This is a genomic window from Pseudomonas sp. B707, from assembly GCF_022496685.1.
GTDB lineage: Bacteria > Pseudomonadota > Gammaproteobacteria > Pseudomonadales > Pseudomonadaceae > Aquipseudomonas > Aquipseudomonas paraglycinae.
This window is the reverse complement of record NZ_WTVE01000014.1, coordinates 56,971-168,364: the sequence shown is the minus strand read 5'-3', so window position 1 is coordinate 168,364 and position 111,394 is coordinate 56,971. Positions and strand designations below refer to the sequence as shown.

Below are 111,394 nucleotides of genomic sequence, written 5' to 3'. Positions count from 1 at the left end.
GCAGACAAGAAAGGCCAGTTCGTTTTCAAGGTTGCTACTGACGCAACCAAGCTGGAAATCAAGAAGGCCGTCGAAAGCCTGTTCAGCGTGAAAGTTGAGCGTGTTACTACCCTGAACGTTCTGGGTAAGAGCAAGCGCACCGCTCGCGGTCTGGGCAAGCGTAATGACTGGAAGAAGGCAGTTATCTCCCTTCAGCCAGGCCAAGATCTCGATTTCAGCAGCAGTGCTGAGTAAGGAAGGGGTGCATCATGGCAATCGTTAAATGCAAACCGACTTCCCCTGGCCGCCGTTTTGTGGTCAAGGTGGTCAACCAGGAGCTGCATAAAGGCGCTCCTCACGCACCGCTGCTCGAGAAAAAATCGAAGACTGGTGGTCGTAACAACAATGGCCGTATTACCACTCGTCACATCGGTGGTGGTCATAAGCAGCATTACCGTATGGTCGATTTCCGTCGCAACGACAAAGATGGCATCGTCGCCACTGTTGAGCGTATCGAATACGATCCAAACCGTACTGCTCACATCGCACTGCTCTGCTACGCAGACGGCGAGCGCCGCTACATCATCGCCCCTAAAGGCGTGAGTGCTGGCGACACGCTGATCGCAGGTGCCCTGGCTCCAATCAAGCCAGGTAACGCTCTGCAACTGCGCAACATTCCAGTCGGTTCTACCGTACACGGCATCGAACTGAAGCCAGGTAAAGGCGCACAGATCGCTCGTTCCGCTGGTGCTTCGGCTCAGCTGATCGCTCGTGAAGGCGTTTACGTGACCCTGCGTCTGCGTTCCGGTGAAATGCGTAAAGTATTGGCTGAGTGCCGTGCGACCCTGGGCGAAGTCTCGAACTCCGAGCACAGCCTGCGTTCGCTGGGTAAAGCTGGTGCCAAGCGCTGGCGTGGCGTTCGCCCAACCGTTCGTGGTGTTGCCATGAACCCGGTTGACCACCCACATGGTGGTGGTGAAGGTCGTACCTCTGGTGGTCGTCATCCGGTATCGCCATGGGGCTTCCCGACTAAGGGCGCGAAGACTCGTGGTAATAAGCGTACCGACAAAATGATCGTCCGTCGTCGCAAGTAAATAGAGGGATACGACAGTGCCACGTTCTCTGAAAAAAGGTCCTTTTATTGATCTTCACCTACTGAAGAAGATCGAAGTGGCGGCGGAAAAGAACGATCGCAAACCAATTAAGACTTGGTCGCGTCGTTCGATGATCCTGCCACAAATGGTCGGTTTGACCATCGCTGTACACAACGGTCGTCAGCACGTCCCAGTTCTCGTAAACGAAGACATGGTCGGCCACAAACTGGGCGAGTTCGCCGGTACCCGCACTTATCGCGGGCACGTGGCAGACAAGAAAGCCAAGCGTTAAGGGGTAAGGAAATGGAAGTAGCCGCTAAGTTGTCGGGCGCTCGAATCTCCGCCCAGAAAGCCCGCTTGGTCGCCGACCAGATCCGCGGGAAGAAGGTGGGCGAAGCGCTCAACCTGTTGGCTTTCAGCAGTAAGAAAGCCGCCGAGATCATGAAAAAAGTGCTGGAGTCGGCCGTAGCCAACGCCGAGCATAACGAAGGCGCAGACGTTGATGACCTGAAGGTCAGCACCGTTTTCGTCAACGAAGGGCGTTCGCTGAAGCGCATCATGCCACGTGCCAAAGGCCGTGCTGATCGCATCGTCAAGCGGTCTTGCCATATCACTGTCAAGGTTGCTGACAAGTAACGGAGTCGAAGAGATGGGTCAGAAAGTACATCCCATTGGCATTCGCCTGGGAATCGTCAAGGAGCACACCTCCGTCTGGTACGCAGACGGTCGGACTTATGCGGACTACTTGTTCGCTGATCTGAAGGTGCGTGAATACCTCCAAGACAAACTAAAAAGCGCGTCCGTAAGCCGTATCGATATCCATCGTCCGGCCCAAACTGCACGCATCACCATCCACACCGCTCGTCCAGGTATCGTTATCGGGAAGAAAGGTGAAGATGTTGAGAAGCTGCGTCAGGACCTGACCAAGCAAATGGGTGTGCCTGTGCACATCAATATCGAAGAGATCCGCAAGCCGGAACTCGACGGTATGCTGGTTGCGCAGAGCGTAGCTCAGCAGCTGGAGCGTCGTGTAATGTTCCGTCGCGCCATGAAGCGCGCTGTACAGAACGCCATGCGCATTGGTGCCAAAGGCATCAAAATCCAAGTGAGCGGTCGTCTCGGCGGTGCTGAAATCGCACGTACTGAATGGTATCGCGAAGGTCGTGTGCCACTGCACACCCTGCGTGCCGACATCGACTATGCCAACTACGAAGCTCACACCACTTACGGTGTGATCGGTGTAAAGGTTTGGATCTTCAAAGGCGAAGTAATTGGTGGTCGCCAAGAAGAGCTGAAGCCACAAGCACCAGCGCCTCGTAAAAAAGCTGCTAAGTAAGGGGTACGCCAAATGTTGCAACCTAAGCGTACGAAGTTCCGCAAGCAGATGACCGGCCACAACCGTGGTCTGGCACTGCGCGGTAGCAAAGTCAGCTTCGGCGAGTTCGCGCTGAAGTCTGTAGCTCGTGGTCGTCTCACCGCTCGTCAGATCGAGTCAGCGCGTCGTGCTCTGACCCGTCACGTAAAACGTGGCGGCAAGATCTGGATCCGTGTATTCCCGGACAAGCCGATCTCCAAGAAGCCTCTCGAGGTTCGTATGGGTAAAGGTAAGGGTAACGTGGAGTACTGGGTTGCCCAGATTCAGCCAGGCAAAGTCCTGTATGAAATCGAGGGTGTTTCTGAAGAGCTGGCGCGTGAGGCTTTCGCCCTGGCTGCTGCAAAGCTGCCGCTCGCCACCTCCTTTGTTAAACGGACGGTGATGTGATGAAAGCGAATGAGCTTCGTGAAAAATCCGCACAGCAGCTGAACGAGCAACTGCTCGGCTTGCTGCGCGACCAGTTCAATCTGCGCATGCAGAAAGCAACTGGCCAGTTGGGGCAGTCTCATCTGCTCTCGCAAGTTAAGCGTGACATCGCTCGCGTGAAGACTGTGCTCAACCAGCAGGCAGGTAAGTGATCATGGCTGAAGCCGAAAAAACTGTCCGTACGCTGACTGGCCGTGTTGTCAGCGACAAGATGGACAAAACCATCACCGTTCTGATCGAGCGTCGCGTTAAGCACCCGATCTACGGTAAATACGTTAAGCGTTCGACTAAGCTGCACGCGCACGACGAAACCAATCAGTGCCACATCGGCGACAAAGTCACTATTCGTGAAACTCGTCCGATGGCCAAGACCAAGTCTTGGGCGCTGGTTGATGTTCTCGAACGCGCTGTGGAAGTCTAAGGGCTAGGGGTCGGAGAAATTATATGATTCAGACTCAATCCATGCTCGATGTGGCCGATAACAGCGGCGCTCGCCGCGTTATGTGCATCAAGGTGCTGGGTGGCTCCCATCGTCGTTACGCTGGTATCGGTGACATCATCAAAGTTACCGTGAAGGAAGCAATTCCTCGCGGTAAGGTGAAAAAAGGCCAAGTGATGACTGCTGTTGTAGTCCGCACTCGTCACGGCGTACGTCGTGCTGATGGCTCCATTATCCGCTTTGATGGCAACGCTGCTGTTCTTCTGAACAACAAGCAAGAGCCGATCGGCACCCGTATCTTTGGGCCAGTGACCCGTGAACTTCGTACTGAGAAGTTCATGAAGATCGTCTCGCTCGCCCCAGAAGTGCTGTAAGGAGATCCGACATGCAAAAGATTCGTCGTGACGACGAGATCATCGTGATCGCCGGCAAAGACAAAGGTAAGCGCGGTAAGGTGCTGAAGGTTCTTGCTGACAACCGTCTGGTTGTTGGTGGTCTGAACCTGGTCAAGCGTCATACCAAGCCTAACCCGATGTCGGGCGTACAGGGCGGTATCGTCGAGAAAGAAGCGCCACTGCACGCTTCCAACGTCGCCATCTTCAACGGCGAAACCAACAAGGCTGACCGCGTTGGTTTCAAAGTAGAAGACGGTAAGAAAATTCGTGTCTTCAAGTCGACCCAAAAAGCGGTTGATGCTTGAACACTGCTAGGTAGAAGACCATGGCACGACTAAAAGAGATTTACCGGAAGGAAATCGCTCCGAAACTTAAGGAAGAACTTAAGCTTTCGAACGTGATGGAAGTTCCGCGCGTTACCAAAATCACCCTGAACATGGGTCTGGGCGAAGCGATCGGCGACAAAAAAGTCATCGAGCACGCTGTTGCTGACCTGGAAAAGATCACCGGCCAGAAAGTCGTTGTGACCTACGCTCGCAAATCCATCGCTGGCTTTAAAGTCCGTGAAGGTTGGCCGATCGGCGTCAAAGTGACCCTGCGCCGTGAGCGTATGTACGAGTTCCTGGATCGTCTGCTGTCGATCTCCCTGCCTCGGGTTCGCGACTTCCGCGGCCTGAATGCCAAGTCCTTCGATGGTCGTGGCAACTACAGCATGGGCGTGAAAGAGCAGATCATTTTCCCGGAAATCGACTACGACAAGATCGATGCTCTCCGCGGTCTGGACATTACCCTGACCACCACTGCCAAGAACGATGATGAAGGCCGCGCTCTGCTGCGTGCTTTCAAATTCCCGTTCCGCAACTGATTGGAGTAGGAAAATGGCCAAGAAGAGCATGAAAAACCGTGAGCTGAAGCGTCAGCTCACCGTTGCCAAGTACGCCGTCAAGCGTGCAGCGCTGAAAGCTATCATCGTTGATCTGAACGCAAGTCCAGAAGCACGTTGGGAAGCTACCGTAGCTCTGCAGAAGCAGCCACGTGACGCAAGCGCCTCGCGCATGCGTAACCGTTGCCGTCTGACCGGTCGTCCGCACGGCGTTTACCGCAAGTTCGGCCTCGGCCGTAACAAATTGCGTGAAGCGGCAATGCGTGGTGACGTACCAGGTCTGGTTAAAGCCAGCTGGTAATTGCTGTCAAAGCCTTGATGGTCGGGGTCGCAAGAACCTGACCATCGGTGGCCTTGAACTTGAATCAAGCCCCTTTTGGGGCTTGATTCATTTCTGGGGTATGTCTAGAATGACCGGCTCGCCTGAGCCCGTGTTTTTTATGCCCGGAATTTCTCGGCGACAAGTAGTAGCCGCAAGGCTAATTTTTCTGTATTAGGAGCGTCTAGCCCATGAGTATGCAGGACCCGTTAGCGGACATGCTAACTCGAATCCGTAATGCCCAGATGGCTGAAAAGTCCGTCGTAAGCATGCCGTCTTCCACGTTGAAGGTGGCTGTAGCAAAAGTCCTGAAGGACGAAGGTTACATCGCGGGTTATCAGATCAGCAGCGAAACCAAACCACTGCTGTCCATCGAGCTGAAATACTTCGAAGGCCGTCCGGTCATCGAGGAAGTGAAGCGCGTTAGCCGTCCAGGCCTGCGTCAGTACAAGTCCGTCGAAGAACTGCCAAAAGTACGTGGCGGTCTCGGTGTGTCTATCGTCTCCACCAACAAAGGTGTGATGACTGATCGTGCTGCGCGCGCTGCCGGTGTCGGCGGCGAAGTTCTTTGCACTGTGTTCTAAGGGGGGATAAGCATGTCTCGCGTCGCTAAGAACCCCGTTAAGCTGCCAGCCGGTGTCGAAGTAAAATTCGCAGGCCAACAGCTTTCGGTGAAGGGTGCCAAGGGTACTCTTGAACTGAACGTCCATTCGTCCGTTGAAGTCGTTGAAGAAGCCGGTGAGCTGCGTTTTGCTGCTCGCAATGGCGATCAACAGACTCGCGCAATGGCCGGTACCACTCGTGCGTTGGTAAACAACATGGTCCAGGGCGTAAGCCAAGGCTTCGAGCGTAAGCTCCAGCTGGTCGGTGTTGGTTACAAAGCGCAAGCAAAAGGTCAGGTGCTGAACCTGGCTCTTGGCTTCTCGCACCCAGTGGATTACGAACTGCCGGAAGGCATCACCGCTGAGACTCCTAGCCAGACCGATATCCTGATCAAGGGCATCGACAAGCAGCTGGTAGGTCAAGTGGCCGCCGAGATCCGCGACTTCCGTCCACCAGAGCCGTACAAAGGCAAAGGTGTGCGCTACGCGGACGAAGTCGTCCGTCGTAAAGAAGCCAAGAAGAAGTAGGGCATAGCAAATGACCGACAAAAAAGTTACTCGACTGCGTCGCGCTCGCAAAGCACGCCTGAAAATGCACGAACTCGAAGTCGTGCGTCTCTGCGTGTTCCGCTCTTCGCAGCACATCTACGCCCAGGTCATTTCGGCCGACGGCAACAAAGTCCTGGCAAGCGCCTCGACTTTGGATAAAGAACTGCGTGATGGCGCCACTGGCAACATCGACGCGGCCACTAAGGTTGGCCAGCTGGTCGCTACGCGTGCTAAGGCCGCTGGCGTCTCGCAGGTGGCTTTCGACCGCTCTGGCTTCAAGTACCACGGCCGCGTTAAAGCGCTGGCTGATGCTGCTCGTGAAGCTGGGCTGGAGTTCTAAGTTATGTCAAATAACGACCAAAAGCGCGACGAAGGCTACATCGAGAAGCTGGTTCAAGTTAACCGCGTAGCCAAAACCGTTAAAGGCGGCCGTATCTTCACTTTCACCGCGTTGACCGTGGTTGGTGATGGTAAAGGGCGTGTTGGCTTCGGCCGTGGCAAGTCGCGTGAAGTGCCTGCTGCGATCCAGAAGGCAATGGAAGCTGCTCGCCGCAACATGATCCAGGTTGATCTGAACGGCACCACTCTGCAGTACGCAATGAAGTCCGCCCATGGCGCTTCGAAGGTGTACATGCAGCCTGCTTCTGAAGGTACCGGTATCATCGCTGGCGGCGCTATGCGTGCTGTCCTCGAAGTTGCTGGCGTTCAGAACGTTCTGGCCAAGTGCTACGGCTCGACTAACCCTGTAAACGTGGTTCACGCCACTTTCAAGGGTCTGAAGGCTATGCAGTCTCCTGAATCCATTGCAGCCAAACGTGGCCTGCGTGTTGAGGAGATCAAGTAATCATGGCTACCGTTAAAGTTACGCTGATCAAAAGCATGACCGGCCGCATCCCTAACCACAAACTGTGCGTTAAGGGTCTGGGTCTGCGTCGCATCGGTCACACTGTAGAAGTCCAGGATACTCCCGAGAATCGCGGGATGATCAACAAGGCTTACTACATGCTGCGTGTCGAGGGTTAATCGATGAAACTCAATGATCTGAGTCCAGCGCCGGGTTCCCGTCGCGAAAAGCATCGTCCGGGCCGTGGTATCGGTAGTGGTTTGGGTAAGACTGGTGGCCGTGGTCACAAAGGTCAGACTTCCCGCTCCGGTGGCACCATCGCTCCAGGCTTTGAAGGCGGTCAACAGCCGCTGCATCGTCGCCTGCCGAAGTTCGGTTTCGTTTCCCTGAAAGCCATGGACCGCGCAGAAGTGCGTCTGTCCGAGCTGGCTAAAGTGGAAGGCGACATCGTCACCGTGCAGTCCCTGAAAGATGCCAACGTGATCAACGTCAACGTACAGCGTGTGAAAATCATGCTGTCCGGTGAAGTGACTCGCGCTGTCACTATCGGCAAGGGAATCGGCGCCACCAAAGGTGCGCGTGCGGCTATCGAAGCAGCTGGCGGCAAGTTCGAGGAATAAATGGCTAAGCAAGGTGCTCTCTCTGCGCTCGGCAAAGGCGGTATGTCTGAACTCTGGGCTCGTCTGCGTTTTCTGTTCCTGGCGATTATCGTCTACCGAATAGGCGCACACATCCCGGTTCCAGGTATCAACCCGGACCGACTCGCAGACCTGTTTCGACAGAATGAGGGGACCATTCTTAGCTTGTTCAACATGTTTTCCGGCGGCGCGCTGGAGCGGATGAGCATCTTTGCACTGGGGATCATGCCGTACATTTCGGCATCGATCATCATGCAGTTGATGACCGCCGTCAGCCCGCAGCTGGAGCAGTTGAAGAAGGAAGGTGAAGCTGGCCGTCGCAAGATCAGCCAGTACACCCGCTACGGCACCGTCGTCCTCGCTCTCGTTCAGGCCATTGGCATGTCCATTGGTCTGGCGGGGCAGGGCGTTGCGTTCACTGGTGACTTTGGCTTCCATTTCGTCGCGGTCTCCACGTTTGTGGCTGGCGCGATGTTCATGATGTGGCTGGGTGAGCAGATTACTGAGCGTGGTGTAGGCAACGGTATCTCGATGTTGATTTTTTCGGGTATCGTCGCCGGTCTTCCGAGAGCAATCGGGCAGTCTTTCGAGTCTGCGCGTCAGGGCGATATCAACATCTTCGCTTTGGTTGCCATCGGTTTGCTGGCAGTAGCGATTATCGGTTTCGTGGTGTTCATTGAGCGTGGTCAGCGTCGTATCGCTGTTCACTACGCCAAGCGTCAGCAGGGCCGCAAGGTTTTTGCTGCGCAGACAAGCCACTTGCCGCTGAAGGTGAACATGGCCGGTGTTATTCCGGCTATTTTCGCGAGCAGCATTTTGCTGTTCCCGGCTTCGTTGGGTGCCTGGTTTGGTCAGTCTGAAGGTATGGGCTGGTTGCAGGACATCTCGCAGTCGATCGCTCCTGGTCAGCCGTTGAATATTCTGCTGTTTAGTGCAGGGATTATTTTCTTCTGCTTCTTCTATACGGCGTTGATGTTCAATCCGAAAGACGTAGCGGAAAACCTGAAGAAGTCCGGTGCCTTTATTCCGGGCATCCGTCCAGGTGAGCAGTCCGCACGCTATATTGATGGCGTTTTGACTCGCTTGACCATGTTCGGTGCTCTTTACATGACGGCCGTGTGCTTGTTGCCCCAGTTCCTGGTGGTTGCAGCAAACGTTCCGTTCTACCTTGGCGGGACCTCGTTGCTGATCGTGGTCGTGGTTGTGATGGACTTCATGTCCCAAGTACAATCGCACCTCGTTTCGCACCAGTACGAATCCCTGATGAAGAAAGCCAACCTGAAGGGTTACGGCAGCGGCATGTTGCGCTGAGTACCCATAAGGTTCGAGGAGTTGGTGATGAAAGTTCGTGCATCGGTGAAAAAGCTGTGCCGTAACTGCAAGATTATTCGCCGCGAAGGTGTTGTTCGAGTAATTTGCAGCGCGGAACCGCGTCACAAACAGCGCCAAGGCTGAGTGTGATTGTGCTTCAAGCCCGGTAGCTAGTGCGCTACCGGGTTGATTATTTGTTATTACAGCGATATTATCTCGCGCCCTATTTCTTGGCTTCCGGGGCGTAGGTAGCTGTCAATTGGAGTCCCACTGAATGGCCCGTATTGCAGGCGTTAACATTCCAGATAACAAGCATACTGTTATCTCGCTGACCTACATCTATGGTGTTGGTCGCACTACTGCACAGAAGATCTGTGCAGAGACTGGGGTAAACCCAGCCGCAAAGATCAAGGATCTGAGCGACGAGCAGATTGAACAGCTGCGTGGCGAAGTGGCGAAGTTCACCACTGAAGGTGACCTGCGTCGCGAAATCAACATGAAAATCAAGCGCTTGATGGACCTCGGTTGCTATCGCGGTCTGCGTCATCGTCGTGGTCTGCCAGTACGCGGTCAGCGTACCAAGACCAACGCGCGTACCCGTAAAGGTCCGCGTAAGCCGATCCGCAAGTAATCGCCCCAGCGAATCGACAGGAATTTAATCATGGCAAAACCTGCTGCTCGTCCTCGTAAAAAAGTTAAAAAGACAGTGGTTGATGGCATCGCCCACATCCATGCTTCTTTTAACAACACCATCGTGACCATCACCGACCGTCAAGGTAACGCTCTTTCCTGGGCTACCTCCGGTGGTTCGGGTTTCCGCGGTTCCCGCAAGTCCACCCCGTTCGCTGCTCAAGTAGCTGCTGAGCGTGCTGGTCAAGCTGCGCTGGAATACGGCCTGAAAAACCTCGACGTGAACGTCAAGGGTCCAGGTCCAGGTCGTGAATCCGCAGTCCGCGCTTTGAACGGCTGTGGCTACAAGATCGCCAGCATCACCGACGTGACGCCAATCCCGCACAACGGGTGCCGTCCGCCGAAGAAGCGCCGCGTGTAATCCAGGAGATTGTAAAGAATGGCTCGTTACATTGGTCCAAAATGCAAACTCGCTCGTCGCGAAGGCACCGATCTCTTCCTGAAGAGCGGCGTGCGCGCTATCGAATCGAAGTGCAACATTGAAGCAGCACCTGGTATCCACGGCCAACGCCGCGGTCGCCAGTCCGACTACGGCACCCAACTGCGTGAAAAGCAGAAGGTCCGTCGTATCTACGGCGTTCTCGAGCGTCAGTTCAGCGGCTACTACAAAGAAGCTGCTGGCAAGAAAGGTGCAACTGGTGAAAACCTGCTGCAACTGCTCGAATGCCGTCTGGACAACGTTGTATACCGTATGGGCTTTGGTTCGACTCGTGCCGAATCCCGTCAGCTGGTATCGCACAAGTCGATCAGCGTTAACGGTCAGACCGTAAACGTTCCGTCCTACCAGGTTCGTGCTGGTGACGTGGTTGCTGTTCGCGAGAAAGCAAAAAACCAACTTCGCATTGTCCAAGCTCTCGATCTGTGTGCCCAACGTGGCCGCGTAGAATGGGTAGAAGTAGACACTGAGAAGAAGTCGGGCGTTTTCAAGAACGTTCCTGCTCGCAGTGATCTGTCCGCCGACATCAACGAAAGCCTGATTGTCGAGCTCTACTCCAAGTAAGGGCTAGAAAATAGGTGCATCCATGCAGATTTCGGTAAATGAGTTCCTGACACCCCGCCACATTGATGTGCAGGTTGTCAGTCCAACCCGCGCCAAGATCACTCTCGAGCCTCTCGAGCGTGGTTTTGGCCACACCCTGGGCAACGCGCTGCGCCGCATCCTGTTGTCCTCAATGCCCGGCTGCGCAGTAGTCGAGGCCGAGATTGACGGTGTGCTCCACGAGTACAGCGCCATCGAAGGTGTACAGGAAGACGTAATTGAAATCCTGTTGAACCTTAAAGGTCTGGCCATCAAGCTGCACGGTCGTGACGAAGTTACGCTGACCTTGTCGAAGAAGGGTTCGGGGGTGGTTACCGCTGCCGATATTCAGCTGGATCATGATGTCGAGATCGTTAATCCCGATCACGTAATCGCTAACCTGGCGTCTAACGGCGCCCTGAACATGAAGCTCACCGTAGCTCGTGGTCGTGGTTATGAACCAGCAGACTCGCGTCAGAGCGATGAAGACGAAAGCCGCAGCATCGGTCGCTTGCAGCTTGACTCTTCGTTCAGCCCGGTTCGCCGTATCGCATACGTGGTGGAAAACGCCCGTGTCGAGCAGCGCACCAACCTGGACAAGCTGGTTATTGATCTGGAAACCAACGGTACTCTGGATCCTGAAGAGGCTATCCGCCGCGCTGCAACCATTCTGCAACAGCAGTTGGCTGCGTTCGTCGACCTCAAAGGTGACAGTGAGCCAGTGGTTGTCGAGCAGGAAGACGAGATCGATCCGATCCTGCTTCGCCCGGTTGACGATCTGGAACTGACTGTACGTTCGGCTAACTGCCTTAAGGCGGAAAACATCTACTACATCGGTGACCTGATTCAGCGTACCGAAGTAGAGCTGTTGAAGACTCCGAACCTGGGCAAGAAATCCTTGACTGAAATCAAGGACGTTCTGGCCTCCCGCGGTCTGTCCCTCGGCATGCGCCTCGACAACTGGCCGCCTGCAAGTCTTAAGAAGGACGACAAGGCGACTGCCTGATCGTCGTAATCACCGAACGTAGTGTTTGGTAAGGAATGAACCATGCGTCATCGTAAAAGTGGGCGTCACCTGAGCCGCACCAGCTCGCACCGCAAGGCCATGTTCCAGAACATGGCGGTGTCGCTGTTCGAGCACGAGCTGATCAAAACTACTCTGCCAAAAGCCAAAGAACTGCGCCGCGTTGCCGAGCCGCTGATCACTCTGGCCAAGACAGACAGCGTTGCTAACCGTCGTCTGGCTTTCGACCGTACTCGTTCGAAAGCTATCGTTGGTAAGCTCTTCAACGACCTGGGCAAGCGTTACGCTACCCGTGAGGGTGGCTACCTGCGCATCCTCAAGTGCGGTTTCCGCGCTGGCGACAACGCGCCTATGGCGTACGTCGAACTGGTTGATCGTGCTGTCGGCGGTGAAGCTGTATCCGCTGAGTAAGACATCAGTCTGAAACAAGGAACCGGGCCTAGTGCCCGGTTTTTTGTGCCTGTAAGAAATGCGCTATTCGTACAAGCTTCTACCCTGTTTGGTTCTGCACTATGTGCCAGGATTTATCGTTAGTTTTTCTCTATTGATAGTCATGAGTTAATGAATTTGTGGCTGTCATATTGATGATCGATACTCCCTAACAAGCCGATTAGCCGGCAGTTCAAGACCGATAGAGGATGAAGATTGCATGAGCCAGAACAAGACGCTTACGACCGCCAGTGGCGCACCTGTCGCTGATAACCAGAATTCTCGCTCCGCTGGCCCTCGTGGCCCGTTGCTGCTCGATGATTTCCATCTGATCGAGAAGCTTGCTCACTTCAACCGGGAAAACATTCCTGAGCGTCGTGTACACGCCAAGGGTTCGGGCGCATACGGTACTTTCACGGTCACTCGCGACATTACGCAGTACACCAGCGCCAAGCTGTTCTCCGCTGTCGGCAAACAGACGCCGACCTTCCTGCGTTTTTCAACGGTCGGTGGCGAGCGTGGCTCGGCCGACACCGAGCGCGATCCACGTGGCTTCGCCCTCAAGTTCTATACCGAAGAAGGCAACTGGGACATCGTCGGCAACAACACGCCGGTGTTCTTCATTCGTGATCCGCTGAAATTCCCTGACTTTATCCACACCCAGAAACGCCTGCCGCAAAGCAACCTGAAAAGCGCGCAGATGATGTGGGACTTCTGGTCGCATTCGCCTGAAGCGCTGCACCAGGTCACGATCCTGTTCTCTGATCGCGGCATTCCGGACGGCTATCGCCACATGCACGGCTTCGGCAGCCACACCTACAGCCTGATCAGCGCTCAAGGCGAGCGCCACTGGGTGAAGTGGCATTACAAGACCAAGCAAGGAATCAAGAACCTGGCGCCGGCAGACGCGGCACGTTTGGCAGGCACAGATCCCGACTACGCCCAGCGCGATCTGTTCGAGGCCATCGAACGTGGTGACTTCCCGAAATGGAGCGTGTGCATCCAGATCATGACCGAGGCCCAGGCCGCTGCGCACTACGAGAACCCGTTCGACGTGACCAAGACTTGGTCGCAGAAGGAGTTTCCACTGATTGAAGTGGGTGAGCTGGAACTGAACCGTAATCCGCTCAACTACTTTGCTGAAGTCGAGCAAGCTGCGTTCGGTCCCAGCAACATGGTGCCTGGCGTAGGTCTGTCGCCGGATCGCATGCTGCAAGGTCGTGTGTTCGCATACGCCGACGCTCACCGCTACCGTGTAGGCACCAACCACCAGCAACTGCCGGTGAATGCCCCACGCAGCCCGGTGAATACCTACCAGCGTGATGGTTCGATGGCTTTTGGCAGCAATGGTGGCGCAGCGCCTAACTACGAGCCGAACAGCTATGTAGAGTCGCCGAAGCAAGCGCCGCACTATGCCGAGCCTGCACTGGCCCTGAGCGGCGCGGCTGATCGCTACGATCATCGTGAAGACAGCGACTACTACAGCCACGCCGGTGCGCTGTTCCGTTTGATGAGCGACGAGCAGAAAGCATTGCTGGTCAGCAACATCGCCGGCGCGATGGCGGGTGTATCGAGTGATGTCGTCGACCGTCAGTTGCAGCATTTCCACAAAGCCGATCCGGCGTACGGAGAAGCAATCGCAAAACTGCTCAACGTACAGCTTAACGAAGTCTAAACGAGAAGCAGAACCGCCCTCATTAGGGCGGTTTTTGCGTTATTTAGGCTGCTTTTCTCAGAATATCTTCGCTTTTATTGCGCGAAGTGAGTGACCTTCCAGTCAGGTTGGTTCAAACTACAGACTTTCAAGCAGGGAGATGTAGGGCGATGCAAGGCCACCCAGACGTTATCGATTACCTCAACACGTTGCTGACCGGCGAACTGGCCGCGCGTGACCAATATTTCGTTCACTCGCGGATGTATGAGGACTGGGGATTCACCAAGCTCTACGAACGAATCAACCACGAGATGGAAGAAGAGGCCGGTCACGCCGATGCGCTGATGCGCCGGATTCTGATGCTCGAAGGCACTCCGCGCATGCGCCCGGATGACCTGGATGTTGGTACCACGGTCGAGACCATGCTCGAAGCGGATTTGCGTCTTGAGTACAAAGTGCGCGCCGCGCTGTGCAAGGGCATCGAACTGTGCGAACAGCACGGCGACTATGTCAGCCGCGAGATCCTGCGGGTTCAGCTCAATGACACCGAAGAAGATCACACCTACTGGCTTGAAAAGCAGTTGGGCCTGATCAAACTGATCGGTATCCAGAACTACCTGCAGTCCCACGCGTCCTGATTGCAGCCGATACAAAAAAGCCCCTGTCACTGATGAAGTGGCAGGGGTTTTTTCATGCCCGGCGATCAGGCCCGATCGCGGAGCAACAGCGGCTTGAGGTAATGGCCGGTGTGAGACTGTTTCATCTCGGCCACTTCCTCCGGCGTGCCGGTGGCGATGATCTGCCCACCTTTCGAGCCACCCTCGGGGCCGAGATCCACTAGCCAGTCGGCGGTCTTGATCACGTCGAGGTTGTGCTCGATCACCACCACGGTGTTGCCGTGGTCGCGCAGGCGATGCAGTACGTCGAGCAGTTGCTGGATATCCGCGAAGTGCAGACCGGTGGTCGGCTCGTCGAGGATGTACAGGGTCTTGCCGGTATCGCGTTTGGACAGCTCGCGAGACAACTTGACCCGCTGAGCCTCACCACCGGACAGCGTGGTCGCCGACTGCCCGAGCTTGATGTAGGACAGGCCTACATCCATCAGCGTTTGCAGCTTGCGCGCCAGCGCTGGTACCGCATCGAAGAACTCCCGCGCTTCCTCGATGGTCATCTCGAGGGTTTCGTGGATGCTCTTGCCCTTGTATTTGATCTCCAGTGTTTCGCGGTTGTAGCGCTTGCTCTTGCACACGTCGCACGGAACGTAGATGTCCGGCAGGAAGTGCATTTCCACCTTGATCAGACCGTCGCCCTGGCAGGCTTCGCAACGACCACCCTTCACGTTGAACGAGAAACGCCCCGGGCCGTAACCACGGGAGCGGGACTCGGGCACGCCGGCGAACAGTTCGCGGATCGGCGTGAACAGCCCGGTATAGGTTGCCGGGTTGGAGCGTGGTGTACGGCCGATCGGGCTCTGGTCGATGTCGACAACCTTGTCCAGATGTTCCAGGCCTTTGATGCTGTCGTGGGCTGCGGCTTCCAGGGTGGTCGCGCCATTGAGTGCCGTTGCGCTCAGCGGGAACAGCGTGTTGTTGATCAGCGTCGATTTGCCGGAGCCGGAAACGCCGGTCACGCAGGTCAGCAGGCCGATCGGGATTTCCAGGTCAACGTTGCGCAGGTTGTTGCCACGCGCGCCCTTGAGCGCCAGCACCTGTTTCTTGTTGCGCGGCGTGCGCTTGGCCGGCACTTCAATCTTCACCCGGCCCGACAGGTATTTACCGGTCAGCGAGTCCGGGTGTGCCATGACTTCGTCCGGCGTGCCTTCGGCGACGATCTGCCCGCCATGAACCCCGGCGCCCGGGCCGATATCCACTACGTAGTCAGCGAGACGAATCGCGTCTTCGTCATGCTCGACCACGATCACCGTATTGCCGATGTCGCGCAGGTGCTTGAGGGTGCCGAGCAGGCGGTCATTGTCGCGCTGGTGCAGGCCAATGGACGGCTCGTCGAGGATGTACAGAACACCCACCAGGCCCGCGCCGATCTGGCTGGCCAGACGAATCCGCTGTGCCTCGCCGCCAGATAGCGTGTCGGCACTGCGATCCAGCGACAGATAGTCGAGACCGACATTGACCAGGAATTGCAGGCGCTCGCGGATTTCCTTGAGAATCTTGTCGGCGATCTCGCCACGGCGCCCGGTCATCTTCAGCGCGCCGAAGTAATCGCAAGCGTCGCCGATCGGCAGGTTGGTCACCGCCGGCAGGGTTTTCTCGCCGACCCACACGTGCCGCGCTTCGCGACGCAGGCGGGTGCCACGGCAATCCGGGCAGGACTGGGTGCTGAGGAACTTCGCCAGTTCTTCGCGAACGCTTGCCGATTCGGTTTCGCGGTAGCGGCGTTCGAGATTCGGCACGATGCCTTCGAACGGGTGCGAGCGCTTGACGATGTCGCCCCGGTCGTTGAGGTATTTGAAATCGACGTTCTGCGAGCCGCTGCCGTGCAGGATGTACTTCTGCTGGTCGGCCGGCAGCTCGTTGAACGGCTGCTCCAGGCTGAAGCCGTAATGCGCGGCCAGCGAGCCGAGCATCTGGAAGTAATAGACGTTGCGCCGATCCCAGCCACGAATCGCGCCCTCGGCCAGCGTGAGTTCACCGTTGACCAGTCGCTTGATGTCGAAGAACTGCTTCACGCCCAGACCGTCGCAGGTCGGGCAGGCGCCGGCCGGGTTGTTGAAGGAAAACAGCTTGGGTTCCAGCTCGCTGATCGCGTGGCCGCAGATCGGGCAGGCGAAGCGCGCGGAGAAAATCATCTCTTCGCCTGGCTCGTCGTCCATCGGCGCCACCAGCGCGATGCCGTCCGCCAGCTTCAGCGCGGTCTCGAAGGATTCCGCCAGACGCTGCTGCAGATCCGCGCGAACCTTGAAGCGGTCGACCACGACTTCAATCGTGTGCTTCTTCTGTTTATCCAGTTTCGGCAGTTCGTCCAGCTCGCAGAGCCGGCCGTTGACCCGGGCCCGGACGAAGCCCTGGGCGCGCAGTTCTTCGAACACCGACAGATGCTCGCCCTTGCGCTCGCGAATCACCGGCGCCAGCAGCATCAGCTTGCTGCCTTCCGGCTGAGCCAGCACCAGGTCGACCATCTGGCTGACGGTCTGGGCTTCCAGCGGAATGTCGTGATCCGGGCAGCGCGGCGTACCGACGCGGGCATACAGCAGACGCAGGTAGTCGTAGATTTCAGTGATGGTGCCGACCGTGGAGCGCGGGTTGTGCGAGGTCGACTTCTGTTCGATGGAGATCGCCGGCGACAGGCCTTCGATGGTGTCGACGTCGGGTTTTTCCATCATCGACAGGAACTGTCGGGCATAGGCCGACAGGGATTCGACATAGCGGCGCTGACCTTCGGCGTACAGCGTGTCGAAGGCCAGGGACGACTTGCCGGATCCGGACAGGCCGGTGATGACGATCAGTTTGTCCCGTGGCAGGGTCAGGTCGATGTTCTTCAGGTTGTGGGTGCGGGCCCCACGAATCAGGATCTTGTCCAAAATGGCCTCGCTCGGCGGGCGTCGAAAACACAGGAGTATACGGCCAAATACTGGATGGATGCACACTATCAAGTTAAGGGTTTTTTGCCTTACATGAAGAGAGTTTCATCTGTACGCGTCAAAGCGTCGCGATATACCCCGTCTCTCGATGGGACTGGTAGAATCGCCGCCGGTTCACACGAGGTTTTTCCATGCACGATCCCCACAGCGAACGCATGAGTGGCAGCGAGACCCGCGCGGCGAGCGGTCTGGCCCTGGTGTTCGCCTTCCGTATGCTTGGCATGTTCATGGTGTTGCCGGTACTGGCGACCTACGGCATGGATCTGGCGGGAGCGACCCCGGCCCTGATCGGGCTGGCGATCGGCGCTTACGGCCTGACCCAGGCGATTTTCCAGATTCCGTTCGGGATCATTTCCGACCGCATCGGTCGCCGTCCGGTGATTTACCTGGGGCTGATCGTCTTCGCCCTCGGCAGCGTGCTGGCGGCTCAGGCCGATTCGATCTGGGGCGTGATTGCCGGGCGGATCCTGCAGGGCGCCGGCGCTATTTCTGCGGCGGTCATGGCCTTGCTCTCCGACCTGACCCGCGAACAGCACCGCACCAAGGCAATGGCCATGATCGGCATGACCATCGGCCTGTCGTTCGCCGTGGCGATGGTGGTCGGCCCGCTGCTGACCCGTGCATTCGGCTTGTCCGGCCTGTTCCTCGCCACCGGTGGCATGGCACTGGTCGGGGTCGTGATCGTGATGTTCATGGTGCCGAAATCCACCGGGCCGTTGAGCCATCGCGAGTCCGGCGTTGCACGGCAGGCGTTGATGCCGACACTCAAGCACCCGGACCTGCTGCGGCTGGACCTGGGCATTTTTGTGTTACATGCGATGTTGATGTCGAGCTTCGTCGCACTGCCTTTGGCGTTGGTTGAAAAGGCCGGTCTGCCCAAGGAACAGCACTGGTGGGTCTACCTCACCGCACTGCTGATTTCTTTCTTCGCCATGATCCCGTTCATTATCTACGGCGAGAAGAAACGCAAAATGAAACGAGTTTTGCTCGGCGCCGTGATGACGCTGATGCTCACTGAGCTATTCTTCTGGCAGTTCGGTGACAGCCTGCGGGCTCTGGTGATCGGGACGGTGGTGTTCTTCACCGCGTTCAATCTGCTGGAAGCTTCGCTGCCGTCGCTGATCAGCAAGGTTTCACCGGCAGGTGGCAAAGGCACGGCCATGGGCGTGTACTCCACCAGTCAGTTCCTCGGTTCGGCACTCGGCGGTATTCTCGGCGGCTGGATGTTCCAGCATGGCGGTCTGTCGGTTGTGTTCCTCGGATGTGCCGGGCTGGCTGCACTTTGGCTGGCCTTTGCTGTTACCATGCGCGAACCTCCCTACGTGACGAGCCTGCGCCTGCCGTTGTCGCCCGAAGCGATCCGCGAAGCGGGTCTGGTCGAGCGTCTCAAGGCCCTCGTAGGGGTAACTGATGCAGTGATAGTCGCTGATGAAGCGGCGATCTACATCAAACTGGACACCGAATTAATGGATCGCACCACTCTCGAACGCCTGGTGAACAACCCGGCGCAGACTGCGTGCGAAGCCTAGGAGAACGTTATGGCCCGTGGGGTTAACAAAGTCATTCTGGTCGGTACTTGCGGCCAGGATCCCGAAGTACGCTACCTGCCCAACGGTAACGCCGTGACCAACCTGAGTCTGGCGACCAGCGAGCAGTGGACCGACAAGCAGACCGGTCAGAAGGTCGAGAAGACCGAGTGGCACCGCGTATCGATGTTCGGCAAGGTTGCCGAAATCGCCGGCGAATACCTGCGCAAGGGTTCGCAGGTTTACATCGAAGGCAAGCTGCAGACCCGTGAGTGGGAAAAAGACGGTATCAAGCGTTATACCACTGAAATCGTGGTCGACATGCAAGGCACCATGCAACTGCTCGGCGGCCGTCCACAACAGGGCGACCAACAAGGCGGTGGCAACAACTACCAGCAGCAGGCGCCACGCCAGCAGGCTCCGCGTCCGCAGCAGTCGGCACCTCAGCAGCGTTCGGCCCCGGCTCCACAGCAGGCCGCACCGCAACCGGCTCCGGATTTCGACAGCTTCGATGACGACATTCCGTTCTGATTCGCTGCTGTATCCGCGCTAAACAAAAAAGGCCCGTCGCTGAATGCGACGGGCCTTTTTCATGCACGCAGGTTTTTCAATCAAGAATCAGATGTGGCAGAAACCGGCTCGAATCCTTGGTGATAAGGCTGTTGTCTTCGCGTACGCCAATCCCCGCCGCCTGATCACCGATTACCCACGAACCGATCAACGTGTAGCTGTCGTCGAACTTCGGCAAAGGGGCAAACTCCTGCAGGATGAAGGGCGCGTCGGTGTAGGGCCCATCCTCTTTGACGATCAGACCTTCGGCGGTCTGCAGCTCGATGTTGGCGCCTTCCCGAGAGAAGTACGGTTTGCGTACCCAACCCTTTGGCACCGCGCTGCCCGGGTTCGGGTCGAGGTGCGCGGCGAGCAGATTCGGGTGGCCCTTGTGAAACTCCCATAGCAGGGGCAGGGCGCCCTTGTTGGAGAGGATCGACTTCCACGCCGGTTCGAAAAACTGCGTGTCGCACTCGGCAATCGCCGCGCCGAACGGCTCGTGGAAGATGAATTCCCAGGCGTGCAGTTTGAACAGGTGCGGGATCCAGCGATCTTCGAGATCCACGAAGCGGCCGTCAGCGCTTAGGCCGATGTCTTCGATATCGATGTGCCGCGATTCGATGCCGACCTTCTCTGCGATCAGCCGCAGATAATCCGTGGTGCCCTTGTCTTCGACCGAGTCTTTCATCGAGGCGAAGTAAAACGGCCGCTTCAGTTTCAGTTGAGCAAAGGCTTCGTGCAGCCGGGTGTCGATGCTGTTGAACTGGTCGGCATGGCGCGGCAGCATTCCGCGCTCGATGCATTGCTCCAGCCAGCCCCACTGGAACGCCGCCGCTTCATAAAGGCTGGTGGGCGTGTCGTAGTTGAGTTCGAGCAGCTTCGCAGGGCCGTTGCCGCTGTAGGAGAAGTCCATGCGCCCGTACAGATGCGGATGACCTTCCAGCCAGGACGTTCGGATCATGTCGTAGTACGGTGCCGGAATGCTCAGACGATCCAGCAGTTCTTCGCTGTGCACGACGCGGTCGACCAGATCCATGCACATCTCGTGCAACTCGGTGGTCGGATCCTCCAGATCGTTTTCGATCTGCGCGAGCGTGAACTGGTAGTAGGCGCGCTCGTCCCAGTACGGCTCGTCGTCGATGGTATGAAACAGAAAACCGAGGCTTTCGGCGGTCTGTTTCCAGTCGTGGCGCTCGGCGAAGTGGATCTTCTTCATGGTCAGCTGCTCGAACGGCCCCAGCCGCCCCAACCGCTGCGTGCGCTGGACTGGCTGCCGAAACCGCCACGGGAAGTGGACGAGGCGACGTTGACCGGTTTGCGGTAATCGCTGTCGTAGTCCCGCTGGCTGCGGCTCGGTGCCGACTCGATTCGACGGTTCAGCGTCGAGGTGTCGTAGGTCTGGCGGGTATTGCGCTCACGATAAACCGGCCGCGAGTCGCTCGCGCGGTTGTTGCTCATGGCATTGCCGATCAGCCATCCGGTGAGCCAACCGTTGCCTGCACCGCTGGATGAGTGCGAGGTACTTGTCTGATTGCTCTGCACGGCAGCCGCATCACCCGCCGGCATCTGTGCATTGGCGATCGCATCGAGGTTCTGCGCCGGCTCACCGTCCTGCGGCACCTTGAAGCCACCGAGTTTCGGCACGAAACGGCCGGCGGAATTTTTCTGACACCAGTCAGCAGCAAAGTCCGCGTCGCAGGCAGCCTTGTCGTCGTAGGCCGGGGAGATCCGCCGGTGTTCGGCCAGGGCGGCGACGTAGGCATTCGAGCAGACATCCGGCGCCAGTTCGGCGTCGACGCATTGTTCGACACTCTGGAAGTTGCGTTGCTGTTCCTGGGCGGCCACTTCACCGGAAATCGCCAGGGCCACCGAAGCGGCCAGCGACAGTTGAACGTACTTGCTTCGTTTCATCTCAGGCTTCCTGCCGATCAGTAGGACGGGGTCATGCACGCGGCGTTGAGCATGCCGACGCTGATTGCCACCGCCGCCACATAAATGCCCGCGGCGATTTCACCGTTGGCGATGCGTTGGGACGTGCCTTTGAGCACCAGCCCGGTCGCCAGGAAGGCCAGCAATTGCACCACAGCCGCGATCACCGCCCAGAGCACGAAGTCGAGCACGTTGATCGAATGGGCGATCACGTTGCTCGCCGGAATCGCGAAGCCGATGATCGCGCCGGACAGGGCAATGGCGGCGGCGACGTTGCCGGAACGGATCAGCTCGAATTCCTTGTGCGGCGTGACGCGGGTGTAGACGAACTGAAACAGCATGAACAGCAGCACGGCGCCGATCAGGTAGGCAACGAAACCGACCAGCGCGGCTTTGTTCAGGGAAATGGACAACGCTTCCAGCATGGAAAACTTCCTTTTAGATAGTGCTCAAATCGGTGGTGTACAGCGAGATGCCCAGCGAGGTGCTCAGGCTGACGGTGCCTTCTTCGTCCTGTTCGACGGAGAACAGCAAGAGCTCGCGGCGATCGGTCAGGCCGGTCTCGCGGGCGTAGAGCATCGAGTGATGGTTGATGGTGTAGGACTCGTCCGGGTTGATCACCTGTTCGGTGAGCGGCACCAGTTCGGTCTGGCCGCGTTCGGTGCCCCATTCACGAGTGTATTCGACACCTTCGTGGCAGTAGGTCGGCAGGCCGATCAGGCTGTTCGGGCCGGCCAGGCGCTGCAATTCGGCGTCACTGTTGACCGTCACATAGCTGAGGTAGTTGAACAGCGTCACCGACTCGATCTGGTCGTCGCCGGTGACATGGACTTGTACCCAGAACTCTTCATCGTTCAGATAGTAGCGATGCAGTTTGTTCGACTGACCGAGGTCGATCCAGCCGGCGCTCCAGATGGCCTGGGCGTCGGGAACACGTACCGAGGTGCTGCCGTCGAGCAACAGGCCGAGGGTCGTGTCGAAGCGGATCGCCTTGCCCTGCGCCAGTCCGAGCGGGCCACCGGCAGACTCGGAGGTCGACGCCGCCGACTGCCGGTTGCTGGTGCCGAGCAAATCTTTGAACCATCCCATGGGTACATTCCTTGAAGCGGGTGGAGGTATTCGTTGGCAAAACGCCGCTAGTGTACCGGGCCGCGCGGCGAACGAGCAGGCAAAAAAAAGAAGGGCACGCGGTGCCCTTCTTTTTCTGGCCGCCGTTACTGGGCGGACTTCTGCTTCAGACGCTCGAGGATGGCGTTGGCGCTGCCTTCGTTCGGCGTGATGCCGGCTTCGCGCAGCTTGCGGTCCAGGTCGTTGCCGGTCGTGGCATCGGCCAGTTCGTCCTGAGCATTCAGCTCGGCGGCACGTTGCTTTTGCTTTTCCTGCAGACGGTTCAGGGTGCCGACGGCGGTTTCCAGTTTGCCGTTGGCGCCGCCGCTGGCGATCGAAGCGCTGACCTGAGCCTTCTGCACGCTTTCACGGGCCTTAGCCATGTCCACTTGCTGGCGCAGGCTCTTGATCCGCGCTTCGGCCTTGTTGATGTCCTTGCGCATGTTGTCGGCGTAGGTGCCGAACTCGTCGCTCTGGGCCTTCTCGGTGGTCAGGTCGTTGGTCAGGGTCGAAATTGCTTCGGCCACTTCCATCGCCAGATCTTCGCGGCCGGCGTTCAGGGCGGAAACAGCCTTGGCTTCCAGGTCCTTGATCTTGGCGTCGTACTCGCTCACGCGGTCGGCGGACAGCTTGTGCTTGGCCATGATGGTGACCAGTTCGCGACGGGCGTTGGACAGGGCGCTGTCGGCGTCACGGATTTCCTGATCGAGGATGCGCAGGGCCTGTTGGTCAACGATCGCTTCGCCGACTTCATTGGCGCCGCCGCGCAGCGCGGTGAACAACTTGTTCCAGATGGACTGAGTCATTGGATTTTCCCTGTTGATTACTTGAAGAAGTGTTCGAAAGCTTCGCTGGCGCGCTGCACGTTGTCGACCAGGGTTTTCACCTCGGTGACTACGTTGGTCAGGCTCGAATCGGCACTCAGTGCACCGAACATGTTGTAGACGGTCTGGCCATTGGGCATGGTTTCGATGCCGATCGACGACAGCGGGAACATTTCCCGGCTGCGCAGCACGGCGTCGTTGAACGCGCGTACGTCGGTGATCGAATCAATGTCCACCAGCACGGTGTCGACGATGATCTGCTGGCCGGCGATGGCGATGTGAATCGGCAGACCGCCGAATTCGTTCATTTCCAGCTTGAGGCTGGGTTCGGAGCTCTGGATCAGAGACAGCGTGATTTCTTGCGAAGCCACCTCGTCCAGCGCCTTGAAAGCGTTGTAGAGGCTATCGATGTTCCAGTTGTTGCCTGCGCTCATGTAATTCTCCGACATGAAAGAGCCAGCCAGAATCGGTTGGCGTAGCTGTTGCTCCATTTGCTTGAGCAAGCTTCGGTTTTCCGGAAGCACCCAAGTTTCGTGTTTCACATAACCGGCGGCAGCCAGGCCCGCGCGCATCTGCTTCATGTAGAAGCTCGACGGTTTTTTCGCGGACGGTGTCGAGCGCACTCCCTTTGGGCTCTCTGACTTAGTGGCGGGGGAGCGGCTTTTCATGGCGATGACTCCGTTATGAACATCTCACGCGTGAGCAACACTACAACCAAATCAAAATGCCATCAATGGCTCACGCGTGAGATTTTCATGACACGCGAAAAAACGTCCGCAACGAGGCGGGCGCAGGTTTTTCTGGTTGTATCAGAGCAGGGCTCAGCGGCTGGCGACGAGGAACTCGTCGGTGGACACCACGCTGGCGTAGGCAAACCCCAGCGCCGACATGAACGCCGCATGCACGTGGGCGGCGGGAACGGTCAGGCCGTTGAATTCCAGGTCACGGCTGGCGCAGGCATCGTGGATCACCGTGACGGTGTAACCCAGATCTGCCGCTGCGCGGGTGATGCCGTCGACGCACATGTGGCTCATGCTACCGACCACTACCAACTCTTTGATGCCTTGTTCATCGAGGATCGATTGCAGCTCTGTTTCGCGGAATGAATTGACGAAGTGCTTGAGCACTACCGGCTCATCGGCGCGGTTGAGCACTTTCGGATGCAGTTTCGCGCCTTCAGAGCCCGGGGTGAAAAACGGTGCTTCGGGCGAAGTGAATTCGTGGCGGATGTGCACCACCGAATCACCGGCCTCGCGGAACGCCGCGATCAACCGGGCGGCGTTGTCCGCTGCGGCGTCGGCACCGGCCAGCGGCCACTTGCCTTGGGGGAAGTAGTCGTTCTGGATATCGACTACGATGAGCGCTTGCTTGGCCATGGGTGTGTCCTCGAAGTGAACGTTGGGTGTGGGCTCAGTATTGGCGCTGGCCACGTTTTCGAGGATTGGCCGCACCGACAATACACAGGGGAAAACTGACAATGGACGCGAAACCGGCGGTCGTCGAACTGGGTGTGCTGATCTATCCCGGCGCGCAGCTGGCGGCGGTGCATGGGTTGACCGACCTGTTCGCGGTGGCCAACCGGGTCGCTGCCGAGCACCAGAGTGCGCAGTTGCCGCGCTTGCGGGTCAGCCATTGGCAGGTTGAGGGCGATCAGCCGCCGGTACGGGTCCACGACAGCAACCCCGGTGCCGAAACCGGTCTGGTGGCGGTCGTGATTCCGCCGTCCATTGGTGGTTTCTCGGCGGCCCAGGTGTCCGTCGGGTTGATTCACTGGCTGCGCGAGCAACACGCCCGCGGCGCCACCCTCGGCGGGGTGTGCGTGGGTTCTCTGCTGCTGGCCGAAAGCGGTCTGCTCGACGGTCGCAGCGCCACCACGCACTGGACGTCAGCCAAGGCGTTCGCCGAGCGTTATCCGCACATCAAACTCAAGGCCGACACACCGATTGTCGATGACGGCGACCTGATCACCACGGCCGGATTGATGGCCTGGTCGGAGCTGGGATTGCGGCTGGTCGATCGTCTGCTCGGGCCGAGCATCGCCAGCGCGACCGCACGGTTTCTGGTGGTGGAACACAGCGACAGCGCCAGTGCCTGCGGCAGCAATTTCGCCCCGATCCTCAATCATGGCGACGCGGCGATTCTCAAGGTTCAGCACTGGCTGCAAGGCAATGGCGCGACCGATGTCTCACTGACGGCGATGGCCGAGCGCGCGGGCCTGGAAGAACGTACTTTCCTGCGCCGTTTCCGCGCGGCGACCGGCCTGAAACCCACCGAATACTGCCAGCACCTGCGGGTCGGCAAGGCCCGGGAAATGCTCGAGTTCACCAATGGCACTATTGACCACATCGCGTGGACGGTGGGCTATCAGGATCCGGGAGCCTTTCGCGCGACGTTCAAGAAAATCACCGGGCTGGCGCCGAGTGAATACCGCACGCGATTCGGCGTGAGTCCGCCGCCAGCCGTGGCGAAGTAATACGCACCCGTCGTGCAAAATGCCGGAGCCCACAGCGCAGTCGTGCAGATTGAAACAGGCGCGGTGCCAGCACGGGTTTTTCAAGTGGCTGATTTGCAGGGCGTTTCCGGCGAACCCCGGTTGGCCTGATCTCTGCACCCTCTGACCTACATTCAACCCGCCGTTGGAAGGGGGGACGCATGACCCCGACATCCCGCAGGAAAGTGGTCGTCGCCCACTCGGTTCGACCCGGCGCGCCACAGCATGAAGTGCAGACCAACAAAGCCCTCGCGCGATGGCTGGCGCAGATCCTCGGCCTCAAGTTCGGCGGCAGTTACGACGCTGAAAAGCATCGTGGCAGGGATATATATCTGTTGCCGACCCAGACCCTCGTCGGCGCGGCGGCCCGCGAACTGGGCGTGAGCGGTCCGGATGATCTGTGGGGCGGTTTCGTCGAGCACGACTTCATCTGCACCAAAGCCATCAGCCACGGTTTGCGCAGCCATCAGGCCCACGCGCCGCAAGGCTGGTCGCCGTTGTTTTCCGAGCGGGTGCGCACCGTGGTGCTGGACGGGCTCAGCGTCTTTGCGCTGGAGGATGCGCGGCCTGCCGCTGAACATCTGTTGTACAGCGGACCGATCCGGATCAAGCCGATTCACGCCTGTGCCGGGCGCGGACAGGAAGTGATCAAGAGCCTGGATGCGTTCGACGAAATTCTCGCCCGACCCGAGGCCGGAGAACTGTTCAGCGATGGCGTGGTGCTGGAGCAGGATTTGAGTCAGGTGGTTACCCACAGCGTCGGTCAGTCGTTCATCGGCGGCAGGGTGCTGAGTTACTGCGGTGATCAATACTTGACCAAGGACGCCCACGGCGAAGAGGTGTACGGCGGCTCGAACCTGCTGGTGGTGCAGGGCGGTTACGAGGATCTGCTGGCGCTGGATCTGCCCGACGACGTGCGTCTGGCCATTCAGCAGGCGCAGGTGTTCGACCGGGCGGCGGACGAAGCCTATCCGCGTTTCTATGCCTCGCGGCGCAATTACGACATCGCCCAGGGCCTGGACAGCGAAGGTCGGCCGCGCAGTGGCGTACTCGAACAGTCCTGGCGCATGGGCGGCGCCAGCAGCGCTGAAGTGGCGGCGCTGCAAAGTTTCGTCAACGATCCCTCGATGCGCGCGATCCGCGTGTCGTCGGTGGAAACCTATTCCGATCAGGCCCTGCCGGCGGATGCCATCGAGGTGTATCGCGGGCCGGCCGAGAACAGCGACTTTCTCCTCAAATACGTAACGGTCAAATCCTATGACGGCTAGAAGCGAAAGCATTCAAATCGACATTGATGATGAACAGATGAGCGGGACATTCCTCAGTCCCAAATCGAAAGTCCCTGGCGTGTTGTTCGTGCATGGCTGGGGTGGCAGTCAGGAGCGGGATCTGGAACGGGCCAAAGGCATCGCCGGCCTGGGTTGTGTGTGCCTGACGTTCGACCTGCGCGGGCACACCGGCGGCACCGGCATTCCGCTGAGCCGGGTCACCCGTGAAGACAACCTGCGTGACTTGCTGGCGGCCTACGATCGGCTGCTCGCCCACCCGGCGCTGGATACTTCGGCCATCGCGGTGGTGGGCACCAGCTATGGCGGTTACCTCGCCTCGATTCTCACCTCGCTGCGTCCGGTGCGCTGGCTGGCGCTGCGGGTGCCGGCGCTGTACCGCGACGAACAATGGCACACGCCAAAACGCGATCTGGACAAGGCCGACCTGCGCGATTATCGCGGCACCCTGGTGCGCGCCGACAGCAACCGCGCCTTGCACGCCTGCTCGCAATTCACCGGGGACGTGCTGCTGGTGCAGTCGGAAACCGATGACTACGTGCCCCACGCGACGATCATGAGTTACCGCGCCGCGTGCCAGCAGACCCACTCGCTGACTCACCGCATCATCGACGGCGCCGACCATGCCCTGAGCGACCCGACCTCGCAGCAGGCCTACACCTCGATCCTCGTCGACTGGATCACCGAAATGGTGGTGGGCGAGCGGTTGAGCATCATTCAGTCCCGCTGATCAGATTTGGGTTTCTTCTCGATCCGCAATGCCTTGGCCTTGGCTTCCACCACCAGGTACATCAGCACGGTGATCAGCAGCGGCAGCAGGAAATAGATTGCCCGATAAGCCAGCAATCCTGCCACCAGACTGCCGCGCGAAGCCTCGTGTTGCAGCAGCGCCACGAACACCGCTTCCAGCACGCCGAGCCCAGCGGGAATGTGGGTGATGACCCCGGCAATCGCGCTGATCAACAGCACCCCGAGCACCAGCGGATAGTCGAGTTTGCTCGGTAGCAAGGTGAAAATCACCGCCGCCATCAGCGACCAGTTCAGCGCCCCGAGCAGCAATTGCAGGACCGCCATGCGCAGCGATGGCAGGTTGATTTCTACCCCGCGAATCGACCACTCGCGCCGCCGGGAAAACTGGCAGGCGACCAGATAGCCGACACTGACCAACAGCAGCAACACGCCAATGCCCTGCAACGCACCGCTGCTGATTTTCCAGCCCGGTGGCATCCGCACCAGCCCGCTGGCGAACACCACGCCGGCGATGGTCATGTAGCCGAACCAGTTGGTCGCCAGGCTCAGGCCGAGGATCTTGGCGATGTTGCTTTTGCTCACCCCGAGCCGCGAATACAACCGATAACGCATGGCGATCCCGCCGACCCACGCGCTCAAATTGAGGTTGAACGCATAGCTGATGACGCCCACCGGCAGGATCTGTTTCCACGTCAGGTCCTGACGAATGTAGGTGCGGCCAATCAGGTCGAAACTGGCATACACCAGAAAGCTCAGCAAGGTCAGGCTGGAGGCGATGATCAGCGTGCGCACCTTGAAGTCGGCGAGAGTTTGCAGCACCTCGGCCCATTCGATGCGGCTGGCGAACATCGTCAGCAGCACGATCAGCGCGAGGAAAAACAGCAGGGTCAGCGGGCGTTTCCAGCGGCTCCAGCGGGACTTGCCCGCCGGTGTCGGATGCACCGCCGCGTGGGCTTCGGAATGGCTCATGACGGATCGCTCCCGGCGGCGTGGGTGAAGGGTTTGAGCCGTGGCTTGTGCGCCGGCAGCCAGCCGGCCATCGCCGGGAAATGCCGCAGGAAGTGAAACACCAGAAAGCCCACGGTCATGTGCCAGATTCGCCCGCGCGGCGACTTCGCGGCGTCCATCGCCTTGCAGTGATTGTGGCTGAGATCTTCGAGGCGTTCGAACAGGTGGCGATTGAAGGCGCGGTCGCGGATCAGTACGTTGGCTTCCAGGTTCAGCGACAGGCTCAGCGGGTCAAGATTGCTCGAGCCGACGGTGCTCCATTCCTCGTCGACTAGCGCCACTTTGCCGTGCAGCGGCCGCTCGCAATATTCGTGAATCTGCACCCCGGCCTTGAGCAGGTAGTCGTAGGTCATGCGCGCGGCGAGTTTGGCCACCAGCATGTCCGGCTGGCCCTGCAGAATCAGCCGCACTTCGACCCCACGCCGGGCCGCATTGCGGATTTCGCGCAGCAGGCGATAGCCGGGAAAGAAGTAGGCGTTGGCGATCACCACCCGCCGTTGGGCGCGGCGCAGTACCTGCAAATAAACGTCTTCGATATCCGTGTGGTGCCGGTCGTTGTCGCGGAACACCAGACGCACCTGACCGTCGTGATCGTCGAACGCCATCTCGGCACGCCGTTGCCGGCGACGCTGCCACCAGAATCTCGCCCGTCCCGGTCGGCCGCTTTGCAGCAAAGCGAAATGATGGATGTCGGCCACCGCCGGGCCCTGAATCTCCACCGAATAATCCTGCTTCGCTTCAGGACCGAAATCGGCCAGGTGATCGCCGGAAAAATTGATCCCGCCGATGAACGCAATCAGTCCGTCGACCACCACGATCTTGCGATGCAACCGCCGGAACCAGTTGGTGCGAATCCCCAGATGCTTGGGGGCCGGATCGAAGATTTGCAGATGCACGCCGGCTTCACTCAGCGCGGCGAGATAGCCGGTGCTCAGTTCGCCACAACCGAAGCCGTCGAGGCTGACGGTGGTGCGCACGCCACGCCGGGCGGCATCGATCAGAATCTCCTGCAATTCCTTGCCGACCTTGTCTTCGAAGACGATGAAGGTCTCCAGCAGGATTTCGCTTTTCGCCGCGCGCATCGCTTCGAACACCCGGGGGAAATATTCCTCGCCGTTTTCCAGCAGCTCGATCCGGTTGTTGCCCTGCCAGCGATACTCGACATCGACGGTGCCCGGCTCGCGCACGGGCGGGGTGATGCTGACGGGCTCCACAGCAGATTTCTCCAACGGTGCACTGCTCATAGTTCAATCTCCACCGATAGCGGTGCGTGGTCGGAAAGGTGTGACCAGGGACGGTTCGCCAGCACTTTTGGCTGACTGGCCTTGAGGTTGCGCACGTAGATCCGGTCCAGGCGCAGCAATGGCAGACGTGCGGGAAAGCTGCGCGCCGACCGGCCGTGATGCGCCGCAAACACTTCACGCAGGCCACAGGGTTCAAGCAAGGCATCGGCGCGCTGGCGCCAGTCGTTGAAATCACCGGCGACGATCACCGGCGCGTCATCAGGCAGTTCGGCCAGGCGTTCTCGCAGCAGGCGCAGCTGATCGTTGCGATGACTTTCGCGCAGGCCCAGGTGGACGCAGATCGCGTGCACTTCACGGTCGTCTCCCGGCAGGCGCAGCACGCAGTGCAGCAGGCCACGGTTTTCGTGGCCGCTGATCGAAACGTCGAGGTTGTCATGGCGCACGATCTGGAATTTCGACAGCACCGCATTGCCGTGATCGCCGTCCGGGTACACCGCGTTGCGTCCGTAGGCGAACTGCGGCCAGAGGCTGTCGGCGAGAAACTCGTATTGCGGCATCGTCGGCCAGTTTTCGTAACGTTTGGGATGGTGCTCGTGGGTGCCGTGGACTTCCTGAAGAAACACCACATCGGCGGACACGCTGCGCACCGCTTCGCGCAATTCCGGCAGGATGAAGCGCCGGTTCAGCGCGGTGAAACCCTTGTGGGTGTTGACCGTCAGCACGGTGAAACGGCGCACCGTGGTGATGACTGTGGACTGCTCGTCGGTGAAGCCGAGCGGCTCGGGAATGCTCATGCCAGTACCCCTTCGTCGGCCGGTTCGCCGGGCACGGTTTCGAGGTTCTTATCCAGATCGAATCGCTGCAACAGGCTGCGGGCATCGAACGGCGCGCGGACCTTGATGTCGTTGTCGAAGTAACAGAAAACCTCGCGGGATTTACGGGCTCGAGGCTTCAGGCGCGGCGCGATCAAATGGGCGTCGCCCGGTTGCCGGCCATGGTGCCAGGCGTCGATCCGCTCGGCCCAGCGTTGCAGCGCTGCACGGGTATAGCCGCTGGCGTAAAGTTCTTCGGCACCGTGCAGGCGCAGGTAGACGAAATCGCTGGTGAGGTCTTCGCGGTACGGCCATTTTCCGGCGGTGTCGGCGATCACCAGCGCGGTGTTGTAGCGTTTGAGCAGGCGCACGAAGTCGGGGTCGATGAAGCTGTCGTTGCGGATTTCCACGGCATGGCGCAGCGGTTTTTTGCCGTACGCCTTCATGCTCGCGTGGCCGTGCAGGTGTGAATCGTGCTGGCGGGCGAGGGCGGCGGCAGCCTGGGTGTCGTGGGGCAACTGATCGAGAAAAGCTTCGAAACGCTCGGGGTCGAATGTGAAGTTGGGCGGGAACTGCCAGAGGATCGGGCCGAATTTTTCCTTCAATTCCAGCACCCCGGAGGCAAAGAAATTGGCCAGGGGTTTTTCGATATCGCGCAGGCGGCGGATGTGGGTGATGAAGCGGGGCGCCTTGATGCTGAACACGAAGTCATCCGGCGTCTCGGCGTACCACTGGGCGTAGCGTTCCGGCCGTTGCAGGGCGTAGAACGATCCGTTGATTTCGATGCTGTTGACCGCCCGTGAGGCGAACTGCAATTCGCGTTTCTGCGCCAGCCCCTTGGGGTAAAAGTCCCCGCGCCACGGGGCGTAACGCCAGCCTGAAATACCGATGTGAATCGTAGCCATGCCGCCTCCCGTCGAAAGTCCCCATACGGCCTCTGTCTGTGGATGACTGCGGGCGGTCGGGGAAAGTTTCGACGGGATTACGGACGGTCGGGCTGCCGGATCAGTGCCCAGTGACAATCCGGGCCGAGCCTTCGGCGGGTTCGGCGTACACCGGGCCCAGGCGATCGAGGCGACCGCTCCAGGCGGTCAGGGCCAGCGCCACCAGCACCACCAGGCCGCCAATCCATGCGGTATGGATCAGGCCGATGTGCGCGACGATCAAACCGCCACCCCACGCGCCGCCGGCAATCCCGAGGTTGAACGCGGCAATGTTCAGGCCCGAGGCCACGTCCACGGCGTGCGGTGTGTGATGTTCAGCCTGACGCACCACGTACACCTGCAAGCCCGGCACGTTGCCGAAGGCGACTGCGCCCCAGACCAGCACGGTGGCCAGCGCCAGCCATGGGTTTCCAGCGGTGAAGGTGAGCACGAACAGCACGGCGGCGAGCAGGGCGAAGATGATTTTCAGCGCGCTGATCGGCCCGCGTTTGTCCGCCAGTTTGCCGCCCCAGAGGTTGCCGACCGCCACCGACACGCCATACACCAGTAGCACAAGGCTGACGGTGCCGGCGCTGAAGCCGGAGATGTCTTGAAGGATCGGCGCCAGGAATGTGAAGGCGATGAACGAACCGCCGTAACCGATGGCCGTCATGGCGTACACCAGCAACAGGCGCGGTTGCTTGAGCACCTGCAATTGCTGCAACAGCGAGGCTGGTTTGCTGTGGGCGATGTTTTTCGGCACGTACAGCAAGCTGCCGATGAACGCGATCACGCCGAGTGCCGACACGGCGAGGAAGGTTTCACGCCAGCCGAAATGCTGACCGATGAACGTGCCCAGCGGCACGCCGGTGACCAGCGCCACGGTCAGGCCGGTGAACATGATCGCAATCGCACTGGCGGCTTTTTCCTTGGGCACCAGGCTGGTCGCGATGGTCGAGCCGATGGAGAAGAACACGCCATGGGCCAGACCCGTGACGATCCGCGCCAGCACCAGTGATTCATAACTTGGCGCCAGCCAGGCCAGCAGGTTGCCGAGGGTGAACAGCACCATCAGCGACAGCAGCAACAGTTTGCGCGGGACTTTGCCGGTGAGGGCGGTCAGCACCGGCGCACCGATGGCTACGCCGAGGGCATAGAGACTGACCAGCAGACCGGCGGACGGCAGGCTCACGCCGAGATCGGCGCCGATGGTAGGAAGCAGGCCAACGATGACGAACTCGGTCGTCCCGATGGCGAAAGCGCTGAGGGTCAGCGCGAGCAGGGCAATGGGCATCACGGCACTCCGGTGGGGGATTGAATGAAGCGCAGTGTCGGGGTTTGGTGGGGGTGAAAAAATACAGGGATGGGCATTTGATATTTGACCTGAGAGCAAAGATCAAAAGCCCGCCCTCACCCTAACCCTCTCCCCGAGGGAGAGGGGACTGATCGATGTGCCCTTTTAAGTTACGCCGACGTGATACACCGAGCCGTACTCAGGTTTCGACACAGCACAGACCGGCTCTCGGACTTGAGATCAAAACGAACCTTTCAGGTCGATGTAACTATTGAAAACAACTCAGTCGGCTCCCTCTCCCTCTGGGAGAGGGCTGGGGTGAGGGGGCTCTTGAACTTTGCCGGCCAAATGTCGATCAGTTCCATACAGGTTCAACCAAGGGAGCTCTGCGTTTTGACCAGGTTCAGGATCGCGATTCTATTGGGGGCATTGCTGTTGTTCGGCGGCAATGCAGTGCAAGCCGCCAGCTTGCCGGGCGTTCCGGCGGCCAGTGAAGAGCCGGCCAAACCGGAGCCGATCGTGCAGGGCGGGCTGCTCGGCGCCATCAGTTCCAGCATCGACGACGTGCAGGACAAACTCGATCTCAACGAGCATCTGGTCGACGCCTGGCGCCTGCGCGCCGACCGGGCGGCGGATGAAGTCGACAGGCTGGTCAACCAACCCTCGAACCGCTCGGGCTGGAGCGTGGCGGGGGATTTCCTGATGCTCTCCGGCGTGTGGCTGGGCACCTTTGCCGTGTTGACCGTGCTCGGCAGCGTGCTGGGCAAACGCCTGCGGGAAGGGCGCTGGCTGCGCACCCGCCAGCGCAGTCAGGACCTGCTCGGTTACCTGTTGCCCTACACGCTGCCCGCACTGATCTGTCTGCCGCTGACCCTGTACGTCAGCCATTTTCTGTCGGCCTCGGTCGGTCGCGCGCTGGCGCTGTGTTTTGCCTACGCCACCAGCAGCGGGATATTTTCCACGTCGATGCTGTTGTGTGTGGTGGTGATGTTCAACACCGGCCACAAGCGCCGCGCCGTGCAGATCATTCGCGACTACTGCCCGAAACCGCTGTTCCTGATCGGTTTTCTCGCCGCGTTGAGTGATGCCCTGACCAGCCCGCAGATCGCCCGCCAACTGGGCGGCAACATCACCAGCAGCATCGCGGTGTTCACCGGTCTGCTGGCGTCGATCATCTTCGGTCTGCTGGTGATTCGCCTGCGTCGGCCGGTGGCGCACCTGATCCGCAACCGTCCGCTGGCACAGCGCCTGAAACAACCGTCGCTGCAGGAATCGCTGCGGATTTTTTCCAGGCTCTGGTACTGGCCGATCGTGCTGATGGTGCTGGTCTCGGCGGTCAATCTGATCGGCATCGGCGAGGACAACCAGAAAGCCCTGCGCTGCGCGTTGCTCACCACGGTGCTGCTGATCGGCACGGTGTTTCTCAGCACTGTGCTGCAACACCTGTTCAAGTCGCGCAGGGCCGAGGCGATCCAGCGCAGCAGTGCCTACAAGGAACGTTTCCTCAGCCTGTTGCACGCCTTGCTGCGGATCGTCGTTGCGATTGCGTTCATCGATATCCTCGGGCGGATCTGGGGTGTGTCGCTGCTCGACTTCGCGCAAAGCAGCACGGTCGGTCGGGCGATCAGCAATGCCCTGAGCAGCATCGGCCTGATCTTCCTCGTGACGTGGCTGCTGTGGGTGGTGCTCGACACGGCGATCCAGGAAGCACTGAAACCACCGGTCAGCAAACGCTCGGCGCGCCAGCCCAGCACGCGGGTGAAAACCATCCTGCCGCTGCTGCGCAACGCGATCAAAATCATCCTCGTGGTGATCTGCGCGATCACTACCATGGCCAATCTTGGGATCAACGTCGCGCCGCTACTGGCCGGTGCCGGGGTGGTCGGCCTTGCCATCGGTTTCGGCTCGCAGCAACTGGTGCAGGACGTGATCACCGGGCTGTTCATCATCATCGAAGACACCCTGTCGATCGGTGACTGGGTGGTGCTCGATTCCGGGCATGCCGGCACGGTCGAGGGCCTGACCATTCGCACCCTGCGCCTGCGCGACGGCAAGGGCTTCGTACACTCGGTGCCGTTCGGTCAGATCAAGGCTGTGACCAACCAATCGCGGCAGTTTGCGTTCGCGTTTTTCTCGGTGCAGTTCACCTACGACACCGATGTCGACAAGGCTATCGAGCTGATCCGCGAAGCGGGCGATTCGATTCGCGAAGACCCGTTCCTGAAGTACAACCTGCAAGGGCCGCTGGATGTCTTTGGCGTAGACAAGATGGACCTCAACGGCGTGGTACTGACCGCGCAATTTCGCACGGTTTCCGGTGGGCAATATGCTGTGAGCCGCGCATTCAACCAGCGTCTGAAAAAGCTTGTGGATAACAGCCCGTGGGTGCATTTCGCGCAGACTTATCCACAGCAGGTTTTGCTGCCCAAGCGACAGGAAGAAGAGGTGGCGCCGGCGCATTCGTCGGTGGTGTTGCCGGAGCAGGCGCGCACTCAGTGACGGGTCAGCCTGTTGCGGATTTCGCTCATGGCGGCGGAGTCCAGCTCCACCCAGAATTGCGGCTTGCCCGCGACCTCGGCAGCGACCGGCAACCCATCGCGATACACCAGCCGATTGCTCGCCAGCGCCGGCACTTTCGCCCCCGGCAGCAAGGTGCCGGCGAGGTTCAGCGGGTCGACACCGCACACCGCGATCAGGCTGCCGTCATGGGGCCGACGGCGGACTTCGCGCAACAGCGGAATCGCCTCGGGCAGGGCGAATTGCTCGCCCGCCAGACCGCTGACAAACCGCCCGCCACGAATCTCGCCGCGCGCCTCCAGTCGATGGAACGTGCGCAGCAGTTCGCGCCAGCTCGGCAGCCAGTCGGCCTCACGTTCCAGCAGGCGCCAGAACACCACGCCATAGCGACGCAACAAGGTCATGGCGATGTGTTCGAGGGTTTCGGGCGACGCTGTTTGACGGTTTTCCACAACCGGCCCGCGACGCAATAACGCCCAGCGCCCGGCATCGTCCATGCCACCGACAAACGCCCCGCGTCCGCGTCGACTGCTGCGCTGCTGGCGCTTGCTCGCCGGGGTGATCAGCGCCCGCAATCCGGCAAAGCTGTCGGCATTCACCAGCCCGGCGCCGACCAGTTCCTGCAAGGCGATTTCCAGCTCGGTGCGCAGCAGGTGCGCTTCATGAATCAGCTCATCGAAAAACAGCGCGCCGTGCTGGCTCAGCGCGTCGAAAACCTTGCGGGTCTTGGGCGAGAGTTCGCTCACCGGCGTCTGCTCGGCCAGCGCACTCCACAAGCCGACCTGACTGCGCGGCAGCAACACGATCGGTGTGCTGCGCAACGCCGTGCCGCTGATGTTTTGCCGGGCGCTGAGGCGCGTCCACACCAGCTTTCCGCTGCGGCACAGATCGTCCAGCCAGCTCGGTGAATAGTCCTTGAGCCGCGCGGGAAGGAGGTCGCTGTCCCACGCCGAAGCGGCAGCCGGGTAGCCTTCGAACTGACCGACAATCGTCGGCAACACACCGCTGCCCTGACCACGGGTTGACGGGGACAAGTGCTGCCAGTCGAACAGAAACCGCATGAAATCCTGCAACGCCACCGGCTCGATTTCCCGGCGCAGACGCTTGACCGTGTAGCGGTGAATGCGCGCCAGCAGATGGCGTTCGCACCATTCTTCAACGGTCGATCCCGGCGTGAACTGGCCGCGCAGTACATAACCTTCACGCTCCAGATGAGCGAGGGCTTGATGAACAGCGGCCGGCATCAGGGCCAGCGGCTCGGCAATCGCCACCAGCGGTTGCGGACCGAATGCGCCGAGCCGCGCGCGGATCACTTCGATCAGTGCCTCATCGGCGGTCCATGCTTCGTCGAAACCGGGCAACGCGGCCAGTTCAGAATGCGCCTGTGGATAAAGCGCTTGCAGACAGGTCAGGCGTTCTCTCGCCAGCCACAGTGAGTGCTCGGGATCGATCTGCAATCGGCAGGCTCGCCCGGTTTCGGCCAAAGCATTCAGCCACTCGCGCCATTGCGGATTGGCCGCGACTTCGCGGTCGCTGATGCAGGCCAGGCTCATCAGCGCTTCGTGCATTTCATCGGCACTATTCGGCGTCGGCCACGCTTCTTCGCGCACGGCGTTGATCGCGTCAGCGTCCAGCGCGCCGAGGTCATCGGTGGATTGCGGATCGCTCCAGCGGCGGTTGAGCACGGCCTGGGTTCGACGCTCTTCCAGCGGTGCATCGTCGAGAAAGGTGTAGGGCCGGGCACTGAGGATTTCCGCCGCCAGCGGCGAGGGCGCCGGAAGGTCACGGGCGATCAGGCGCACTTCGCCGCGCTCCATGCGCCGCAGGAGTTCGAGCCAGCCTTCGCTGTCCATCGCCTCGTGCAGGCAGTCGTCGAGGGTCTGCTCCACCAGCGGATGCTCGGGAATTTCCCGTTCGCCGGCGAGGTTTTCCAGGCAGGCGATCTGATCGGGAAACACGCTGGCGATCAGGTCTTCGCTTTTCATCCGCTGCAATTGTGGCGCGACCTTGCGCCCGCCCGTGTAACGCGGCAGGGCCAGCGCCACCCCGGCATTCCAGCGCCAGCGCACGCCGAACAGCGGCGCATCCAGCACCGCTTGAATCAGGATGTGCTCGGCGCTGTTGCTGTGCAGGTAACGCCAGACCTCGTCAAGTTCGAAACTGTGACTGGTGGACAGCGACAGCACGATCGCGTCTTCGCTGGCGGCGGCCTGCAATTCAAAGTTGAAGGTGCGGCAGAAACGCTTGCGCAGGGCCAGGCCCCAGGCGCGGTTGATTCGACTGCCGAACGGCGAATGAATGATCAGCTGGGTGCCGCCGGACTCGTCGAAAAACCGCTCCATCAGCAGCGTGTCCCGGGACGGCAAGGCGCCGAGGGCGAGGCGGGCGCGGGCCAGGTAATCCACCAGTTGCTCGGCGCTGGCCAGGTTCAGGCCGAGGGTGTCGGTCAGCCAGTCGAGGGCCGGTTGCAGGTTGCCGGGGCTGGCGCTGAGCAGTTGATCGAGCTGCGCGTGCAGGCGCGCCACGGCCGCCGACAATTCGTCGCTGCGCCCCGGCGCCTCGCCGAGCCAGAACGGAATGGTCGGTGGCTGACCCTGGGCATCCTCGACCCGCACCTTGCCGGTTTCCACCCGCAGGATGCGATAGGAGGCGTTGCCGAGCTGGAACACGTCGCCGGCAATGCTTTCCACGGCGAAGTCTTCGTTGACGCTGCCGATGTTCAGGCCCTGAGGTTCGAGCAAAACGCTGTAGTCAGCGTTGTCGGGGATGGTGCCGCCGCTGGTGACGGCGGCCAGCCGTGCGCCGCGTCGTCCGCGCAGGGTTCGGCTGACGGCGTCGCGGTGCAGGTAGGCGCTGCGGATGCCCTGGCGGCCGTTGTAGCCCTCGGCGAGCATGCTCAGCAGCGCCTGATAATGTGTTTCGTCGAGGCGGGCGTAGGGCTCGGCCCGACGGAACAGCGCGAGCAAATCGTCCTCGGCCCATTCCTGGCAACTGACCTCGGCGATGATCTGCTGCGCCAGCACATCCAGCGGTGCTTCGGGGATGTGCAGCGTATCGAGTTCACCCCGGCGCACGCAGTCGAGCAGGGCGGCGCATTCGATCAGGTCGTCGCGAGTGGTGGCGAACAGGCGCCCCTTGGGTGTGCCGCCGACCTGGTGCCCGGAACGACCGACCCGTTGCAGAAAGCCGGCGATCGAACGCGGCGAGGCGATCTGACACACGAGGTCGACTTCGCCGATGTCGATCCCCAGTTCCAGCGACGCGGTGGCGATCAGCACTTGCAGCTCGCCACGCTTGAGTCGCTGCTCGGCGTCGAGGCGAAACTCTTTGGCCAGACTGCCGTGGTGCGCCGCCACCGCGTGTTTGCCGAGGCGTTCGCTCAGGTGCCGGCTCAGGCGTTCGGCCAGACGTCGGGTGTTGACGAAAATCAGCGTGGTGCGGTGTTCCCGGGCCAATGCGGCGAGGCGGTCATAGACCAGTTCCCAGACGTCATTGGCCATCACCGCCGACAACGGCACCGGCGGCACTTCGATGCCCAGATCCCGTGGGCGCGCGTGGCCGATGTCGATGATTTCGCAGGGGCGCCCATGGCCGACCAGAAACCGCGCGACCGCATCGATAGGTTTCTGCGTGGCCGACAAGCCGATGCGGGTCAGCGGTTCAGGACACAGCGCCTGCAAGCGTTCGAGGCTCAAGGCCAGGTGACTGCCGCGTTTGCCGGCGGCGATGGCGTGGATTTCATCGACGATTACCGTGCGCGTGGTGCCGAGCATTTTTCGGCCGGACTCGGAGCCGAGCAGCACGTAGAGCGATTCCGGGGTGGTCACCAGAATGTGCGGCGCGCTCTTGCGCATGGCGGCGCGGTCTTTCTGCGGGGTGTCGCCGGTGCGCACGGCGGTGGTGATTTCCAGCGCCGGCAGATCCATTTGGCGCAGATGGTCGGTAATCCCGGCCAGCGGGTTCTGCAGATTGATGCGGATGTCGTTGGACAGCGCCTTGAGCGGCGAAACGTAGACCACCAGGGTTTCGTCCGGCAGACCGTCCGGGGTTTCCAGGCCACGGTGGACCAGTTCGTCGAGCACCGCGAGGAACGCGGTGAGGGTCTTGCCGGAGCCGGTGGGCGCGGCGATCAGCGTCGAGCGGCGTTGGCGGATCAACGGCCATGCGCGGGCCTGGGCGGCCGTTACCGTCGGGAAGGTGCTGCTGAACCAGGCGCTGACGGCGGGGTGGAAGCCTGCCAGGGCCGCGTCCTTGGGGAGGGGCAGATTCATGCCTTCAGTTATGCGGGTGGGCGGGCGAAGTTGCAAGTACCGCTCGGGATCTACACTTTACGGGTGACGGTTGCGCACTAAACCCGCAAAATGCAACGATTCCGGCAATTATCGACGACGCTGCCACGAGCATCGTCGCCAAAGCCATCGTTCCAATCAGACTGGGCCTGCTGACTCTATGCGAATGCGCCTTATGTTACTGGGCGGCGGAAATGCCCTTGGGCAGGCGCTGATTCGCCTCGGTGCGGAGGAAGACATCGGTTTCCTCGCCCCCCGCCCGCCCGAAGACGGCTGGGATGCCGCGAGCCTGACCCAATTGCTCGACGACACCCGTCCCGATGCATTGATCAACCTTGCCTACTATTTCGACTGGTTCCAGGCCGAGGCCGTCAGCGAAAGCCGTCTGGCCGGACAGGAACGCGCGATCGAGCGTCTGGCCGAACTGTGCCAGCACCACAACATCGTGCTGGTGCAGCCGTCCAGTTATCGGGTGTTCGACGGTTCTCGTGCCACTGCCTACAGCGAAAAGGACGAGCCAGTGCCATTGGGCCTGCGCGGTCAGGCCCTGTGGCGGATCGAGCAGAGCGTACGCGCCACCTGTCCGCAACACGTGCTGCTGCGTTTCGGCTGGCTGCTCGACGACAGCCCGGAGGGGATCCTCGGGCGCTTCCTGGCCCGTGCCGAACAGCCGGAAGAACTGCTGCTGGCCGATGACCGCCGTGGCAATCCGACACCGGTCGACGATGCGGCGCGGGTGATCATTTCGGTGCTCAAGCAACTCGATTGCGCCGCGCCGCTGTGGGGCACTTACCACTACGCCGGCCACGAGGCGACCACGCCGCTGGCGCTGGGCCAGGCGATTCTCTCCGAGGCGCGCAGTCTGCACCCGCTGGCCATCGAAGCGCCGATCGCCCAGGCCCACGCCGCGCGGCCGGATGCCGCTGAAGAACCGCAACACGCGGTACTCGCCTGCAAGAAAATTCTGCACACCTTCGGGATCAAGCCGCGCGCCTGGCGTGCCGCGCTCCCGGGCTTACTGGATAGGTTTTATCGTCATGGCTGAAGGCCCTGTTCTCATCACCGGCGGCGCCGGTTTCATCGGCTCGCACCTGACTGACGCGTTGCTCGCCAACGGCCATTCGGTGCGGATCCTCGATGATCTGTCGACCGGCAAGCGCAGCAATCTGCCGCTGGATAATCCCAGGGTCGAACTGATCGTTGGCGATGTGGCCGACGCCGATTTGGTCGCACAGGCAATTCAGGGTTGCAGCGCGGTCGCCCATCTGGCCGCCGTAGCGTCGGTGCAGGCGTCGGTGGATGATCCGGTGAAAACCCACCAGAGCAATTTCATCGGCACGCTGAACGTCTGCGAAGCCATGCGCGAGGCTGGCGTGAAACGTGTGCTGTACGCATCCAGTGCGGCGGTCTACGGCAACAATGGCGAAGGCGAGTCGATTGACGAAGACACGCCCAAGGCGCCGTTGACGCCTTACGCGTCGGACAAACTGGCCGGCGAGCAGTACTTCGATTTCTACCGTCGCCAGCACGGTCTGGAACCGGCGATCTTCCGCTTCTTCAACATCTTCGGCCCGCGTCAGGATCCGTCCTCGCCGTACTCCGGGGTGATCAGCATTTTCAGCGAACGCGCGCAGAAAGGCCTGCCGATCACTGTGTTCGGCGATGGCGAGCAGACCCGGGATTTCATGTACGTCGAAGATCTGGTCGACGTCCTGGTGCAGGCGATCGAAAAGCCGCGAGTGGACGTCGGTGCGGTGAACGTCGGCTGGAATCAGGCGACCAATCTCAAGCAGATGCTGGCCGCGCTCGAAGCGGTGGTCGGCGAGTTGCCGCCCGTCAGCTACGGCCCGGCGCGCTCCGGTGACATCCGTCATTCGCGGGCGAACAACCGCCGGTTGCTTGAGCGATTCAAGTGCCCGACGCCAACGCCGATGAACGTCGGCCTGGCCCGTCTGCTCGGCCGCTGAGCTTCTTGCGGACATGAAAAAGGCGCCTTTTGACAGGCGCCTTTTTCACGGCCGGAATTCGGCTTTCAAACCGGTTTCCTGTAGCGAGGGAGCTTGCTCCCCGGTCGATGGCGTAACATCGCCGCCAGTTCTGAGCTGCCCGCCACCAAGCCTCATTCACCACCACGTGAACGTTCTTTAGAACTTGTAGCCTAGACCAACCATGTAGATGAAGGGATCAACGTCCACATTCACCCGTGCACGGGTGCCCGGGGCCACGGCGTTGTTTTCGACGGTGGCGCGGGTATCGATGTCGATGTAGCGCACCTGGGCGTTGAGCATGATGTTGTCGGTCAGCATGTAGTCAGCGCCGACCTGCCAGGCCAGGCCCCAGGAGTTTTTCGCCTTGAAGTTGCTGAAACCGTTGGACTGGGCTTCGCTGCCGACGTGCTCGTCGTAGATCCAGGTGTAGTTGATGCCGCCGCCGATGTACGGCTGGAACGGCGACTTCGCGTCCAGCGGGTAGTAGACGACGCTCAGGGTCGGCGGCAGGTGTTTCAGGGTGCCGAGCTTGCCGTTGGCGGCTGGCAGGGCAGTGCCCTTGAGCTTCACGTCATGTTCGAACGGGGACGCGGCCAACAGCTCGATACCGATGTTGTTGGTCAGCATGTAGGCGAAGTTCAGACCCAGTTGGGTGTCGCTGCTCATGGTCGCCTTGCCGCCCAGGTTGGTGCCGCTCAACGGACCCTGATCGACCTTGACGCTGGAGCTGTCGGCCTTCGGGTTGACGGTGATCGCACCGGCACGAACGATGATGTCGCCGGCTTCGTGGGCGTGGGCGAGCGGGGCTGCGAGCGCGAGGGCAAACAGCGAGGCGCTGAGCAAGGACTTGTTCATGGAAGCTCCCAAAGGACGTTAAAAATGTTTGATGTCCTATGGTACGAATCCGTCTGATACGGTCTTTTGACTCAGCTCAATGAAACAGTGATGGGCGGTTTTTTTGTGGAACCTTTGCTCGCAAAGCCAGTGGAGAGGGCTATAACTGACTGCCGGACTTACTCCGGCAGCTCGTACACATAAATCTTGTCCGCTTCCATCTGATACCCGGCATCGGCCAGTTCGCTGGTGGACTGCTTGACCTGCAACGGCCCCTCGACCCAGTACGGCTGATACAGCTCGTCGAGCTTCACGCCGAGTTCGCTTTTTACGTGCACGATCTGGTTCGACGGTGGCGGCGGCACGTGGATGCAGGCGCCGAAGTACGGCACCAGCAGGAAGTCCGTGGTGCGACCTTCCTCGCTGACTTCCAGCGGCACGATGTAGCCCGGCAGGCGGATATTCTGGCCATCGAGGCTTTGCACCACGGGGGCGTTGGGCATGTCCTGCTTGGCCGCTGGCGCGGACTCGGCAGACAGTGCATCGCTCATCTTCGAGAGGTCGTGCAGCGGCGTCATGTTCGGCACTTCCGGCGCCGCGTCCGGCGGGATCATCTCCGACCAGGTCAGGTCTTTCGGCGCCGCCGCCCACACGGGCAGGGCGACCAGCAACAGCAGCGCAAGCACGGCGCGGGGCATGGTGAACATCCTCATAAACGGATCGACAGGCCATCGGCCAGGGATTGGCGATACGCGCGCCAGGCCGGCACGCTGCCCATCAGCAGCGCGGCAGCCAGAATGCCACCGAGCAGCGTCCATTCATACTCGCTTGGCCAGGCCAGCGGCAGATACAGCCCGTAATTGGCCTGCACATAACCTTGTGCCGCAGCGATGCCGAGGTACAGCAACGCCAGCCCGGCGATCACCCCGGTCAATGCCAGCGCAAAGGCTTCCAGCACCAGCAGGCTCGCGATATGCCACGGCCGCGCGCCCACCGAACGCAGGATCGCCATCTCGCGGCGGCGTTCGTTGAGGCTGGTGAGAATCGCCGTGAGCATGCCGATCAACCCGGTCAGCACCACGAACAGCGAGACCACGAACAGCGCTTTTTCGGCGGTGCTCATCAGGCTCCACAACTCCTGCAAGGCCACACCCGGCAGGATCGCCAGCATCGGCTCGCCACGGAATTCGTTGATCTCCCGTTGCAGGGCGAAGGTGGAAATCTTGCTGTTGAGGCCGAGCATGAACGCGGTGATCGCTTGCGGCGTCAGGTCCATGTTGCGCGCCTGATCGGCGCTGATCCGGCCGTTGCCACGGGCCGGCACACCGTTGTGCCAGTCGATGTGGATCGCCTCCATGCCGCCGAGGCTGATGTGCAACGTGCGATCCACCGGGGTGCCGGTGCGCTTGAGAATGCCGACCACGGTGAACGGCTTGTCATCGTGCTTGACCAGACTGATCGCCGCCACACCGTGGGCCAGCACCAGTTTGTCGCCGAGCTTGTAATGCAGTGCCTCGGCCACTTCGGCACCGAGCACCACTTCGAACGGATCGGTGGCGAAGGCGCGGCCGTCGGCCAGTTCCAGGTGCTGCTGGCGACCGTACTGGTAATGCTCGAAATAGGCTTCGGTGGTGCCCATCACCCGGTAGCCGCGATGGGAATCGCCGAGGGACATCGGGATCGCCCACTTCACCTTCGGGTTGCTGGCGAAGTGTTCGAAGCTGTCCCAGCGAATGTTGTTGGTGGCGTTGCCGATGCGGAATACCGAGTACAGCAACAGGTTCACCGAACCGGAACGGGCGCCGACGATCAGGTCGGTGCCGCTGATGGTGCTGGCGAAACTGGCCTTGGCTTCGGTGCGCACCCGCTCCACCGCCAGCAGCAGGCAGACGGAAAGCGCGATGGCGAAAGCGGTGAGCAGGGCGGTGAAACGCCGGTTGGCGAGGCTGGCCATGGCCAGACGGAACAGATACATCTCAAACCTCGGCAGACGTGGCGGCGCGATTGAGTTCGGCCAGGGACAGGTGACGGTCGAACAGCGGCGCCAGGCTCTGGTCGTGGCTGACGAACAACAGGCTCGAGCCGGCTTCGCGGCACTCGGCGAACAGCAGGCGAATGAAGTTTTCCCGGGCGTCGTAATCCAGCGCCGAGGTCGGTTCGTCGGCGATCACCAGTTCCGGTTGACCGATCAACGCACGGGCCGCAGCGACCCGCTGTTGCTGACCGATCGACAGCGAATCGGCGCGGCGACTCAGGATGCTTTCGTCCTTCAAGCCCAAGTGGGCGAGCAGGGTGGCAGCAGCCTGATCGACGCTGCCGTGACGTTGCTTCGCACGTTCGGCACGCAGCTTCGAGAAGTGGCACGGCAGCTCGACGTTCTCGCGCACCGAGAGAAACGGCAGCAGGTTGAACTGCTGGAAAATGTAGCCGGTGTGATCGACGCGAAAGCGATCACGGGCGCCGGCACCCAGTTCGGTCAGCTCCTGGCCGAGCAGGCGAATGCTGCCGCGGCCGGGTTTCTGCACCCCGCCGAGCAGGCCGAGCAGGGTGGTCTTGCCGCTGCCGCTGGGTCCCTTGAGGAACAGGGTTTCGCCGGCTTCCAGACGAAACGCCGGGATGTCCAGCAGCGGCGGGTGACCGGGCCAGTTGAAGCCCAGGTCGGACAGTTCGATGAGTGCTTGGGTCATGGCGCCGTTTCGTGTCAGAACTTCAGGGCGGCGGCCTTGGCCGTCACTTCCGTGCCTTGCTGGCCGCTCGGGCTGATCAGTTGTACCTGAATTTTCTGAGTGGCCGGGAAGGTATTGAACAGGTTCGCCAGATCCAGGGTTTTCAACGCACCCGGCGCCGCGCAGCTGAATTGGTAGTGGGCGTGGATTTCGCTGTGGTCGTGATGATGCTCGTGACCGTCCTTGCCGGCTTCCTCTTCGTCGTGGTCGTCGGCATCCGGTTTGTCGCCGAACAGCGGGCTTTCCAGTTCCTGGCTGGTGACCTTGCAACCGGCGGCGGCCGGCAGGCTGAACAGCGCCAGCGGTTTTTCCAGCTGAGCACGAGCGACAGCGACCTTGGCCTTGTCGGCATCGCTGGTGGCGACGTGTTCGAAACCGACGAGGTTCATCGCCGGGCTTTCCAGCTCCAGTTCCAGAGTCTGCCCGTCGAGGGCGGCGTTCAGGCGACCGACGCCATGTTCGTGGGCACCGAGGCTGCCGTGCTCATGGTCGTGATCATGCTCATCGGCGGCATGGGCGATGGCCAGCGGCAACAGGGCAAACGGCAAAGCGAGCAGCAGACGACGCATGGCGGTCTCCGGGAAGTAAAGTGAAGAGTTTGTTATGTAATCTTATAACGAAAGTGCGCAGAGTTTGCCCGCCCGCTTGGCGTTACACAAGTCCCATGGGAGCATGCAGGTCAGAAATGTGCGGGAGCGAAGCTTATGTTGCGGATACGCGGAACCGTCGGCGAGTTGCCGGTGGATTTGACCCTGGAACTGGATGAAAGCGACTGGGCGCGGCTCGGTGCGCAGTTTGGCGTGCAGGTGCAGACGGCCCAGCCGCAGACAGCAGCGGCGGCGCCTGTGGCGAAACCGGTGAATCAGGATGACGCGTTGTGGCAGGTCGCCAGGGATTTGTTGCGCAAGGCCGGGCAACTCAGCGGCCCGGAATTGCTGGATCAGCTCGAAGGGCTGACCGGCAGCGCGGTGGCGGGCAAGCGCTTGCTGGTGCGCCTGCGTCATTCTTCCGATGTGAAAGTGCTGAGCGGCGGGGATACGCCGCTCTACAGTTGGATCGAGTAGCGCTTAGTACAGCGCCGCAAACACCTTGCGCCGGTAAGCGGTCACCAGCGGGTGATCGTTGCCCAGCAGTTCGAACACTTGCAGCAAGGTCTTGTGCGGCAGGCCTTCGCCGTAGCTGCGGTTGCGGATGAACAGCTTGAGCAGGGCGTCCAGCGCCGCTTCGTATTGCTGACGGGCCAGTTGCTGGATCGCCAGTTGATACACCGCTTCATCGTCCTGCGGGTTTTGCGCCAGACGGCTCTTCAGGTCGGCGGCATCCGGCAGGTCGCGGGCCAGGCCAAGGAACTTGATCTGCGCCTTGGCACCGGCCAGTGCGGCTTTGTGCTCGTCGCTCTTGACCGCGTCGAGCACGGTTTGCGCTTCGCCCAGCTCACCGCGTTCGGTCAGGCAGCGAGCGTAGAGGATCAGCGCCTTGGCGTTGGTGTTGTCTTCGCCCAGCAGCGTAACCAGTGCCGCTTCCGCGTCGGCGTAACGGCCTTCATCGAACAGTGCCTGAGCCTGTTCGAGCGGATCGGCGGCGGACGGCGCCGGCATCTGCACATGCGGTTCGAGCAGGGCGCGCACGGCGGATTCCGGTTGCGCACCGGCAAAGCCGTCCACCGGTTGACCGTCCTTGAACAGCACCACGGTCGGCAGGCTACGGATGCCGAAACGGGCGACGATGTCCTGCTCGATATCGCAATTGACCTTGGCCAGCAGCAACTCGCCCTGATAGCTCTCGGCGATCCCTTGCAACATCGGCATCAGCGCTTTGCACGGTGCACACCATTCGGCCCAGAAATCCACCAGCACCGGTTTTTGAAAGGAAGCCTCGATCACCGACTGGTCGAAGTCGGCCGTCGTGGCGTCGAAGATGTACGGCGTTTGCTGACTCATGGGGTATCTCGTAAAAGCGTGAATGGGGCAACTATACGGTCAGGCGCGGGCCGCATGGTAGAGGCTGACATGGCGAAACTCTTCGGGCTCGGCCAGATCCGGCAGAGTCATGGCTTCGAGCATTTCGATGCGCCGGTACAACGGATGACGGAAATCCCGAACCCGCGAATCCGCCACCAGCGCTTCGCGGCCACGGCTCAGGAAGGCGTCGAGCAGCGGCAGGTTTTCCCGGTCGTAAAGAACGTCGGCCACCAGGATCAGATCGAAGCGATCCGCCTCGGCGAAGAAATCCGTGGAATAGCTCATCTGCACATCATTGAGTTCGGCATTCGCCCGACAGGCGGCAATCGCCAGCGGGTCGAGGTCGCAGGCCACTACTTCCAGCGCGCCGGCCTTCACCGCTGCAATGCCGGCGATTCCGGAACCGGCGCCGAAATCCAGCACCCGCTTGCCTCGAACCCACTCGGGAAACTCCGCCAGATAGCGCGCCACCGCCAGACCGCTGGCCCAGCAGAAACTCCAGTAAGGCGGCTCATGCAGGATGCGTTGGGTTTCTTCCTGGCTGAATTCGCGGGCCATGTTGTCGCCGTCGATCAGCCACAGCTGCAAATCGGTGTCCGGCAACGCACAGGCCTTCAGTCGGGCGTCGCCGAGCAATTCGCCCAGCGACTGTTGCAGGTCTAGCGGTGCATTCATGGTGCTTTGACAAATTGCAGCTGGCCCAGCGCCTGGGTGGTCGGCTGAGTGATGGTCTGCGACGGCAGGTGCAGGATCAACTGGCCGGACTGGCTGGCGCGGCCGCGCAGTTCAACCCGCGCGCCCACCGGGAACGCGTCGGGGTTGAAGCGCAGATGGAACGGCAGAATCTGGTTGTTGCCGATCAGGCTGGAGCTGGCGAGCAATTGTTGCGGGCGATCCTTTGCGTCGATCACCAGCAGCGCCAGTTCGACTTCGGCGCCGGCCGGCACGCCTTGCAGGGTGCCGCTCAGTTCCCGTTGATACGCGGGCAGCGGGCCGAGGTCGGCGGCTTCCCGGGCTTTTTTCTGCGCCTGTTGCGGCGCCGGGCCCGGCGTGGGCGGCTGAGGCTTGGGCGCATCGCTGCCACAGGCAACCAGCAGGCTGAAAACACTGAGCAAAACGAGCGGTCGTAGGGACATTGGCGGCTCCAGCAAAATGAAATCCATGGATCAAACGATCATGGCAGTCTGTATACCGCAAAGCCTATGGCTTGTCTTGCCACCGGGATGCGCTACCATGGCCCTCCCTTTTTTTGTTGCCAGCCACCATGCACTGTCCCTTCTGCGGTGCCAACGACACCAAGGTCATCGACTCGCGTCTGGTCGCCGAGGGCGAACAGGTGCGCCGCCGGCGTGAATGCCTGGCCTGCGGCGAACGTTTCACGACGTTCGAGACGGCCGAACTGGTGTTGCCGCGCCTGATCAAAACCGACGGCAGCCGCCAACCGTTCGACGAAGAAAAACTCCGCGCCGGCATGCAGCGCGCCCTGGAGAAACGTCCGGTGAGCGTCGAGCGCCTCGAATCCTCTCTGGTCCATATCAAACACAAGCTGCGCGCCACCGGCGAGCGCGAGGTCAAGTCCCTCGTGGTCGGCGAACTGGTGATGGCCGAGCTGCAGAAGCTCGATGAAGTGGCCTACATCCGTTTCGCTTCCGTGTACCGCCGCTTCCAGGACCTCAACGAATTTCGCGAAGAGATCGACCGCCTCGCCCGCGAACCGGTGAAAGAATGACCACCGCCGTCGAGCAGGCCATCCTCGACGCCCACTTCATGGCCCGGGCCCTGGAGCTGGCGCGCAAGGGGCATTACACGACGCATCCCAATCCACGGGTTGGCTGCGTGATCGTGCGTGACGGGCAGATTGTCGGCGAAGGCTGGCATGAACGTGCCGGCGAACCCCATGCCGAAGTCCACGCCCTGCGCGCCGCCGGTGAACTGGCCCGGGGCGCCACGGCTTACGTGACTCTCGAACCTTGCAGCCACCACGGCCGCACACCGCCGTGTGCCGATACGCTGGTGAATGCCGGTGTCGGTCGGGTGGTCGCGGCGATGCGTGATCCGAATCCACAAGTCGCCGGACGCGGTCTGCAGCGTCTGGCCGATGCCGGCATCGCCACCGAAAGCGGTGTGCTGGAGGTCGAAGCCCGCAAGCTCAATCAAGGTTTTCTGAAGCGCATGGAGCACGGCTTGCCGTTCGTGCGGGTCAAGTTGGCCATGAGCCTCGACGGTCGCACGGCGATGGAAAGCGGCGAGAGCCAATGGATCACCGGCCCGGCCGCGCGTTCGGCGGTGCAGCGTCTGCGCGCCCAGGCCAGCGTGGTGCTGACCGGCGCCGACACGGTGCTGGCCGATGGCGCACGCCTGACCGTTCGCGGCGATGAGCTGGGACTGGATGCCGAACAAACCGCGCTGGCCCTGAGCCGTCCGCCGCTGCGGGTGCTGATCGACGGGCGTCTGCGGGTGCCGCTGGATGCGCCGTTCTTCAAGGCCGGTCCGGCGCTGGTCGCCACCTGCGTGGCCATCGAAGAACAGTACGCCCACGGTCCGGAATGCCTGATCGTGCCGGGCGATGACGGTCAGGTCGATCTGCATCAATTGCTGATCGAACTGGCCAACCGTGGCGTCAACGAAGTGCTGGTCGAGGCCGGTCCGCGACTGGCCGGCGCGTTTGCCCAGCTCGGTCTGGTCGACGAGTTCGTGATCTTCATTGCCGGCAAGTTCCTCGGCTCCACGGCGCGTCCGCTTCTGGACTGGCCGCTGGCCTATATGAAGGATGCGCCGGAGCTGAAAATCACTGAAATTCGCGCGGTTGGCGATGACTGGCGAGTCACTGCAATCCCTGTCTCATCGGCGAGCGTATAATTCCCGGCCATCGCGTTAGCGCTGGCTTCGTTCTCAAGGAGAACCCCATGTTTACCGGCATCATCGAATCCATCGGCAGTATCCGCGCACTGACCCCAAAGGGCGGTGATGTGCGGGTGCATGTCGAAACCGGCAAGCTCGACCTGAGCGACGTCAAACTCGGCGACAGCATCGCGGTCAACGGCGTGTGCCTGACCGCGGTTGAACTGCCGGGCAACGGCTTCGCCGCCGACGTCAGTCGCGAAACCCTCGACTGCACCGCCATGAATGACCTGAAAAGCGGCAGCCCGGTCAACCTGGAAAAAGCCCTGACCCCGACCACCCGTCTCGGCGGCCATCTGGTCAGCGGTCACGTCGACGGTGTCGGCGAAGTGGTCTCGCGCAGTGACAATGCCCGCGCCGTGGAATTTCGCATCCGCGCGCCGAAGGAGCTGGCCAAGTACATCGCCCACAAAGGCTCGATCACCGTCGATGGCACCAGCCTGACCGTGAACGCGGTCGATGGCGCCGAATTCCTGCTGACGATCATCCCGCACACCCTGAGCGAAACCATCATGGCGTCCTACAAGCCAGGTCGCCGGGTGAACCTGGAAGTCGACTTGCTGGCGCGTTATCTGGAGCGTCTGCTTCTGGGCGACAGGGCCGCTGAGCCTGACTCTTCACAAAAGCCTGGCGGTGGCATCACTGAAAGCTTTCTGGCCGCCAACGGCTACCTCAAATCCTGACTGAAGGGGGTGCCTTGTGGCGCTCAATAGCATCGAAGAACTGGTTGAAGACATCCGCCAAGGCAAGATGGTCATCCTCATGGATGACGAAGACCGCGAAAACGAAGGCGACCTGATCATGGCCGCCGAATGCTGCAAGGCCGAGCACATCAACTTCATGGCCAAGCACGCCCGTGGCCTGATCTGCATGCCGATGAGCCGCGAGCGCTGCGAAACCCTGAAGCTGCCGCTGATGGCTCCGCGCAACGGTTCCGGTTTCGGCACCAAGTTCACCGTCTCGATCGAAGCCGCCGAAGGCGTGACCACCGGCATTTCCGCCGCTGACCGTGCGCGCACCGTGCAAGCGGCCGCTGCGAAAGACGCGAAAGCCGAAGACATCGTCAGCCCGGGCCACATTTTCCCGCTGATGGCTCAGGCCGGTGGCACCCTGGCCCGCGCCGGTCACACCGAAGCCGCCTGCGACCTGGCGCGCATGGCCGGTTTCGAGCCGAGCGGCGTGATCTGCGAAGTGATGAACGACGACGGCACCATGTCCCGTCGCGCCGAACTGGAAGCCTTCGCGGCTGAACACGACATCAAGATCGGCACCATCGCCGACCTGATTCACTACCGGATGATCCACGAACGTACCGTTCAGCGGATTGCCGAGCAGCCGCTGGACAGCGAACTGGGCCAATTCAACCTGGTGACCTATCGTGATTCCGTGGAAGGCGACGTGCACATGGCACTGACCCTGGGCACCGTTTGCGCCGAAGAACCGACCCTGGTTCGCGTGCACAACATGGACCCGCTGCGTGACCTGCTAATGGTCAAACAACCGGGCCGCTGGAGCCTGCGCGCCGCCATGGCTGCGGTTGCCGAGGCCGGCAGCGGTGTGGTGCTGTTGCTCGGTCACCCACTGGATGGCGACGTGTTGCTGGCGCACATCCGCGAAACCGGCGATCAGGCGGCGGTGAAAAAACCGACCACCTACAGCATCGTTGGTGCCGGTTCGCAGATCCTGCGTGACCTCGGCGTGCGCAAAATGCGACTGATGTCGGCGCCGATGAAGTTCAATGCAATATCCGGTTTCGATCTGGAAGTTGTAGAATACGTGCCCTCCGAATAATGACCGGTTGTTTCCGGCTCCGAATTCGCGGCAAATAAATCACTGAGGGACGCGAAACAGACGCGTCCCGGCTCTTTAAGAGATCTGACGAATGACCCTGAAGACCATCGAAGGTACCTTCATCGCCCCTAAAGGCCGCTACGCTTTGGTAGTGGGCCGCTTCAACAGCTTCGTGGTTGAAAGCCTGGTCAGCGGTGCAGTTGATGCCCTGGTTCGCCACGGCGTGAGCGAAAGCGACATCACCATCATCCGCGCACCTGGCGCCTTCGAAATCCCGCTGGTTGCGCAGAAAGTCGCCCAGAAAGGCGAGTTCGCAGCAATCATCGCCCTGGGCGCGGTCATTCGTGGCGGTACTCCGCACTTCGAATACGTAGCGGGCGAGTGCACCAAGGGCCTGGCCCAGGTGTCCATGGAATTCGGCGTACCGGTCGCTTTCGGCGTCCTGACCGTTGATTCCATCGAGCAAGCCATCGAACGTTCCGGCACCAAGGCCGGCAACAAAGGTGCTGAAGCTGCCCTGTCCGCTCTGGAAATGGTCAGCCTGCTGGCGCAGTTGGAGGCCAAGTGATTAGCGACGAAAGCGATCGTTTCAACCCGCGCGATCCGAAACCTGCGGATGCCGGCAAGCCATCGAAAAGCGCCAAGCGCCGCGAAGCCCGTCAGCTCGCGACCCAGGCCCTGTATCAATGGCACATGGCTCGGCAGTCGTTGAACGAGATCGAAGCGCAGTTCCGGGTCGATAACGATTTCACCGATGTCGACGGTGCTTACTTCCGCGAAATCCTGCACGGGGTTCCGCAGTTCAAGACCGAAATCGACACCGCGCTCACGCCTTGCCTGGACCTGGCGATCGAAGAGCTGGACCCGGTTGAACTGGCGGTTCTGCGCCTGTCCACCTGGGAACTGCTCAAGCGCGTCGACGTGCCGTACCGCGTTGTGATCAACGAAGGTATCGAACTGGCCAAGGTGTTCGGTTCGACCGACGGCCACAAGTTCGTCAACGGCGTGCTCGACAAGCTGGCTCCGCGCCTGCGTGAAGCTGAAGTGAAGGCGTTCAAGCGCTGATCCGCGCTTGAATACTTTTTCTCGGCCATGGGCGAGTTTGAGCTGATCCGCAATTTCTTCGCCGCCGCGCCTTGTGCGCAGGGCGGCGAAGGCGTTGCACTGGGGATCGGCGACGACTGCGCCTTGCTGGCGGTTCCTTCCGGGGAACAACTGGCGGTTTCCACCGATACGCTGGTGGCCGGCGTGCATTTCGCCGATCCCTGCGATCCGTTTCTGCTCGGTCAGCGCTCGCTGGCCGTGGCGGTCAGCGACCTCGCTGCCATGGGCGCCACGCCCGTCGCCTTTACCCTTGCCCTGACTCTGCCGACGGTGACTGCCGATTGGCTGCAAGCCTATGCCCGCGGTTTGAACCGCATGGCGCAGGGCTGCGGCGTGGCACTGGTTGGCGGCGACACGACGCGCGGGCCGTTGAGCCTGACCGTCACCGTGTTCGGCCGCGTCCCGGCCGGCAAAGCGCTCACCCGCAGCGGCGCACAACCGGGCGATCTGCTGTGTGTCGGCGGTGAGCTGGGCAACGCAGCCGGTGCCTTGTCGCTGGTGCTGGGTCAGCGTGACGCCGAACCCCATATCGCCCAGCCGCTGCTCGATCATTACTGGTCGCCGCAACCGCAACTCGCCCTTGGTCAGGCCCTGCGTGGCAAGGCCACCTCGGCGCTGGACATCTCCGATGGCTTGCTCGCCGATTGCGGTCACATCGCACTGGCTTCGAAGGTTCGCCTCGAAGTCGAGCGCGAGCGTGTTCCGTTGTCGGACGCCTTGGTGGCGTTTCTCGGCCAGCGCGGCGCCGAGCGTGCGGCGTTGAGCGGTGGCGATGATTACGTGCTGGCCTTCACGTTGCCGTCCGACGAGTTGCCGGCGCTGCTCGCCGATGGCTGGCCGATCCATGTGATCGGCCGCGTAACGCAAGGCCAGGGCGTGGTGCTGCTGGATCGCGACGGGCACGACATCACCCCGCAAATCCGGGGTTATCAACATTTTCAGGAGTCACCGTGACAGATCACCCGAAACAGGTTCCGGCCGAATTCGTTCCGCCGTCGGTCTGGCGCAATCCCTGGCATTTCCTCGCGTTCGGCTTCGGCTCGGGCACCTTGCCCAAGGCGCCGGGCACTTGGGGCTCGTTAGTTGCGCTACCCTTTATCCCGTTGTGGCAGATGCTGCCCGACTGGGGTTACTGGCTAATGCTTGGTATCACCATGCTGTTCGGCTTCTGGCTGTGCGGCAAAGTGGCCGACGATCTGCGGGTGCACGACCACGAAGGCATCGTCTGGGACGAAATGGTCGGGATGTGGATCACCCTGTGGCTGGTGCCGGAAGGCTGGTACTGGTTGCTCGCCGGGTTCCTGGTGTTCCGCTTCTTCGACATTCTCAAGCCGTGGCCGATCCGCTGGATCGACCGGCATGTTCACGGCGGCGTCGGCATCATGCTCGACGACGTGCTGGCCGGCGTATTCGCCTGGCTGGCGATGCAGGGACTGGTGTGGCTTTTCGCCTGATTTCCAGGCGTGGATGAGGGACGCAGGGATGACTCGACGCTGGTTGGCGATAGTGGTTTTGACCTTGCTTGGCGCCATGGCCCAGGCACAGGACGCACCGCCGTCGGTCATTCACCTGGCCAGCGAAGACTGGGAAGACTACACCGCCGCCGATGGTCATGGCCTGGGCTGGGACGTGTTGCGCAAAGTCTTCGAGCCGGCCGGCGTGACCCTGGATATTCGCACCGTGCCCTACACCCGCTCGGTCGGGCTGGTGCAGTTGAAGGAAGCCGACGCACTGGTCGGTTCCTATCGCGGTGAAGCCGAACAGGTGCTGTACCCGAAATGGAATTTCGATTCCGACCACATCTACGCGCTCGGCCTGGCCAGCAATCCCTCGCCGACCCAGGCGACGCTGGGCAAATACCGACTGGCCTGGGTGCGCGGCTATCGCTACGAAACCTACCTGCCGAACGTCAAACGCTTCAACCAGATCGAGCGTCGCACCGGCATCCTGTCGATGCTCAAACAGGGGCGGGCGGATTACTACATCGATGCGCTGACGGAAATAGAAGCGGTGGTGAGAAACGCCGCCGACCCGTCGCAGTACCGTTATTCACATCTGGCGGAATTGCCGCTGTACCTCGGTTTCGCCGACACCCCGCAAGCCCGTGCACTGATGTCGATCTACGACCAGCGCATGGAGCAACTGGTAAAGAACGGCGAGTTGAAGCCGATCTTCGAGCGCTGGAAGCAGCCGTATCCCTTCGAATGAACGCGATAAGGGCGAGCCTGTTATCAAACTTTTTGATCGTTATGGCCGATAATTCAGCCTAAGCGCCTGCGGGAACCTGCTGTTACAATGCCGCCCAGCGAATCTTCAGACTTTTCAGATCAGGAGCACACCGGTGCCTGTCGTTTTTGTCGCCGCTTCCAAGCTGCCAACGCCTTTTGCGCAATTCACCATGCACGGTTTTCTCGATGAAGCCACCGGCCGCGAGCACGTCGTGCTGAGCCTGGGTGAGATTGCCGACGGTGCCCCGGTACTCGGCCGTCTGCACTCCGAATGCCTGACCGGCGATGCCTTGTTCAGCCAGCGTTGCGACTGCGGTTCGCAACTTGAGGGCGCCCTCAAAGCCATCGCTCGCGAAGGTCGTGGCGTGTTGCTGTACCTGCGTCAGGAAGGACGCGGCATCGGTCTGTTGAACAAAATCCGTGCCTACGAATTGCAGGACGGCGGCGCCGACACCGTTGAAGCCAACGAGCGTCTGGGCTTTGCCGCCGACCAGCGTGACTACGCCATGTGCCTGCCGATGCTGGAGCATCTGGGCGTCAAATCCCTGCGTCTGATGACCAACAACCCGCGCAAGGTCAAAGCCTTGACCGATATGGGTATCGTTGTTGCCGAGCGCGTGCCGCTGCACACCGGCCACAACCCGCACAACAAACTCTATCTGGCGACCAAGGCCAGCAAGCTCGACCACATGATGGGCAACGAGCATCAGGGCGAGGTAGACCGGGCGTGACCCGCGGGCAAGTGCGGCGCCGTCTGTCGATCGCCTGGTGGAAATACCTGGCGCTGGCGCTGGTGCCGCTGTTCGTGATCAACGCTGTGTTCGGCCAGGGCGAGGCGATTCTGCCGGTGCTGGCGCTGCCTTTCTTTATCGCTGGCGTGGCCTCGATGTTTGTCAGCCTGAAGTTTTTCGGGCGCTACAAACATGCGCTGATCGCCACGCAAAAAGCCCTCGATACTCCTGAAGAGCCCGCTGCCTGGATTGCCCTGGCGGCCTGCCTTCGCAGTGCATACGTGGTCGCGGCGCTGCCGGCATGGATTGGTGCGCTGGCGGTGTTCGTTGGCCTTGAAGCGGTGCCGCTGATGTTGCTGGCGCTGTCCACGGCGGTGCTGTTCTACCTCTACCGTATCCCGCGTCAACTCGCTTGATGCGTCGTCTCTGGCTGGCGGTTCTGCTGCTGGCCGTCAGCGGTGAAACGCTGGCCGCCCTGCGGGTGGTCAGCCTCGCGCCATCTCTGTCCGAAATCGTGGTTGAACTGGGTTCGGCCGACCTGCTGGTCGGGGTGCTGGATGCCGGTGAGCGTCCTTCCGCGATCAAGGACGTGCCTTCGGTGGGCCGTTACGGCCAGCTAGACATGGAACGGTTGCTCAGCCTCAAGCCTGACTTGTTGCTGTTGTGGCCCGGCAGTGTCGGCCCGGCTCAACGTGATCAGCTCAAGCGCCTGAACATCCCGACGTTCGTTGCCGAGCCTCACAGTCTCGAACAGCTGACTGCGCAGATTGAGGGCATCGCGATACAGCTCGGTCGTCCTGAGCGTGGGATCGCGCGGGCCAGCGAGTTGCGGCAAAAACTCGATAAGCTGCGCCAGCGCTACCGCCGCGAAGTACCGCTGCGGGTGTTCTATCAGGTTTGGGACAAGCCGCTGTACACCGTCGGTGGCGGACAAATCATCAGCGATGCGCTTGAAGTGTGTGGCGCACGCAATGTGTTCGCCGACCTGAGCCTGCCAGCGCCACAGGTGAGCATCGAAGCGGTTTTACAGCGTGATCCCGAAGTGATACTGGCCGGCGATCAGCCGCAACTGGAGGCGTGGAACGCCTGGCCACAAGTGGCAGCGGTCAAGCACGGGCAATTGCTGCTGGTCACCGATAAAGGCCTTGAGCGTCCGAGCGGGCAGATGATCGAGGCGACCGCCAAGCTCTGCCAGCTGATCGCGCCAGATCGTTAGAGCTGCGGCGTCCAGGTCACGCCGAACATGAACGCCCGACCTTCCTCGCGATAGCCAAACTGACTGCCGTCATGGCTGTACAGCGCCCGGCTGTAACCCTTGTCCAGCAGGTTGTCGACCTTGAAATCCAGTTTGATCTCTCGGTTCAGCGCCCAGCTGCTGCGCAATCCGAGCAGTGCATAACCGCCCAATGGTTGCTGATTGTTCAGATCGTCATAACTGCTGCTGACGGCCTGCCAACTGGCGCCGAGGCCAAGGCGATCGAACTGTCGATCCAGATCCCAGCTCAGGGTGCGACGGGCACGCCGTGCCAAAGTGTGGCCGGTGTCGCGGTCGCGGGGATCGATGATCGCCACGCCGAGGTTGCTCTGCCAGCCGAACAGCTCCTGTTTCAGCGCTGCTTCGAAGCCGTTGATTCGCGCCGAGGCGACGTTCTCTGGAGGGTTACCGTCAGCGGCGATAATGGCGTCCTTCAGATCTGTACGATAAATCGACGCCTCTAGACGGCTGCTGTCAGTCAACTGGCTGCGCCACTGCAACTCATAGCTTTTGGAGGTTTCCGGTTTCAGATCCGGATTGCTGTACTTGGGGTAGTACAGGTCGTTGAAAGTAGGGGCACGGAAGCCTTCGCTGTAGCTCAAGAGCAGATCGTTGTCGGGATTGACCGGCAACGTCAGCGTGCCGCTCCAGCTGTTCTGACCGCCGAACTGCTGGTTGTCATCGCGACGCAGGCCCAGTTCGGTGGAGAAGCTGTCGGCCTGATAACGATGCTGGATAAATGCGGCGCGGTTCCAGCGACTGTCTTCGTCGAACGCGGTGCTGCTGTTGATCCGGTCTTCGTACCAGTCGCCACCAAGGATCAGGCTGTTGCGCGCATCGAGGGTCAGGTCGTTCTGCCAGGTCACCGAATCACGGTAGGTGTTGAACACCGAGCGTTCATCGCTGAGCTTGTCGAAGGTTTTTTCACGATTTTCGCTGTGGCCGAGTTCCAGGCGCGACCTCCAGCGCTCGTTGATCCGCGCATCGATGTAGCTGCTGAAACTGCTGACGGTGAAATCGCTGTAAGGTTGCTCTTCATAGGATCGGTCGGTTGCTTCAACGTAACGTCCCCATGGACTGTCGAACTCGCTTTTGCCCCTGTTATCCAGCAGATTGGCGCCGACTTCGATGTCATCGGTCAGCGCATGGCTGAGGCTCAGGCTGATGGATTTGTTGCGGTAGGCATCGTGATCGCTGTCGCTGGGGTAGGACTCATGGGTGCGGTCGAGGCCGGCGGTTTCATCGAGGCTGGCGCCGAGGTTGAAGCGGGTTTTCTCGTCTCCGCCGGAGAGGCCAATACTGCGTTCCCAGGTCTGGTTGCTGCCGAATCCGACATGCATCCGCGGCTGCAAGCCTTGTTCGCCGCCGCGCCGGGTGAAGATCTGAATCACCCCGCCAATTGCATCGCTACCGTAAATCACCGAACGTGAACCGCGCAGCACTTCCACGCGCTCGATCTGCTCGATGTTGAGGTGTTGCAGGTTGCTGTCGCCGGAGGTGGAATTGCCGATGCGCTGGCCGTCGACCAGCACCAGGCTCTGCGCCGATTGCGTACCACGAATGTAGATCCCCGGGAGGCTGCCACGTCCGCCGGTTTGCGCGACTTGCACGCCCGGCACCCGCTGCAGCAGATCGGTGACGCTGCGCGGTTGCAGACGCTCGATGTCTTCGCGGGTGAACACGGTGTTGGCGGCGCTGCTGTCGTTGCGTGCTTCGACCTGACGGTTGGCGCTGATCAGCATGTCCGGCAGCTTCAGGGCCTGATCGCGTTCGAAATTGTCAGCGAGGGCGTTGGCGGAGGGCAGCAGCAGGAGGGGCAGGGCGAGGCGCGAGAGGTTCATCGGTATTCCGTTGGTATTTCTGGTGTGCACTAGATTTCCAGCGACACAAAACACTGTGGGAGCGGGCTTGCCCGCGATGGCGTCGGTACATCCAACATCAATGTTGACTGTGCCGACCTCATCGCGGGCAAGCCCGCTCCCACAGGGATGGTGATTACTTGTTGAGCAGAGTCAGGCGCTCACGCACCGCCGCTTCGATCCCTACTTCATCCAGCCCGCACTCGGCCAGCATCTGCGCCGGCTTGGCGTGCTCGACGTAAACGTCCGGCAAGCCCAGGTGCAGCACCGACTTGAGGATGTTCTCGCGGGCGAGGAACTCGCTGACCGCGCCACCGGCACCGCCCATGATCGCGTTCTCTTCGATGGTCACCAGCAGGTCGTGGCTGTTGGCGATCTCGCGTACCAGCGCTTCGTCCATCGGTTTGACGAAACGCATGTCGACCACGGTCGCGTCCAGCGTCTCGGCGACTTTCAGGGCTTCGGCCATTTGCACGCCGAACACCAGCAGGGCGACCTTGCTGCCCTGACGACGCACCACGCCCTTGCCGATCTCGATCGGTTCGAGGTCTTTCTCGATGGTCGCGTTCGGGCCGGTACCGCGTGGATAACGCACCGCCGCCGGGCCGTTGTACAGGTGGCCGGTGGTGAGCATCTTGCGCAGTTCGTTTTCATCGCTCGGGGTCATGATGACCATGCCCGGGATGCAACGCAGGAACGACAGATCGAAACTGCCGGCGTGAGTCGGGCCGTCTTCGCCCACCAGACCGGCGCGGTCAATGGCGAACAGCACGTCGAGGTTCTGCACCGCGACGTCATGCACCAACTGGTCGTAACCGCGTTGCAGGAATGTCGAGTAGATCGCCACCACCGGTTTCGCGCCTTCGCAGGCCATGCCGGCGGCGAGGGTCACGGCGTGTTGCTCGGCAATCGCCACGTCGAAGTAGCGCAGCGGGAAGCGTTCGCTGAACGCCACCAGATCCGAGCCTTCCTTCATCGCCGGGGTGATGCCCACCAGACGCGGGTCGGCAGCGGCCATGTCGCACAGCCATTCACCGAACACACCGGAATACTTCGGCCCGCCGGCCTTTTTCGGCGCAGCGGCCGGGGCGTCCAGCGGTTCGAGCTTGGTGATGGCGTGGTAACCGATCGGGTCGACTTCCGCCGGGGCGAAGCCTTTGCCTTTCTTGGTGACGATGTGCAGGAATTGCGGGCCTTTCAGATCGCGCATGTTGCGCAAGGTGGCGATCAGGGTCGGCAGGTCGTGGCCGTCGATCGGGCCGATGTAGTTCCAGCCCAGTTCTTCGAACAGGGTGCCGGGAACCAGCATGCCCTTGGCGTATTCTTCGGTGCGACGGGCGATTTCCCAGGCGCCGGGCAGGCGCGACAGCACTTTCTTGCTGCCTTCACGCATGCTCGCGTAAGTGCGGCTGGAAAGGATCTTCGCCAGATAGTTCGACAGCCCGCCGACGTTGCGCGAGATCGACATGTCGTTGTCGTTGAGGATCACCAGCATGTTGGCGTCGACTTCCGGCGCGTGGTTCAGCGCCTCGAACGCCATGCCGGCGGTCAGTGCGCCGTCGCCGATCACCGCAATCGCCTTGCGATCGCTGTTCTGCAGGCGGGCGGCGATGGCCATGCCCAACGCGGCACTGATCGAGGTGCTGGAGTGACCGACGCCGAAGGTGTCGTACTCGCTCTCGGAGCGGCGCGGGAAGGCAGCGATGCCGTCCTTCTGGCGCAGGGTTTCCATGCGCTCGCGACGACCGGTGAGGATCTTGTGCGGATAGGCCTGATGACCGACGTCCCACACCAACCGGTCGTCCGGGGTGTCGAAGACGTAATGCAACGCGATGGTCAGCTCGATGACGCCCAGGCCGGCACCGAAATGCCCACCGGTCTGGCCGACCGTGTAGAGCAATTCCAGGCGCAACTCATCAGCCAGGGTTTCCAGCTCGGCTTCGCCTAACCGGCGCAGGCCGTCCGGCGTGTTAGCGCGGTCGAGCAGGGGCGTGGTCGGGCGCTTGCGGGGAATCTCATGAAACGTCGTGGGCATCAGGCGAATCGTTATAGGTATAAAAGATGCGGCAGTTTACCTGATGCATCGCCCCCTGCCCACGCGTTGGTCTTTTTTGGCTGATTAGCCTTCAGTTACGCCGATCGACGATATACCGGGCCAGATCGCGCAACGGCTCGGCAGCCGCGTCAAACGGTCGCAGCGCGTGCAGGGCCTGATCGCGCAGTTCCAGCGCGTAAGCCTTGGCCGCGTCCAGACCGAGCAGCGCCGGGTAGGTCGGCTTGTCGCGGGCGATATCGGCACCTTGGCGCTTGCCGAGGGTTTCGGTATCGCTTTCGACGTCGAGGATGTCGTCCTGGACCTGGAATGCCAGACCAATGGCCTGTGCATAAGTCTGCAGGGACTTGAGTTCATCCTTCTCGGCATGGCCGCTGGCCAGGGCGCCAAGCTTGACGCTGACTTCAATCAGCGCGCCGGTCTTGTGCCGGTGCATCTGTTCCAGGGCTTTCTGATCAAGCTTGAGGCCGACCGAACCGAGGTCGATGGCCTGACCGCCGACCATGCCGGCCGGGCCCGCCGCGTGCGCCAGCGCTGTGACCTGTTGCAGGCGGATGTCTGCGCTCAGGTCGCTCAGGCGCGGGTCGAGCAGGGCGCTGAACGCCAGACTCTGCAAGCCGTCGCCGGCGAGGATTGCGCAGGCTTCGTCGAATTTCTTGTGCGTGGTTGGCTGGCCGCGGCGCAGATCGTCGTCGTCCATCGCCGGCAAATCGTCGTGCACCAGCGAATACGCGTGGATCAGCTCAACCGCACACGCCGCGCCGTTGGCCTGTTCGGCCTTGCCGCCAAGAGCTTCGCACGCCGCGTAAGCCAGCAGCGGGCGCACGCGTTTGCCGCCGTTCATCACGCTGTAGCGCATGGCTTCATAAAGACGCGCCAGTTCTGGCAGCGGGGCGTTGAACAGGGTTTCCAGTGCCGCGTTGACCCGCGCCTGGCTGGTGGCCGAATACGCTGCAATCATTCTGGCTGATCCGCGTCGAAGGGTTCCTCGGCGAGTTCGCCATCGCGTTCCAGCAACACCTGGACCTTCTGCTCGGCCTGGGCCAGCGCCGCCTGGCAGTCACGGGTCAGGCCGATGCCCTGCTCGAAAGCGGTCAGCGAGTCTTCCAGCGACAATTCACCGTTCTCCAGACGCTCCACCAGCGTTTGCAGGTCGGCGAGGGACTGTTCGAAATCCAGTGCAGCTTTTTTGCGGGCCATGGCGGCTAATTCCGGTTGACGTTAAACCGGCGCGACACTAGCAGATAGGGGGGGTATGGGCAAATGAGCGGGCCGACGGACAAGGGTGTCAGTCGGTCAATTCGCCAGGATATTGAATCTGATACCGAGTGCTGCGTCCGCCGCCCGGAAGACGTTGCAGGCAGCCCTTTTCCAGCAGTTCCGCCAGATGTCGGGTGGCCGTGGCTTTGGAGACCTTGGCCACACTCTGGTATTGCGCTGCGCTGATACCGTGCTCGAAACCGCGCTCACCACCGTCGAGCAAACGATTGAGCACTTTGATCTGCTCCGCCGACAGCCCGGATTCCCGGTGCGCCTGCCAGAAGCGTGATTTTCCCAACACACTTTCAATCCGCGCAATGGCCTGTTGCAGGCTGCGCAGCAGGGTTTGCAGGAACCATGCGAGCCAGTCGGTGATGTCCAGCGTGGCTTTCTGGCTGGATTCGAGAATCCGGTAATAGCCCGCGCGGTCGTCGAGAATGCTGGCGGACATCGCATAAAAACGAATCGCCTGCGCTTCGCCCTGAGCCAGTGCCAGATCGGTGAGCGTGCGGGTAAGACGGCCGTTGCCGTCATCGAACGGGTGCAAGGTGACGAACCAGAAGTGCGCGATGCCTGCCCGCAGTAAAGGATCGAGGCCTGCCTGGTGCTGACTGGCGTCGAACCACTTGAGAAAACTGTCGAGTTGTCGCTCAAGCCCTTGTCGCGGTGGCGCCTCGAAATGCACGGTCGGGCGGTCGATTCGCCCGGAAACCACCTGCATTGGCTCATCGCCGCGTAGAGCGCCGACATTGATTGCTCGCGAAAGGAAACCACTCTCCTGTTCTGGAAACAGCCATGAATGCCATTCCAGCAATCGTTCCAGCGTCAGCGGTTCGGCAAAACGTTGAGTGGCATCGAGCATCAGTTGCGCCAGCCCCTCGCTGCGCTTGCTGACGTTGTCGCCATCCGGTGATTCCAGCCCCAGACGTCGTGCCAATGAAGAGCGCACGGATTCAACATTCAACTGCTCCCCCTCGATGGCCGAGGAGGTCACGATGTTTTGCAGCAAAGCGTCCAGCTCTGTCTGCGCGCTCAGTGAATGGCTCACCGATCCCGCCATGCCCATCAATTGACCTTGTGCCTGAACACACTCGCGCAACAACGGTGCCAGGCATTCCGCCTGCCAGTTGAAGTCCGGCCAATCAGGCTGCTGCCAGATCCAGTGAGTCGCCATTAATTGCTGATCCTGAGTGCGTGAGCCGATTGGAAACGCTATTCGGCTCATTTCGTGAGCCGAATATGACGCCTAATCGGCTCATCGTCCACTGGTCGCCGTGATTCCCACCGCAAATCCAGATGTATCCGATTGTTAAAAAACTGCCGAATCGCTAACCTTCGCGCCTTCTACGACCCGACAGTCACGGGTCTTTCAGACGAAACGCAGTTTTCACCGCTGTGAAGTACCGAGGATCGGGTGCAAGGTTTCGTTCAGGCATGGCAGGAGGCATCACATGCGTTCACTTCTTTTGCTGCTGATCGGGTTGGCCTGCGCACCCGCGCTGCTGGCGGCGCCGAGCGCGGAGCTGTCGGAGCCGGTGGGCGGCTGGCGCTATCACGGGCTGCTCGATCGCACGGAAAACCCGCAGGTCGCCTATCCCACGCCGCCGATCGATCGCGGCATCCAGCGCAATCGCACGATGATTGAAGGCCAGCTCAAGGCCATCGGCCATTTACGTCCGCCGCACAGCCTGGCGGTGAATGGCAATCCACTGAATCTGTACACCGACGACCAGGGCCGTTTCGCCCGGCCGTATGCGTTCGGCGCCGGTTCCAACAGCGTCGAGGTGATCAGCGCCGACGGCCAGTCGCTCAAGCGCGTTCAATTCTACGAAGCCAATAACCTGCGCACGCCGGCGCGGATCCGCGTGGTGCTCGGTTGGGACGACCCTAAAGCCGAACTCGACCTGCACGTCATTACGCCTGACGGCCAGCATGCCTTCTGGGCGCGTCCGGCGATGAGCAACGGTGGTGGCCTCGATCCGGACGGCGTCGATGGCCCTGGCCCGGAAATGTTCACCATGACCGCGCCGTTGCACGGCACCTATCTGGTTTACGTCAACTATTGGGGCAACTTCGGTAACGGCGGCTATAACTTCGAGGAGACCAGCAACCAGAACGAGGTCATCACCTCGCAGATCACCCTGGTGCTCAACGAAAACACCGTCGACGAAAAACGCGAAACGTTCATCGTACCCCTGCGGGCCATCGGTGATCTGCTGCTGGTCAAGACTTTCAACTATTAAGCATCCCGCACCACGGATGAACTGCCGAGCTTTGGGAACATGAGCGAGAAGATGAGCGATAACACTGCGACCCCGGCTACCGATGCGTTCGCCGCCAAACCTTCCCGGCGCTGGCCGCTGCTGGCGGTCGGGCTGTGCCTGGTGGCCGGCGTGGCGGGCGGGCTCGGCTGGCTGATGCACAAACCGAAGGCGCCGCCGGCGGAACTGGCCAGCGACAAGCTTGGCTTGAGCCGCCCGGACGCACTGCTGGAAACCCGCTCCCTGAGCCAGTTGCCCAAGGACTTGCTGACGGTGCCGTTCCTCAAGGCCACGCTCACTGAGGATTTCGTCTTCTATTACGAAACCCACGCCGACCGTCTCGGGTTGATCGGCAGTCTGCGGCGGATCATCTACGAGCATGACCTGAAGCTGCAGGACAGCCTGATCGAGCAGCTTTTCGACCAACCGGCTGACGTGGCGCTGTGGCGCGGCGCCGACGGTCGGCTGAAGGATTTCCTGCTGGTGATGGATCGCGGCGGGCTGGCCAAGGTGCTGGAGCCGCTGGCGAAAGTCGCCCTGGATGATTCGCAACTGAGCGTGTTCAGCACCCTGAAGGTCGGCGGCGATGAAGTGCCGCTGTATCAGCTGACCTACAACGCCGGCAAATCCCTGCTGTTCGCCTCCCGTGGCGACAAACTGGTGGTGCTGTCCAACCCGACCAAATTCTACGACCCGGAAAGTGGCGCTTCCGAGGAGTCCGGCCACGTCTCGCCGCAAGCGCTGGCGGCGCTGCTCAACGGCGAAAAACTGTTCCCCGAAGCATTCGGGCTCACGGCCAAGACACCTGAAACCAAACAGCGCCTGTCGGTCAATTCCAGCGTCTTGGCCATGGGTTACCAGCGTTTCATCCCGAACTTCGCCGGCCTGCGTTTCGACATGGACGACAAGGGCTGGCACAGCTATCTGGCCATGGATGAGCTGGAGAACCAGCCGGACTTCGATTTCAAACCGGTCTGGCAAGCCATGCCGCTGGGCGCCAGCGCCTGCGTGGCCTTGCCGGTGGCGGCCGAGCCGCAGAAACCGTTGCTGGTGAAACTCGGCGCCGAAGAAGCCGTGGCGCAGAAACTCACCGAGCACGTGGCCGGCGCGGCGGGCCTTTGCTGGTACGCCGATTCGCGGCTGTACACGCCGTTGCTGGTGGCCAGTCTCAACGACGAAGACAACGGCAAACTCGACGCTGATATCGGCACGTTGTTCGATTCGATGGTCGGCGCCTACGAAGGCAAGATCGACGACCACGCGTTCCCGGTGGTCGAGAAACAGGAAGGCCAGAGCCACCTCTGGCAGCGTCAGGTCAGTTCCAACTTCGGTCCGTATGCGGCCAAGGATGCCGAGAACCCGGACGCAATCACCGGCCGTGCCTTCATGAAAGTCAGCCTGGCGCGCCATGGTTCGACGCTGCTGTTTTCCCTCGACGACAAACTGGTCGACAAGGCCCTCGGCACCCTCGACAAGCGCTTCCCGCCGATGGCCGACGTGCTGCCCAAAGACGTGCTGATGCCGATCTACTTCGGCCCGGATTCGATGGCACAGCTGATCCAGCAGGAAACCCTCGACAGCCTGCCGCAGGACATGGAGCCGGTGTTCTACAACGCCGCGCAAACCTACCTGATCCCGAAACTGCGCACCCTCGGCGGCATGGGCAAATACGCCCTGACGTTGCCGGAAGGCAGCGAGCCTGACGGTCACTGGCAATGGCTGCCGCTGGAGTGGAAAGCGCTGTGACCGGACTCATTCGCAGCCTTGGCCTTCTGGCGCTGTTGCTCAGCGCCGGTGCCCGAGCCGTTGAGACTCCGGCCCTCGATCCGCAGCAATCCCAGGTGTTTCGCGCCTGGTTCGTGCGCATTGCTCAGGAGCAGTTGAGCAAAGGCCCGAGCCCGCGCTGGTACCAGCAGGACTGCGCGGGGCTGGTGCGTTTCGCCGCCAACGAAGCACTGAAAGTCCACGACGATAAATGGCTGCGCAGCAATGGCGTGTCCAACCGCTACCTGCCGCCGGAGCTGGACCTGAGCGCCGATCAGCGCAAGCTCGCCCAGCAATGGCAGCAGGGCGGCGGCAAGGTCGGGCCCTACGTCAACGCGATCAAACTGATTCAGTTCAACAGCCATCTGATCGGCCGCGACGTGTCCCAGGCACGGCCCGGCGATCTGATGTTTTTCGATCAGGGCGACGACCAGCACCTGATGATCTGGATGGGCCGCTACATCGCCTATCACACCGGCACGACCACCCCAACCGACAACGGCATGCGTTCGGCAAGCCTGCAGCAACTCATGACATGGAAGGACACCCGATGGATACCCGACGCAGCCAACCCCAACTTCATCGGCGTCTATCGACTGAACTTTCTCTCCCAATGACCGGTGCCCGCATGTTGCGCTTACTGCCTTTTCTGTTGCTGTCAGTCCTGCCGTTTTCGGCCGTGAATGCCGAAGACACCGTCGAGCCGAGCGGCTACACGCCGGTCTCCGGTGAGAGCTTTTTCCTGCTGGCCGACAGCAGTTTCGCCGCCGACGAACAGGCGGTGGTGCGCCTCGAAGCGCCGGGTCGCGACTATCGCCGTTTCCGCATGGAACCGTACGGCGGCGCCGATATCCGGGTGTACAAGATCGACAAGCCGCTGGACTTCCTCAAGCGCCAGAAAAACCTGCACCGCGTGGTCAGTGACGGCCAGTTCAAGGGCGAAGGCCTGTCGAACACCCTCGCGTACCTGTGGGATAACTGGTACCGCAAATCCCGTCGGGTGATGCAGCGTGCGTTCTCTTACGAGTCGCGCCAGCAAGTCACCGAGGAGGTGCCGGAACTGAAGATGGGCAATGCCATCGCCGCGCCGACCCCTTACGACGCGCAACCGCAATTCGCCCTGATTCCGGGTCTGCCGGTGGTCAGTCAGTTCCGTTATCCGCTGTGGCAGGCCAAACCGATTCAGCCACCGACAGGCGTCAATCTGGCCGGGTCTTCCAGCGAGTTCGTCAGCGTCGCGCCGGGTAACGTCTACATCCCGTTGGGCAATCTGAAACCTGGCCTGTATCTGGTTGAAGCGCTGATCGGCAAGTACCGCGCGACCACCATGGTGTTCGTTTCCAACACCGTTGCGGTGAGCAAGATTGCCGGTGATGAATTGCTGGTGTGGGCCGCACGCAAACACGAAGGCAGCTCGGTGCCGAAGGTCAATGTGCTGTGGACAGACGGCCTCGGCGTGATGAGCAGCGGCGCCACCGACACCGATGGTCTGCTCCGCCTGAAACACGTCAGCCCGGAGCGTTCGTTCGTGATTGGCGAGGACGAAGAGGGTGGCGTATTCGTCTCGGAAAACTTCTATTACGACAGCGAAATTTACGACACCAAACTCTACGCCTTCACCGACCGGCCGCTGTATCGTCCGGGTGATTGGGTATCGCTGAAAATCGTTGGCCGCGAATTCAAGAATGCGCGGGATTCGGTATTGCCGGGGGCGGCGGACGTCAATGTCAGCGTGCTCGATGCGACCGGTACCGAGTTGCAGCGACTGGATCTGAAGCTCGACTCCAAGGCCGGCACCCAGGGCCGTTTCCAGTTGCCGGACAACGCAGTGGCCGGTGGTTACGAGCTGCGTTTCAACTACAAGGATCAGGCCTACAGCAGCGCGTTCCGGGTGGCGGAGTACATCAAGCCGCACTTCGAAATCTCGCTGAATCTGGCCAAGCAGGATTACCGCACCGGCGAACCGGTGAAGGGCAGCCTGGTGCTGCTTTACCCGGACGGCAAACCGGTGGCGAACGCCAAACTGACCCTGAGCCTGCGCGCCCAGCAACTGTCGATGGTCGACAACGAGCTGCAATACCTCGGTCAATTCCCGGTGGAGCTGACCAGCACCGAACTGACTTCCGACAGTAAAGGCAACGCGACCCTCGACCTGCCGGCCGCCGACAAACCGAGCCGCTACATGCTCACGGTGTTTGCCAGCGATGGCGCAGCGTATCGGGTCAAAACCACCAAGGAAATCCTCATCGACCGCGGTGCCGCCAGCTTCCGCCTGACTGCGCCGCAGCGCTTCAGCGCGGTGGGTGACAAGGTCGCGTTCAGCTACGCCAACGAGGGTGGCAGTGTGCAGGCCCAGGCCGTTGTGCCGAGCAGCTACAGCTGGGTTCGCCTGGAAGACCAGACCACCGGCGAAGGCAAACTGGCGGCGAAAGACAAAGGCTTCAGCGTGGCGTTCGATCGCCCGGGCACCTACAACCTGTCGCTGAAAGATCAGCACGGTCGGGTGCTTGGTGCGACCGGTCATTCGGTCACCGGCGATGGCGTCAAGGCTGTGCCGGGCACCGTGGAAATCGTCCTCGACAAACCCGAGTACAAAGCCGGCGACGAAGCGCTGGCGCTGATCACTTTCCCGGAGCCTGTCAGCGATGCACTGCTGTCGCTGGAGCGTGACAAGGTCGAAGCCACCGCGCTGCTGACCAAGGGCGGCGACTGGCTGAAACTGGAAAAACTCAGCAACACCCAATACCGCGCACGCACCCCGGTGAAGGACAACTTCGCGCCGAACCTGACGTTCTCCGTGCTCTACACCAAGGGCGGTCAGTACAGCTTCCAGAACGCCGGGATCAAGGTTGTTGCGCCACAGATCGATGTGGCGATCAAGACCGACAAAGAGACCTATCAGCCGGGCGATACCGTGACGGTCGACCTGACCACGCAGTTCGCTGGCAAGGCAGTGCCGGCGCACCTGACGGTCAGCGTCGTGGATGAAATGGTCTACGCGCTGCAACCGGAAGTTGCGCCGACCATCGACCAGTTCTTCTACCACCCGCGCCGCAACAACGTGCGCACCAGCGCCAGCCTGTCGTTCATCAGCTACGACGTGGCGTTGCCGGGCAGCCCCGGCGCGCCGGGCAAGGCCAACCGCAGCGAACGCGGGGTGAAAGTGCTGGAGCGGCCGCGCCGCGAAGACGTCGACACCGCTGCGTGGCAGCCGGAATTGTTGACCGATGCCGACGGCAAGACCCGCTTCACCTTCAAGATGCCGGACTCGCTCACCCGTTGGCGCATCACCGCGCGGGCGATTGCCGATGACGGTCAGGTCGGGCAGAAAAAGCAGTTCGTGCGCTCGGAAAAACCGCTGTACCTGAAGTGGAGCGGGCCGAGCAAATTCCGCAAGGGCGATCAGCCGCAACTCGGCGTGTTCGCGTTCAGCCAGGCCGAGAAACCGGTCAAGGCTGAATTGGTGACGCACTACGCCGGCGCTGAACAACGCCTGCCGGTGACCCTCAATAACGGCATCAACTACCTGCCGCTGCCGGCCTTCGCATTGGCCACCGGCGAATGGACCGCCGAACTGGTGCAGGACGGCAAAACCGCCGATGCCCTCGCGGTACGCCTGACCGCCACCGGCGAAGGCTGGCAAGTGACGCAGACCCAGAGCCTCGACGTGGCCAGCGGCGACACGCCGTTGAGCCTGCCGGCAGATGCCACCGACATTCGCCTGCGTCTGGATGACAGCCCGCAAGCGCTGTTCCGTTCGGCCCTCGACGATCTGCTCAGCTATCCGTACGGCGGCGTCGAACAGACCGCCAGTCGTTTGCTGCCGCTGAGCATCGCTTATCCGTCGCTGGCGTCGAGCCCGCAGATCCGCGATCGCTTGCGTCTGATCATGCAGAACAGCCGTCTGCGCCTGGTGCAAATGGCCGGGCCGTCGGCGAGCTTCACCTGGTGGGGCTTTGATGGTGAGCCGGATGCGTTCCTCACCGCTTACGCCTACTACGCCGACTGGAACGCCAGTCATGTGCTGGATCTGACCTTGCCGCCGGAGCACTGGCAGCGGGTGCTGGAGGTCTACGCCAAGCAGGCGCCGAACACGCCGTTGCTGCAACGGGCACTGATTCTGTCGTTCGCCAAGCAGATGCATCTGCCGGTCAACACGCTGCTCAGCGGTTTGATGGACGATCTGGCGAAGGCCGGGGAAGGCAATGCCGAAAACCTGATGGACGACGGCGAAGACAGTCTGGTGATGGGTGATCCGGATTCGGCGCTCGGTCTGGCGGCGGCGCGGGTCTTGACCGCATCGCTGGCCACCCAGTCGAAAGTTGCTCTGCCGGACGCGTTCAATCGTCACTTGGGCGCAGCGCAACAGCGCTTGTCCGTCAGTTCGCAGCCGTTTGCCGAAGCGCTGAACCTGTCGCTGCAACCGTTCGATCAGGCTCGTGCGACAGCGTTGTTGCAACGCCTGTTGCCACAGCAATCGACCCTCGAACGTGCGCTGGCGCTAACCTGGCTGCAACGCAGCATCGCCCAGGCATCGCCGACCATCGCGCTGGCCCCGGGCGAAGGCTGGAAGAAAAACTACGGCGCGACCGGCGAGATGTATTGGACGTGGCAGGGTGCTGCGCCGGTGCCGAGCGTGTTGTCGGTGTCGGGCACTCAGGAGCGTCCGTTGCGTGCCGCGCTGAGCTTCCAGACCCAGCAGCCGGCGGTCGATCCGATGGCCGTGACCATCACTCGTCGCCTGTCGCGTCTGGTGCCGGGTGACGAGGCGTTCACCTTCAAACTGGAACCGGTCGGCACTAAACCACTGTCCAGCGACAGCCTGTACCTGGACGAAGTGATCCTCACCAGCAAGGCACCGAAACCGCTGCGCTACGGCATGCTCGAAGTGCCACTGCCGCCGGGCGCGGATGTCGAGCGCACCACGTGGGGCATCAAGTTGCAGGGCAAGGACGGTACCGAGCCGACCGCGCTGGAGAAGGCGCGGTTCGAACCGGGCCAACTGGCCTACGCGGTTCCGGTGGATGCACTGAGCGGTGAATTGCGTCTGCGCCATCTGGTTCGGTTCTCGCAGAAGGGCCAGTTCAACCTGCCGCCGGTGCGTTTCACTCAGGTCTACGCGCCGCAGCATCAGGCCCGCGAAGCGAAAGCGGCCCTCGGTCAGGTCACGGTCAACTGACATGACCCGGCCGCTGGTCTGGCTGCTGATGTGTGTGATTCCTGCGCTGGCGACGGCGCAGGATGAACCGTTGCGCGTAGCCTACAAGGGCGAATTGCTGTCGCTGAACACCACGCAACTGACCGCCCGCGAGCCATTGCCTTCGTCGCTTGATACGCCGCTGGGCAGTTTGTGGAAGATGTTCGTCTACGCGTGGCTGGTGGATACCGGCGCGCAGGAACCGGCTTATGAATGTCGCGGGCAGTCGAAGGAAGAAGTCTATTGCTGCACGGCGGGCGGGAAGATCGAGCGTGATCAGGCGCTGGTAAAATCCTGCGGGCTGTATTTCGAGCCGGCGCGGTTGGGCATAACCGCTGGCGATTGGAGAACCTATTGGCAGGCGCGACAGGCGCCGTCGTGGTTGCTGGATTTGCCATCGGTGCAACCGGCTACTCGGGTTTCCGTGGCTGACTTGCTGAAGGTTTTGTCTTGGTTGCCGGCTCAGGATCAGATGCGCCGTGTGCTGCTCGACGTGGTGCTGAATGCGGCGGACGGCAATGTCGTCGGTGAACTCGGCGGGCGCTTGCGGGTGAAAACCTGGAGCTGGCTCGGCGATCAGGACCCGCAATCACGTCAGGGTGGATTCGCTGGGTGGACGGCGGATGGCTCGCCGATCTGGGCGGGTGGCCGGGGCACCAGTCAGATGGTTCTGCGGCGTTACGGTTCGGCGTTGGCGACGGTGTTGCCCGCATCGTGGCCGGCGGAGGCGGGGCGTTGTGTTGAGGTGGGATTGTTCTCGCGTTATCCGGTTTCGCGGGTTCTGGTCGGTGATCGAGTGGTGAGCTCCGGCCCGTTGCAGGGCGATTACCGCGTCGAATTCGCTAATGGCAATACGCTGGATATCCACAGCGATGGCGAGCTGTTTCTGCTCAATGACAAACTGGTCGCCCGGCTGGATCGCGAAGAGTACGTCGCCCGTGTGCTGGAGCGTGAAGCCAAACCCGAGCCGGCCGAAGCCGCCAAAGCGTTGGCCGTGGCGATCCGCACGTATCTGCTGCAAAACGCCACGCGCAACGGCGAATGCCTGAGCATCGACGACAGCAGCACCCGCCAACGCGTCGCCCCGCGCCCGGCTTCCGCCGAATCCCGCAACATCGCCGCATGGACGTCGGATCTGGTATTGGCCGGCAGCACCGTCACCTATCACTCCGATCAACCTGGCCCCGACAAACTGGCCTGGCAACAAGCCGTCGAGCAAGCCAATGCCGGCCAGCGTTACGACGCGATCCTGCTGCACGCCTATCCACGGGCGAGCCTTAGCCGCTGGGACAATCCGGTGGCGTCCTGCGAAGCGCTGCCCGCCGCCCAAGACTGGCTGCAAAAACAACGACGCGGCTGGCGTCCGAGGCTGGAAAGCGAAACCGGCTACAACGAAGTCAGCACGTTCGCCGTCTGCAAACTCGCCTTCGGCCGCCCTTTCGTCGACCGCGAACGCCAGCGCATCTACGTGCGAGGCGTGCTGTCGTTGCAGGATCGCCTCGACCTGACTCACGAATACCTGCACCTGGCCTTTGAAGCACATCCCAACGGCCAGGATGAAACCTATATCGAAGGGCTCGCCCGTCACCTTTTGCTGGAATAGACCATGACACTCCGTTATCCACAGGTCTTGCTGTTGCTCTGCGTCTTTGCCGCCGTTTCGCCGGTGATCGCCGCTGACGGCGTCAAACTCGACACCCCGATCGGCGGCTGGCGCAGTGGCGCACCCGAAGGCGAGGGCGAAAGTTTCCGCCAGACCGTCAACTACCCGGCCTCCTCGGTAAACACTCCGCTCGGCCAGGCCAACACCGCGCGCATCAGTGGCGAAATCAAAGCCACCCCGAAAAACAAAGAGCCCGGCCGCCTGATCGTCAACGGCGTCAGCATGCCGCTGAAAATCGACGACAGCGGCCGCTTCGACCGCCCGTTCTCCTTCCCCAACGGCAGCAACAGCGTCGAAGTCCGTAGCCCCGACGGCCAGCAACGGCACCGCACGCAATTTCTCAACACCAGCGGCGGCGCTACTCCGGCGAAACTGCGGGTGTTGCTGGCGTGGGACAGTGACGGCACCGACCTCGACCTGCACCTGATCACACCCGACGGCGCGCACATCTGGTACGGCGATCGCGTCGCGCCCAATGGCGCTGCTCTGGATGTCGACGTGACCACCGGTTACGGCCCGGAAATCTTCGCCATGCCGGCGCCGATCAAGGGTCAGTATCTGGTGTATGTGAATTATTTTGGCGGTGGGTATCGCGGGGATGATGAGGGTGGGGAAGAGGCGGTGCAGCCGTTGACTACCGCGCAGGTGACGGTGATTACGGAGGAGGGGACGCCTAGCGAGAAGATGGAGACTTTCATCGTGCCGATGCGGGCGGTGGGGGAGTTGACGTTGGTGAAGTCGTTTAGTTATCCCTGAGCAGGAGACTGCTCAGGGTTGCATTAGAAGCCGGGCGGAATATAGCCGGGCACGAACGGAACGTTGATGCACTTCCCGTGAATGATCTTCCCGTCTTCAATCCTGAACAGCACGATCTTCTTGGCCTTATTGACGGTGGCCTCCAGTTTGCAATCCGAACTGTGACCGACTGTCTCGTAGTACTCGGTGTAAACCATGCCGTTGCCGGTATGGTTCATTGAAGTCCCGGCCGCTTCTGTAGTGGTCCAGCTGGAGGATTTGAACCAGGTGAGAACCGCCAGATTCTCACCGTTGGCACCGGTCTGTTTTTTCATCGAGTCGGGTTTGCCGAACAGGTCGAGTGCTTCCTGGACATCGCGTCCTTCCCATCGAGACTGAGCAATCAGGTGGCAGCCATGCAGCAGCAATAGTGTGGGTGTCAGCAGCACCGCCAGTAACGTTTTAGTCCATTGATTCATCATGCGTTCCGCCGCTTACTTGTTACCGAGGATCGAATCCAGGTTGTCCATCATCTGCCCCTTCTCCTGAATCGGTGCCAGCTTGAAGAACATCTGTTGCATGCCCTGAATCATCTGCAAGGGCTCCATCTTGCCCAGCGCGATCATGTCCTTTTTAGCGGGGGAGCAAACAAACTCGGCGGCGCGCTGTACCCAGAACTCCTTCGGCTGCTGCCATTGGTCGTTAACTTTCAGGTGCCGCATCATGTAGGCAATGCGATCTATGGATTGCCCATTAAGAAAGCGGACCTTGTTCGTCGAGCACTGCACTTCGAGGTTGTAGGCATCGATCATCGGTTTGCCGGGTTCTTCATACACCAGCGTCACGGCCACCAACTTCGCACCCTTGGTATGGTTCGACGGCACCACTGAAGTGCTGTCGGCTACATACATGATGTTCTTGTTGGGAATGCCGTTGCCGTAAATGATCCACCAGTCACCGACGGGGTTCGGTTCTTCTGCCTGCGCGCAAGTAGAGGCGGTCAGCAGTGCGGTTACTAGAACAAGGGATTGATTGAGTTTGAAAAACGACATGGTGTTGCTCCATTCCTTGGTGCTTTTGCAATGCACAAAAACAGAATGGAAATTTAGTGGCGAGGTTGGGTGAGGGGCAATTAGGGCGGATGTGCTAATGGCTTATTGCGATGGTTCAATAATCGCCTGAGCCGTCTACTCATTGCACGTACCAAGCGGACAGGCAAACTCGCATTTATTGTCTGCGTCAGGCCGCTATTTTCGGGCTGAAACTGCTGGAGATCAGGCGATTAATCGCGATTTCAAGAGCTTGATCATCGAATAGTTTATTTTTGCGCACCGCAGCTCCACCCCCGCCGTCCCAGTTTCTCAGTGCTTCACGTACCGCAGAAACGGTCGGAACAACCCCTTCCTTAATCAGCAACCAATCGACGGTCGCGAGTAATTCCATTCCGAAGGGGGATTCAAAGCCATCGATTAATTCAGCTGTGCGCTCTAAAGCTTGGGAATATTCCCTGGCTTCAGTCTTTAGGTAGGTCTGCAAAAAAGCCTTGCGATCTTGATCAAACCAAATCACATCGGTGATTTCCGCATCACTGATACGCTTGTCGCAATGTAGATAGCTACCATCCAGATTGTTGAGCAGATGCTCCAGTCGATTGGCGTATGGCCCGAATTTATGAGCGATAAATTTCAGGTTTAGCGGGTTCTCTGTACTTGGAAGTTTTTCAATTGCCCGCTCAAGAAACCAAGCCAGTTTTTGAATCTCGAGCAGACTGCATTCCATGCCCAACACCCAATAGCGTCGAACCAGTTCAGCGATAAGGGCACGGGCCGGCGTGAGCGTCTCTACACCGTTGCGCTTGGCGACATTCAGATATTGATTGGTCGGCTCGAACACCAGCACGTCGACATCCAGATCCCCCAAAACCTCAACGATCTGTTCGCGGACTTCAGGCCACTTTAATCCACCGTTACCAGCACCCAGTGGCGGGATAGCGACTGATTTCACGTCATTCTCAATTAGAAACCGACGCAGGTCGTGCAGACCTTCTGTTATCCAGGCCATTTGCGAAGGTGAACGCCAGTGACGTTTGGTCGGGAAATTGACGATCCAGCGAGGTCCTTCAAGTTCGTTGGTGGCGGTCACGTGCATCTTGCCGGTTTCAACTTCCTTGGCCTTGCACGCCGCTGCGTACAGACGATAGTTCTGCGCAAAGCGTTCTTTGAACATCAGCGCGATGCCTTTTCCCATCACGCCCACGGTGTTCACCGTGTTGACGAGGGCTTCGGTCTTGGCTTCCAGCAGGTTGCCTTGGGTAAATCTGATCATTGGAAATACCATTTGGGACGCGCATGGACAGACAACGTCAGGCCTCGAGCGGCGACGTCTTGTTCTATGCGTTCTTTCATTGCATCGGTGTGGCACATGATGCCCAGTAGTCCCGTAATCGGTAAGTGATGGTGGATCAGCGCTTCCGCTTGATAACGCTCTATTTTACGAGGGTCATCAGGATCGCGCTTGAAGTCGCGCCGTTGAAGGATAGTCCAATCGATCTGGTCGAGATTCGCCAGATCGCTGTAATAGTCTGTCCAACTCGGATAGGCATGTGCGTTTGTAAAGACAAACGGTAGGCCGAGCTCTTCAACGCGATGGAGGCTTGAGACCAGAATGACGATCTCGTCATTGCTGCGTTGCTGCACGCTCCACCCGGAGTGGATGTTCTGCATCATCACCGAGAAGGGCGTGAAATAGAAGGGCACGTAGTCGGCCAGGACGCCTTCGGGTGCGATAGGCACCTGACGGGAACGGCGCTTGTCGATCAAGTCGACGTTGCCGATGTTCACGTAATGAGGTGCCTGTACTTCCGAGTTTGCGCAATGCAGGCCGTTGTCCAGAATCCAGGGCAGGTTATCGCGATGGACGATACGCCAAATCAGAGCTTTCTCTGGATTCAGGCTGGTGTAGTTCATTGATAAAACATTCTCTGATTCACGCTGGTCTGCACATTAACATCCGCTGCCTGCAATTTAGCTACGCAAAGTGCATCGACTTCTTCGCTGGGGGTAAAGATTTTGAAGAAGGCCTCAGGTTTAACAACCCCCGGTGCGAGACACTCGGCCATGCAGATGCTTTTGCAATGAGGGTCCAGGTAATCGCGACTGCTCATGACATCCCACTCGATGGCTTCGAAACCCTGTTCGTAATCAAGTAGCTGTATTGAGTCGCCTGCTAACGGGTGGCGTGGAATGATTTTCCAGCCGTATTGCCTGGCCGTTGATCTGTAGACCGAGATCAGTACAAATTGGGCCTCTGGCCTGTTGCGCTGGACGCTTCCGTCAAATGGATTCTTCGCAAACCAGTGGAAGGGCACGTAATTGTCGAGCTGCAGAGCCTGCCGCTTTTTCAGGATTTCAGCATCTGCGACGTCTTTGAAACCCGAGAGGCCAGCGCGAGGTTTCAAACCATCCTTGAAAATTCCATCCAGGTTTTCAACTGAAGTGAGATGGTAGAGAAGCTTCTGATCCTTGATGCTTTTAACGTCCGACATAGTGGTCTCCTTGACCTGCACATCAACCTAAACTGGATTCAGTTCCGGCCTCGCCCCGTGCTGATGTAACCCTCGATCCGTAGGGGTTGGTAGAACAATCGCTGCGATTCTAGTGTGCCATCACTTTTGGCCACAAGCCCACTAAGGAAATTGGTTAGCAGGGTCAAGCAGCAACACGCCCGAACTCACTCTTCATCAAAATAATCGCGATCCAGCGTCGGCAACCGCAACAAACGCGATGTCACGCCCACCTCATGATCCATCATCAGATGCACCAGTCGCGTCCCGTCTACCAGCACAATACCGTCCACCGATTTGGCGAAGTCGACGGCGTGCGCCGTAAAACCAGAGGTGGTAATGAACACACCGCGCTTGGCCTTTTGTCCTGCGAGCGCGCCATAGAACGCCTGTAACTCAGGTCGGCCAACCGTGTTCTGCCAACGCTTGGCCTGTACGTAAACCTTCTCCAACCCCAATTTATCGAGCGAGATAATGCCGTCGATGCCGGCATCACCGGAACCTCCGACACGTTGCAAGTCGTTGCGACTGGCGCCGTAACCCAAGCGATGAAGAACATCCAGCACGATTACTTCAAAACGGTTAGGGCTTACTTGCAGCAAGTTGTCCAAAAGGTCGGCCGCCGTGGCATCGCGTAATTCCTTAAGCGCTCGCTCCAGTCGGTCGTCGGGGCTCTCGGTGGCGGAGGCTAGATCGGGCTCCACATTTGGTTGGTCATCCAGTGGCTCGGCGTCAGGCGCGACTTTCAGCTTCACATTCATGTAGCCGATTGCTAAGTGCTCCACATCCGTGGTCGACAGTGGAAATGCATGCTCCTTGGCGTACTGCACGCCTGCGTCGGTCAACTTCCAATAACCGCGTTTGGCACTGCTGGAAAGACCTGCGCGCTTGAGTCGATCGTGTGCCCAGCCTGATCGGTTCTTGTAGGTAGCCTGACCACTGGCGATCAGTTCTTCGCGCTGAGCTTCACTCAGTTGCAGCATTTTTGCTGCTGATTCATGAGCGTCCCGAGCGATTGCACCCTCGGGTTTTGTGGCGAGAAAGCGAAGGATCGGCTCAATGAACTGATCGTAGGTTGGAACGGACATGGGCGCATCCCTGTGCTGAAAGTGTTTTCGTGCCGATCGGATGGCGATTGTAAATCAACGGTGGATATGGAGGGCTTCGCGACTAAAGCGTCTGCAGGTGAAAGCGTAAGTCGCTATGTCAGTTTCACCATCAATCCGCAAAAACACCGCAAAGCGCATTGCCTTGGTAACCATGAACGATCGGTCCCAACATCATGAATGGGCCGCAAGCGTAGAAAGGGGATGGGACTTTTTGCTGCGAGTCGAGCAGAACGGCTTCGTTTCCGAACTCGTCGTTGCCGAAGGACTGCTCGAAATACGATGTGCACACCGGTAGTTTCAATGGCACCGGAATGATCAGTGCCCAAACGGTGATCCCGCACCATTCCCGTGTAGGCGTCGACGTGACCGTTCTGCTGATTTGCGGTGTGATTGATCGATAGCTTTGCGCTTTGTAAGCGTCTGTCTTGACGGTTGTTTTTTCCGGGAGCGATACGATTGCTCCAACACATCCTGAAAGACAAAGGCACGAGGCGGCTGTCAGGCCAACTGATTTCATGTTTGAAGTGATGGTTTTGGGCATGAATGTTGAACGTCCTTGTGGGGTGACTTGAGCAATCTAAGTTGCCGTCGCTTCCAGCAGGCGGGGCTCTGTTATGCGATGAGTTGTGCAAGCACCATTACACAGCGCTCTGCCCGTAAACCGACCCCCGGCCGGTTTTTCAGCAGGCATTAAAAAGCCGGCTTGTGGCCGGCTTCTCGGGGACTGGCTTGGTTTATTTTTGGTAAACCGCGCCAGCCTTCAAAACGTACATCCGGATCTTGCGTCCGGCTGTGGGACTTGGTCAGACAGTGGTCTGCCGCGTCAGGCGTCATCCGGGCCGCTTGGCGGGCCGATGCGCGAATGTGGGGCGCAGGATACTGAGTTTTGTCGGGGATTCCCAGTCTCAAGTGCGGAATAGAGCGATTTCTGCGGCAGGAAGCAGGGATTTGTACCTTGTATCCGGGCCTCTTCGCGGGCAGCCCCGCTCCCACAGAGTTTTCTGCAGGGGGCGGGAGTGACGGAGGGTCAGAGAAACGGCACCACCGGCCGCCGCTTGCCCAGCGTCGACCACCAGAACACCCACCCCAATACATGAATCCTCTGCTCCTCGATCTGCGCCGCGCGGAAGATCTCGTCCGGGTATTCGGCGCTGTTGTGGCTGCGCAGGCGCAATGCGTTGCCGGGCATGCGGTGCAGGTATTTGATGCGCAGCATGCCGTCGTGTTCGATGGCGTAGATTTCGCCGTCCACCACCTGGGTGAGGCCGCGGTCGATGGCGAGGGTGGAGCCGTCTTCGATTTTCTCGGCCATGCTGTTGCCGATCATGTGGGTGCAGATGGCGTCGGTGTGGCGGATCTCCAGTGTTTCTAGGTGGCTGCGGGGCAGGCGGATGGTTTGTTCCGGGTCTTTGATGACATGGGTTTTGTCGGAGCCGGGGGCGACCGGGGTTTCTTTGTAGAGCGGCAATTCGATGTCGTTGGTTTCGAGCACCGTGTAGACGCCGCGAATGGCATGCGCGTCGAGGATGTCGCCCGAGTCCGTATGCAGGTGCGGGGCGTCTTTCGGGCCTTCGCCGGTCTTCAGCCATTGGCTGTTGACGGACAACAGGCGCGCAACTTCTTCCATGCGGTACGCGGGTACGCCCCGGGTGTACCAGTTATGAACGTTTTGGGCTTCCGTGCCCCAGAACTTTGCGAATCCCGTGGTGGTGATGTTCGCAGCTTCCAGGAGTGCCTTGAATCTTGGACCGCTAGTGTTCTTTCTCATAAACACGAGTCTACGACCGGCCTAGAGCGGTTTGAATAAACCTTGCGTTCAAAATCAGGGCAAATTTTGCGACGGGATGTAAGACGTCCTTGTGGGAAATTACACACACCAAAACTTTTCTGTAGGTCGCTATAAACAGGCTGTTTAAGCACTTATCTGGCAGGCACAAAAAACCCCGGATCAACCGGGGTTTTCTTCAAGCGTGTCGCAGGTCGCGAGACTTAGCCTTTGTAGGCAGCAACCGACTTGGTGATCGCGGCGCGGGCAGCGTCAGCGCCGTCCCAGCCTTCGATTTTCACCCATTTGCCTTTTTCGAGATCTTTGTAGTTCGCGAAGAAGTGCTCGATCTGCTGGATCAGCAGGGCTGGCAGGTCGGTGTATTCCTTCACGTCCACGTACAGCTGGGACAGCTTGTCGTGTGGGACTGCGATGACTTTGGCATCGCCGCCGCCGTCGTCGGTCATGTTCAGGATGCCGACTGGACGGGCGCGGATCACCGAACCTGGAGCAACCGGGTAAGGGGTTACGACCAGCACGTCCAGGGGATCACCGTCGTCAGCCAGGGTGTTCGGGATGTAACCGTAGTTGGCCGGGTAGAACATCGGGGTGGCCATGAAACGGTCAACGAACAGGCAATCGCTGTCTTTGTCGATTTCGTACTTGATCGGCGCGTGGTTGGCCGGGATCTCGATCGCGACGTAGATGTCGTTCGGCAGGTCTTTGCCAGCCGGAATCTTGCTGTAGCTCATTGGGCGTTGCCCCCGTTAGTTGACCAAAAACACTTGGCCGGATTGACCAAAAAGTGGCGGCGATTATAGGCATATTCTGCCGTGGACGCCATGTACCGGAAGTCGTGCAGACCTTTACTCGTGAGCCTGATAGACCGGGTCGCTGGCCTGAAGTTGCTTCAGGCGCGCCAACGGATCCTGGCGGTAGAAAAGCCGCAGCTGCGCATACACCTGTGGATAAGCTTCGTGCAGCAGATCCGGAGCGCTGAAGAAGTACTCGCTGGTGACGGCGAAGAACTCGGCCGGGTTCTCGGCGGCATACGGGTCGATGGCGGTTTCGGCGTCGGGATGGCGGTCGAGCTGGCGATTGAGGTCGTCGTACGCCGCCTGCATCACCTCGGCCCAGTCGCTGACCCGCATGTCGGCATGCAGCGGTGGCAGGCCGTTGGCGTCGCCGTTGAGCATATCGAGTTTGTGCGCCAGTTCGTGGATCACCAGGTTGTAGCCTTCCCAGCCACCACTGGCCATCACGCCCGGCCAGGCGAGAATGATCGGCCCTTGCTGCCACGCCTCGCCGCTGTGTTCGCCGTCCCACTCATGCTCGACGCCGCTGGCATCGCGATGGCGCTGGGGGCTGAGGAAGTCGTCGGGGTAGAGGACGATTTCGTGAAAACCCTGATACCAGTTCAGATTGCCGAGATGCAAAAGCGGCAGTTGCGCCTGGGCGGCGAGCAGCAGGCGTTGTTCCTGATGCAATTCGACACCGGGCAGGGCGGTCAGGTGTTTGTCTTCGAGGAACAGCACGCTGGTTTCGCGCAGCCACTGGTCTTCAGCGGCAGTGATGCCATCGAGAAAACTCAGGTGATGGCGCACCCGCTGCCACATATCGTCGGCAATCGGGTACTTCGCCAGAATGCGCCGGCGTCGCCAGGCGCTCAGCGACCACATCGGCTTAGTGCGATTGGGCTTTGGTGCCGCCGAAACGGCTGCGAACCACGCCGATGATCATCGGAATCAGCGACAGCAGAATGATGCCGACCACCAGCAGCGACAGGTTCTTCTTGATGAACGGCACGTTGCCGAAGAAGTAGCCCAGCGTCACCAGACCGCCGACCCACAGGACCGTACCGAACACGCTGAAACCGAAGAACCGCGGGTAAGGCATCTTCGCGACACCGGCGACGAACGGGGCAAAGGTACGGATGATCGGCAGGAAGCGCGCCAGGGTTACAGTCTTGCCACCGTGTTTGTCGTAAAAGTCGTGGGTCTGTTGCAGATAGTCGCGGCGGAAGATCTTCGAATTCGGATTGCTGAACAGTTTTTCACCGGCCGTTCGTCCGATCACGTAGTTGGTGCTGTCGCCGAGGATCGCCGCGAGCATCAGCAAGCCCGCCAGCAATACCGGATCCATACCGCCGCCCGCAGCCACTGCGCCGGCGATGAACAGCAGGGAATCACCCGGCAGGAATGGCATCACCACCAGACCGGTCTCGCAGAAGATCACCAGAAACAGGATGGCGTAGATCCAAGGCCCGTAATTATTCACCAGCAGGTCGAGGTAAACATCGAGATGCAGGATAAGGTCGAGCGGGTTGAAATCCATGGAGGCACCTGTGGTGATGGCCTGACTCGGCAGACCTGTGCGGATGACTTCGTGTAAGCCTACAAGCGGGTGTAGTTTTTCTTACAAGCCGGAAAGATCGGGATTATACGGGCAGAGGGGTGAAAAGCGCGTTGGTTTTGTAGCGGGGGATGTCGGTGTGAATAAATGTCGGGTTGGCATTCATTTTGGGGAGGGAGTCTGCTCCCTCCCCGCAGGGCACCCCGCGATCAGAGTTCTTCGCTGATCGGCAGCACGTAGTTCTTGAACTCGGTGTCTTCCTTGAACCCGATGGATTCGTAGGTTTTCTGCGCCACTTCATTGTCGGCGCTGGTGGAGACGCGCATGCGCACGGCCTGGGTTTCCTTGGCCATTTTCTTCGCGGTGCGGATCAGGTTGTCGGCTACCAATTGGCGGCGGGCGTCCTCGGCGACATAGATGTCGTTGAGAATCCACACGCGCTTGAGCGACAGGGAGGAAAAGCTCGGGTAGAGCTGGCAGAAGCCCATGAGCTTCTTGTCGTCGTCATCGGCCAGGGCCAGGTAGATCACCGATTCCTTGCGTCGCAGGCGCTTTTCGAGAAAGGCCCGGGACGAGTCCGGATAGGGCAGGGAGCCGTAGAACTCGCGGTACTTAACGAACAACGGGGTCAGCAAATCCAGGTGTTCGAGGGTCGCTTGGATAATCCGCATGGTAGGTCTCGTCCTTCAAGTGGCTGTCTTCACGTGGGGCTGACGGCAACGGGAAACCTTGGGCGGCCGTGCGTCGATCCTGCCTCAAACCGGCGCAGAAAGGCAATGCGGAAACGGTTCAGGCTGGGGGCGGATCGAGTAGGAAATTACTCTTCATGTCTGCACCGGCTTCCGATTCCAGCGTCTGAACCTGCGCTTCGTCCTTCAGATTGACGCCCGACAGCTGTCGCCGACAGGCTTCGCGCATCAGGTACAGCAAGCGATGCGCCGCCATGCCGTAGCTGAGCCCTTCCAGCCGCACATTGGAGATGCAGTTGCGGTAAGCATCCGTGAGGCCGACCTTTGGATTGTAGGTGAAATATAAACCCAGGCTGTCCGGCGAACTGAGGCCCGGACGCTCTCCAATCAGCATCACGACCATTTTGGCGCCCAGTAACTGGCCGATTTCATCGCCAATCGCCACCCGGCCCTGTTCCACCAGTACCACCGGCGCGGTCGACCATTCGTCGGCGCTCATCTGTTCCTCCAGGCGGGTGAGAAACGGCAGGGTATGCCGATGCACCGCCAGCGCCGAGAGACCGTCCGCCACGACAATCACCAGATCCACACCGCCCGGATGCGCCTGGGCGTATTCGCGCAGGGTCTGGGCCGATTGATCGCTCAACTTGCGCCCCAGATCCGGGCGTTGCAGGTAGCTGTTGCGATCCGCTGCCGCGCTGTGCAGCAGCAGACTGTCGCGCTGGCGCTCGGTCAGTTGGGCGCTGAGCCCGGCGTGATCGAACGGCAAATGCACCGCGTCCCGGGCCTGGGCGTGGGCGTACTGGAAATCCAGCTGTGCACGGGTCGGCAGGCTGGTGCCGGTGCGGCCGAGGGCAATGCGCGCCGGGGTCAGACGACGCAGCTCCAGCCACGGGTTTTGCGGATCGACGGGCGGTTTTTCCATCTGACTCATCCCAGTTGCGCCAAGGCCTGGCGGAAGGCCGGCGGCAGGTTGTTGCCAAAGCGGACCTTGCCGTCCGCCTGGGTGAAGATGCCCATGTTCGCCAGCCACTGTTCGAATTCCGGCGCCGGTTTCAGGCCAAGTGTCTGGCGCGCATAGAGCGCGTCGTGGAACGAGGTGGTCTGGTAGTTGAGCATGATGTCGTCGGAGCCGGGGATGCCCATGATGAAGTTGATCCCGGCCACGCCGAGCAGGGTCAGCAGGGTGTCCATGTCATCCTGGTCGGCTTCGGCGTGGTTGGTGTAGCAGATGTCGCAGCCCATCGGCACGCCTAGCAGCTTGCCGCAGAAGTGGTCTTCGAGGCCCGCGCGGATGATCTGTTTGCCGTTGTACAGGTATTCCGGGCCGATGAATCCTACGACGGTGTTCACCAGAAACGGCTTGAAATGGCGCGCCACGGCGTAGGCCCTTGTCTCGCAGGTCTGTTGATCGACGCCGTGGTGGGCATTGGCCGACAGGGCGCTGCCCTGGCCGGTTTCGAAATACATCAGGTTCTGCCCGAGCGTGCCGCGATTGAGGCTCAGACCCGCTTCATAACCTTCCTGCAAGATGTTCAGGTTGATGCCGAAACTGGCGTTGGCCGCTTCGGTGCCGGCAATCGACTGGAACACCAGATCCAGCGGCACGCCACGGTTGACCGCTTCTATAGAGGTGGTGACGTGGGTCAGCACGCAGGCCTGGGTCGGAATGTCGTAGCGCTGGATGATCGCGTCGAGCATTTCCAGCATTGCGCAGATCGAGGCAATGCTGTCGGTGGCCGGGTTGATGCCGATCATCGCGTCACCGTTACCGTACAGCAGACCGTCGAGAATGCTCGCCGCGATGCCGGACGGTTCGTCGGTCGGGTGATTGGGTTGCAGCCTTGTGGATAACCGCCCACGCAGGCCGAGGGTGCCGCGAAATTGGGTGACGACGCGGATCTTCTGCGCCACCAGCACCAGATCCTGCACGCGCATGATCTTCGACACGGCAGCGACCATTTCCGGTGTCAGGCCGGGGGCGAGGGCGCGCAGGCTCTGCTCATCGGCCGCTTCGCTCAGAAGCCAGTCGCGAAAGCCGCCAACCGTGAGATGGCTGACGACTGCGAAGGCCTGTTTGTCATGGCTGTCGATGATCAGTCGGGTGACCTCATCGGATTCGTAGGGAATCAGTGCTTCCTGCAGGAAATGTGTCAGCGGGATGTCGGCCAGCGCCATTTGCGCGGCGACTCGCTCCCCATCGTTAAGCGCGGCGACCCCCGCCAGGAAGTCTCCGGAGCGCGCCGGGCTGGCTTTGGCCATCACGTCCTTGAGGCTGTCGAAGCGGTAGGTCTGGGCGCCGACGGTATGGGCAAATGCGGCCATGGGGCGCGTTCCTCCTGAATGAATGCTTTTAGTGCGGGCACCGAGCCCGAGGCCCGATGCCGGTGCAGCTCAGTTAGCGTTTAGATACCTTCGAGCATAGCGTCTGCCGGTGCTTCGGAGCGTTGCTTGGCGGTCAACTGGAAGTACAGGTAGCCGGCGGCCATGAAACCCAGGAACACACAGCCGATCAGCGTGTTGAACCAGGCCATCGCCACCAGGCACACCACCGCCAGGAACAGCGCGATGGCCGGCACCACCGGATAGCCCGGTGCGCGGAAGGTGCGCTCCAGATTCGGCTCGGTTTTGCGCAGTTTGAACAGGCTGAGCATGCTGATGATGTACATCACGATGGCGCCGAACACCGACATGGTGATCATCGCCGCCGTCAGGGTCATGCCTTGCAGGTTGACCAGACCGTCGCTGTAGATCGCCGCGATGCCGATCACGCCGCCGGCCAGAATCGCCCGGTGCGGGGTCTGGAAACGCGAGAGTTTGGCCAGGCCTTTCGGCAGATAACCGGCCCGGGCCAGGGCGAAGAACTGCCGCGAGTAGCCGAGGATGATCCCGTGGAAACTCGCTACCAGCCCGAACAGGCCGATCCACACCAGCATGTGCATCCAGGTCGAGTTGTTGCCGACCACCGCTTTCATCGCCTGCGGCAGCGGGTCGTTGATGTTCGACAGTTGGCGCCAGTCGCCGACACCGCCGGCCATCACCATCACGCCGATGGCCAGGAATACCAGGGTCAGGATGCCGCTGACATAGGCCCGTGGAATGGTGCGTTTCGGGTCCTTGGCCTCCTCGGCCGCCATGGCCGCGCCTTCGATGGCGAGGAAGAACCAGATCGCGAAGGGAATCGCCGCGAAAATGCCCGGAATCGAGCCCATCGTGAACTCATTGGCACCCGACCAGCCGTTCAGCACGAAGTTGCTGAAGCTGAAGCCCGGCGCAACCACGCCCATGAACACCAGCAGTTCAGCGACGGCGAGCACGGTCACCACCAACTCAAAGGTCGCGGCGATGCTGACGCCAAGGATGTTCAGTGTCATGAACACGAAATACGCGCCGACTGCCGCGAGTTTCGGATCGAGCCCCGGATATTGCACATTCAGATAGGCGCCGATGGCCATGGCGATGGCCGGCGGGGCGAACACGAATTCGATCAGGGTGGCGATGCCGGCGATCAATCCGCCTTTCTCGCCGAACGCCCGACGGCTGTAGGCAAACGGCCCGCCCGCGTGGGGGATCGCGGTGGTCAGTTCGGTGAAACTGAAGATGAAGCAGGTGTACATGGTCGCGACCATCAGGGCCGTGACCAGGAAACCCAAGGTTCCTGCGGCGCCCCAGCCATAACTCCAGCCGAAGTATTCGCCGGAAATCACCAGGCCGACGGCAATGCCCCAAAGGTGCAGGGTGCCGAGTGTGGGTTTGAGCTGTGTGGTGGAAGTCATAAGTCCTCTCTGTCTTTTTTATTGTTCGATCTGTTGGACTTTCGGGTGCAGCGGTTGAGTGAGTGGATGCTGTTCACGCAGCGGCAGTGTTCACGCAAATCCTGAATGACGGGTACGCAAGGCCCGTGCCAGAGCGGCCAGGCCAGGAAGTGTCATCGGGATTAAAAGGGCGACACCGATATTTCGGTGCCGCCCTTGGTTTTTAGAAGAAGCCCAGCGGATTGATGTCGTAGCTCACCAGCAGGTTTTTGGTCTGCTGGTAGTGGTCGAGCATCATCTTGTGGGTTTCACGGCCGACGCCGGACTTCTTGTACCCGCCGAACGCGGCGTGCGCCGGATACAGGTGGTAGCAGTTGGTCCACACACGACCCGCCTTGATGGCGCGGCCCATGCGATAGGCGCGGTTGATGTCGCGGGTCCAGAGGCCAGCACCCAGGCCGAACTCGGTGTCGTTGGCGATCGCCAGGGCTTCGGCTTCGTCCTTGAAGGTGGTGATGCTCACCACCGGGCCGAAGATTTCTTCCTGGAACACGCGCATTTTGTTGGTGCCCTTGAGCAGGGTCGGCTGGATGTAGTAACCGGAAGCCAGGTTGCCTTCGAGTTTTTCCACCTTGCCCCCGGTCAGCAGCTCGGCACCTTCGCCCTTGGCGATTTCCAGGTACGAAAGGATCTTGTCGAATTGCTGCTCGGACGCTTGGGCGCCGACCATGGTGTCGGTGTCGAGCGGGTCGCCACGTTTGATCTGGCTGACCTTCTTCATCACCGCTTCCATGAACTGCGGATAGATCGATTCCTGAACCAGTGCACGGGACGGGCAGGTGCAGACTTCGCCCTGGTTGAAGAACGCCAGCACCAGGCCTTCGGCGGCTTTTTCGATGAAGCTTGGCTCGGCCTGCATGATGTCTTCGAAGAAGATGTTCGGCGACTTGCCGCCCAGTTCAACGGTGGACGGAATGATGTTTTCGGCGGCGCATTTCATGATGTGCGAGCCGACCGGTGTCGAACCGGTGAAGGCGATCTTGGCGATGCGCTTGCTGGTGGCGAGGGCTTCGCCGGCTTCTTTGCCGAACCCTTGCACCACGTTGAGCACGCCCGGTGGCAGCAGGTCGCCGATCAGTTCCAGCAGCACGCTGATGCCCAGCGGGGTTTGCTCGGCAGGTTTGAGTACCACGCAGTTGCCGGCGGCCAGGGCCGGCGCGAGTTTCCACGCGGCCATCAGGATCGGGAAGTTCCACGGGATGATCTGGCCGACCACGCCCAGCGGTTCATGGATGTGGTAAGCGACGGTATTGCCGTCGATCTCGGCGGCGCTGCCTTCCTGGGCGCGCAGGCAACCGGCGAAATAGCGGAAGTGGTCAGCGGCCAGCGGGATGTCGGCGTTGAGGGTTTCGCGGATGGCCTTGCCATTGTCCCAGGTTTCGGTGATCGCCAAAGTTTCGAGGTTCTGTTCGATGCGGTCGGCGATTTTCAGCAGGATCAGCGAGCGGGCCTGGGCGGAAGTAGAACCCCAGGCATCGGCAGCGGCGTGGGCGGCGTCCAGGGCCTTGTCGATGTCTTCGGCGGTGGAACGCGGGAATTCGGCAATTGGCTGGCCATTCACTGGCGAGGTATTGGTGAAGTACTGACCTTTGACAGGCGCGACGAACTCGCCGCCGATGTAGTTACCGTACTTGCTCTTGAACGAGACTTTGGCGCCTTCAGTACCGGGGTGAGCGTAACGCATGATGTTCTCCTTGGCTGTTGTACTTATCAGAGAGACGCGCATGAGCGCTTGCTATAAGCGTAGAGCAAAGGTCGGGCCACTGCCGTGCAGGTCAGGCAAATCAAGGCCTTGCGCGATTTGTGTCGGACAAGTGGCAAGCGTCCGTGACGGTATCGGTACAGCTCTGGTGACAGTTTGTACCGCTTATGGCACAACCCGTGACCGGGCGGTCTTGCCAGCATTGCAAAGACCGGTTGGCTGGAGGATGCTGGGCACCACTTCACGCATGGGCCGATGAGCCTCGGGGAGAATAATAAGAAATGCACGACAACCATTTGAGTCGCCATGCCCAACAGGTTCTCACCGTCACCCAGGGTAAGTCGCACCTGCATGGCCCCGGTGCCGACCCGTCGATTGCCCGCTCGTGGCTGCGTTGCCTTGAGGACTATCACCTCGACCCGGCCCTGACCATGGCGCCGACCGTGCTCGAACACGGTCGAATCCTCGAAAGCCGTGAACGGCTGCAACAGGTGTTGCAGATCGCCGGCAATGAAATGAGCAGCCTGCATCAACAACTCTCCGGCGCCGGCCATGCGGTACTGCTGACCGACGCGCGCGGGGTGATCCTCAACTGCGTGACCGCCCCCGCCGAACGCAAGATCTTCGAACGCGCCGGCCTGTGGCTGGGTTCCGACTGGAGCGAGGCCTGCGAAGGCACCAACGGGATCGGCACCTGCCTGGTGGAACGTCAGGCCCTGACGATTCATCAGGACGAACACTTTCGCGGTCGTCACACCGGCCTGACCTGCTCGGCGAGCCCGGTGTTCGACCCGCACGGCGAGCTGCTGGCGGTGCTCGATGTTTCCTCGGCTCGGCATGACGTCTCGCGCCAGAGCCAGTTCCACACCATGGCGCTGGTCAATCTGTCGGCGAAGATGATCGAGAGCTGCTACTTCCTGCGCTGTTTCGATAACCAATGGTTGTTGCGTTTTCATCTTCAGGCCGAGTCTGTCGGGCTGTTTAGCGAAGGGTTGCTGGCGTTTGACGGGGAAGGGCGGATCAGTGCGGTCAATCAGAGTGCATTGAACCTGCTCGGGCACATCCGTGGCGGCTTGCTCGGTAAACCGGTGGAGGCGTTTTTCGATTGTTCGCTGGATGAGTTGCTCGGGCGCGCCAGTGCCAATGCCAGCGCCAGTTGGCCGCTGCGTACTCGCGATGGGCGGCATCTGTTTGCGGTGCTGCGCGGCGAAACCCGTCGGCCGCTGCCAGCAGTACCGGTTCCGGCGCCTTTGGAAGCGCCGCGTCTTGCGCGCATTTGCCTTGATGATGCGGCGTTGCAGTCGGATTTCCGCAAGTCGCTGCGGGTGTTCGAGCGTGACGTGCCGCTGCTGATCAACGGCGAAACCGGTTCTGGCAAGGAAGCATTCGCCAAGGCTGTGCATAACGCCAGTCAGCGCGCCGGCAAAGCGTTCGTCGCCCTCAACTGCGCGGCAATTCCCGAAAGCCTGATCGAGAGCGAACTGTTCGGCTATCGCGGCGGCAGCTTCACCGGCGCGCGCAAGGACGGTATGCGCGGCAAGTTGCAGCAGGCCGATGGCGGCACGCTGTTCCTCGATGAAATCGGCGACATGCCGCTGGCCTTGCAGACCCGACTGCTACGAGTGCTGGAAGACCGGCAAGTGGTGCCGATCGGCGGCGAACCGGAAGCGGTCAACGTGCGGATCATCAGCGCCACTCACCGCAATCTGCTGGAGCGGGTCGGCGATGGCAGTTTCCGGGAAGACCTCTACTACCGGCTCAACGGGCTGGAAGTGGCGCTGCCGCCGTTGCGCGAGCGCAGTGACAAGTCGCAGCTGCTGGATTTCCTGCTGGCCGAAGAGGCGGGCGGGGAAACGATCCTGATCGACGAACCGGCGCGCCAGGCTTTGCTCGGGTTCAACTGGCCGGGCAATGTGCGGCAGATGCGCAATGTGCTGCGCACGCTGGCGGCGTTGTGCGATGAGGGGCGGATCGGGCTGGATGATCTGCCGGCGATGTTTCGGCATGTGCAGCCGCTGTTGGTGAAAGCCGATGAAACTGCATCCGAACATCCGCTGGAAGATGCCGAGCGGCTGGCCTTGCTCAGTGCGCTGGAGCAAACGCGCTGGCACATGACCCACACGGCGCAGCAACTGGGCGTCAGTCGCAATACGCTCTATAGAAAGTTGCGCAAGCACGGGATTGAGCGGCGTGTCAGTTAAAAGCCCCTCACCCTAGCCCTCTCCCAAAGGGAGAGGGAACTGACCGCGGTGTCTTTTGGCATACATCGACCTGAGCGACCGAGTCGATTATGGATTCGGGCCGGAGTTCACCGTGATGTGTCAGGTCGGCGTACCTCGAGAGAACACGACGGTCGGTTCCCTCTCCCTTGGGAGAGGGCTAGGGTGAGGGGGCGATCTCAAGTCGGACACAAGTTCAGACCTCCACCCTCAATCACCTAAAGAGTGCCATTTCCCCCTCCCTGCGCTAACCTGCGGCCATGTTTTACGAGGTCGACTATGCACATTCATATTCTGGGTATCTGCGGGACTTTCATGGGCTCGATGGCGGTTCTGGCCAAAGAGCTGGGCCATCACGTCACTGGCTCCGATGCCAACGTCTATCCGCCGATGAGCACCCAGCTCGAAGCCCAGGGCATTCAGCTGACCCAGGGTTACGACCCGGCGCAGCTTGATCCGGCACCTGATCTGGTGGTGATCGGCAACGCCATGTCCCGCGGCAATCCGGCAGTGGAATATGTGCTGAACAAAGGCTTGCCGTACGTGTCCGGCCCGCAATGGCTGGCCGACCATGTGCTGCAAGGTCGCTGGGTGCTGGCGGTTGCCGGTACGCACGGCAAGACCACCACCAGCAGCATGCTCGCCTGGGTGCTGGAGCACGCCGGCATGAGCCCGGGTTTCCTGATCGGCGGCGTGCCGCAGAACTTCTCGGTGTCGGCGCGTCTGGGCGGCACGCCGTTCTTCGTGATCGAGGCCGACGAATACGACAGTGCGTTCTTCGACAAGCGTTCGAAGTTCGTCCACTACCGTCCGCGCACGGCGATCCTCAACAACCTTGAGTTCGATCACGCTGACATCTTCCCCGATCTGCCAGCTATCGAGCGGCAGTTCCACCACTTGGTGCGCACCATTCCGAGCGAAGGCCTGGTGATTCACCCGACCACCGAACCGGCCTTGCAGCGTGTGATCGAGATGGGCTGCTGGACCCCGGTGCAGACCACCGGTGCCGGCGGTCAATGGCAGGTCAAGTTGCTGAAAGACGATGGCTCGGCGTTCGAAGTGATGTTCGAAGGCGTGTCCCAAGGTGTGGTCGAGTGGGAATTGACTGGCCAACATAACGTTGCCAACGCCCTGGCCACTCTGGCCGCAGCACGTCACGTCGGCGTTGTGCCGTCGATGGGCATTGCCGGATTGAGCGCATTCAAGAGCGTCAAACGCCGGATGGAAAAAGTCGCGGAAGTGCGCGGTATTACCATCTACGACGACTTCGCCCACCACCCGACCGCGATTGCCACCACCCTCGACGGGCTGCGCAAACGCATCGGCGATGCGCCGCTGATCGCGATCATCGAGCCGCGCTCCAACTCGATGAAGCTCGGCGCCCACCGTGACGGTCTGCCGGACAGCGTGGTCGATGCCGATCAAGTGATCTGGTACGCCCCGGCCAACCTCGGTTGGGATCTGGCAGGCACCGCCGCGTTGTGCACCGTGCCGTCAATCGTCAGCGATTCGCTGGAAGGCATCATCGAACGCGTGAAGAGCCAGGCCCAGCCCGGCACCCACGTGGTGATCATGAGCAACGGCGGTTTCGGCGGCCTGCACGGCAAACTTGCCGAGGCGCTGAAATGAACACGCGTCTGGCGAGCAATGGCCCGGAACGCATCACGCTGGCGATGACTGGCGCGTCTGGCGCCCAGTACGGCTTGCGCCTGCTGGATTGTCTGGTGCGCGAGGATCGCGAGGTGCATTTCCTGATCTCCAAGGCCGCGCAACTGGTTATGGCCACCGAGACCGACGTGTCGCTGCCGGCCAAGCCACAAATGATGCAGGCGTTCCTCACCGAATACACTGGCGCGTCCGCCGGGCAGATCCGTGTGTACGGCAAGGAAGACTGGATGTCGCCGGTGGCCTCGGGCTCTGGCGCCCCCGCCGCCATGGTGGTGGTGCCGTGCTCGACCGGCACCTTGTCGGCCATTGCCACCGGCGCCTGCAACAACCTGATTGAGCGGGCGGCGGACGTCACCTTGAAGGAGCGTCGCCAGTTGATTCTGGTGCCGCGCGAAGCGCCGTATTCGAGCATTCACCTGGAGCACATGCTCAAGTTGTCGAACATGGGCGTGACCATCCTGCCGGCCTCGCCGGGCTTCTATCACCAGCCGCAGACCATCGATGACCTGATCGATTTCGTGGTGGCGCGGATTCTCAATCTGCTGGGCATTCCCCAAGACATGCTGCCGCGTTGGGGCGAACACCATCTGAGCAGCGATGAATAAGCTGCTGGCGATCCTGCTGATCTTACAACTGACCGGCTGCGCCACCGTGCGCACGCTCGATGCCGCCAAGTCCGGCGCGCCGGTGGTGTATTCCGGCACGCGGCTGGATCTGTATGCGATGAATGGCGGATGTTGCGCGATGGATCGATTCGGCGCCGAGGCACCGAGCTATCCCGGTGTGGATCTGCCGGCCAGCGCATTGCTCGATACGCTGCTGTTGCCGTTGTCGTTGCTGACGGTCATCGGTGTAGGGTTTCAGGCGACTGGCGGGTTATGAAAATCAATGGCACGACCCCGCAGGGGCGTGCCATTGAAACTCCCTACAACGTGATCGTTTCGGGCGGAAAGACGATGTCGTCGGAGAATATGTCCTGTCCCGCCGGCAATTCGATAACGCGCTTGCCGGCGTTCGCCACTTCATCGATCAACCCGTCATATTCGTCCCGGTTCAATTCTCCTGCCCGTGTGCGGGACTCGATGGCGTCGGCAGGGTTTTGATCCGATCCCGTGGCGTGTTTCAACGCCTGCAAATGGATATCTTCCACTGTCGCCGCGCGGGTCATGCCCGAGTTGACCAGCCAGACGCGCCTCGACGTGAAGCCGATCGACGACATCGATACATGGCCTTCCATCTTCATGCTCGGGAACCACGTTTTGCCATCCGCAGGGCTTCGTTCGAGCCGCGTCGGGTTGTAGACGCGATTGTCCTGTCCCGCAACGACTTCCACATTGCGGGTATCGAGCAGGTAGCAAAACCGGATGCGTTGAGCGGGGGGCGTCGAAGTGCCGCTGGTTGTCTGGTGCGCCTCTATGCCTGTCACTCCTCTGGTTTCATTCGCAAAGTCCATGGCGGTCTTCAGGCTGAACATTGCACTGACGGGTGTCTCGCTCGTGGTGCCCACAGCCGATACCACGCGTGGGACCATGGCCCCGGGCCGGGCTATTTCGAAAGGTGTCCGGTCATCCACTTTGAACACGGCAGGAATGTCGGTTCTGTACAGATAATTGTGCGTGTTGCGCTTGAAGCCGCTGAGCCGCAACAGCTCCTGAAAGAAGGGTTCGGTCAGACTCGCCTTCAGCAGGCTGGTGCCTTCTCCCTGATTTCTCAGCTGGATGATTTCAGCATCGATTTCCGGCAGAAACGGTTCGAAGAGTTTTTCGTTGGTTACCAGCCGGGTGCGATCCTGATAGGTCTTGACCCATCCAGGCATTTCATCATTGATCAGGTTCTTGAACTGCCCTGTCGGCGACAGCTCCTTGCACAGTCGTATTAGTTGCTGGACGGAAAGATTGTAGGGCTGGAACCGGGCGAGGATTTGCTCTCGTGTTTTGAGCGGAGAATCAGGGTTGGTCCACAGCCGCAGGTAGTCGAACAGTTGTTCACGCTGGGAAGGGTATTCCCGTTGTTTGACCCAGGCAGGCGGTTTCTGATGGCGCGCAACCTCCCGACGAAAGCGCACGATGTCGGGTCCTTCGATCCTGTAAAGGTTCCAGATGTCGATGTCCCGCCAGAAGGGGCGCAGAACATTCTCTTTGTAGATCGGATAATCGGTGGCTTTGACGACAGTCAGGCTGGTGCCTTCAGGAAATGCCAGCTGGGTAAGCGGTCCATGATTGTCATCCAGACCAGGCTTGCGCTGCATTTCGACATACCCATGGAAATTCGACTTGTGGAGATCCCAGGTGTAGTAACGCTGATCACCGTAGGCAAGCGTGGCGTCCGCTGTCCCGGACGTGTCGGGTGTTGATGTGCGTGGAGAGGGCGAGCCGGGTGTTGGCGGGCTTGGCAATGGCGCTTGTGGGCCAGATGGGCTGCGGTGCAAGGTGACGGACTGGAGGTGTTCTGCCCATTGGGCGGGCGTGCGGTTCTGATGGTTCAGGAGGCTGTTGAACAGGTCGCGATCCATGTCCATGCCAGACCAGCGGTACAGCTCGTCAAACAGGTAGGCGTTTTCCATCCGTTGTGTCCGAACGGTAGCCCATAGAGGTTTCTTCCCGGTGCTGTGCGCTTCGCTGCGGAAGCGGGTGATTTCTGCGCCCTGTATCCCGTAGAGATCCCAGATATCGCGGTCTGTCCAGGCTGTTAACAGTTCGGCTGGCTGATCGATTCGCGAAGCGGAAGGCTCGACACTGACTAACGAGCCGCTTTCGTCCATGAATGCATGATGCAGCGGCGGTCCGACCTCTTCGGTCCGGCGCATTTTTCGGTGCAGGACCACATAGCCATGGTGATTGTTGGCCTTCTCGTTCCATACGTAATGTTGGGTATCGACGTTGATCGGTGCAGTGTTCGATTGCGCCCGGACTGGTTCCTGCAGGTGGGGCTGTGCCAGGTTGTCGCCTTCCTTCCTGTGTGCCGTGGACTCAATGGTCTGACTGACAATCTGCGGCTCAGCGACCCGCCAGGTATTGCTTTCGGTGTCGAATTGCAGGACGGGGCCCGAGGGCTGCGCTTCCTGTGGGCGCATCGCTCGGTAGGTTCCTAGGCCTTCGTCCCAGGCCACCATGACCGTCGTGGTCGTGGTGTATTGCACCTCGGCATAAATGCGTCCCCTGTGAACCCGCAACCCTTCGGTGTTGACGGCGGGTAATCGCGTTCGCAGTTGCGCCGGTAACTCGTAGTGACGGATCGATCCGCTCGCGTGTGGGTCGCTGGATGAGCTTCCTTGAGTGTCTCCAGCCGGGTGGGTCAGATCCTGAATCTGTATCGCGGGCAATGTGTCACTTGAAGAAAGTGGGGCAGGCGCCTCCGTGGGGCGGCTGGCGCTGTCTGTTTCCGGGGATCGAATCAAACCCGGGAAATCATGACGCTGGGTCGGCGATGTTTCCGGAGTCGACCTGTCGAGGGTGGGTGGCGTTTTGCTGGTGCCTTTCGACGTTTTTGTTTGCGGTGCCATCAAGGAGTCCTTTCATTGATTGCCTGACGTGCTGTGGTGTCATCCCATGGCGGAATGGCCGTAGACGCAGGTGTGCTGGAGGGCACGTTATCCATGAAAGGGAAGGGGCACGTGGTAGATAGCTACGACACGCGGGTTGATTCGATTCACTTTATTTCGAATGTCGGCCAGTTCACGCAAGATCCTCAGGCTTCATTGGAAATGGTTACCCGGGATCCGCGTTGAACCGCTGTGGCGAGTGAGCTTACTTGCCGAGTTTTCTCAGTTCGTCCGACTCGACAATCCGCACACCATCCTGCTCCTCCAGCGCCAGACGCCACATGGCGCGGGCCAGTTGGCAGGCTTCGATGCCACGGTATTTGCCGGGGATCAATTTAGAGAATGGCGCGGCGAGCTGTTCGCCCAGACGGGGCTCGCTGCGTTCGCCGAGCAACAGCGATGGCCGGCAGATGGTCAATTGCGGCCAGTCCTGCGCGCGCAATGCGTATTCCATTTCGCCTTTTACCCGGTTGTAGAACACCGAGGACCGGCGATCGGCCCCCAGGGCGCTGATCACGATCAGGTGCCGTGCTCCCATCTCCCGGGCGCGCTTGGCGAACGCCACCACCATGTCCAGATCCACGGCGCGAAACGCCTCTTCGGAGCCGGCCTGTTTGATCGTGGTGCCGAGACAGCAATAGGCAATGTCGACCCGACCGGCCAGTTGCGGCAGGAAGGTCTGTGGATCGCCGACCGGGTTTTCCAGATGCGGATGTTCAGCCAGCGGCCGGCGTGAGGGGGCAAGGACGCGGCTGATCGTCGGCTCGTTGAGCAGGCGGTCGAGCAGATGTTCACCGGTCAGTCCGGTGGCTCCGGCAAGCAAGACATGCTGAGGCGTCAAGTACATAGTGTCTCTCCCTTGATACTGTTCAGCTTAGTTGCTCTTTATCGCTCCGTCGTTCAACGCAGCACTTTGCAATGCTTTTCTCGCTTGCTGTTTACGCAGCAGTTGCCAGTGCGCCAGCACGGTTTTCGGCGCCCAGATCTGCGGTTCAGAGGCTTCGAAGTTGTCCGCCAGTTCCCGTTCGGCGACGGTGGCCCTGGCCAGTTTGAAGGCTTGCTCCAGGTCGTCGGTCTGGTTCAGCGCCTGGGCAAACAGGGCATCGCCGAAGTAGGTGAAGTTGGCCTCCTCGGAGCAACCGAACGACACGCGATCGGCGCGCGAAGCAGTCATGATCAGCGTGCGTTCATCCTTCAACGCCGGAATGAAGCCACCGGAATAGCACGAGGAGATGACGATGATCTTGTCGCGGTTCTTCAGCGGTGCGAGCACGGCGGCGAGTTCGTCGGCGGGCAGGTCGGCCAGTTCCATGCGCGGCTGGTCGAGCACCAGTTCGTGTTCGGCGGTGCCGTGGCTGGTCAGGTAGATGAACACCAGATCTTCCGGGCCGCTGCGTTCGGCCAGGGTCAGGGCTGCGCGGCGCAGGTTCTCGCGGGTGGCCATCGGCCGGTCGCCGAGGTGGTCGCGATGGTTGACCAGGCGAATCTGGCCAAACGCGCCGAAACGGCTGGTTAGCATGTTGGCCACGTAATCGGATTCGCGCAGGAACACGCTCTGCTTGCCGTCGCCGCCGAGGGTCAGGGTGTACAGCTCCACTGCCGGGGTCGAGGCCGGCACATTGGCCAGCGCTTCATCGAGCAGGCGACCCTGGGCCAGCAGGCCGAGTTCTAGGGTGTCCGGCAGCAACTTGCCGTCGGCATCGCGTACCCGCTGGCCGTTGATCCAGGTGCCGCTGAGCACGCTGCCATCGGTGAGCACCAGGGTGCCGCGTCCGGAATAACTGTCGCTGTCGAATCCACCGACGTAGAAGCTGCCATCGGACAGGTTCAGGCGACCCTGACCGCTGAAGCGCCAATCATTGAAGTAACCGATGTAGTGGCTGCCGTCGGCGCCGATCAGTTCGCCCTTGCCGGTCAGCGCGCCTTCCTTGAACTGCCCGAGCCAGACATCGCCATCGGCGTTTTCGTAGCGACCCTTGCCGTGCAGTTGATTGTTCTTGAAGCCGCCGACGTAGATGTCGCCGTCGGCACTGTTGAAGGTGCCGTTGCCTTCGAGCTGGCCGTTGACGAAGTGGCCGGTGAACTGATTGCCGCTGGCATCGCCGCGCTGGCCTTCGCCGTTGGGTTTGCCGTGGGCGAACTGGCCCTGATAGGAACTGCCGTCATCCAGCTCGAGGCGACCGAGCCCGGAATACTGGTCGGCCTTGAATTCGCCGCGATAGGTCATCGCGTTTTCTTTAAGGGTGCCTTCGCCGTCACGTCGGCCCAGCTTGAAACCGCCGGTGTAGCTGCCGGCCGTGGTGGTCAGCGTGCCCTGGCCGTCGAACAGCCCTTGCTGGAAGTTGCCGCGATAGACCTCGCCATTGCTGCCGTGCCATTCGCCCTGACCATGCCATTGCCCCTTGTCGAACGCCCCGGCGTACCAGCTGCCGTTGGGGTAGTCGACCCGGCCCTGGCCTTGCAGCAAACCATCGACCAGTTCACCGCGATAGCGGCCGCCGTCGGGCAGGCGTGCATCCGGCGGCAACAGCGATTCGCCGTCGCCACACGCGGCCAGCAACAGGGTCAAGGCAAGGGGAGCAAGAGGAGCGAATGAGCGCATAGCGGGATCCGGGCAATTAGGCGACCGAGTATGCCGCAGCTATGTGACCTAATACAGCCGGCGGGGAGGAGCGGATGCGAAACAGCGTGAGCCGCTTCGCATCCAGGCGCTTAAACGAAGCAGAGCGACAGCGGTTCGGCGATGTAGGCCGGTTTGTCCGAGCCTTCGATCTCCAGGGTGGCGGTGGCCTTGAGCAGCCACTGGCCAGGTTTTTTCTCGGTCACTTCACCGAGGTCGACCTTGAGCCGGACCTTGGAGTTGACCTTGACCGGCTGGATGAAACGCACGCTGTCCAGGCCGTAGTTGACCACCATCTTCACGCCTTGCGGCAGGATCAGGATGTCTTCCATCAGTTTGGGGATCAGCGACAACGACAGGAAACCGTGTGCAATGGTGCTGCCAAATGGCGTTTGCGCGGCTTTGATCGGGTCGACATGGATGAACTGGTAATCCCCGGTGGCTTCTGCGAACAGGTTGATACGCTCCTGATCGATGGTGAGCCATTCGGAACGTCCGAGTTCCTTGCCGACATAATCTTTGAGCTCTGCAACTGGAACATAGGGCATTGAGACTCTCCTTGGGTTCATCGGTTTTATAGTTTTTCAGGTGGGGGATTTGACCGCCCTGCGAACCACTGTAGATCATCATGGCGATTTGCTCAGGTCAACCGACCATGCTTTTGGCGAATGCCGATCCATAGCGCAGGCGTGCTTATAATGCGGGCGACTTGCGAGGCGAAAAGTAAGACGGAGATGACGGATGTTGCTACGCGGCCTGACCATGCTGGTGCTGTTTCAATTGCTCGGCACGGCCCTCAATCATTTGCTGTTGCCGGTGCTGCCGGGGCCGATCATCGGCCTTTTGCTGTTGCTGGTATTTCTGATCGTGCGCGGTGAAGTCGGCGAGCCGCTGAACCTTGCGGCCGGCAGCCTGCTGCGTTATCTGCCATTGCTGCTGGTGCCGCCGGCGGTGGGCGTGATGGTGTATGCCACGGCGATTGCCGCGGATTTCTGGGCCATTGTCGGTGCGCTGGTGGTCTCGCTGATTCTGTCGATGGCCTTCGCCGGCGTGCTGATGCAACGGCTGGTCAAGCGCCACGCGCCGCATTCGGAGGAGTCCTGATGCTGTTCGACTGGCAAGGTGCCTGGGCTTCGGTGATTCACCATCCCCTGTTCGGCATCGGCATCACCCTCGGTGCCTATCAACTGGTGCTGGCGGCGTTCGAGAAAACCCGCTGGATCTTTCTGCAACCGGTGCTGGTCTCGATGCTGTTGGTGATCGGCGTGCTGGTCGGCTGCGGCCTGACCTACGCCGAGTACCGCAAGAGCACCGAGATCCTCAGTATTCTGCTGGGCCCGGCGACCGTTGCGCTGGCAGTGCCGCTGTATCTGAATCTGCGACGCATCCGGCAATTGTTCTGGCCGATTTTTACTACGCTGGTGATAGGCGGCGTGGTCGCCACGGGCATGGGCGTGGCGCTGGGCTGGTGGTTCGGTGCCGATCACATGATCCTGATGACCATGGCGCCCAAGTCGGTGACCTCACCGATCGCCATGCTGGTGGCCGAACAGATCGGCGGTGTCGCAGCATTGGCGGCGGTGTTCGTGTTGATCACCGGGGTGATCGGCGCGATCTTCGGCCCGGCGTTGCTGACCCGTCTGGGCGTGCACAGCCCGGAGGCGCGCGGCATGGCGCTGGGCATGACGGCACATGCGGTCGGCACCTCGGTGGCGTTGCAGGAAAGCGATGAGTGCGGCGCCTTCGCGGCGCTGGCGATGAGTCTGATGGGCGTGGCCACGGCGGTGTTCCTGCCGTTGGCGGTGTCGATGGTGGTGTAAGGAAATGTCTATGAGTCTGCCGCTTTTTCCGCTGAACACGGTGCTGTTTCCCGGCTGCAATCTGGATCTGCAGATCTTCGAAGCACGCTACCTGGACATGATCGGCCGCTGCATGAAACAGGGCGGCGGGTTCGGCGTGGTGTGCATCCTGGAAGGCAGCGAAGTCGGCGTCGCGCCGGAAGGTTTCGCCATGGTCGGCTGCGAAGCGCGCATCACCGATTTCCAGCAGCAGGACAACGGACTGCTGGGCATCCGGGTGCAGGGCGGGCGGCGCTTCATCGTGCAGAGCACCGACGTGCAGCGCGATCAATTGATCATGGCCGAGGTCGAGTGGCTGGACGAAGAACCCGAGCAACCGCTGCAGGATGAAGACGCCGATCTGGTGGCGCTGCTCAAGGCTCTCGCCGAGCACCCGATGGTCGAGGCGTTGAACATGGGCATCGAAGCGGCGGGGCAGCAATCACTGGCCAATCAGTTGGCGTATCTGCTGCCGTTCGCCGAGGAAGACAAGATCGATTTGCTGCAACTCGACGACCCGCAGCAGCGACTGGATGCGATCCAGGCGCTGCTCGATGAATTGCAGGGCGAGTTGTTCGCTTAAGACTCGACTCGGTTATACGGGCCAGACGATGTCATTGGCGAACCAGTCCCGGCCACCTGGAAATGCAAGGATCGGCTTGCCGGCCCTGGCCACCGCATCGATCAACGCGTCGTATTCATGTTGATTGGAAATGCCGCTGTGGGTCCGCGCCTCGATGTCATTGCCGATGTAGCTGGTTTGGGCTTGAGCGGCGACATCGTCGACCTTGGCGGCACGCGTGAAGGTCGAATCGAGCAGCCACAGACGCTCTGATTCGATACCTCGCTTGGACGTTGAAATCAGGGCTTCGAGTTCGTCATCTGGAAACCAGGCATTCTTTTCCCGTGCCGCCAGATTGAGCAAATGGTTCTCTTCGTTGAGGACCACCTCCATCCTTCGGGTATCGATGACGTAAGAGAAGATGAACTGCTGATCGTGGCGGATCGTCTCGTAATTGCGTTCGGTGTCCAGTTCTACGTCCGATGCATCGGACCAGTCGTTGTCGGAGTTCCCTGACTCGTTGTCCGATTCACCCGGTTTTTTGCCGGGATATTTGTTTCTCTGGCTGTTGTAGCGCAGGTACTCCGGATCGGGAGCCTCGGTGCCCCTGGCGCCATATCTCTTGACCAGCTGATGGCTGACCGTGGCACTGATCGGTTTTTCGGTCGTGGCGCCGCGCGGGTGTTTCAGGCGAGGCAGCATGCGTCCGTCGTTGTAGAACTCGAAAGGCGTGCGTTCATCGGCCCTGAACAGACCCGGAATATCCGTGCGATACAGGCAGTCGCTGCTGTTGCGCAGGTAACCGAGTCGGGTCAGAAAGGCGTCGAGAAATTCCCGGGTGACGCTTTTGTCGAAGTCGATCAGGTCGCTGCGCAGTGTTCCGTTCCGCACGGGCAGTAGCAGCGGTTCGATTTCTTCATACAGTTGATCGAAGCGGGTCGGATCGTTCTCGTCCCGAGAGCGTAAGTGATGCTGCTCGGCCCACTCCGGCATCACCCGGGGATCGGCGGTCAGATCACTGTGCAACCGGATGTGTTGTCGTGGCGACAGGTTATAGGCGCGCAAAAACTCGACGCGCTGGCCGAGCGTCATCAGTGGATGCATCGTGAGCAACGAGTCGTTCAGCAGTCGGGTGGTGGCTTCATGCGCCGACAAAGGAGAGGTCTGCGCTTGTTTGGCTGGCTCCGGCGTATCAACGTCACTGACCTGGGAATGGGGGCGTTTCGAGGGGGTATGTGAGGCCGGGCTCCAGGTCGATTCACCGGTATTTCTGTAGAGCACCGGCCCGGGAGACAGCTTTTTGTATAGATCCATGGCCCGATAGGTGCCCAAGTTCGCATCGAATTCCACATACACCGTGCCGCTGTCTTTCACATCGACGAACGCGCGTCCGACGATGTAGCGCAGACCCTCCTCGTTGGGCGGTTGCAGGTTGCGCAGCAATCCGGGGTTCAAACGGTAACTGTCCAGTCCGGTCGCCGTTTCACGGGAAGCGACCGGCAGGTCAGACACTTCGATTTTCGGTGTGTCCGCGAGGGGCGGGGTGTGTCCCGGGTTTCGCGGATGCGCGGCCGTCAGGTCTGGCGACGAATGCGGTAGCTGTGGGTCTGGCGCTTGCGGTCGCAATCGTGGGAGTTCAGCAAGCGAGTCGGCGGGCGTATTACCCTTGGAAAAGCCTGGCGGTGAGGGTGGTTTTGGTCGCATGGTGTCATTCCTTGACGATGATCAGGTGCTCGACAGGTATCGAGCGGGTCGGAGCGGTTTCGCTGCTCCAGACGTTGGTGGCAACGTTGTATGAAATCTTGCCGGCAGCGGTTTCGCTCAGGCGAATGTGGTGAACGGACACTTCGTCGGACTCAAGCTCTTCACGCCGTTGATGCTCACGAATGTCCTGGGCGATGGCCTGAACCGATGGGTAGGCTCGGGCATTGATGGCGCACAGACCGATCACCTCGAACAGTGCATTGATCCGATAACGGTTTCCCGAGGAGACCACGACTTCGATGGTTTCCAGTGGCGTCAGCGGATCGTTGCTGTCCGGCAGTTGAATCCGGATGCTGCCGATTCTGAGCAGGTTGTCCTTGATGGAAAGATCGCGGTGGCTGATCTGCTCTTGCAGATGTTGCGTGTGAATGAACCAGGTGGAAGAGCCCGAGACGTTGGCATCCGCTTCTGCGGTGGACAGCCGGATGGACGTGGCGCTGGCGGGAAACAGTTCATAGCTCGACGATCGTCCCTCCAGCCAATAGGTCGCATTGTGCTCGGCTGCCTGAAAGTCGACCCGCTGCGAGGTTGCCTTCAGCGTGCGCTTCTCGACAGAGGGCCTGACGAAAATATACCGGCCGGCTCGCTCGCGCAGCGAGGTGCGGCTTTGCACAACGGTATATCCCGGGTTCCTTGCGTCGTTTAGATACGTGGGACGTGGAAAGTCGAGGTGATAGGAAATCCCGTCTCGCATGACCAGCGTCATCGGGTGAATCATCTGCCAGCCGGAGGCCAGGATTCCGGCTCCCATGTCGCGTTTCTTGCCCGGATTTTCTCTTGCAGCACCGTGCAACGAGAGCAAGCCACCACTTTCGTGGAACGTGATGGTGTGGTGAATGTCCGTGTAGCTGAGCAGCGTGAATGCGTTTGGCCTGGTTTTGGTAACGGTATAAATCGCCCGCACTTCATCGATTTCCGTGCTGTCGCGGTCGACGTACAGAGTGCTTCGGGTCGGATTTTCGTGTGGTGTTGCCATCAGGATTGCGTGACGGATCTGGCGCGAGATGAAGTAGTACGAGTGCGGTTTGTTGGAAATCCTGCAAGGACGATCATTGACCGGTACCGGCGAGGTTTTCGTCGTGCCGACAGTCAGAACGGTCACTGTCACGGTCAGGTCGGCCAGGTCCGGGGTATCGGCAGGCCACGCGGGCTGCAAGTGGTAGCCGTCCTGTGTAATGAACGTCCATTTGTCGTTGCGCAAGGTGCGTTTGCCATCGACCGTCCGGTACACCGCCTCCAGCACCAGTTCCCGCATGGGCGACCGGATGTCGTCGTCGCGCAGGGATTCAATGACCAGCGCGTCATTGCGCACGTACCAGCGCTGGATGGCTTCGAGCGTCACGCCCAGATAGACCGTGCTCGGTTCCTGACCATCCTCGTGGAGGGAAACCTTGAGGCAGTTCGGGGCAATTTCGTAGGTGTCGCGGCCGCTGCCTCCATCGACGGTGCCACGAAGGCCGCGGACGGCGATGCGGTCATCGCCGGCTCCGGCATCGACGCGGTCATCGCCATTGGCGGCAATGGTGTCGGCGTGGTCGGAACCGGTCACGCGGTTGAGCGCGCCAGCCAGTGTCTCGACCTTTTCGACGGACCTGAAGGTTGAATGCAGCACCGGCGCACGCGCCGGATCGACAGGACGCACCGCCAGCCTGCCTTTTTTCAGGTCGACATCAAAACCGATATGGCGCGGCGGGCTAGCGAGAGGGTCTTCGTTTTTATGTTTGCCTTGCAGCCAGAGCAGGTCGGTGCCGTCACCACCGGACAGCTCACTGACGGTGGTCGGGTCATCAGACAGCGCTTCGGAAGCCGACTGAAACAGAAAGGAGTCATCCTTGTTGCCGCCGTCCAGGGTTTTACGGCCACTGGCATAGCTGAAGAAATTCGGCTTGTCCTCGACGCCTTGCACCGTGTCATGGCCGCCGCCCAGATTCCAGAAGACCCCTTTCGCCGGGTCGCTTTTCCCACTGGCGATGACAGCGTCGGAGTCGGGTAATCCTTTCCTGGCGTCGTAGGTGTCATCCGTGTCGCTGACGACAGGGCGGTTTTCGCTGGTATAGGGCGTTTCGCCTTTGCTTTCATCCCATTGGAAACGATGGAGGCGAGTGGGCTGCAACGTAACCTCGAAACGGCCATTGACGATCACATCGACACTTTCCTTGAATTCATTGTCGAGCCAGCCAAGGCTGCGGGTTTTCAAGGCTTTGGCATAATCGCTCGTGGTCTTGGCGATCAGGTAGCGCTCCATCAGCGCCTTGTCCTGGCTTTGTCCGGTGAACGCGAACCAGCCGGCACGCCAGCGTTCGTTCACGGTCAGCTCGATGTATTCGTCGATATCTTCGACCATGCGGGCGGCACCGTAGATTCGGGCACCGACAATCATGATCGCCGCTGCTGCGATCCCCACCGGGCCAGCAGCTTGAAAGCCCATCAGTGCTGCGCAGCCAAGGGCAATGGACAGGGCACCGCTGAACACGCTCAAGCCGCCGGTGACGTACAGATCCTGAGCTTCCTTGCCCTGGGCCCTGGCCGCATCGTTGAAGGATTTGATGGCGGTGTAGATGTCGAAGGGCAACGTCAGCACGCTGGCGATCAGGCCTGCGCCCCGGCACAGCCATTTGCCCATGGTGGTCTTGCCGAATTGCTCAAGGGCCATGGAGCCCTGACGGATCATCTGTTCGCCGGTCTTGTTCAGCGCGTATTCGAGGCCCAGTGAAGTGATCTCGGCGAGAGCGCCGCCCACATTGATCAGCACTTCTCCCATCTGACCTTTCTTGAGGCCGTCGATGGCGCCCATGTAGGCGCTGTACAAACCGTAGGCCTGCAGCCCGGCGCCCATACTGGTCATGCCGCGACTCTTGGCCTTGTCTACCCAGCCCGGCAAATGTTCGGGCAGCGGGCTTCTGTGGATATCCAGGTGTTGGGTGGCGGTCAGCAGTTTGCTGATTTTCTGCATGGGGTGCCCGGCGTCACTTGTGGACATTTCACGCAGAAGCGGTGCTGCTCCCGGAGAACGGAACGTGACGATTTCGTAGAGCAATTGCGGGACCCGTTGGTGCTCCTGACCATCGACTGACTTGATCCGCTGCTCAACCTGGGCGGGATCGAATTGCAGCCCATCGATAAAGGCCTGATCGGGCTCGGGGAAGTACGTGTTGGCTGCTGTAATGGCCTCGCCGTTGACCCGGGCACCCAGCGCCTGAAGTGTCTGGCGGCTCACGGTCAGTTCGCCAAATCGCAGGGGCCCGAACAGTTTGTCCAGATCGTTCAGGTCCGACATTTTGCCGGACGGTACATCGGTTTCCGCCGTTGCTGAATTTGATGGAGTGATAATGTCGGAAATTGTTATGGAGGCTGTAAGAATAGTTTCAGGATTGATGTTAAAGGGTTTGGCCAAAATCAATACTCTTTGATGAAGTGTCGGGTGACTTTGGCATGAAGGATGGTTGTGTTTGGTTGTTATTGTTTTGCTGATTGTATTGTTGTTTTTTGTATTGCCTTTGAAGTGGTCTGTCGGGTGTTTTTGATTTAGCGTTGAACCCGACTCGCAGGAAGCGGGTTTCATGAACAAGGAGAGCGATGTGACAATTTATGAAGATGAATGGGCGTTCTGGGATGATATTGCCGGGAAGTATATTTTTAAACATGCAGGCGTTGATCTGAATACCGATATTGTCCTCAAGGCCGCCGGCTACTACGCGGATTCCATGGTGCTTGAGCGCCGCAAACGCAGACGTGTGAAGAACGATCCGGCCCAGGTTGCTGGTAAATGAAATCCTGTCTGTTGTTCAGTCCGTTTTTAACAAGAAGAGAACCTTCACATGTCTGATGGCAATAATATTACCTTCACGGGGCAACTGTTCGCGGATGGACTTCCGCTGGTGCTCAATTATCAAGTCATGGAACAACGTTTGAAGCAGCCGCGGATCACCACGGGGCAGAGGTTGAATGCGGAGATTTCCCTGAATGACGAAATCAGTTCGCCAATCGTGACACTCGCGGATCATGACGATGCCGAGCCGCTGTTATTGGAGTTTGTTCCGGATTATCAGGGGCGATATGCCCTTAATGTCAAAACGGCCGGTCGTTACTTTAATTGGCAGCTGCGACTTGATCAAAGTACAAGGCATCTTCTGGCCGCGAAAAGTGGTGGTAGTTACTTTGAGCTGGAAACGTATGCCGGAAAGCTCAAGTCGTTTGGTGACTTGCCGTCCAATCCGGTTTCTGTGGCGCTGTTCAGCGTAGAGAAGAAGATGCGCCTGTTTCAGCATGAGACAAAGGAAGGGCTCACCTACTTCCTGGACAAGAATCCGAACGACACCGGGCACAATGCCTACAACCCTTCGTCGGTATCGTTCGTTTTGAGGAGCAATCCTTCGCTGCTGTCTGCCGTCGCCTAGTACGAATAGCGCAGCATGGTATGCGGCAAGTGTCGCAGCACGAAGAAACCGAACAGGGCGACCAGCGCCGGCAACACCAGCCACCAGACTCTCTGCGGCATGGCGCCGAGCGGTGATTGCCGCTGGCTGAGCCAGAGCCCGGCGGCACACACGCACGCGGCAAGCATGGCGCCGGCCAGCACATCCGTCGGCCAGTGCGCGCCCAGATACACCCGCGACAAGGCAATCGCCAGTGCCGGAATGCAGCCGATCAGCAACCATGTCAGTCGCAGTCTCGGCGGTTGCCCGCGTCCGGCGAGTACGGCCAGGGTCAGGAACAGCGCGAACGATCCGGACGCATGGCCGCTGGGCATGCTGTAGCTGGTGAGCGGATCGGTCAGGACTTCCGGGCGCACCCGGGCGAAAAACATCTTGGTGCCGGTGTTGGCCAGGGCCGTGACGAGCAGGGTGCCGCCCACGAAGATCGCGTGGCGCCACTGACGGCACAGCAACAGCAGCGCGGTCAGCAGGGCACTGAACAGCAGCATGTTGCGGAACTCGCCGATCAGGGTGAACACCACCGCCACCTCATCCAGCGCCGGGCGGCGGTGTTCCTGCACCAGGGTCATGACGCCCTGATCGAGGGCGGTCAGATACGGGTAACCGATGAACAGGCCGATCAGGATCAACAGGCTCATGCTGCTGATCCAGATCGTCGCCCGCCGATGGCGGCGCAGGCTGCTGTTGGCGCTCAGGCCGACCATCACCGCGATGCTGCCGGCGACAATCCCGGCCTGCAGCCAGAAACCTTCCGGCAACGGCAGGCGAATCGCCGCCCCGGTGGCCCAGCCCGGCAGCAGGTAGGCGAGGCTCCAGCCGGCCGCTGCCAGCAGACTCACGGCCGCGAAGCGCGGGAAGGGCATGTCGCACATCCCGGCGACCATCGGCAGCATCGGCCGCAGCGGGCCGATGAAACGTCCGACCAGCAGGCTGGCGATGCCGTAGCGTTGGAAGTAGGTTTCCGCGCCGGCCATCCATTCCGGGTGATGGCGCAGGCCCGGCAGACGCCGGATGTTCTGGTGGAAGTGGCGACCGAGGAAATAAGAAATCACATCGCCGAGAATCCCGCCGAGGAAACCCAGCAACAGGGTTTCGCTCAATGACAATGCACCGCTGCCGGCCAGCACCGCCACAGCAAACAGCAGCACCGTGCCGGGCACGATCAAACCGGCAATCGCCAGGCATTCCACGCAGGCCACGACAAACACTGCAGCGGCCAGCCACTGCGGATTGGCGGCCAGCCACCCGGTCACGCTATCGAGCCATGGGCCCATACAAACCACTCCATTTCATTGATGTCCCTGATCGGCGAGCCGAAGGGTGTGCATTCACAGCAAAAAATAATCGCGACCTTCGACCTGACCCCGGCGCAGCGGGTTCCGCGTGCACCACTGGGCATAGGCGGCATCGACGAAGCGATACATCAAGTGTTCGTCACGGCCATGGGGAATGCCCAGGCGGGTGGTCTGAATCACATGAGTTGGCGCAGGGCCGGTGTCTTCCACCAGCAGAATTTCGTGGTCGAAGCGCTTGGCATCCCACACCGGCACTTTCAGCCCCAGCGCCTTGCACAACAGCGTCTGTCCGGCACAGAGTTTCTGCGACGGACGCGGGCGCCCCTGGGCATCGGGGTTGTTCAGCAGCATCTGCGCCAGACTGGCCGGGCCACTGATCTCGTCGACCCACGGATAAGCCGATTTGATCAGCACCGCATTGCCCGGGCCCTGCGCGCTGAAGTTCAGCGAATCGCCGCCACGGGCGTAGTACATATAGATGTGGCCGCCGTCCAGAAACAAAGCCTTACGCTTTTCTGTGTAGCCGAGGGACGCGTGGCTGCCTTTTTCTTCGCAGTAATACGCTTCGGTTTCGATGATTCGGGCGCTGAGCCACAAATCGCCGACGCGGTGGCGGATGACTTTGCCGAGCAGATCGCGGGCCAGTGTCTGGGCGTCGCGGTCGAAAAAGGCGTCCGCAAGGCCGACAGGCTGGCGCGCGGAGGTGGCGCGAACGGTCAGGTTGGACATGGCAAACAATGTTTATCCAGGCGAAGGAGGTCGTGATGATAACAATTCACGGCTTAATCCCGGCTGAACGTCGGCAAATCGCCGTCCATTTCGACCATCCGCCCGTCACCGCTGTTAGTCCCGGGACGCGACAGCTATAATCTGCCGCTTTCCTCTTTGCCAAGACCCCAGCAGACCATGACTGAGTCCGTTCTTGACTACATGACCCGATTGGGTCGCGCCGCCCGCGAAGCTTCCCGCGTCATCGGCCGTGCCAGCACCGCGCAGAAAAACCGCGCCCTGCTGGCTGCCGCCAATGCCTTGGACGCCGCCCGCGCCGAGCTTGCGGCAGCCAATGAACAGGATCTGGCCGCCGGTCGCGCCAACGGTCTGGAGCCGGCGCTGCTGGAACGTCTGGAACTGACCCCGGCGCGCATCGACGGCATGATCGTCGGTCTGCGTCAGGTCGCAGCGCTGCCGGATCCGGTCGGTGCGATCCGCGACATGAGCTTCCGTCCGTCGGGCATTCAGGTCGGCAAGATGCGCGTACCGCTGGGCGTGATCGGGATCATCTACGAATCCCGTCCCAACGTGACCATCGATGCCGCGAGCCTGTGCCTTAAATCCGGCAACGCGACCATCCTGCGCGGCGGTTCCGAAGCGATTCATTCCAACCGCGCGATTGCCGCCTGCATCCAGCGTGGCCTGGCCGAAGCCGAACTGCCGGCCGCCGTGGTGCAAGTGGTGGAAACCACCGACCGCGCCGCCGTCGGCGCGTTGATCACCATGCCCGAGTACGTCGACGTGATTGTGCCGCGCGGTGGTCGGGGCCTGATCGAGCGCATCAGCCGTGACGCCCGGGTGCCGGTGATCAAGCATCTTGACGGCATCTGCCACGTCTATGTCAGCGAACACGCCGACCTGCCGAAAGCCCAGCGCATCGCCTTCAATGCCAAGACCTACCGCTATGGCATCTGCGGTGCGATGGAGACCTTGCTGGTCGATCAAAGTGTTGCGAAGGATTTCCTGCCGTCGATGGCGAAGCAGTTCCGCGAAAAAGGTGTCGAGCTGCGCGGTTGCGAACGCACCCGGGCGATCATCGAGGCCGTAGCGGCAACCGAGGAAGACTGGAGCACCGAGTACCTGGCGCCGATTCTGTCGATCCGCGTGGTGGATGGCCTGGATCAGGCCATCGAACACATCAACCATTTCGGCTCCCACCACACCGACTCGATCGTCAGCGAAAACCTCGCCGACACCCGCCAGTTCGTGGCTCAGGTCGACTCGGCGTCGGTGATGATCAACACCCCGACCTGCTTCGCCGACGGATTCGAATACGGATTGGGTGCCGAGATCGGCATTTCTACTGATAAGCTGCACGCCCGTGGCCCGGTGGGCCTGGAAGGACTGACCTGCGAGAAGTACATCGTGGTCGGTGATGGCCAGTTGCGCGGCCAGGCGACGGTCTGACTTGTCCGACCTCGACCTGAAAGCGCCGAAACCCGGCAAGAGGTCCCGTCCCCGGCGCATTGGCGTTCTGGGCGGGACGTTCGACCCGGTGCACGTCGGCCATTTGCGTGGCGCGCTGGAAGTCGCCGAAGCGCTGGGGCTTGATGAGCTGC

The 111,394-nt window shown here is 60.6% G+C and carries 116 protein-coding genes (2 of these 116 running past the window's edge); 65 read left to right on the top strand and 51 right to left on the bottom strand.

Annotation, left to right across the window (positions count from 1 at the left end; genetic code table 11):
• The 27 genes from rplW to bfr all read left to right on the top strand — a co-directional run.
• On the top strand, positions 1–234 hold the 3' portion of the coding sequence (gene rplW / locus GQX66_RS05580; RefSeq protein ID WP_002555488.1) for a 50S ribosomal protein L23. It extends 66 nt beyond the left edge of the window; only the last 234 of its 300 coding nucleotides appear in the window; its start codon lies off the left edge, out of view; the stop codon is at positions 232–234.
• 14 nt (positions 235–248) lie between these two features.
• The gene (gene rplB, locus GQX66_RS05575) at positions 249–1,073 is read left to right on the top strand and encodes a 50S ribosomal protein L2 (RefSeq protein ID WP_008018194.1); all 825 of its coding nucleotides are present in this window, start codon (positions 249–251) and stop codon (positions 1,071–1,073) included.
• A 16-nt stretch (positions 1,074–1,089) separates the two neighbouring features.
• The gene (gene rpsS / locus GQX66_RS05570; protein WP_003228731.1) at positions 1,090–1,365 is read left to right on the top strand and encodes a 30S ribosomal protein S19; all 276 of its coding nucleotides are present in this window, start codon (positions 1,090–1,092) and stop codon (positions 1,363–1,365) included.
• Between the two features lie 11 nt (positions 1,366–1,376).
• On the top strand, positions 1,377–1,709 hold the full coding sequence (gene rplV, locus GQX66_RS05565) for a 50S ribosomal protein L22 (RefSeq protein WP_003103908.1): 333 nt from the start codon (positions 1,377–1,379) through the stop codon (positions 1,707–1,709).
• Positions 1,710–1,722: 13 nt separating this feature from the next.
• Complete coding sequence (rpsC, locus tag GQX66_RS05560; protein WP_003176422.1) at positions 1,723–2,409, top strand: 30S ribosomal protein S3; 687 nt, start codon at positions 1,723–1,725, stop codon at positions 2,407–2,409.
• 12 nt (positions 2,410–2,421) lie between these two features.
• Complete coding sequence (gene rplP, locus GQX66_RS05555) at positions 2,422–2,835, top strand: 50S ribosomal protein L16 (protein WP_003228729.1); 414 nt, start codon at positions 2,422–2,424, stop codon at positions 2,833–2,835.
• Positions 2,835–3,026: a 50S ribosomal protein L29 gene (rpmC, locus tag GQX66_RS05550; protein WP_002555481.1), complete on the top strand. Its 192-nt coding sequence runs from the start codon at positions 2,835–2,837 to the stop codon at positions 3,024–3,026. The genes rplP and rpmC overlap by 1 nt, the downstream gene beginning before the upstream one ends.
• A gap of 2 nt (positions 3,027–3,028) precedes the next feature.
• Entirely contained in the window at positions 3,029–3,295 is a 267-nt protein-coding gene (rpsQ, locus tag GQX66_RS05545) for a 30S ribosomal protein S17 (RefSeq protein WP_003194644.1), read from the top strand.
• Positions 3,296–3,318: 23 nt separating this feature from the next.
• Complete coding sequence (rplN, locus tag GQX66_RS05540) at positions 3,319–3,687, top strand: 50S ribosomal protein L14 (protein WP_002555479.1); 369 nt, start codon at positions 3,319–3,321, stop codon at positions 3,685–3,687.
• A gap of 11 nt (positions 3,688–3,698) precedes the next feature.
• Positions 3,699–4,013: a 50S ribosomal protein L24 gene (rplX, locus tag GQX66_RS05535; RefSeq protein WP_003186046.1), complete on the top strand. Its 315-nt coding sequence runs from the start codon at positions 3,699–3,701 to the stop codon at positions 4,011–4,013.
• A gap of 20 nt (positions 4,014–4,033) precedes the next feature.
• The gene (gene rplE / locus GQX66_RS05530) at positions 4,034–4,573 is read left to right on the top strand and encodes a 50S ribosomal protein L5 (RefSeq protein ID WP_003210069.1); all 540 of its coding nucleotides are present in this window, start codon (positions 4,034–4,036) and stop codon (positions 4,571–4,573) included.
• Positions 4,574–4,586: 13 nt separating this feature from the next.
• Positions 4,587–4,892, top strand: a complete 306-nt coding sequence (gene rpsN, locus GQX66_RS05525) for a 30S ribosomal protein S14 (protein ID WP_007955639.1) — start codon at positions 4,587–4,589, stop codon at positions 4,890–4,892.
• Positions 4,893–5,101: 209 nt separating this feature from the next.
• Positions 5,102–5,494 (top strand): 30S ribosomal protein S8, encoded by a 393-nt coding sequence (rpsH, locus tag GQX66_RS05520; RefSeq protein ID WP_011336171.1) that lies wholly within the window; start codon positions 5,102–5,104, stop codon positions 5,492–5,494.
• Positions 5,495–5,506: 12 nt separating this feature from the next.
• Positions 5,507–6,040, top strand: a complete 534-nt coding sequence (rplF, locus tag GQX66_RS05515; protein WP_011336170.1) for a 50S ribosomal protein L6 — start codon at positions 5,507–5,509, stop codon at positions 6,038–6,040.
• 10 nt (positions 6,041–6,050) lie between these two features.
• Positions 6,051–6,401: a 50S ribosomal protein L18 gene (gene rplR / locus GQX66_RS05510; RefSeq protein WP_003186037.1), complete on the top strand. Its 351-nt coding sequence runs from the start codon at positions 6,051–6,053 to the stop codon at positions 6,399–6,401.
• Between the two features lie 3 nt (positions 6,402–6,404).
• Positions 6,405–6,905 (top strand): 30S ribosomal protein S5, encoded by a 501-nt coding sequence (rpsE, locus tag GQX66_RS05505; RefSeq protein WP_007955637.1) that lies wholly within the window; start codon positions 6,405–6,407, stop codon positions 6,903–6,905.
• 2 nt (positions 6,906–6,907) lie between these two features.
• A complete protein-coding gene (gene rpmD, locus GQX66_RS05500) occupies positions 6,908–7,084 on the top strand; it encodes a 50S ribosomal protein L30 (protein WP_003176408.1) in 177 nt (58 codons plus the stop codon).
• Between the two features lie 3 nt (positions 7,085–7,087).
• The gene (rplO, locus tag GQX66_RS05495; RefSeq protein ID WP_003228720.1) at positions 7,088–7,525 is read left to right on the top strand and encodes a 50S ribosomal protein L15; all 438 of its coding nucleotides are present in this window, start codon (positions 7,088–7,090) and stop codon (positions 7,523–7,525) included.
• Positions 7,526–8,854, top strand: a complete 1,329-nt coding sequence (gene secY / locus GQX66_RS05490; protein ID WP_003228718.1) for a preprotein translocase subunit SecY — start codon at positions 7,526–7,528, stop codon at positions 8,852–8,854.
• 27 nt (positions 8,855–8,881) lie between these two features.
• On the top strand, positions 8,882–8,998 hold the full coding sequence (rpmJ, locus tag GQX66_RS05485) for a 50S ribosomal protein L36 (RefSeq protein WP_002555468.1): 117 nt from the start codon (positions 8,882–8,884) through the stop codon (positions 8,996–8,998).
• A 130-nt stretch (positions 8,999–9,128) separates the two neighbouring features.
• Positions 9,129–9,485 carry a 30S ribosomal protein S13 gene (rpsM, locus tag GQX66_RS05480; protein ID WP_009045849.1) on the top strand — a complete coding sequence of 119 codons (357 nt, stop codon included), beginning with the start codon at positions 9,129–9,131 and terminating at the stop codon, positions 9,483–9,485.
• Between the two features lie 30 nt (positions 9,486–9,515).
• Entirely contained in the window at positions 9,516–9,905 is a 390-nt protein-coding gene (gene rpsK / locus GQX66_RS05475) for a 30S ribosomal protein S11 (protein WP_002555466.1), read from the top strand.
• Between the two features lie 18 nt (positions 9,906–9,923).
• Positions 9,924–10,544 (top strand): 30S ribosomal protein S4, encoded by a 621-nt coding sequence (gene rpsD / locus GQX66_RS05470; RefSeq protein ID WP_003176404.1) that lies wholly within the window; start codon positions 9,924–9,926, stop codon positions 10,542–10,544.
• A gap of 22 nt (positions 10,545–10,566) precedes the next feature.
• Entirely contained in the window at positions 10,567–11,568 is a 1,002-nt protein-coding gene (gene rpoA / locus GQX66_RS05465; RefSeq protein ID WP_003186012.1) for a DNA-directed RNA polymerase subunit alpha, read from the top strand.
• Positions 11,569–11,610: 42 nt separating this feature from the next.
• A complete protein-coding gene (gene rplQ / locus GQX66_RS05460; RefSeq protein ID WP_007955635.1) occupies positions 11,611–11,997 on the top strand; it encodes a 50S ribosomal protein L17 in 387 nt (128 codons plus the stop codon).
• 238 nt (positions 11,998–12,235) lie between these two features.
• Positions 12,236–13,690, top strand: coding sequence for a catalase (locus GQX66_RS05455; RefSeq protein WP_085747592.1), 1,455 nt, complete (start codon positions 12,236–12,238; stop codon positions 13,688–13,690).
• 149 nt (positions 13,691–13,839) lie between these two features.
• Positions 13,840–14,307, top strand: coding sequence for a bacterioferritin (bfr, locus tag GQX66_RS05450; protein ID WP_102686410.1), 468 nt, complete (start codon positions 13,840–13,842; stop codon positions 14,305–14,307).
• A 65-nt stretch (positions 14,308–14,372) separates the two neighbouring features.
• Here the strand turns inward: bfr and uvrA are convergent, their stop codons facing one another.
• Positions 14,373–17,207: an excinuclease ABC subunit UvrA gene (gene uvrA, locus GQX66_RS05445; protein ID WP_085747593.1), complete on the bottom strand. Its 2,835-nt coding sequence runs from the start codon at positions 17,205–17,207 to the stop codon at positions 14,373–14,375.
• Positions 17,208–17,398: 191 nt separating this feature from the next.
• Between uvrA and GQX66_RS05440 the strand changes: the two genes are divergently transcribed.
• Entirely contained in the window at positions 17,399–18,796 is a 1,398-nt protein-coding gene (locus tag GQX66_RS05440) for an MFS transporter (protein WP_085747594.1), read from the top strand.
• 9 nt (positions 18,797–18,805) lie between these two features.
• Positions 18,806–19,324: a single-stranded DNA-binding protein gene (locus GQX66_RS05435; protein WP_003228709.1), complete on the top strand. Its 519-nt coding sequence runs from the start codon at positions 18,806–18,808 to the stop codon at positions 19,322–19,324.
• A gap of 76 nt (positions 19,325–19,400) precedes the next feature.
• Here GQX66_RS05435 and GQX66_RS05430 read toward each other — a convergent pair whose 3' ends face one another.
• From GQX66_RS05430 to GQX66_RS05400, 7 genes are all read right to left on the bottom strand, one after another.
• Positions 19,401–20,558 carry a glutathionylspermidine synthase family protein gene (locus GQX66_RS05430; RefSeq protein ID WP_240867359.1) on the bottom strand — a complete coding sequence of 386 codons (1,158 nt, stop codon included), beginning with the start codon at positions 20,556–20,558 and terminating at the stop codon, positions 19,401–19,403.
• A gap of 2 nt (positions 20,559–20,560) precedes the next feature.
• Entirely contained in the window at positions 20,561–21,253 is a 693-nt protein-coding gene (locus GQX66_RS05425; protein ID WP_085609134.1) for a DUF1190 domain-containing protein, read from the bottom strand.
• Between the two features lie 17 nt (positions 21,254–21,270).
• Positions 21,271–21,696: a DUF350 domain-containing protein gene (locus GQX66_RS05420; RefSeq protein ID WP_007955627.1), complete on the bottom strand. Its 426-nt coding sequence runs from the start codon at positions 21,694–21,696 to the stop codon at positions 21,271–21,273.
• A gap of 13 nt (positions 21,697–21,709) precedes the next feature.
• Positions 21,710–22,360, bottom strand: coding sequence for a DUF2491 family protein (locus GQX66_RS05415; protein ID WP_134020882.1), 651 nt, complete (start codon positions 22,358–22,360; stop codon positions 21,710–21,712).
• Between the two features lie 125 nt (positions 22,361–22,485).
• A complete protein-coding gene (locus tag GQX66_RS05410; RefSeq protein WP_085747597.1) occupies positions 22,486–23,184 on the bottom strand; it encodes a PspA/IM30 family protein in 699 nt (232 codons plus the stop codon).
• A gap of 17 nt (positions 23,185–23,201) precedes the next feature.
• Positions 23,202–23,870: a YjfI family protein gene (locus GQX66_RS05405; protein ID WP_179693535.1), complete on the bottom strand. Its 669-nt coding sequence runs from the start codon at positions 23,868–23,870 to the stop codon at positions 23,202–23,204.
• 153 nt (positions 23,871–24,023) lie between these two features.
• A complete protein-coding gene (locus GQX66_RS05400) occupies positions 24,024–24,578 on the bottom strand; it encodes a cysteine hydrolase family protein (RefSeq protein ID WP_236188918.1) in 555 nt (184 codons plus the stop codon).
• Between the two features lie 101 nt (positions 24,579–24,679).
• Here GQX66_RS05400 and GQX66_RS05395 point away from each other — a divergent pair, with 101 nt between their 5' ends.
• From GQX66_RS05395 to GQX66_RS05385, 3 genes are all read left to right on the top strand, one after another.
• The gene (locus GQX66_RS05395; protein ID WP_240867358.1) at positions 24,680–25,675 is read left to right on the top strand and encodes a GlxA family transcriptional regulator; all 996 of its coding nucleotides are present in this window, start codon (positions 24,680–24,682) and stop codon (positions 25,673–25,675) included.
• Between the two features lie 179 nt (positions 25,676–25,854).
• Positions 25,855–26,961 (top strand): DUF3182 family protein, encoded by a 1,107-nt coding sequence (locus GQX66_RS05390; protein WP_240867355.1) that lies wholly within the window; start codon positions 25,855–25,857, stop codon positions 26,959–26,961.
• The gene (locus GQX66_RS05385) at positions 26,951–27,709 is read left to right on the top strand and encodes an alpha/beta fold hydrolase (RefSeq protein ID WP_007955615.1); all 759 of its coding nucleotides are present in this window, start codon (positions 26,951–26,953) and stop codon (positions 27,707–27,709) included. The genes GQX66_RS05390 and GQX66_RS05385 overlap by 11 nt, the downstream gene beginning before the upstream one ends.
• Here GQX66_RS05385 and GQX66_RS05380 read toward each other — a convergent pair.
• The 5 genes from GQX66_RS05380 to GQX66_RS05360 all read right to left on the bottom strand — a co-directional run bounded on the left by GQX66_RS05380 (position 27,697) and on the right by GQX66_RS05360 (position 33,010).
• Positions 27,697–28,698, bottom strand: coding sequence for a lysylphosphatidylglycerol synthase domain-containing protein (locus GQX66_RS05380; protein WP_085609125.1), 1,002 nt, complete (start codon positions 28,696–28,698; stop codon positions 27,697–27,699). The genes GQX66_RS05385 and GQX66_RS05380 overlap by 13 nt on opposite strands.
• Entirely contained in the window at positions 28,695–29,981 is a 1,287-nt protein-coding gene (gene clsB, locus GQX66_RS05375; protein ID WP_240867352.1) for a cardiolipin synthase ClsB, read from the bottom strand. Before clsB ends, GQX66_RS05380 begins: the two co-directional genes overlap by 4 nt.
• A complete protein-coding gene (locus GQX66_RS05370) occupies positions 29,978–30,775 on the bottom strand; it encodes an endonuclease/exonuclease/phosphatase family protein (RefSeq protein ID WP_240867342.1) in 798 nt (265 codons plus the stop codon). The genes clsB and GQX66_RS05370 overlap by 4 nt, the downstream gene beginning before the upstream one ends.
• A complete protein-coding gene (locus tag GQX66_RS05365; protein ID WP_240867338.1) occupies positions 30,772–31,698 on the bottom strand; it encodes a DUF72 domain-containing protein in 927 nt (308 codons plus the stop codon). The genes GQX66_RS05370 and GQX66_RS05365 overlap by 4 nt, the downstream gene beginning before the upstream one ends.
• Positions 31,699–31,798: 100 nt before the next feature.
• A complete protein-coding gene (locus tag GQX66_RS05360; protein WP_240867334.1) occupies positions 31,799–33,010 on the bottom strand; it encodes an MFS transporter in 1,212 nt (403 codons plus the stop codon).
• Between the two features lie 393 nt (positions 33,011–33,403).
• On the opposite strand from GQX66_RS05360, the gene GQX66_RS05355 reads away from it, so the two are divergent.
• Entirely contained in the window at positions 33,404–35,509 is a 2,106-nt protein-coding gene (locus GQX66_RS05355; protein WP_240867332.1) for a mechanosensitive ion channel family protein, read from the top strand.
• Here the strand turns inward: GQX66_RS05355 and GQX66_RS05350 are convergent.
• Positions 35,503–39,798, bottom strand: a complete 4,296-nt coding sequence (locus GQX66_RS05350) for a DEAD/DEAH box helicase (RefSeq protein ID WP_240867329.1) — start codon at positions 39,796–39,798, stop codon at positions 35,503–35,505. The genes GQX66_RS05355 and GQX66_RS05350 overlap by 7 nt on opposite strands.
• 178 nt (positions 39,799–39,976) lie before the next feature.
• Between GQX66_RS05350 and GQX66_RS05345 the strand changes: the two genes are divergently transcribed.
• Together GQX66_RS05345 and GQX66_RS05340 are read left to right on the top strand one after the other, a co-directional pair.
• Positions 39,977–40,861 (top strand): sugar nucleotide-binding protein, encoded by an 885-nt coding sequence (locus GQX66_RS05345; RefSeq protein ID WP_240867321.1) that lies wholly within the window; start codon positions 39,977–39,979, stop codon positions 40,859–40,861.
• Entirely contained in the window at positions 40,854–41,783 is a 930-nt protein-coding gene (locus tag GQX66_RS05340; RefSeq protein ID WP_240867317.1) for an NAD-dependent epimerase/dehydratase family protein, read from the top strand. The genes GQX66_RS05345 and GQX66_RS05340 overlap by 8 nt, the downstream gene beginning before the upstream one ends.
• 177 nt (positions 41,784–41,960) lie before the next feature.
• Here GQX66_RS05340 and GQX66_RS05335 read toward each other — a convergent pair whose 3' ends face one another.
• From GQX66_RS05335 to GQX66_RS05315, 5 genes are all read right to left on the bottom strand, one after another.
• Positions 41,961–42,659, bottom strand: a complete 699-nt coding sequence (locus GQX66_RS05335) for an OmpW family outer membrane protein (protein WP_074691639.1) — start codon at positions 42,657–42,659, stop codon at positions 41,961–41,963.
• Positions 42,660–42,817: 158 nt separating this feature from the next.
• The gene (locus tag GQX66_RS05330; protein ID WP_064384123.1) at positions 42,818–43,336 is read right to left on the bottom strand and encodes a DUF3299 domain-containing protein; all 519 of its coding nucleotides are present in this window, start codon (positions 43,334–43,336) and stop codon (positions 42,818–42,820) included.
• A gap of 11 nt (positions 43,337–43,347) precedes the next feature.
• Complete coding sequence (locus GQX66_RS05325) at positions 43,348–44,613, bottom strand: ABC transporter permease (protein WP_074691637.1); 1,266 nt, start codon at positions 44,611–44,613, stop codon at positions 43,348–43,350.
• A 1-nt stretch (position 44,614) separates the two neighbouring features.
• Positions 44,615–45,325, bottom strand: coding sequence for an ABC transporter ATP-binding protein (locus tag GQX66_RS05320; protein ID WP_007955587.1), 711 nt, complete (start codon positions 45,323–45,325; stop codon positions 44,615–44,617).
• 14 nt (positions 45,326–45,339) lie between these two features.
• The gene (locus GQX66_RS05315) at positions 45,340–45,933 is read right to left on the bottom strand and encodes a DUF2796 domain-containing protein (RefSeq protein ID WP_240867307.1); all 594 of its coding nucleotides are present in this window, start codon (positions 45,931–45,933) and stop codon (positions 45,340–45,342) included.
• Between the two features lie 135 nt (positions 45,934–46,068).
• Here GQX66_RS05315 and GQX66_RS05310 point away from each other — a divergent pair, with 135 nt between their 5' ends.
• Positions 46,069–46,428 (top strand): hypothetical protein, encoded by a 360-nt coding sequence (locus GQX66_RS05310; protein WP_085747610.1) that lies wholly within the window; start codon positions 46,069–46,071, stop codon positions 46,426–46,428.
• Positions 46,429–46,431: 3 nt separating this feature from the next.
• Here the strand turns inward: GQX66_RS05310 and trxA are convergent, their stop codons facing one another.
• From trxA to GQX66_RS05295, 3 genes are read right to left on the bottom strand one after another with little or no spacing between them, the layout of a single operon-like run.
• Positions 46,432–47,304, bottom strand: coding sequence for a thioredoxin (gene trxA / locus GQX66_RS05305; protein ID WP_240867297.1), 873 nt, complete (start codon positions 47,302–47,304; stop codon positions 46,432–46,434).
• A 39-nt stretch (positions 47,305–47,343) separates the two neighbouring features.
• The gene (locus GQX66_RS05300) at positions 47,344–48,000 is read right to left on the bottom strand and encodes a 50S ribosomal protein L11 methyltransferase (protein WP_085747612.1); all 657 of its coding nucleotides are present in this window, start codon (positions 47,998–48,000) and stop codon (positions 47,344–47,346) included.
• Positions 47,997–48,461 carry a YbaY family lipoprotein gene (locus GQX66_RS05295; protein ID WP_007955577.1) on the bottom strand — a complete coding sequence of 155 codons (465 nt, stop codon included), beginning with the start codon at positions 48,459–48,461 and terminating at the stop codon, positions 47,997–47,999. The genes GQX66_RS05300 and GQX66_RS05295 overlap by 4 nt, the downstream gene beginning before the upstream one ends.
• A 128-nt stretch (positions 48,462–48,589) precedes the next feature.
• Between GQX66_RS05295 and nrdR the strand changes: the two genes are divergently transcribed.
• The 12 genes from nrdR (at position 48,590) to GQX66_RS05235 (ending at position 57,296) form a co-directional block, all read left to right on the top strand.
• Positions 48,590–49,054, top strand: a complete 465-nt coding sequence (gene nrdR, locus GQX66_RS05290) for a transcriptional regulator NrdR (protein ID WP_003228656.1) — start codon at positions 48,590–48,592, stop codon at positions 49,052–49,054.
• A complete protein-coding gene (ribD, locus tag GQX66_RS05285) occupies positions 49,051–50,184 on the top strand; it encodes a bifunctional diaminohydroxyphosphoribosylaminopyrimidine deaminase/5-amino-6-(5-phosphoribosylamino)uracil reductase RibD (RefSeq protein ID WP_129972510.1) in 1,134 nt (377 codons plus the stop codon). The genes nrdR and ribD overlap by 4 nt, the downstream gene beginning before the upstream one ends.
• Positions 50,185–50,231: 47 nt before the next feature.
• A complete protein-coding gene (locus GQX66_RS05280; protein ID WP_085609113.1) occupies positions 50,232–50,909 on the top strand; it encodes a riboflavin synthase in 678 nt (225 codons plus the stop codon).
• 16 nt (positions 50,910–50,925) lie between these two features.
• Complete coding sequence (ribBA, locus tag GQX66_RS05275; RefSeq protein WP_007955569.1) at positions 50,926–52,017, top strand: bifunctional 3,4-dihydroxy-2-butanone-4-phosphate synthase/GTP cyclohydrolase II; 1,092 nt, start codon at positions 50,926–50,928, stop codon at positions 52,015–52,017.
• A gap of 91 nt (positions 52,018–52,108) precedes the next feature.
• Complete coding sequence (gene ribE, locus GQX66_RS05270; RefSeq protein ID WP_003228649.1) at positions 52,109–52,585, top strand: 6,7-dimethyl-8-ribityllumazine synthase; 477 nt, start codon at positions 52,109–52,111, stop codon at positions 52,583–52,585.
• Positions 52,582–53,082 carry a transcription antitermination factor NusB gene (gene nusB, locus GQX66_RS05265; RefSeq protein ID WP_024014489.1) on the top strand — a complete coding sequence of 167 codons (501 nt, stop codon included), beginning with the start codon at positions 52,582–52,584 and terminating at the stop codon, positions 53,080–53,082. Before ribE ends, nusB begins: the two co-directional genes overlap by 4 nt.
• A gap of 27 nt (positions 53,083–53,109) precedes the next feature.
• Positions 53,110–54,075: a thiamine-phosphate kinase gene (thiL, locus tag GQX66_RS05260; protein ID WP_240867293.1), complete on the top strand. Its 966-nt coding sequence runs from the start codon at positions 53,110–53,112 to the stop codon at positions 54,073–54,075.
• The gene (locus GQX66_RS05255; RefSeq protein WP_085697647.1) at positions 54,072–54,575 is read left to right on the top strand and encodes a phosphatidylglycerophosphatase A; all 504 of its coding nucleotides are present in this window, start codon (positions 54,072–54,074) and stop codon (positions 54,573–54,575) included. The genes thiL and GQX66_RS05255 overlap by 4 nt, the downstream gene beginning before the upstream one ends.
• A gap of 28 nt (positions 54,576–54,603) precedes the next feature.
• Entirely contained in the window at positions 54,604–55,329 is a 726-nt protein-coding gene (locus GQX66_RS05250) for a transporter substrate-binding domain-containing protein (protein WP_085747617.1), read from the top strand.
• 133 nt (positions 55,330–55,462) lie between these two features.
• Positions 55,463–56,080 (top strand): GTP cyclohydrolase II, encoded by a 618-nt coding sequence (ribA, locus tag GQX66_RS05245; protein ID WP_007955551.1) that lies wholly within the window; start codon positions 55,463–55,465, stop codon positions 56,078–56,080.
• Entirely contained in the window at positions 56,077–56,496 is a 420-nt protein-coding gene (locus GQX66_RS05240; protein ID WP_134020908.1) for an MFS transporter, read from the top strand. The genes ribA and GQX66_RS05240 overlap by 4 nt, the downstream gene beginning before the upstream one ends.
• Positions 56,496–57,296: a cobalamin-binding protein gene (locus tag GQX66_RS05235; RefSeq protein ID WP_236188905.1), complete on the top strand. Its 801-nt coding sequence runs from the start codon at positions 56,496–56,498 to the stop codon at positions 57,294–57,296. Before GQX66_RS05240 ends, GQX66_RS05235 begins: the two co-directional genes overlap by 1 nt.
• On the opposite strand, the gene GQX66_RS05230 is transcribed toward GQX66_RS05235, so the two are convergent.
• From GQX66_RS05230 to GQX66_RS05210, 5 genes are all read right to left on the bottom strand, one after another.
• Positions 57,293–59,176 (bottom strand): TonB-dependent receptor, encoded by a 1,884-nt coding sequence (locus tag GQX66_RS05230; RefSeq protein WP_240867279.1) that lies wholly within the window; start codon positions 59,174–59,176, stop codon positions 57,293–57,295. The two genes, GQX66_RS05235 and GQX66_RS05230, sit on opposite strands and share 4 nt — an antisense overlap.
• Positions 59,177–59,330: 154 nt before the next feature.
• A complete protein-coding gene (dxs, locus tag GQX66_RS05225; protein WP_102686387.1) occupies positions 59,331–61,229 on the bottom strand; it encodes a 1-deoxy-D-xylulose-5-phosphate synthase in 1,899 nt (632 codons plus the stop codon).
• Between the two features lie 91 nt (positions 61,230–61,320).
• On the bottom strand, positions 61,321–62,208 hold the full coding sequence (gene ispA, locus GQX66_RS05220; protein WP_240867275.1) for a (2E,6E)-farnesyl diphosphate synthase: 888 nt from the start codon (positions 62,206–62,208) through the stop codon (positions 61,321–61,323).
• Entirely contained in the window at positions 62,205–62,447 is a 243-nt protein-coding gene (locus tag GQX66_RS05215; RefSeq protein WP_007894317.1) for an exodeoxyribonuclease VII small subunit, read from the bottom strand. The genes ispA and GQX66_RS05215 overlap by 4 nt, the downstream gene beginning before the upstream one ends.
• Positions 62,448–62,535: 88 nt before the next feature.
• Positions 62,536–63,681 carry a Fic family protein gene (locus GQX66_RS05210; RefSeq protein ID WP_085747623.1) on the bottom strand — a complete coding sequence of 382 codons (1,146 nt, stop codon included), beginning with the start codon at positions 63,679–63,681 and terminating at the stop codon, positions 62,536–62,538.
• Positions 63,682–63,958: 277 nt separating this feature from the next.
• Between GQX66_RS05210 and GQX66_RS05205 the strand changes: the two genes are divergently transcribed.
• The 6 genes from GQX66_RS05205 to GQX66_RS05180 are packed head-to-tail and all read left to right on the top strand — an operon-like array spanning position 63,959 to position 74,148.
• Positions 63,959–64,750 carry a DUF2135 domain-containing protein gene (locus GQX66_RS05205; protein ID WP_102716662.1) on the top strand — a complete coding sequence of 264 codons (792 nt, stop codon included), beginning with the start codon at positions 63,959–63,961 and terminating at the stop codon, positions 64,748–64,750.
• Positions 64,751–64,801: 51 nt separating this feature from the next.
• Positions 64,802–66,514, top strand: a complete 1,713-nt coding sequence (locus GQX66_RS05200) for a DUF2138 domain-containing protein (RefSeq protein WP_240867271.1) — start codon at positions 64,802–64,804, stop codon at positions 66,512–66,514.
• Positions 66,484–67,149, top strand: coding sequence for a DUF1175 family protein (locus GQX66_RS05195; RefSeq protein WP_041475438.1), 666 nt, complete (start codon positions 66,484–66,486; stop codon positions 67,147–67,149). The genes GQX66_RS05200 and GQX66_RS05195 overlap by 31 nt, the downstream gene beginning before the upstream one ends.
• Positions 67,146–71,711, top strand: a complete 4,566-nt coding sequence (locus tag GQX66_RS05190) for an alpha-2-macroglobulin (protein ID WP_240867267.1) — start codon at positions 67,146–67,148, stop codon at positions 71,709–71,711. Before GQX66_RS05195 ends, GQX66_RS05190 begins: the two co-directional genes overlap by 4 nt.
• A gap of 1 nt (position 71,712) precedes the next feature.
• Positions 71,713–73,332, top strand: a complete 1,620-nt coding sequence (locus GQX66_RS05185; protein ID WP_240867261.1) for a DUF2300 domain-containing protein — start codon at positions 71,713–71,715, stop codon at positions 73,330–73,332.
• A gap of 3 nt (positions 73,333–73,335) precedes the next feature.
• Positions 73,336–74,148 (top strand): DUF2135 domain-containing protein, encoded by an 813-nt coding sequence (locus GQX66_RS05180; RefSeq protein WP_085747629.1) that lies wholly within the window; start codon positions 73,336–73,338, stop codon positions 74,146–74,148.
• 23 nt (positions 74,149–74,171) lie between these two features.
• On the opposite strand, the gene GQX66_RS05175 is transcribed toward GQX66_RS05180, so the two are convergent.
• From GQX66_RS05175 to GQX66_RS05100, 16 genes are all read right to left on the bottom strand, one after another.
• Complete coding sequence (locus tag GQX66_RS05175; RefSeq protein WP_039772002.1) at positions 74,172–74,606, bottom strand: hypothetical protein; 435 nt, start codon at positions 74,604–74,606, stop codon at positions 74,172–74,174.
• A gap of 15 nt (positions 74,607–74,621) precedes the next feature.
• Entirely contained in the window at positions 74,622–75,179 is a 558-nt protein-coding gene (locus tag GQX66_RS05170; protein ID WP_240867248.1) for a hypothetical protein, read from the bottom strand.
• A gap of 187 nt (positions 75,180–75,366) precedes the next feature.
• A complete protein-coding gene (locus GQX66_RS05165) occupies positions 75,367–76,452 on the bottom strand; it encodes a macro domain-containing protein (protein ID WP_085747631.1) in 1,086 nt (361 codons plus the stop codon).
• The gene (locus tag GQX66_RS05160; RefSeq protein ID WP_074691609.1) at positions 76,449–77,093 is read right to left on the bottom strand and encodes a DUF4433 domain-containing protein; all 645 of its coding nucleotides are present in this window, start codon (positions 77,091–77,093) and stop codon (positions 76,449–76,451) included. The genes GQX66_RS05165 and GQX66_RS05160 overlap by 4 nt, the downstream gene beginning before the upstream one ends.
• Positions 77,090–77,671: a DarT ssDNA thymidine ADP-ribosyltransferase family protein gene (locus tag GQX66_RS05155; RefSeq protein WP_085747632.1), complete on the bottom strand. Its 582-nt coding sequence runs from the start codon at positions 77,669–77,671 to the stop codon at positions 77,090–77,092. The genes GQX66_RS05160 and GQX66_RS05155 overlap by 4 nt, the downstream gene beginning before the upstream one ends.
• A gap of 185 nt (positions 77,672–77,856) precedes the next feature.
• Positions 77,857–78,777 carry a restriction endonuclease gene (locus GQX66_RS05150; RefSeq protein WP_085747633.1) on the bottom strand — a complete coding sequence of 307 codons (921 nt, stop codon included), beginning with the start codon at positions 78,775–78,777 and terminating at the stop codon, positions 77,857–77,859.
• Between the two features lie 130 nt (positions 78,778–78,907).
• Positions 78,908–79,339, bottom strand: coding sequence for a hypothetical protein (locus GQX66_RS05145; RefSeq protein ID WP_080770657.1), 432 nt, complete (start codon positions 79,337–79,339; stop codon positions 78,908–78,910).
• A gap of 486 nt (positions 79,340–79,825) precedes the next feature.
• Positions 79,826–80,566 (bottom strand): S24 family peptidase, encoded by a 741-nt coding sequence (locus tag GQX66_RS05140; protein WP_085747634.1) that lies wholly within the window; start codon positions 80,564–80,566, stop codon positions 79,826–79,828.
• Positions 80,567–80,787: 221 nt separating this feature from the next.
• Positions 80,788–81,315 (bottom strand): inorganic diphosphatase, encoded by a 528-nt coding sequence (gene ppa / locus GQX66_RS05135; protein WP_007933577.1) that lies wholly within the window; start codon positions 81,313–81,315, stop codon positions 80,788–80,790.
• 114 nt (positions 81,316–81,429) lie between these two features.
• Complete coding sequence (locus tag GQX66_RS05130; protein WP_129972500.1) at positions 81,430–82,242, bottom strand: zinc-dependent peptidase; 813 nt, start codon at positions 82,240–82,242, stop codon at positions 81,430–81,432.
• Positions 82,243–82,246: 4 nt separating this feature from the next.
• Positions 82,247–82,897: a DedA family protein gene (locus GQX66_RS05125; protein ID WP_011336118.1), complete on the bottom strand. Its 651-nt coding sequence runs from the start codon at positions 82,895–82,897 to the stop codon at positions 82,247–82,249.
• 227 nt (positions 82,898–83,124) lie between these two features.
• The gene (locus GQX66_RS05120) at positions 83,125–83,586 is read right to left on the bottom strand and encodes a GNAT family N-acetyltransferase (protein WP_074691599.1); all 462 of its coding nucleotides are present in this window, start codon (positions 83,584–83,586) and stop codon (positions 83,125–83,127) included.
• Between the two features lie 118 nt (positions 83,587–83,704).
• Positions 83,705–84,529, bottom strand: coding sequence for an ethanolamine ammonia-lyase subunit EutC (eutC, locus tag GQX66_RS05115; protein WP_045121880.1), 825 nt, complete (start codon positions 84,527–84,529; stop codon positions 83,705–83,707).
• A gap of 5 nt (positions 84,530–84,534) precedes the next feature.
• Positions 84,535–85,929, bottom strand: coding sequence for an ethanolamine ammonia-lyase subunit EutB (locus tag GQX66_RS05110; protein ID WP_236188896.1), 1,395 nt, complete (start codon positions 85,927–85,929; stop codon positions 84,535–84,537).
• Between the two features lie 80 nt (positions 85,930–86,009).
• A complete protein-coding gene (gene eat / locus GQX66_RS05105) occupies positions 86,010–87,380 on the bottom strand; it encodes an ethanolamine permease (RefSeq protein WP_240867233.1) in 1,371 nt (456 codons plus the stop codon).
• A gap of 202 nt (positions 87,381–87,582) precedes the next feature.
• Positions 87,583–89,103, bottom strand: a complete 1,521-nt coding sequence (locus GQX66_RS05100; protein WP_064599698.1) for an aldehyde dehydrogenase family protein — start codon at positions 89,101–89,103, stop codon at positions 87,583–87,585.
• A gap of 299 nt (positions 89,104–89,402) precedes the next feature.
• Here GQX66_RS05100 and GQX66_RS05095 point away from each other — a divergent pair, with 299 nt between their 5' ends.
• The 4 genes from GQX66_RS05095 to GQX66_RS05080 all read left to right on the top strand — a co-directional run bounded on the left by GQX66_RS05095 (position 89,403) and on the right by GQX66_RS05080 (position 93,890).
• Positions 89,403–91,322 carry a sigma-54-dependent Fis family transcriptional regulator gene (locus tag GQX66_RS05095; protein WP_240867230.1) on the top strand — a complete coding sequence of 640 codons (1,920 nt, stop codon included), beginning with the start codon at positions 89,403–89,405 and terminating at the stop codon, positions 91,320–91,322.
• Between the two features lie 297 nt (positions 91,323–91,619).
• Positions 91,620–92,969, top strand: coding sequence for a UDP-N-acetylmuramate:L-alanyl-gamma-D-glutamyl-meso-diaminopimelate ligase (mpl, locus tag GQX66_RS05090; protein WP_007958628.1), 1,350 nt, complete (start codon positions 91,620–91,622; stop codon positions 92,967–92,969).
• On the top strand, positions 92,966–93,613 hold the full coding sequence (ubiX, locus tag GQX66_RS05085; RefSeq protein ID WP_007958630.1) for a flavin prenyltransferase UbiX: 648 nt from the start codon (positions 92,966–92,968) through the stop codon (positions 93,611–93,613). Before mpl ends, ubiX begins: the two co-directional genes overlap by 4 nt.
• Positions 93,606–93,890, top strand: coding sequence for a YceK/YidQ family lipoprotein (locus GQX66_RS05080; RefSeq protein ID WP_240867225.1), 285 nt, complete (start codon positions 93,606–93,608; stop codon positions 93,888–93,890). The genes ubiX and GQX66_RS05080 overlap by 8 nt, the downstream gene beginning before the upstream one ends.
• 43 nt (positions 93,891–93,933) lie before the next feature.
• On the opposite strand, the gene GQX66_RS05075 is transcribed toward GQX66_RS05080, so the two are convergent.
• From GQX66_RS05075 to GQX66_RS05060, 4 genes are all read right to left on the bottom strand, one after another.
• Positions 93,934–96,510, bottom strand: coding sequence for a hypothetical protein (locus GQX66_RS05075; protein WP_240867222.1), 2,577 nt, complete (start codon positions 96,508–96,510; stop codon positions 93,934–93,936).
• 244 nt (positions 96,511–96,754) lie between these two features.
• Positions 96,755–97,396 carry an oxidoreductase gene (locus tag GQX66_RS05070; protein ID WP_007958634.1) on the bottom strand — a complete coding sequence of 214 codons (642 nt, stop codon included), beginning with the start codon at positions 97,394–97,396 and terminating at the stop codon, positions 96,755–96,757.
• 27 nt (positions 97,397–97,423) lie between these two features.
• On the bottom strand, positions 97,424–99,151 hold the full coding sequence (locus GQX66_RS05065) for a C13 family peptidase (RefSeq protein ID WP_240867207.1): 1,728 nt from the start codon (positions 99,149–99,151) through the stop codon (positions 97,424–97,426).
• A gap of 110 nt (positions 99,152–99,261) precedes the next feature.
• Complete coding sequence (locus GQX66_RS05060) at positions 99,262–99,717, bottom strand: MaoC family dehydratase (protein ID WP_085747645.1); 456 nt, start codon at positions 99,715–99,717, stop codon at positions 99,262–99,264.
• Positions 99,718–99,910: 193 nt separating this feature from the next.
• On the opposite strand from GQX66_RS05060, the gene GQX66_RS05055 reads away from it, so the two are divergent.
• Genes GQX66_RS05055 through GQX66_RS05045 form a run of 3 tightly spaced genes read left to right on the top strand, consistent with a single transcriptional unit; the run spans position 99,911 to position 101,590 of the window.
• On the top strand, positions 99,911–100,273 hold the full coding sequence (locus tag GQX66_RS05055; RefSeq protein ID WP_007958636.1) for a CidA/LrgA family protein: 363 nt from the start codon (positions 99,911–99,913) through the stop codon (positions 100,271–100,273).
• The gene (locus GQX66_RS05050; protein ID WP_007958637.1) at positions 100,273–100,989 is read left to right on the top strand and encodes an LrgB family protein; all 717 of its coding nucleotides are present in this window, start codon (positions 100,273–100,275) and stop codon (positions 100,987–100,989) included. Before GQX66_RS05055 ends, GQX66_RS05050 begins: the two co-directional genes overlap by 1 nt.
• Before the next feature lie 10 nt (positions 100,990–100,999).
• Positions 101,000–101,590, top strand: coding sequence for an LON peptidase substrate-binding domain-containing protein (locus GQX66_RS05045; protein WP_085747646.1), 591 nt, complete (start codon positions 101,000–101,002; stop codon positions 101,588–101,590).
• Positions 101,591–101,602: 12 nt separating this feature from the next.
• Here the strand turns inward: GQX66_RS05045 and GQX66_RS05040 are convergent, their stop codons facing one another.
• On the bottom strand, positions 101,603–103,012 hold the full coding sequence (locus tag GQX66_RS05040) for a hypothetical protein (RefSeq protein ID WP_240867204.1): 1,410 nt from the start codon (positions 103,010–103,012) through the stop codon (positions 101,603–101,605).
• Positions 103,013–103,277: 265 nt separating this feature from the next.
• A complete protein-coding gene (locus GQX66_RS05035; RefSeq protein WP_240867201.1) occupies positions 103,278–106,895 on the bottom strand; it encodes a calcium-binding protein in 3,618 nt (1,205 codons plus the stop codon).
• Between GQX66_RS05035 and GQX66_RS05030 the strand changes: the two genes are divergently transcribed.
• Positions 106,894–107,103 (top strand): hypothetical protein, encoded by a 210-nt coding sequence (locus tag GQX66_RS05030; RefSeq protein ID WP_240867184.1) that lies wholly within the window; start codon positions 106,894–106,896, stop codon positions 107,101–107,103. The genes GQX66_RS05035 and GQX66_RS05030 overlap by 2 nt on opposite strands.
• Positions 107,104–107,151: 48 nt before the next feature.
• Entirely contained in the window at positions 107,152–107,730 is a 579-nt protein-coding gene (locus tag GQX66_RS05025; protein ID WP_102716655.1) for a hypothetical protein, read from the top strand.
• On the opposite strand, the gene GQX66_RS05020 is transcribed toward GQX66_RS05025, so the two are convergent.
• Together GQX66_RS05020 and GQX66_RS05015 are read right to left on the bottom strand one after the other, a co-directional pair.
• Entirely contained in the window at positions 107,727–109,043 is a 1,317-nt protein-coding gene (locus GQX66_RS05020; RefSeq protein WP_085608764.1) for a bifunctional DedA family/phosphatase PAP2 family protein, read from the bottom strand. The two genes, GQX66_RS05025 and GQX66_RS05020, sit on opposite strands and share 4 nt — an antisense overlap.
• A gap of 54 nt (positions 109,044–109,097) precedes the next feature.
• Entirely contained in the window at positions 109,098–109,793 is a 696-nt protein-coding gene (locus GQX66_RS05015; protein ID WP_007958648.1) for a DNA-3-methyladenine glycosylase, read from the bottom strand.
• Positions 109,794–109,970: 177 nt separating this feature from the next.
• Here GQX66_RS05015 and GQX66_RS05010 point away from each other — a divergent pair, with 177 nt between their 5' ends.
• Positions 109,971–111,242, top strand: coding sequence for a glutamate-5-semialdehyde dehydrogenase (locus GQX66_RS05010; RefSeq protein ID WP_007958650.1), 1,272 nt, complete (start codon positions 109,971–109,973; stop codon positions 111,240–111,242).
• Positions 111,211–111,394: the start of a nicotinate-nucleotide adenylyltransferase gene (gene nadD, locus GQX66_RS05005; protein WP_039771865.1), read on the top strand. Its footprint extends 539 nt past the window's final position; only the first 184 of its 723 coding nucleotides appear in the window; it begins with the start codon at positions 111,211–111,213; its stop codon lies off the right edge, out of view. Before GQX66_RS05010 ends, nadD begins: the two co-directional genes overlap by 32 nt.

Excerpts from the sequence above, each read along its gene's own strand:
- ispA (WP_240867275.1), bottom strand. The coding sequence starts at position 62,208 with ATGATTGCAGCGTATTCGGCCACCAGCCAGGCGCGGGTCAACGCGGCA.
- rplV (WP_003103908.1), top strand. The coding sequence starts at position 1,377 with ATGGAAGTAGCCGCTAAGTTGTCGGGCGCTCGAATCTCCGCCCAGAAA.
- GQX66_RS05120 (WP_074691599.1), bottom strand. The coding sequence starts at position 83,586 with ATGCGGATTATCCAAGCGACCCTCGAACACCTGGATTTGCTGACCCCG.
- eat (WP_240867233.1), bottom strand. The coding sequence starts at position 87,380 with ATGACTTCCACCACACAGCTCAAACCCACACTCGGCACCCTGCACCTT.
- GQX66_RS05360 (WP_240867334.1), bottom strand. The coding sequence starts at position 33,010 with ATGCCCATTGCCCTGCTCGCGCTGACCCTCAGCGCTTTCGCCATCGGG.
- GQX66_RS05320 (WP_007955587.1), bottom strand. The coding sequence starts at position 45,325 with ATGACCCAAGCACTCATCGAACTGTCCGACCTGGGCTTCAACTGGCCC.
- rpsM (WP_009045849.1), top strand. The coding sequence starts at position 9,129 with ATGGCCCGTATTGCAGGCGTTAACATTCCAGATAACAAGCATACTGTT.
- GQX66_RS05060 (WP_085747645.1), bottom strand. The coding sequence starts at position 99,717 with ATGCCCTATGTTCCAGTTGCAGAGCTCAAAGATTATGTCGGCAAGGAA.
- rpmD (WP_003176408.1), top strand. The coding sequence starts at position 6,908 with ATGGCTACCGTTAAAGTTACGCTGATCAAAAGCATGACCGGCCGCATC.
- GQX66_RS05175 (WP_039772002.1), bottom strand. The coding sequence starts at position 74,606 with ATGAATCAATGGACTAAAACGTTACTGGCGGTGCTGCTGACACCCACA.
- GQX66_RS05070 (WP_007958634.1), bottom strand. The coding sequence starts at position 97,396 with ATGTACTTGACGCCTCAGCATGTCTTGCTTGCCGGAGCCACCGGACTG.
- GQX66_RS05045 (WP_085747646.1), top strand. The coding sequence starts at position 101,000 with ATGAGTCTGCCGCTTTTTCCGCTGAACACGGTGCTGTTTCCCGGCTGC.
- GQX66_RS05025 (WP_102716655.1), top strand. The coding sequence starts at position 107,152 with ATGTCTGATGGCAATAATATTACCTTCACGGGGCAACTGTTCGCGGAT.
- ribD (WP_129972510.1), top strand. The coding sequence starts at position 49,051 with ATGACCACCGCCGTCGAGCAGGCCATCCTCGACGCCCACTTCATGGCC.
- clsB (WP_240867352.1), bottom strand. The coding sequence starts at position 29,981 with ATGAGCAGTGCACCGTTGGAGAAATCTGCTGTGGAGCCCGTCAGCATC.
- GQX66_RS05055 (WP_007958636.1), top strand. The coding sequence starts at position 99,911 with ATGTTGCTACGCGGCCTGACCATGCTGGTGCTGTTTCAATTGCTCGGC.
- secY (WP_003228718.1), top strand. The coding sequence starts at position 7,526 with ATGGCTAAGCAAGGTGCTCTCTCTGCGCTCGGCAAAGGCGGTATGTCT.
- GQX66_RS05350 (WP_240867329.1), bottom strand. The coding sequence starts at position 39,798 with ATGAATCTGCCCCTCCCCAAGGACGCGGCCCTGGCAGGCTTCCACCCC.
- GQX66_RS05420 (WP_007955627.1), bottom strand. The coding sequence starts at position 21,696 with ATGCTGGAAGCGTTGTCCATTTCCCTGAACAAAGCCGCGCTGGTCGGT.
- rplX (WP_003186046.1), top strand. The coding sequence starts at position 3,699 with ATGCAAAAGATTCGTCGTGACGACGAGATCATCGTGATCGCCGGCAAA.
- GQX66_RS05315 (WP_240867307.1), bottom strand. The coding sequence starts at position 45,933 with ATGCGTCGTCTGCTGCTCGCTTTGCCGTTTGCCCTGTTGCCGCTGGCC.
- GQX66_RS05095 (WP_240867230.1), top strand. The coding sequence starts at position 89,403 with ATGCACGACAACCATTTGAGTCGCCATGCCCAACAGGTTCTCACCGTC.
- GQX66_RS05065 (WP_240867207.1), bottom strand. The coding sequence starts at position 99,151 with ATGCGCTCATTCGCTCCTCTTGCTCCCCTTGCCTTGACCCTGTTGCTG.
- GQX66_RS05130 (WP_129972500.1), bottom strand. The coding sequence starts at position 82,242 with ATGTGGTCGCTGAGCGCCTGGCGACGCCGGCGCATTCTGGCGAAGTAC.
- GQX66_RS05080 (WP_240867225.1), top strand. The coding sequence starts at position 93,606 with ATGAATAAGCTGCTGGCGATCCTGCTGATCTTACAACTGACCGGCTGC.
- rpsK (WP_002555466.1), top strand. The coding sequence starts at position 9,516 with ATGGCAAAACCTGCTGCTCGTCCTCGTAAAAAAGTTAAAAAGACAGTG.
- GQX66_RS05235 (WP_236188905.1), top strand. The coding sequence starts at position 56,496 with ATGCGTCGTCTCTGGCTGGCGGTTCTGCTGCTGGCCGTCAGCGGTGAA.
- GQX66_RS05385 (WP_007955615.1), top strand. The coding sequence starts at position 26,951 with ATGACGGCTAGAAGCGAAAGCATTCAAATCGACATTGATGATGAACAG.
- GQX66_RS05015 (WP_007958648.1), bottom strand. The coding sequence starts at position 109,793 with ATGTCCAACCTGACCGTTCGCGCCACCTCCGCGCGCCAGCCTGTCGGC.
- GQX66_RS05325 (WP_074691637.1), bottom strand. The coding sequence starts at position 44,613 with ATGTATCTGTTCCGTCTGGCCATGGCCAGCCTCGCCAACCGGCGTTTC.
- bfr (WP_102686410.1), top strand. The coding sequence starts at position 13,840 with ATGCAAGGCCACCCAGACGTTATCGATTACCTCAACACGTTGCTGACC.
- rpmJ (WP_002555468.1), top strand. The coding sequence starts at position 8,882 with ATGAAAGTTCGTGCATCGGTGAAAAAGCTGTGCCGTAACTGCAAGATT.
- GQX66_RS05370 (WP_240867342.1), bottom strand. The coding sequence starts at position 30,775 with ATGAGCATTCCCGAGCCGCTCGGCTTCACCGACGAGCAGTCCACAGTC.
- GQX66_RS05405 (WP_179693535.1), bottom strand. The coding sequence starts at position 23,870 with ATGAAAAGCCGCTCCCCCGCCACTAAGTCAGAGAGCCCAAAGGGAGTG.
- ubiX (WP_007958630.1), top strand. The coding sequence starts at position 92,966 with ATGAACACGCGTCTGGCGAGCAATGGCCCGGAACGCATCACGCTGGCG.
- GQX66_RS05400 (WP_236188918.1), bottom strand. The coding sequence starts at position 24,578 with ATGGCCAAGCAAGCGCTCATCGTAGTCGATATCCAGAACGACTACTTC.
- GQX66_RS05140 (WP_085747634.1), bottom strand. The coding sequence starts at position 80,566 with ATGAGAAAGAACACTAGCGGTCCAAGATTCAAGGCACTCCTGGAAGCT.
- GQX66_RS05380 (WP_085609125.1), bottom strand. The coding sequence starts at position 28,698 with ATGAGCCATTCCGAAGCCCACGCGGCGGTGCATCCGACACCGGCGGGC.
- rplO (WP_003228720.1), top strand. The coding sequence starts at position 7,088 with ATGAAACTCAATGATCTGAGTCCAGCGCCGGGTTCCCGTCGCGAAAAG.
- GQX66_RS05390 (WP_240867355.1), top strand. The coding sequence starts at position 25,855 with ATGACCCCGACATCCCGCAGGAAAGTGGTCGTCGCCCACTCGGTTCGA.
- GQX66_RS05440 (WP_085747594.1), top strand. The coding sequence starts at position 17,399 with ATGCACGATCCCCACAGCGAACGCATGAGTGGCAGCGAGACCCGCGCG.
- GQX66_RS05280 (WP_085609113.1), top strand. The coding sequence starts at position 50,232 with ATGTTTACCGGCATCATCGAATCCATCGGCAGTATCCGCGCACTGACC.
- GQX66_RS05215 (WP_007894317.1), bottom strand. The coding sequence starts at position 62,447 with ATGGCCCGCAAAAAAGCTGCACTGGATTTCGAACAGTCCCTCGCCGAC.
- rplR (WP_003186037.1), top strand. The coding sequence starts at position 6,051 with ATGACCGACAAAAAAGTTACTCGACTGCGTCGCGCTCGCAAAGCACGC.
- GQX66_RS05155 (WP_085747632.1), bottom strand. The coding sequence starts at position 77,671 with ATGTCGGACGTTAAAAGCATCAAGGATCAGAAGCTTCTCTACCATCTC.
- rpsH (WP_011336171.1), top strand. The coding sequence starts at position 5,102 with ATGAGTATGCAGGACCCGTTAGCGGACATGCTAACTCGAATCCGTAAT.
- GQX66_RS05310 (WP_085747610.1), top strand. The coding sequence starts at position 46,069 with ATGTTGCGGATACGCGGAACCGTCGGCGAGTTGCCGGTGGATTTGACC.
- GQX66_RS05165 (WP_085747631.1), bottom strand. The coding sequence starts at position 76,452 with ATGATCAGATTTACCCAAGGCAACCTGCTGGAAGCCAAGACCGAAGCC.
- GQX66_RS05210 (WP_085747623.1), bottom strand. The coding sequence starts at position 63,681 with ATGGCGACTCACTGGATCTGGCAGCAGCCTGATTGGCCGGACTTCAAC.
- GQX66_RS05185 (WP_240867261.1), top strand. The coding sequence starts at position 71,713 with ATGACCCGGCCGCTGGTCTGGCTGCTGATGTGTGTGATTCCTGCGCTG.
- GQX66_RS05050 (WP_007958637.1), top strand. The coding sequence starts at position 100,273 with ATGCTGTTCGACTGGCAAGGTGCCTGGGCTTCGGTGATTCACCATCCC.
- GQX66_RS05435 (WP_003228709.1), top strand. The coding sequence starts at position 18,806 with ATGGCCCGTGGGGTTAACAAAGTCATTCTGGTCGGTACTTGCGGCCAG.
- GQX66_RS05430 (WP_240867359.1), bottom strand. The coding sequence starts at position 20,558 with ATGAAGAAGATCCACTTCGCCGAGCGCCACGACTGGAAACAGACCGCC.
- GQX66_RS05110 (WP_236188896.1), bottom strand. The coding sequence starts at position 85,929 with ATGGCCGCATTTGCCCATACCGTCGGCGCCCAGACCTACCGCTTCGAC.
- rpoA (WP_003186012.1), top strand. The coding sequence starts at position 10,567 with ATGCAGATTTCGGTAAATGAGTTCCTGACACCCCGCCACATTGATGTG.
- rpsQ (WP_003194644.1), top strand. The coding sequence starts at position 3,029 with ATGGCTGAAGCCGAAAAAACTGTCCGTACGCTGACTGGCCGTGTTGTC.
- mpl (WP_007958628.1), top strand. The coding sequence starts at position 91,620 with ATGCACATTCATATTCTGGGTATCTGCGGGACTTTCATGGGCTCGATG.
- GQX66_RS05125 (WP_011336118.1), bottom strand. The coding sequence starts at position 82,897 with ATGGATTTCAACCCGCTCGACCTTATCCTGCATCTCGATGTTTACCTC.
- ribE (WP_003228649.1), top strand. The coding sequence starts at position 52,109 with ATGACCCTGAAGACCATCGAAGGTACCTTCATCGCCCCTAAAGGCCGC.
- GQX66_RS05295 (WP_007955577.1), bottom strand. The coding sequence starts at position 48,461 with ATGTCCCTACGACCGCTCGTTTTGCTCAGTGTTTTCAGCCTGCTGGTT.
- GQX66_RS05190 (WP_240867267.1), top strand. The coding sequence starts at position 67,146 with ATGACCGGTGCCCGCATGTTGCGCTTACTGCCTTTTCTGTTGCTGTCA.
- GQX66_RS05010 (WP_007958650.1), top strand. The coding sequence starts at position 109,971 with ATGACTGAGTCCGTTCTTGACTACATGACCCGATTGGGTCGCGCCGCC.
- GQX66_RS05145 (WP_080770657.1), bottom strand. The coding sequence starts at position 79,339 with ATGCCCAAAACCATCACTTCAAACATGAAATCAGTTGGCCTGACAGCC.
- GQX66_RS05075 (WP_240867222.1), bottom strand. The coding sequence starts at position 96,510 with ATGGCACCGCAAACAAAAACGTCGAAAGGCACCAGCAAAACGCCACCC.
- rpmC (WP_002555481.1), top strand. The coding sequence starts at position 2,835 with ATGAAAGCGAATGAGCTTCGTGAAAAATCCGCACAGCAGCTGAACGAG.
- GQX66_RS05195 (WP_041475438.1), top strand. The coding sequence starts at position 66,484 with ATGGCTGCCGCTGGAGTGGAAAGCGCTGTGACCGGACTCATTCGCAGC.
- rplB (WP_008018194.1), top strand. The coding sequence starts at position 249 with ATGGCAATCGTTAAATGCAAACCGACTTCCCCTGGCCGCCGTTTTGTG.
- rplN (WP_002555479.1), top strand. The coding sequence starts at position 3,319 with ATGATTCAGACTCAATCCATGCTCGATGTGGCCGATAACAGCGGCGCT.
- rplQ (WP_007955635.1), top strand. The coding sequence starts at position 11,611 with ATGCGTCATCGTAAAAGTGGGCGTCACCTGAGCCGCACCAGCTCGCAC.
- rplF (WP_011336170.1), top strand. The coding sequence starts at position 5,507 with ATGTCTCGCGTCGCTAAGAACCCCGTTAAGCTGCCAGCCGGTGTCGAA.
- GQX66_RS05345 (WP_240867321.1), top strand. The coding sequence starts at position 39,977 with ATGCGAATGCGCCTTATGTTACTGGGCGGCGGAAATGCCCTTGGGCAG.
- GQX66_RS05425 (WP_085609134.1), bottom strand. The coding sequence starts at position 21,253 with ATGAAACGAAGCAAGTACGTTCAACTGTCGCTGGCCGCTTCGGTGGCC.
- rpsN (WP_007955639.1), top strand. The coding sequence starts at position 4,587 with ATGGCCAAGAAGAGCATGAAAAACCGTGAGCTGAAGCGTCAGCTCACC.
- ppa (WP_007933577.1), bottom strand. The coding sequence starts at position 81,315 with ATGAGCTACAGCAAGATTCCGGCTGGCAAAGACCTGCCGAACGACATC.
- GQX66_RS05340 (WP_240867317.1), top strand. The coding sequence starts at position 40,854 with ATGGCTGAAGGCCCTGTTCTCATCACCGGCGGCGCCGGTTTCATCGGC.
- GQX66_RS05250 (WP_085747617.1), top strand. The coding sequence starts at position 54,604 with ATGACTCGACGCTGGTTGGCGATAGTGGTTTTGACCTTGCTTGGCGCC.
- GQX66_RS05395 (WP_240867358.1), top strand. The coding sequence starts at position 24,680 with ATGGACGCGAAACCGGCGGTCGTCGAACTGGGTGTGCTGATCTATCCC.
- dxs (WP_102686387.1), bottom strand. The coding sequence starts at position 61,229 with ATGCCCACGACGTTTCATGAGATTCCCCGCAAGCGCCCGACCACGCCC.
- GQX66_RS05455 (WP_085747592.1), top strand. The coding sequence starts at position 12,236 with ATGAGCCAGAACAAGACGCTTACGACCGCCAGTGGCGCACCTGTCGCT.
- GQX66_RS05335 (WP_074691639.1), bottom strand. The coding sequence starts at position 42,659 with ATGAACAAGTCCTTGCTCAGCGCCTCGCTGTTTGCCCTCGCGCTCGCA.
- thiL (WP_240867293.1), top strand. The coding sequence starts at position 53,110 with ATGGGCGAGTTTGAGCTGATCCGCAATTTCTTCGCCGCCGCGCCTTGT.
- GQX66_RS05100 (WP_064599698.1), bottom strand. The coding sequence starts at position 89,103 with ATGCGTTACGCTCACCCCGGTACTGAAGGCGCCAAAGTCTCGTTCAAG.
- rpsD (WP_003176404.1), top strand. The coding sequence starts at position 9,924 with ATGGCTCGTTACATTGGTCCAAAATGCAAACTCGCTCGTCGCGAAGGC.
- GQX66_RS05030 (WP_240867184.1), top strand. The coding sequence starts at position 106,894 with ATGAACAAGGAGAGCGATGTGACAATTTATGAAGATGAATGGGCGTTC.
- GQX66_RS05035 (WP_240867201.1), bottom strand. The coding sequence starts at position 106,895 with ATGAAACCCGCTTCCTGCGAGTCGGGTTCAACGCTAAATCAAAAACAC.
- GQX66_RS05205 (WP_102716662.1), top strand. The coding sequence starts at position 63,959 with ATGCGTTCACTTCTTTTGCTGCTGATCGGGTTGGCCTGCGCACCCGCG.
- GQX66_RS05410 (WP_085747597.1), bottom strand. The coding sequence starts at position 23,184 with ATGACTCAGTCCATCTGGAACAAGTTGTTCACCGCGCTGCGCGGCGGC.
- rpsC (WP_003176422.1), top strand. The coding sequence starts at position 1,723 with ATGGGTCAGAAAGTACATCCCATTGGCATTCGCCTGGGAATCGTCAAG.
- trxA (WP_240867297.1), bottom strand. The coding sequence starts at position 47,304 with ATGAGTCAGCAAACGCCGTACATCTTCGACGCCACGACGGCCGACTTC.
- GQX66_RS05300 (WP_085747612.1), bottom strand. The coding sequence starts at position 48,000 with ATGAATGCACCGCTAGACCTGCAACAGTCGCTGGGCGAATTGCTCGGC.
- GQX66_RS05150 (WP_085747633.1), bottom strand. The coding sequence starts at position 78,777 with ATGTCCGTTCCAACCTACGATCAGTTCATTGAGCCGATCCTTCGCTTT.
- rpsE (WP_007955637.1), top strand. The coding sequence starts at position 6,405 with ATGTCAAATAACGACCAAAAGCGCGACGAAGGCTACATCGAGAAGCTG.
- GQX66_RS05365 (WP_240867338.1), bottom strand. The coding sequence starts at position 31,698 with ATGGCTACGATTCACATCGGTATTTCAGGCTGGCGTTACGCCCCGTGG.
- nrdR (WP_003228656.1), top strand. The coding sequence starts at position 48,590 with ATGCACTGTCCCTTCTGCGGTGCCAACGACACCAAGGTCATCGACTCG.
- eutC (WP_045121880.1), bottom strand. The coding sequence starts at position 84,529 with ATGGAAAAACCGCCCGTCGATCCGCAAAACCCGTGGCTGGAGCTGCGT.
- GQX66_RS05170 (WP_240867248.1), bottom strand. The coding sequence starts at position 75,179 with ATGTCGTTTTTCAAACTCAATCAATCCCTTGTTCTAGTAACCGCACTG.
- GQX66_RS05230 (WP_240867279.1), bottom strand. The coding sequence starts at position 59,176 with ATGAACCTCTCGCGCCTCGCCCTGCCCCTCCTGCTGCTGCCCTCCGCC.
- GQX66_RS05180 (WP_085747629.1), top strand. The coding sequence starts at position 73,336 with ATGACACTCCGTTATCCACAGGTCTTGCTGTTGCTCTGCGTCTTTGCC.
- GQX66_RS05020 (WP_085608764.1), bottom strand. The coding sequence starts at position 109,043 with ATGGGCCCATGGCTCGATAGCGTGACCGGGTGGCTGGCCGCCAATCCG.
- rplE (WP_003210069.1), top strand. The coding sequence starts at position 4,034 with ATGGCACGACTAAAAGAGATTTACCGGAAGGAAATCGCTCCGAAACTT.
- GQX66_RS05330 (WP_064384123.1), bottom strand. The coding sequence starts at position 43,336 with ATGCCCCGCGCCGTGCTTGCGCTGCTGTTGCTGGTCGCCCTGCCCGTG.
- GQX66_RS05200 (WP_240867271.1), top strand. The coding sequence starts at position 64,802 with ATGAGCGATAACACTGCGACCCCGGCTACCGATGCGTTCGCCGCCAAA.
- GQX66_RS05160 (WP_074691609.1), bottom strand. The coding sequence starts at position 77,093 with ATGAACTACACCAGCCTGAATCCAGAGAAAGCTCTGATTTGGCGTATC.
- rplP (WP_003228729.1), top strand. The coding sequence starts at position 2,422 with ATGTTGCAACCTAAGCGTACGAAGTTCCGCAAGCAGATGACCGGCCAC.
- GQX66_RS05415 (WP_134020882.1), bottom strand. The coding sequence starts at position 22,360 with ATGGGATGGTTCAAAGATTTGCTCGGCACCAGCAACCGGCAGTCGGCG.